This is a genomic window from Hydrogenophaga sp. Root209, assembly GCF_001428625.1.
Taxonomy (GTDB): domain Bacteria; phylum Pseudomonadota; class Gammaproteobacteria; order Burkholderiales; family Burkholderiaceae_C; genus Hydrogenophaga.
Window position 1 is genome coordinate 11182 of sequence record NZ_LMIE01000012.1, and the last position, 112645, is coordinate 123826.

The 112645-nt window shown below is 65.9% G+C and carries 105 protein-coding genes, 3 tRNA genes and 2 pseudogenes; 54 read left to right on the forward strand and 56 right to left on the reverse strand.

Features of this window, described 5'->3' with window-relative positions:
- Both ASE11_RS26535 and ASE11_RS26540 read left to right on the forward strand, forming a co-directional pair.
- On the forward strand, positions 1 to 292 hold a 292-nt coding region (locus ASE11_RS26535; protein ID WP_235501237.1), incomplete at its 5' end, for an integrase core domain-containing protein.
- A gap of 1180 nt (positions 293 to 1472) precedes the next feature.
- Complete coding sequence (locus tag ASE11_RS26540) at positions 1473 to 2597, forward strand: tyrosine-type recombinase/integrase (protein ID WP_056269345.1); 1125 nt, start codon at positions 1473 to 1475, stop codon at positions 2595 to 2597.
- A gap of 103 nt (positions 2598 to 2700) precedes the next feature.
- Here the strand turns inward: ASE11_RS26540 and ASE11_RS08790 are convergent.
- The 3 genes from ASE11_RS08790 to hrcA all read right to left on the reverse strand — a co-directional run bounded on the left by ASE11_RS08790 (position 2701) and on the right by hrcA (position 3941).
- Positions 2701 to 2777: transfer RNA gene (locus ASE11_RS08790), tRNA-Arg, on the reverse strand.
- Between the two features lie 27 nt (positions 2778 to 2804).
- Positions 2805 to 2881, reverse strand: a tRNA-Ile gene (locus ASE11_RS08795).
- 40 nt (positions 2882 to 2921) lie between these two features.
- On the reverse strand, positions 2922 to 3941 hold the full coding sequence (gene hrcA, locus ASE11_RS08800; RefSeq protein WP_056269347.1) for a heat-inducible transcriptional repressor HrcA: 1020 nt from the start codon (positions 3939 to 3941) through the stop codon (positions 2922 to 2924).
- Between the two features lie 100 nt (positions 3942 to 4041).
- On the opposite strand from hrcA, the gene ASE11_RS08805 reads away from it, so the two are divergent.
- The 3 genes from ASE11_RS08805 to rapZ are packed head-to-tail and all read left to right on the forward strand — an operon-like array spanning position 4042 to position 7570.
- Entirely contained in the window at positions 4042 to 4953 is a 912-nt protein-coding gene (locus ASE11_RS08805; RefSeq protein ID WP_056270576.1) for an NAD kinase, read from the forward strand.
- A 44-nt stretch (positions 4954 to 4997) separates the two neighbouring features.
- The gene (gene recN, locus ASE11_RS08810; RefSeq protein ID WP_056269350.1) at positions 4998 to 6641 is read left to right on the forward strand and encodes a DNA repair protein RecN; all 1644 of its coding nucleotides are present in this window, start codon (positions 4998 to 5000) and stop codon (positions 6639 to 6641) included.
- 14 nt (positions 6642 to 6655) lie between these two features.
- The gene (gene rapZ / locus ASE11_RS08815; RefSeq protein WP_056270581.1) at positions 6656 to 7570 is read left to right on the forward strand and encodes an RNase adapter RapZ; all 915 of its coding nucleotides are present in this window, start codon (positions 6656 to 6658) and stop codon (positions 7568 to 7570) included.
- On the opposite strand, the gene mutY is transcribed toward rapZ, so the two are convergent.
- The 3 genes from mutY to mutM form a co-directional block, all read right to left on the reverse strand.
- Positions 7567 to 8670 (reverse strand): A/G-specific adenine glycosylase, encoded by a 1104-nt coding sequence (mutY, locus tag ASE11_RS08820; protein ID WP_056269352.1) that lies wholly within the window; start codon positions 8668 to 8670, stop codon positions 7567 to 7569. The genes rapZ and mutY overlap by 4 nt on opposite strands.
- Positions 8667 to 10610 (reverse strand): dynamin family protein, encoded by a 1944-nt coding sequence (locus tag ASE11_RS08825; RefSeq protein ID WP_056269354.1) that lies wholly within the window; start codon positions 10608 to 10610, stop codon positions 8667 to 8669. The genes mutY and ASE11_RS08825 overlap by 4 nt, the downstream gene beginning before the upstream one ends.
- 93 nt (positions 10611 to 10703) lie before the next feature.
- Positions 10704 to 11519: a bifunctional DNA-formamidopyrimidine glycosylase/DNA-(apurinic or apyrimidinic site) lyase gene (gene mutM, locus ASE11_RS08830; protein ID WP_056269356.1), complete on the reverse strand. Its 816-nt coding sequence runs from the start codon at positions 11517 to 11519 to the stop codon at positions 10704 to 10706.
- 91 nt (positions 11520 to 11610) lie between these two features.
- Between mutM and ASE11_RS08835 the strand changes: the two genes are divergently transcribed.
- From ASE11_RS08835 to pth, 7 genes are all read left to right on the forward strand, one after another.
- Positions 11611 to 13425, forward strand: a complete 1815-nt coding sequence (locus tag ASE11_RS08835; protein ID WP_056269358.1) for a tetratricopeptide repeat protein — start codon at positions 11611 to 11613, stop codon at positions 13423 to 13425.
- Entirely contained in the window at positions 13422 to 13895 is a 474-nt protein-coding gene (locus ASE11_RS08840; protein WP_056269361.1) for a lipoprotein insertase outer membrane protein LolB, read from the forward strand. Before ASE11_RS08835 ends, ASE11_RS08840 begins: the two co-directional genes overlap by 4 nt.
- 14 nt (positions 13896 to 13909) lie before the next feature.
- Positions 13910 to 14800 (forward strand): 4-(cytidine 5'-diphospho)-2-C-methyl-D-erythritol kinase, encoded by an 891-nt coding sequence (ispE, locus tag ASE11_RS08845; protein WP_056270585.1) that lies wholly within the window; start codon positions 13910 to 13912, stop codon positions 14798 to 14800.
- A gap of 94 nt (positions 14801 to 14894) precedes the next feature.
- Positions 14895 to 14971, forward strand: a tRNA-Gln gene (locus tag ASE11_RS08850).
- Between the two features lie 100 nt (positions 14972 to 15071).
- Positions 15072 to 16046, forward strand: coding sequence for a ribose-phosphate pyrophosphokinase (locus tag ASE11_RS08855; RefSeq protein ID WP_056269363.1), 975 nt, complete (start codon positions 15072 to 15074; stop codon positions 16044 to 16046).
- Positions 16047 to 16146: 100 nt separating this feature from the next.
- Positions 16147 to 16776, forward strand: coding sequence for a 50S ribosomal protein L25/general stress protein Ctc (locus ASE11_RS08860; RefSeq protein ID WP_056269364.1), 630 nt, complete (start codon positions 16147 to 16149; stop codon positions 16774 to 16776).
- A 91-nt stretch (positions 16777 to 16867) separates the two neighbouring features.
- Positions 16868 to 17539 (forward strand): aminoacyl-tRNA hydrolase, encoded by a 672-nt coding sequence (gene pth, locus ASE11_RS08865; RefSeq protein WP_056269366.1) that lies wholly within the window; start codon positions 16868 to 16870, stop codon positions 17537 to 17539.
- Here the strand turns inward: pth and ASE11_RS08870 are convergent.
- From ASE11_RS08870 to ASE11_RS08890, 5 genes are read right to left on the reverse strand one after another with little or no spacing between them, the layout of a single operon-like run.
- Entirely contained in the window at positions 17476 to 17787 is a 312-nt protein-coding gene (locus tag ASE11_RS08870) for a YfhL family 4Fe-4S dicluster ferredoxin (protein ID WP_056269369.1), read from the reverse strand. The genes pth and ASE11_RS08870 overlap by 64 nt on opposite strands.
- A gap of 16 nt (positions 17788 to 17803) precedes the next feature.
- Positions 17804 to 18322, reverse strand: coding sequence for a pantetheine-phosphate adenylyltransferase (gene coaD / locus ASE11_RS08875; RefSeq protein ID WP_056269371.1), 519 nt, complete (start codon positions 18320 to 18322; stop codon positions 17804 to 17806).
- A 36-nt stretch (positions 18323 to 18358) separates the two neighbouring features.
- Positions 18359 to 18973: a 16S rRNA (guanine(966)-N(2))-methyltransferase RsmD gene (rsmD, locus tag ASE11_RS08880; RefSeq protein ID WP_056269375.1), complete on the reverse strand. Its 615-nt coding sequence runs from the start codon at positions 18971 to 18973 to the stop codon at positions 18359 to 18361.
- Positions 18974 to 19009: 36 nt separating this feature from the next.
- Positions 19010 to 20356 (reverse strand): M16 family metallopeptidase, encoded by a 1347-nt coding sequence (locus tag ASE11_RS08885; RefSeq protein ID WP_056269377.1) that lies wholly within the window; start codon positions 20354 to 20356, stop codon positions 19010 to 19012.
- Positions 20353 to 21756, reverse strand: coding sequence for a M16 family metallopeptidase (locus ASE11_RS08890; protein WP_082585635.1), 1404 nt, complete (start codon positions 21754 to 21756; stop codon positions 20353 to 20355). Before ASE11_RS08890 ends, ASE11_RS08885 begins: the two co-directional genes overlap by 4 nt.
- Before the next feature lie 29 nt (positions 21757 to 21785).
- Here ASE11_RS08890 and ftsY point away from each other — a divergent pair, with 29 nt between their 5' ends.
- On the forward strand, positions 21786 to 22811 hold the full coding sequence (ftsY, locus tag ASE11_RS08895; protein ID WP_056269380.1) for a signal recognition particle-docking protein FtsY: 1026 nt from the start codon (positions 21786 to 21788) through the stop codon (positions 22809 to 22811).
- 4 nt (positions 22812 to 22815) lie between these two features.
- On the opposite strand, the gene ASE11_RS08900 is transcribed toward ftsY, so the two are convergent.
- Both ASE11_RS08900 and ASE11_RS08905 read right to left on the reverse strand, forming a co-directional pair.
- Positions 22816 to 23025, reverse strand: a complete 210-nt coding sequence (locus tag ASE11_RS08900; RefSeq protein WP_056269383.1) for a zf-HC2 domain-containing protein — start codon at positions 23023 to 23025, stop codon at positions 22816 to 22818.
- A complete protein-coding gene (locus tag ASE11_RS08905) occupies positions 23022 to 23606 on the reverse strand; it encodes a sigma-70 family RNA polymerase sigma factor (RefSeq protein ID WP_056269385.1) in 585 nt (194 codons plus the stop codon). Before ASE11_RS08905 ends, ASE11_RS08900 begins: the two co-directional genes overlap by 4 nt.
- Positions 23607 to 23804: 198 nt before the next feature.
- Between ASE11_RS08905 and ASE11_RS08910 the strand changes: the two genes are divergently transcribed.
- The 8 genes from ASE11_RS08910 to ASE11_RS08945 are packed head-to-tail and all read left to right on the forward strand — an operon-like array spanning position 23805 to position 30485.
- The gene (locus ASE11_RS08910) at positions 23805 to 24089 is read left to right on the forward strand and encodes a DUF2282 domain-containing protein (protein WP_056269387.1); all 285 of its coding nucleotides are present in this window, start codon (positions 23805 to 23807) and stop codon (positions 24087 to 24089) included.
- A gap of 28 nt (positions 24090 to 24117) precedes the next feature.
- Positions 24118 to 25023 carry a DUF692 domain-containing protein gene (locus tag ASE11_RS08915; protein ID WP_056269389.1) on the forward strand — a complete coding sequence of 302 codons (906 nt, stop codon included), beginning with the start codon at positions 24118 to 24120 and terminating at the stop codon, positions 25021 to 25023.
- Positions 25020 to 25847, forward strand: a complete 828-nt coding sequence (locus ASE11_RS08920) for a DNA-binding domain-containing protein (protein ID WP_056269391.1) — start codon at positions 25020 to 25022, stop codon at positions 25845 to 25847. Before ASE11_RS08915 ends, ASE11_RS08920 begins: the two co-directional genes overlap by 4 nt.
- Positions 25844 to 26332: a DoxX family protein gene (locus tag ASE11_RS08925; protein WP_056269393.1), complete on the forward strand. Its 489-nt coding sequence runs from the start codon at positions 25844 to 25846 to the stop codon at positions 26330 to 26332. The genes ASE11_RS08920 and ASE11_RS08925 overlap by 4 nt, the downstream gene beginning before the upstream one ends.
- 38 nt (positions 26333 to 26370) lie before the next feature.
- Positions 26371 to 27594: an ABC transporter substrate-binding protein gene (locus ASE11_RS08930; RefSeq protein ID WP_056269395.1), complete on the forward strand. Its 1224-nt coding sequence runs from the start codon at positions 26371 to 26373 to the stop codon at positions 27592 to 27594.
- A complete protein-coding gene (locus tag ASE11_RS08935) occupies positions 27546 to 29243 on the forward strand; it encodes an ABC transporter permease (RefSeq protein ID WP_235501238.1) in 1698 nt (565 codons plus the stop codon). The genes ASE11_RS08930 and ASE11_RS08935 overlap by 49 nt, the downstream gene beginning before the upstream one ends.
- A complete protein-coding gene (locus ASE11_RS08940) occupies positions 29240 to 29890 on the forward strand; it encodes an ATP-binding cassette domain-containing protein (protein ID WP_056269397.1) in 651 nt (216 codons plus the stop codon). Before ASE11_RS08935 ends, ASE11_RS08940 begins: the two co-directional genes overlap by 4 nt.
- The gene (locus ASE11_RS08945; RefSeq protein ID WP_056269399.1) at positions 29880 to 30485 is read left to right on the forward strand and encodes a CDP-alcohol phosphatidyltransferase family protein; all 606 of its coding nucleotides are present in this window, start codon (positions 29880 to 29882) and stop codon (positions 30483 to 30485) included. Before ASE11_RS08940 ends, ASE11_RS08945 begins: the two co-directional genes overlap by 11 nt.
- A 13-nt stretch (positions 30486 to 30498) precedes the next feature.
- Here the strand turns inward: ASE11_RS08945 and ASE11_RS08950 are convergent, their stop codons facing one another.
- The 7 genes from ASE11_RS08950 to ASE11_RS08980 all read right to left on the reverse strand — a co-directional run bounded on the left by ASE11_RS08950 (position 30499) and on the right by ASE11_RS08980 (position 39131).
- Positions 30499 to 33216 carry a cation-translocating P-type ATPase gene (locus ASE11_RS08950; RefSeq protein WP_056269401.1) on the reverse strand — a complete coding sequence of 906 codons (2718 nt, stop codon included), beginning with the start codon at positions 33214 to 33216 and terminating at the stop codon, positions 30499 to 30501.
- Between the two features lie 98 nt (positions 33217 to 33314).
- Positions 33315 to 34682 (reverse strand): sigma-54 dependent transcriptional regulator, encoded by a 1368-nt coding sequence (locus tag ASE11_RS08955; RefSeq protein ID WP_082585636.1) that lies wholly within the window; start codon positions 34680 to 34682, stop codon positions 33315 to 33317.
- A gap of 12 nt (positions 34683 to 34694) precedes the next feature.
- On the reverse strand, positions 34695 to 35957 hold the full coding sequence (locus tag ASE11_RS08960; RefSeq protein ID WP_056270597.1) for an acetate kinase: 1263 nt from the start codon (positions 35955 to 35957) through the stop codon (positions 34695 to 34697).
- A 257-nt stretch (positions 35958 to 36214) separates the two neighbouring features.
- On the reverse strand, positions 36215 to 36805 hold the full coding sequence (locus tag ASE11_RS08965) for a hypothetical protein (protein WP_156406284.1): 591 nt from the start codon (positions 36803 to 36805) through the stop codon (positions 36215 to 36217).
- The gene (locus ASE11_RS08970) at positions 36805 to 37485 is read right to left on the reverse strand and encodes a C39 family peptidase (RefSeq protein ID WP_056269405.1); all 681 of its coding nucleotides are present in this window, start codon (positions 37483 to 37485) and stop codon (positions 36805 to 36807) included. The genes ASE11_RS08965 and ASE11_RS08970 overlap by 1 nt, the downstream gene beginning before the upstream one ends.
- A gap of 14 nt (positions 37486 to 37499) precedes the next feature.
- The gene (locus ASE11_RS08975) at positions 37500 to 37850 is read right to left on the reverse strand and encodes a hypothetical protein (protein WP_082585638.1); all 351 of its coding nucleotides are present in this window, start codon (positions 37848 to 37850) and stop codon (positions 37500 to 37502) included.
- 96 nt (positions 37851 to 37946) lie between these two features.
- Positions 37947 to 39131, reverse strand: a complete 1185-nt coding sequence (locus ASE11_RS08980) for a hypothetical protein (protein ID WP_056269408.1) — start codon at positions 39129 to 39131, stop codon at positions 37947 to 37949.
- 508 nt (positions 39132 to 39639) lie between these two features.
- Between ASE11_RS08980 and ASE11_RS08985 the strand changes: the two genes are divergently transcribed.
- The 3 genes from ASE11_RS08985 to ASE11_RS08995 are packed head-to-tail and all read left to right on the forward strand — an operon-like array spanning position 39640 to position 43789.
- Positions 39640 to 41802 carry an FAD-dependent oxidoreductase gene (locus ASE11_RS08985; protein ID WP_056269410.1) on the forward strand — a complete coding sequence of 721 codons (2163 nt, stop codon included), beginning with the start codon at positions 39640 to 39642 and terminating at the stop codon, positions 41800 to 41802.
- Complete coding sequence (locus ASE11_RS08990) at positions 41730 to 42554, forward strand: DUF3047 domain-containing protein (RefSeq protein ID WP_235501239.1); 825 nt, start codon at positions 41730 to 41732, stop codon at positions 42552 to 42554. Before ASE11_RS08985 ends, ASE11_RS08990 begins: the two co-directional genes overlap by 73 nt.
- 23 nt (positions 42555 to 42577) lie before the next feature.
- Positions 42578 to 43789: an FAD-dependent oxidoreductase gene (locus ASE11_RS08995; protein ID WP_056269415.1), complete on the forward strand. Its 1212-nt coding sequence runs from the start codon at positions 42578 to 42580 to the stop codon at positions 43787 to 43789.
- On the opposite strand, the gene ASE11_RS09000 is transcribed toward ASE11_RS08995, so the two are convergent.
- Positions 43762 to 44172, reverse strand: a complete 411-nt coding sequence (locus ASE11_RS09000; RefSeq protein ID WP_056269418.1) for a low affinity iron permease family protein — start codon at positions 44170 to 44172, stop codon at positions 43762 to 43764. The genes ASE11_RS08995 and ASE11_RS09000 overlap by 28 nt on opposite strands.
- Positions 44173 to 44257: 85 nt before the next feature.
- On the opposite strand from ASE11_RS09000, the gene ASE11_RS09005 reads away from it, so the two are divergent.
- The gene (locus tag ASE11_RS09005) at positions 44258 to 45091 is read left to right on the forward strand and encodes a DUF4399 domain-containing protein (protein ID WP_056270604.1); all 834 of its coding nucleotides are present in this window, start codon (positions 44258 to 44260) and stop codon (positions 45089 to 45091) included.
- A 22-nt stretch (positions 45092 to 45113) separates the two neighbouring features.
- On the opposite strand, the gene ASE11_RS09010 is transcribed toward ASE11_RS09005, so the two are convergent.
- From ASE11_RS09010 to senB, 4 genes are read right to left on the reverse strand one after another with little or no spacing between them, the layout of a single operon-like run.
- Entirely contained in the window at positions 45114 to 45809 is a 696-nt protein-coding gene (locus ASE11_RS09010) for a haloacid dehalogenase type II (protein ID WP_056269421.1), read from the reverse strand.
- Complete coding sequence (locus tag ASE11_RS09015) at positions 45806 to 46189, reverse strand: RidA family protein (RefSeq protein ID WP_056269424.1); 384 nt, start codon at positions 46187 to 46189, stop codon at positions 45806 to 45808. The genes ASE11_RS09010 and ASE11_RS09015 overlap by 4 nt, the downstream gene beginning before the upstream one ends.
- A 3-nt stretch (positions 46190 to 46192) precedes the next feature.
- On the reverse strand, positions 46193 to 47266 hold the full coding sequence (gene selD, locus ASE11_RS09020) for a selenide, water dikinase SelD (RefSeq protein ID WP_056269426.1): 1074 nt from the start codon (positions 47264 to 47266) through the stop codon (positions 46193 to 46195).
- Between the two features lie 49 nt (positions 47267 to 47315).
- Positions 47316 to 48284 (reverse strand): selenoneine biosynthesis selenosugar synthase SenB, encoded by a 969-nt coding sequence (senB, locus tag ASE11_RS09025; protein ID WP_056269428.1) that lies wholly within the window; start codon positions 48282 to 48284, stop codon positions 47316 to 47318.
- Between senB and senA the strand changes: the two genes are divergently transcribed.
- Complete coding sequence (gene senA, locus ASE11_RS09030; RefSeq protein ID WP_056269430.1) at positions 48283 to 49476, forward strand: selenoneine synthase SenA; 1194 nt, start codon at positions 48283 to 48285, stop codon at positions 49474 to 49476. The two genes, senB and senA, sit on opposite strands and share 2 nt — an antisense overlap.
- Positions 49477 to 49479: 3 nt before the next feature.
- On the opposite strand, the gene ASE11_RS09035 is transcribed toward senA, so the two are convergent.
- Positions 49480 to 50274 carry an AraC family transcriptional regulator gene (locus tag ASE11_RS09035; RefSeq protein WP_056269432.1) on the reverse strand — a complete coding sequence of 265 codons (795 nt, stop codon included), beginning with the start codon at positions 50272 to 50274 and terminating at the stop codon, positions 49480 to 49482.
- 96 nt (positions 50275 to 50370) lie between these two features.
- Between ASE11_RS09035 and ASE11_RS09040 the strand changes: the two genes are divergently transcribed.
- Complete coding sequence (locus tag ASE11_RS09040) at positions 50371 to 51318, forward strand: DMT family transporter (protein ID WP_056269435.1); 948 nt, start codon at positions 50371 to 50373, stop codon at positions 51316 to 51318.
- A gap of 129 nt (positions 51319 to 51447) precedes the next feature.
- The gene (locus ASE11_RS09045; RefSeq protein ID WP_162258036.1) at positions 51448 to 54477 is read left to right on the forward strand and encodes a PAS domain-containing sensor histidine kinase; all 3030 of its coding nucleotides are present in this window, start codon (positions 51448 to 51450) and stop codon (positions 54475 to 54477) included.
- A 6-nt stretch (positions 54478 to 54483) separates the two neighbouring features.
- On the opposite strand, the gene egtD is transcribed toward ASE11_RS09045, so the two are convergent.
- The gene (egtD, locus tag ASE11_RS09050; protein ID WP_056269440.1) at positions 54484 to 55485 is read right to left on the reverse strand and encodes an L-histidine N(alpha)-methyltransferase; all 1002 of its coding nucleotides are present in this window, start codon (positions 55483 to 55485) and stop codon (positions 54484 to 54486) included.
- 157 nt (positions 55486 to 55642) lie between these two features.
- Between egtD and ASE11_RS09055 the strand changes: the two genes are divergently transcribed.
- The 4 genes from ASE11_RS09055 (at position 55643) to phnE (ending at position 59103) form a co-directional block, all read left to right on the forward strand.
- Entirely contained in the window at positions 55643 to 56503 is an 861-nt protein-coding gene (locus ASE11_RS09055) for a putative selenate ABC transporter substrate-binding protein (RefSeq protein WP_056269442.1), read from the forward strand.
- Positions 56504 to 56519: 16 nt separating this feature from the next.
- Positions 56520 to 57356 (forward strand): phosphonate ABC transporter ATP-binding protein, encoded by an 837-nt coding sequence (locus tag ASE11_RS09060; protein ID WP_056269444.1) that lies wholly within the window; start codon positions 56520 to 56522, stop codon positions 57354 to 57356.
- A gap of 2 nt (positions 57357 to 57358) precedes the next feature.
- Positions 57359 to 58201, forward strand: a complete 843-nt coding sequence (locus tag ASE11_RS09065; RefSeq protein WP_056269445.1) for a PhnE/PtxC family ABC transporter permease — start codon at positions 57359 to 57361, stop codon at positions 58199 to 58201.
- A gap of 110 nt (positions 58202 to 58311) precedes the next feature.
- The gene (gene phnE / locus ASE11_RS09070; RefSeq protein WP_056269448.1) at positions 58312 to 59103 is read left to right on the forward strand and encodes a phosphonate ABC transporter, permease protein PhnE; all 792 of its coding nucleotides are present in this window, start codon (positions 58312 to 58314) and stop codon (positions 59101 to 59103) included.
- Positions 59104 to 59134: 31 nt separating this feature from the next.
- On the opposite strand, the gene egtB is transcribed toward phnE, so the two are convergent.
- The 6 genes from egtB to ASE11_RS09100 form a co-directional block, all read right to left on the reverse strand.
- A complete protein-coding gene (gene egtB / locus ASE11_RS09075) occupies positions 59135 to 60505 on the reverse strand; it encodes an ergothioneine biosynthesis protein EgtB (protein WP_082585640.1) in 1371 nt (456 codons plus the stop codon).
- Positions 60506 to 60515: 10 nt separating this feature from the next.
- A complete protein-coding gene (locus tag ASE11_RS09080) occupies positions 60516 to 61634 on the reverse strand; it encodes a PQQ-dependent sugar dehydrogenase (RefSeq protein WP_056269450.1) in 1119 nt (372 codons plus the stop codon).
- An 86-nt stretch (positions 61635 to 61720) separates the two neighbouring features.
- The gene (locus ASE11_RS09085) at positions 61721 to 62221 is read right to left on the reverse strand and encodes an NnrU family protein (RefSeq protein WP_321166261.1); all 501 of its coding nucleotides are present in this window, start codon (positions 62219 to 62221) and stop codon (positions 61721 to 61723) included.
- A gap of 161 nt (positions 62222 to 62382) precedes the next feature.
- Positions 62383 to 63336 carry a DMT family transporter gene (locus tag ASE11_RS09090; protein ID WP_156406285.1) on the reverse strand — a complete coding sequence of 318 codons (954 nt, stop codon included), beginning with the start codon at positions 63334 to 63336 and terminating at the stop codon, positions 62383 to 62385.
- Positions 63330 to 64802 (reverse strand): aldehyde dehydrogenase (NADP(+)), encoded by a 1473-nt coding sequence (locus ASE11_RS09095; protein WP_056269452.1) that lies wholly within the window; start codon positions 64800 to 64802, stop codon positions 63330 to 63332. Before ASE11_RS09095 ends, ASE11_RS09090 begins: the two co-directional genes overlap by 7 nt.
- Entirely contained in the window at positions 64799 to 65569 is a 771-nt protein-coding gene (locus tag ASE11_RS09100) for a FadR/GntR family transcriptional regulator (RefSeq protein WP_082585641.1), read from the reverse strand. Before ASE11_RS09100 ends, ASE11_RS09095 begins: the two co-directional genes overlap by 4 nt.
- A gap of 167 nt (positions 65570 to 65736) precedes the next feature.
- Here ASE11_RS09100 and ASE11_RS09105 point away from each other — a divergent pair, with 167 nt between their 5' ends.
- The 9 genes and pseudogenes from ASE11_RS09105 to ASE11_RS09145 all read left to right on the forward strand — a co-directional run bounded on the left by ASE11_RS09105 (position 65737) and on the right by ASE11_RS09145 (position 74809).
- Positions 65737 to 66546 (forward strand): NAD-dependent epimerase/dehydratase family protein, encoded by an 810-nt coding sequence (locus ASE11_RS09105; RefSeq protein WP_056269454.1) that lies wholly within the window; start codon positions 65737 to 65739, stop codon positions 66544 to 66546.
- 5 nt (positions 66547 to 66551) lie between these two features.
- Positions 66552 to 67439, forward strand: a pseudogene (locus ASE11_RS09110) (SMP-30/gluconolactonase/LRE family protein); the annotation flags it as partial.
- A gap of 126 nt (positions 67440 to 67565) precedes the next feature.
- Positions 67566 to 68435, forward strand: a pseudogene (locus ASE11_RS09115) (TRAP transporter substrate-binding protein); the annotation flags it as partial.
- A gap of 160 nt (positions 68436 to 68595) precedes the next feature.
- Positions 68596 to 69126 carry a TRAP transporter small permease gene (locus ASE11_RS09120; RefSeq protein WP_056269456.1) on the forward strand — a complete coding sequence of 177 codons (531 nt, stop codon included), beginning with the start codon at positions 68596 to 68598 and terminating at the stop codon, positions 69124 to 69126.
- A complete protein-coding gene (locus ASE11_RS09125; protein ID WP_056269457.1) occupies positions 69126 to 70412 on the forward strand; it encodes a TRAP transporter large permease in 1287 nt (428 codons plus the stop codon). The genes ASE11_RS09120 and ASE11_RS09125 overlap by 1 nt, the downstream gene beginning before the upstream one ends.
- A gap of 26 nt (positions 70413 to 70438) precedes the next feature.
- Positions 70439 to 71728, forward strand: coding sequence for a glucarate dehydratase family protein (locus ASE11_RS09130; RefSeq protein ID WP_056269459.1), 1290 nt, complete (start codon positions 70439 to 70441; stop codon positions 71726 to 71728).
- 41 nt (positions 71729 to 71769) lie between these two features.
- Positions 71770 to 72738, forward strand: coding sequence for a Bug family tripartite tricarboxylate transporter substrate binding protein (locus ASE11_RS09135; RefSeq protein WP_056269461.1), 969 nt, complete (start codon positions 71770 to 71772; stop codon positions 72736 to 72738).
- 35 nt (positions 72739 to 72773) lie between these two features.
- Complete coding sequence (gene kdgD, locus ASE11_RS09140) at positions 72774 to 73685, forward strand: 5-dehydro-4-deoxyglucarate dehydratase (protein ID WP_056269463.1); 912 nt, start codon at positions 72774 to 72776, stop codon at positions 73683 to 73685.
- A 5-nt stretch (positions 73686 to 73690) separates the two neighbouring features.
- Complete coding sequence (locus tag ASE11_RS09145; protein WP_082585642.1) at positions 73691 to 74809, forward strand: aldose epimerase family protein; 1119 nt, start codon at positions 73691 to 73693, stop codon at positions 74807 to 74809.
- On the opposite strand, the gene ASE11_RS09150 is transcribed toward ASE11_RS09145, so the two are convergent.
- The 4 genes from ASE11_RS09150 to ASE11_RS09165 all read right to left on the reverse strand — a co-directional run bounded on the left by ASE11_RS09150 (position 74799) and on the right by ASE11_RS09165 (position 77547).
- The gene (locus ASE11_RS09150; protein WP_056269470.1) at positions 74799 to 75287 is read right to left on the reverse strand and encodes an outer membrane protein assembly factor BamE; all 489 of its coding nucleotides are present in this window, start codon (positions 75285 to 75287) and stop codon (positions 74799 to 74801) included. The genes ASE11_RS09145 and ASE11_RS09150 overlap by 11 nt on opposite strands.
- Before the next feature lie 57 nt (positions 75288 to 75344).
- Complete coding sequence (locus tag ASE11_RS09155) at positions 75345 to 76601, reverse strand: Hsp70 family protein (RefSeq protein ID WP_056269473.1); 1257 nt, start codon at positions 76599 to 76601, stop codon at positions 75345 to 75347.
- A gap of 107 nt (positions 76602 to 76708) precedes the next feature.
- Complete coding sequence (locus ASE11_RS09160) at positions 76709 to 77023, reverse strand: hypothetical protein (RefSeq protein ID WP_056269476.1); 315 nt, start codon at positions 77021 to 77023, stop codon at positions 76709 to 76711.
- On the reverse strand, positions 77020 to 77547 hold the full coding sequence (locus tag ASE11_RS09165; protein ID WP_056269478.1) for a pyridoxamine 5'-phosphate oxidase family protein: 528 nt from the start codon (positions 77545 to 77547) through the stop codon (positions 77020 to 77022). The genes ASE11_RS09160 and ASE11_RS09165 overlap by 4 nt, the downstream gene beginning before the upstream one ends.
- Before the next feature lie 253 nt (positions 77548 to 77800).
- Here ASE11_RS09165 and ASE11_RS09170 point away from each other — a divergent pair, with 253 nt between their 5' ends.
- From ASE11_RS09170 to ASE11_RS09180, 3 genes are all read left to right on the forward strand, one after another.
- Positions 77801 to 78367: a porin family protein gene (locus ASE11_RS09170; RefSeq protein ID WP_056269481.1), complete on the forward strand. Its 567-nt coding sequence runs from the start codon at positions 77801 to 77803 to the stop codon at positions 78365 to 78367.
- Between the two features lie 120 nt (positions 78368 to 78487).
- Complete coding sequence (locus ASE11_RS09175; protein ID WP_162258037.1) at positions 78488 to 78997, forward strand: DUF2059 domain-containing protein; 510 nt, start codon at positions 78488 to 78490, stop codon at positions 78995 to 78997.
- Positions 78948 to 79232 carry a hypothetical protein gene (locus ASE11_RS09180; protein WP_156406286.1) on the forward strand — a complete coding sequence of 95 codons (285 nt, stop codon included), beginning with the start codon at positions 78948 to 78950 and terminating at the stop codon, positions 79230 to 79232. Before ASE11_RS09175 ends, ASE11_RS09180 begins: the two co-directional genes overlap by 50 nt.
- Before the next feature lie 54 nt (positions 79233 to 79286).
- Here ASE11_RS09180 and ASE11_RS09185 read toward each other — a convergent pair whose 3' ends face one another.
- The 6 genes from ASE11_RS09185 to ASE11_RS09210 all read right to left on the reverse strand — a co-directional run bounded on the left by ASE11_RS09185 (position 79287) and on the right by ASE11_RS09210 (position 86530).
- Positions 79287 to 79529: a DUF2789 domain-containing protein gene (locus ASE11_RS09185; protein WP_056269488.1), complete on the reverse strand. Its 243-nt coding sequence runs from the start codon at positions 79527 to 79529 to the stop codon at positions 79287 to 79289.
- 60 nt (positions 79530 to 79589) lie between these two features.
- A complete protein-coding gene (locus ASE11_RS09190; RefSeq protein WP_056269493.1) occupies positions 79590 to 81065 on the reverse strand; it encodes an efflux transporter outer membrane subunit in 1476 nt (491 codons plus the stop codon).
- Positions 81058 to 84297 (reverse strand): efflux RND transporter permease subunit, encoded by a 3240-nt coding sequence (locus ASE11_RS09195; RefSeq protein WP_056269497.1) that lies wholly within the window; start codon positions 84295 to 84297, stop codon positions 81058 to 81060. Before ASE11_RS09195 ends, ASE11_RS09190 begins: the two co-directional genes overlap by 8 nt.
- A gap of 12 nt (positions 84298 to 84309) precedes the next feature.
- The gene (locus ASE11_RS09200; protein WP_235501240.1) at positions 84310 to 85557 is read right to left on the reverse strand and encodes an efflux RND transporter periplasmic adaptor subunit; all 1248 of its coding nucleotides are present in this window, start codon (positions 85555 to 85557) and stop codon (positions 84310 to 84312) included.
- Between the two features lie 233 nt (positions 85558 to 85790).
- On the reverse strand, positions 85791 to 86165 hold the full coding sequence (locus ASE11_RS09205; RefSeq protein WP_056269503.1) for a hypothetical protein: 375 nt from the start codon (positions 86163 to 86165) through the stop codon (positions 85791 to 85793).
- Complete coding sequence (locus tag ASE11_RS09210) at positions 86162 to 86530, reverse strand: glutaredoxin domain-containing protein (RefSeq protein ID WP_056269505.1); 369 nt, start codon at positions 86528 to 86530, stop codon at positions 86162 to 86164. Before ASE11_RS09210 ends, ASE11_RS09205 begins: the two co-directional genes overlap by 4 nt.
- A gap of 153 nt (positions 86531 to 86683) precedes the next feature.
- Here ASE11_RS09210 and rpoH point away from each other — a divergent pair, with 153 nt between their 5' ends.
- Positions 86684 to 87631 carry an RNA polymerase sigma factor RpoH gene (rpoH, locus tag ASE11_RS09215; protein ID WP_056269508.1) on the forward strand — a complete coding sequence of 316 codons (948 nt, stop codon included), beginning with the start codon at positions 86684 to 86686 and terminating at the stop codon, positions 87629 to 87631.
- 163 nt (positions 87632 to 87794) lie between these two features.
- Positions 87795 to 89534, forward strand: a complete 1740-nt coding sequence (locus ASE11_RS09220; protein WP_162258038.1) for a 7TM diverse intracellular signaling domain-containing protein — start codon at positions 87795 to 87797, stop codon at positions 89532 to 89534.
- A 176-nt stretch (positions 89535 to 89710) separates the two neighbouring features.
- Here the strand turns inward: ASE11_RS09220 and lysS are convergent, their stop codons facing one another.
- The 9 genes from lysS to ASE11_RS09265 form a co-directional block, all read right to left on the reverse strand.
- Positions 89711 to 91264, reverse strand: coding sequence for a lysine--tRNA ligase (lysS, locus tag ASE11_RS09225; protein WP_056269513.1), 1554 nt, complete (start codon positions 91262 to 91264; stop codon positions 89711 to 89713).
- A 189-nt stretch (positions 91265 to 91453) separates the two neighbouring features.
- Positions 91454 to 92170 carry an ABC transporter ATP-binding protein gene (locus ASE11_RS09230; protein ID WP_056269516.1) on the reverse strand — a complete coding sequence of 239 codons (717 nt, stop codon included), beginning with the start codon at positions 92168 to 92170 and terminating at the stop codon, positions 91454 to 91456.
- 15 nt (positions 92171 to 92185) lie between these two features.
- Positions 92186 to 92956: an ABC transporter ATP-binding protein gene (locus tag ASE11_RS09235; RefSeq protein ID WP_056269520.1), complete on the reverse strand. Its 771-nt coding sequence runs from the start codon at positions 92954 to 92956 to the stop codon at positions 92186 to 92188.
- A 13-nt stretch (positions 92957 to 92969) separates the two neighbouring features.
- Positions 92970 to 94055, reverse strand: coding sequence for a branched-chain amino acid ABC transporter permease (locus tag ASE11_RS09240; protein WP_056269522.1), 1086 nt, complete (start codon positions 94053 to 94055; stop codon positions 92970 to 92972).
- Positions 94056 to 94072: 17 nt separating this feature from the next.
- Entirely contained in the window at positions 94073 to 95002 is a 930-nt protein-coding gene (locus tag ASE11_RS09245) for a branched-chain amino acid ABC transporter permease (protein ID WP_056269525.1), read from the reverse strand.
- Positions 95003 to 95234: 232 nt separating this feature from the next.
- The gene (locus ASE11_RS09250) at positions 95235 to 96527 is read right to left on the reverse strand and encodes a replication-associated recombination protein A (protein WP_056269528.1); all 1293 of its coding nucleotides are present in this window, start codon (positions 96525 to 96527) and stop codon (positions 95235 to 95237) included.
- Between the two features lie 5 nt (positions 96528 to 96532).
- On the reverse strand, positions 96533 to 97168 hold the full coding sequence (gene lolA / locus ASE11_RS09255) for an outer membrane lipoprotein chaperone LolA (RefSeq protein ID WP_056270621.1): 636 nt from the start codon (positions 97166 to 97168) through the stop codon (positions 96533 to 96535).
- Positions 97169 to 97212: 44 nt separating this feature from the next.
- A complete protein-coding gene (locus ASE11_RS09260; protein ID WP_056269531.1) occupies positions 97213 to 99561 on the reverse strand; it encodes a DNA translocase FtsK in 2349 nt (782 codons plus the stop codon).
- Positions 99562 to 99641: 80 nt separating this feature from the next.
- Entirely contained in the window at positions 99642 to 100316 is a 675-nt protein-coding gene (locus tag ASE11_RS09265) for a Crp/Fnr family transcriptional regulator (RefSeq protein ID WP_056269533.1), read from the reverse strand.
- A gap of 152 nt (positions 100317 to 100468) precedes the next feature.
- On the opposite strand from ASE11_RS09265, the gene trxB reads away from it, so the two are divergent.
- From trxB to rpmG, 3 genes are all read left to right on the forward strand, one after another.
- Positions 100469 to 101416 (forward strand): thioredoxin-disulfide reductase, encoded by a 948-nt coding sequence (gene trxB, locus ASE11_RS09270; protein ID WP_056269538.1) that lies wholly within the window; start codon positions 100469 to 100471, stop codon positions 101414 to 101416.
- A 190-nt stretch (positions 101417 to 101606) separates the two neighbouring features.
- A complete protein-coding gene (gene rpmB, locus ASE11_RS09275; RefSeq protein WP_056269541.1) occupies positions 101607 to 101840 on the forward strand; it encodes a 50S ribosomal protein L28 in 234 nt (77 codons plus the stop codon).
- A gap of 12 nt (positions 101841 to 101852) precedes the next feature.
- Positions 101853 to 102023, forward strand: coding sequence for a 50S ribosomal protein L33 (gene rpmG, locus ASE11_RS09280; RefSeq protein ID WP_056269543.1), 171 nt, complete (start codon positions 101853 to 101855; stop codon positions 102021 to 102023).
- Between the two features lie 166 nt (positions 102024 to 102189).
- Here rpmG and ASE11_RS09285 read toward each other — a convergent pair whose 3' ends face one another.
- Both ASE11_RS09285 and ASE11_RS09290 read right to left on the reverse strand, forming a co-directional pair.
- Positions 102190 to 103416 carry an acyl-CoA desaturase gene (locus ASE11_RS09285; protein ID WP_056269546.1) on the reverse strand — a complete coding sequence of 409 codons (1227 nt, stop codon included), beginning with the start codon at positions 103414 to 103416 and terminating at the stop codon, positions 102190 to 102192.
- Positions 103417 to 103582: 166 nt separating this feature from the next.
- Positions 103583 to 104851, reverse strand: coding sequence for an RsmB/NOP family class I SAM-dependent RNA methyltransferase (locus ASE11_RS09290; protein ID WP_056269549.1), 1269 nt, complete (start codon positions 104849 to 104851; stop codon positions 103583 to 103585).
- Positions 104852 to 104920: 69 nt separating this feature from the next.
- On the opposite strand from ASE11_RS09290, the gene ASE11_RS09295 reads away from it, so the two are divergent.
- On the forward strand, positions 104921 to 106540 hold the full coding sequence (locus ASE11_RS09295; RefSeq protein WP_056269552.1) for a peptide chain release factor 3: 1620 nt from the start codon (positions 104921 to 104923) through the stop codon (positions 106538 to 106540).
- 51 nt (positions 106541 to 106591) lie between these two features.
- Here ASE11_RS09295 and purN read toward each other — a convergent pair whose 3' ends face one another.
- Positions 106592 to 107182 (reverse strand): phosphoribosylglycinamide formyltransferase, encoded by a 591-nt coding sequence (purN, locus tag ASE11_RS09300; RefSeq protein ID WP_056269554.1) that lies wholly within the window; start codon positions 107180 to 107182, stop codon positions 106592 to 106594.
- A gap of 14 nt (positions 107183 to 107196) precedes the next feature.
- Between purN and ASE11_RS09305 the strand changes: the two genes are divergently transcribed.
- The 4 genes from ASE11_RS09305 (at position 107197) to ASE11_RS09320 (ending at position 111927) form a co-directional block, all read left to right on the forward strand.
- On the forward strand, positions 107197 to 107928 hold the full coding sequence (locus ASE11_RS09305; protein WP_056269557.1) for a YceH family protein: 732 nt from the start codon (positions 107197 to 107199) through the stop codon (positions 107926 to 107928).
- Between the two features lie 239 nt (positions 107929 to 108167).
- Positions 108168 to 109349, forward strand: a complete 1182-nt coding sequence (locus ASE11_RS09310) for an acyl-CoA dehydrogenase family protein (RefSeq protein WP_056269560.1) — start codon at positions 108168 to 108170, stop codon at positions 109347 to 109349.
- Between the two features lie 11 nt (positions 109350 to 109360).
- Positions 109361 to 110476, forward strand: a complete 1116-nt coding sequence (locus ASE11_RS09315) for an acyl-CoA dehydrogenase family protein (RefSeq protein WP_056269562.1) — start codon at positions 109361 to 109363, stop codon at positions 110474 to 110476.
- Positions 110477 to 110550: 74 nt separating this feature from the next.
- The gene (locus ASE11_RS09320) at positions 110551 to 111927 is read left to right on the forward strand and encodes an alpha/beta fold hydrolase (protein ID WP_056269565.1); all 1377 of its coding nucleotides are present in this window, start codon (positions 110551 to 110553) and stop codon (positions 111925 to 111927) included.
- 9 nt (positions 111928 to 111936) lie between these two features.
- Here ASE11_RS09320 and ASE11_RS09325 read toward each other — a convergent pair whose 3' ends face one another.
- Positions 111937 to 112494: an HNH endonuclease gene (locus ASE11_RS09325; RefSeq protein ID WP_056269566.1), complete on the reverse strand. Its 558-nt coding sequence runs from the start codon at positions 112492 to 112494 to the stop codon at positions 111937 to 111939.
- Positions 112495 to 112645 lie beyond the last annotated feature (151 nt).

Below are 112645 nucleotides of genomic sequence, written 5' to 3' on the forward strand. Positions count from 1 at the left end.
CATCCGCTACAGCGAGCGCCTCGCCGAGGCGGGCATTGAGCCTTCAGTGGGCAGCAAGGGCGACAGCTACGACAACGCGCTGGCCGAGACCATCAACGGCTTGTACAAGGCCGAGCTGATCCACCGGCGAGCGCCTTGGAAGACCAAGGAATCGGTGGAGCTGGCCACCCTTGAATGGGTGTCTTGGTTCAACCACCACAGGCTGCTGGAACCGATCGGCTACATACCTCCAGCCGAGGCTGAGGCAAACTATTACCGGCATCTCGCCAATCAGGCGGCAACCGCTGCCTGACTTAAACCAACCGGCCTCCACGAAACACGGGGCGGATCAATTCTCACCGTGACGAAAAACGAGCAAAACGCGTCCGCCCAGCAACGAGTCAAGAACACACCGGGGCACACCGAGTTCCCCCGCAATCACTGCCTTAACCCGGAGGATAGGATGTACCGCCTCCTTGAGGTGAACATGGAAACCCTGAGCGGCGCTGCCCGTCAATCCAAGCGCCCTACACGCCGGCTGGCAACATCACTTGCGCAACTTCTGGGGCATCACGTGTCGACCAAGCAGGTGCATACGTTGGTGCTGAGCTCTCTAGAAAGCAGTGCTCTCATGGAACCTTGGAATAGCTCTAGGACAAAGCACCTCAATGAAGTCGCTTGTTCAGCGCGTGTCGTGTTCTTAGGAGCAGCTGGCAGTCGTCGCTGACAAGGGTAAGTGCGCGGGACTGGTCGGGATCGATTGACCAGGTTCGGTCTGCCCAATACATTTCTAGTCACCGTACGAGAGTACGTGAAGGCACATGCCTTCCTTCAACTTGAGTTCACCGTTAATGATGAGTGAACTCTGCATGGATCAGCGTTGTGACAAGTCTCGAATGAAAAGACTGGTCATGGTCGTCTGATTGATTCTGATCTGACCAAGATACCTAGGTCGGCGCACGCAAGTGCGTGAAGGCGAAATCCTTCAATCATCGCGAGCTACAGCCATTCACGCGCCAGCTCCGCACCGGCCGCCTTCTGCGCAGGCCACACAGGCATTTTCCGTTCCGCTCTTCGCAAAGCGGGCTGTTCATTTTTTTCCTTTTCATCATTTGGGCAAGTTGTCTGTGCCCAGGCTCGGCTTTGCCTCACTGAGGCGCTTGCGTACTGCCGCGCTCTTGACAAGTGACTGACCTATGCAATCTTGATCAGAGAGAACCACACATGAAAGAAAAACCACGGCACGACTTCGACGATGAGCTCCCTCTGTACTGCATGAACCGCCAGCGTGCCATTCAAGCACTTTGCGTCAAGCCAAACTACTTCGACACGCACATCAGGCCGCGCCTGAGAACAACAAAGCAAGGCACTTCTCTCCTGTTCCTTTGCGAAGAAGTGAAGGCAATTGCATACGAAATGTTCAATGCACCCGGCACTGAGTTCCCTCGCGCCGACGACACGCAAACCAAACCTGAGAAAACGAGTGCAACACCATGGGAAAAAAATCAACCGGCATCTATCAACGTCAAAACGGTAGCTGGGTCGTCGACAAATTCGTCGAAGGCGTTCGTCTTTACCAAAGCTTTGAATCGTATGAAGACGCAGAAGCGTGGCTCACCCGGGAACTAGAGGTACTACGGCAGACGCGCGTCCATGGCGGCACCCCGCAGATCACCTTCGACCAAGCAGCTGGACGCTACATTGAAGAGAATGTGCATCTTCCGTCAGTAGAGTCATCTGGCTATCACCTGAAGGCGGTGATGCCGTACGTTGGCGACCTTCTGCTTGAGCAAGTTCACTCCGGAACACTGCAGCCTTTCATCGATGCTCGACGCAAGGCAAAGATCTCACACAAAACGATTAATCTGAGCTTGGGAGCGGTGCGTCGAGTGCTCAATCTGGCAGCGGGCACATGGCGCGACTCCGAGTCGGGCAAGCCTTGGCTGGCCTCGGCCCCACTAATCACCATGTTGCCTTTGACAGGTTATCAGCGGTCGCCGCGACCGATCACCTGGGACGAGCAGGAGCGTTTGCTCAAGGAGTTGCCGAAACATCTTCACGACATGGCGCTGTTTATCCTGCACAGTGGCGTACGAGATGACGTGGTTTGCAATCTCCAATGGGATTGGGAGATCCCAGTACCGGAGCTCAACATCTCTGTGTTCGAGACTCCACCAGAAAACGTCAAAGGTCGCCGCACTTCAAAGCTGGTGGTGTGCAACCGCATTTCTCAGGCGGTGATTGAGGAAGCACGAGGACATCACCCTACCCACGTTTTTGCAATGTCTTGGCGCCACCGTGAACTGGGCCCAATTAAGGCAATGAACAACAGTGCGTGGCAGGCAGCACGCTCAAGAGCAGCACTGGGCGATCTGCGTGTCCACGACCTTCGACACACCGTGGGCATGCGACTGCGTGAGGCAGGAGTCAGTGAGTCGACTCGACGAGACGTGTTGTGGCACAGCAATCGCTCCGTCACCAACCACTACTCAATGGCCCAGATTCGAGAACTTCATGAAGCTCTGGAGAAGATCACACAGCCGACCAATGGCTGGAACAAGAGCCTCCAGGCGCTGAAAGCGGAGCATGCGGTGCGGAAAGCTGGCACACGGACTTGAGCCTCGGATGCTGATGATCAATTCCGAGTCCCGCAAAAGTCCCGCAGCAAAGAAAAACGGGCTAGCTCTTTTGGAGCTAACCCGTTGATCTAGAACGATGTTCTGGTGCGGCTGGCAGGAATTGAACCCACGACCCCTTGGTTCGTAGCCAAGTACTCTATCCAACTGAGCTACAGCCGCGAAGCCTTGAATTATAGCAGGGTTTTTTGGTAGGCCGTGTTGGACTTGAACCAACGACCAAAGGATTATGAGTCCTCTGCTCTAACCAACTGAGCTAACGGCCCGACAACAGCGGGATTGTAGGGGCCGGGCTCGGGCAAACCTCTACTTGTTGTGACTCAGGGCATTGCCCACCAGTTTGGCGGTCACATCAACGATCTGGATCATGCGTTCGTAAGGCATGCGCTGAGGGCCGATCACGCCCAATGTTCCAACGATCTGGCCATCGATCTCGTAGGGCGCCGTGACCACCGACAGATCCTCGTACGGCACGACCTGACTCTCGCCACCAATATAGATACGCACGCCGTCGGCTTGGGCCGACACATCCAGCAGGCGAATGAGCTGGGTTTTTTGCTCGAACAGGTCGAACATGCGGCGCAGGTTGCCCATGTCGCTGGAGAACTCACTCACCGAGAGCAGGTTGCGTTCACCCGACACCACCACCTCGTCTTGAGCCGAGTCGTTTTCGGCACCGATGTCCACCGCCGCCTTCATGAGGTCCGCAATCTCGCCGCGCAAGGCATCGACCTCGTTCTTGAGCCGTTCGCGCACAGCCTCCATGGTCAGGCCGGAGTAATGGCTGTTGAGGAAATTGGCTGCTTCAAGCAACTGCGACTGGGTGAATGTGGCCTGTGTGTGGATGATGCGGTTCTGCACCTCTCCCTCGGGGGAGACAATGATCACCAGGACCCGCCGGTCCGACAGGCTCAGGAATTCGATGTGGCGAAACACAGAGGCGCGGCGCGGGGCTGTGATGACGCCCACGAACTGCGACAGGCTGGACAGCATGTTGGCCGCGTGGCTGATGACACGGTGCGGCTGGCCAGCCTCGATGCCCGGCGCCGTCATCTCGCTCACGGGCGAAAGCCCTTCACGTCGCACGGTGAGCATTGTGTCGACAAACATGCGGTAGCCACGCGCGGTTGGGATGCGCCCGGCCGAGGTGTGTGGGCTGGCGATCAGGCCGAGCTCTTCCAGATCGCTCATCACGTTGCGGATGGTGGCTGGCGACAGCTCCATGCCGGCGGCACGCGCCAGCGTGCGCGAGCCCACGGGCTGGCCGTCGGCGATGTATCGCTCGACAAGGGTTTTGAGCAGCAGCTTCGCGCGGTCGTCCAACATCGCTTCATTTTACGGAGAGACCACTGCCCGATACCGTTCGCAAGCGAGGGTTTTCGGGCAATCCACCACAGACGGGCTATGTTGTAATTTGCGCATGAGCATGCCCCCCGACACACGGTCCACCCCCATCCGATCGGACCGCCCCTTGCGCTTTTCGCATGTGGTTATCGTCGGCAAATACCACGCACCTGGGTCGCGAGACGCCGTCGACGAAATCGCGCACTTCCTGCACGACGAGGGCTGCGACGTGTCGCTGGAGCAGGAAACTGCGCTCAACACCGGCCTGACTCAATACCGGGCGCTCACGGTACCCGAGATGGGCCAGCACTGCGATCTGGCCCTGGTGGTGGGAGGCGACGGCACGATGTTGGGCATTGGTCGACAACTGGCGCGCTACGGTGTGCCGCTGGTGGGCATCAACCAGGGGCGCCTCGGCTTCATCACCGACATTCCTTTTGAAGATTTCCGTGCCAAGCTGCACCCCATCCTGCGCGGCTCGTTTGAGGACGATCCGCGCTCGCTCATGGCCGCCAGCGTGTGGCGCGATGGCCGCTGCGTGTTCGAGGCCACCGCACTCAACGACGTGGTGGTCAACCGGGGTGGTGCTGCCAGCATGATCGAACTGCGGGTGGAGGTGGACGGGCATTTCGTGGCCAACCAACGCGCCGACGGCCTGATCATTGCGTCTCCAACGGGTTCTACCGCTTACGCCCTGTCGGCCGGTGGGCCGCTGCTGCACCCGGCCATCGGGGGCTGGCTGATGGTGCCGATCGCGCCGCACACCTTGTCCAACCGGCCCGTGGTGTTGCCCGGGCACAGCGAGATCGCCGTGGAGATCGTCTCGGGCAAGGAAGCCAGCGCCAATTTCGACATGCAGTCCTTCACCAGTCTGTTGCATGGCGACCGCATTGTGGTACGCCGATCCGAACATGCCTTGCGCCTGCTGCATCCGGTGGGATGGAGTTACTTCGACACCTTGCGCAAGAAACTGCATTGGAACGAAGGGGTCTGAGGACCCGTCAGAATCCCGCCTGTCCACAACACCCGACACCCATCATGAGCCTCCGCCGCATTGCCCTGCGCGACTTCGTCATCGTGCAGTCCCTCGACCTGGAACTGGGCCAGGGCTTTGGCGTGCTCACGGGCGAGACCGGTGCGGGCAAGTCCATCTTGATCGACGCGCTGCAGCTGGCGCTGGGTGCCCGGGCCGAAAGCGGCGTGGTGCGCGAAGGCGCTACGCGCTGCGAGATCGCTGCCGAGTTCGACGCGCCCGCCTCCCTGACACCCTGGCTGGAAGAACAAGGTTTTCCGGTGGAGGACGGCCTGCTGTTGCGCCGCACGGTGGACACCGAGGGCCGCAGCCGCGCCTGGATCAATGGCAGCGCAGCCACGATGGCGCAGCTCAAGGCCTTGGCCGACGGCCTGGTCGACATCCACGGCCAACATGCCTGGCAGAGCCTCACACGTGCAGAAGCCGTGCGCGACCTGCTCGACGCCTACGCCGGCATCGACACCACCGGCGCCACCCAGGCCTGGGCACAGTGGCGCCAAAAACGCAAGGCCCTGGACAACGCGACCGAGAAGCAGAACACGCTCCAGCAGGAAAGTGAGCGCCTCGCCTGGCAGATATCGGAACTCGACAAACTCACGCCGCTGTCCGGCGAATGGGAAGAACTGAATGCGCAGCACAGCCGCCTGGCCAACGCGCAGGGTCTGTTGGACGCCGCGCAAGCCGCTGTCACCGCACTGGACGACGAGGAACCGAATGCGGCGACACTGATCCACCGCGCGCTCGTGGCTCTGCAGGCGCAGGCGCACATCGAGCCCCGGTTTTCGGACGCCATCGCCGCACTGGAAGCCGCCTTGGCGCACGTGCAGGACACGGTGCACAACCTGCACCAGTACGCACGCCACACCGACCAGGACCCCACCAGTCTGGAGGCGCTGGATCAACGCCTCGCTCAGTGGGTGTCGCTGGCACGGCGCTACCGCCGCAGTCCCGACGAACTGGCCGAGGTGCTCGGGCAATGGAAAAGCGAGCTGGCCGCAATCGATCAGGCGTTGGACCTGGACGCTCTGCAGCAGGCGGAGCGCTCGGCTTGGAAAGCATTCAACACCGAGTTGCAAACCATCACCAAGGAACGCCAGAAGGCTGCACCCAAGCTGTCGAAGGCGGTCACTCAGAGCATGCAGCGCCTGGGCATGCAAGGCGGCGTGTTTGAAGTGGCGTTGCAGCGCCTCGATGAGGCCCAGGCACATGGTTGGGAACAGGTCGAATTTCGCGTGGCGGGCCATGCCGGCGCCACACCCAAGCCGGTGGGCAAGGTGGCCTCGGGCGGTGAACTCTCCCGCATCGCTCTGGCGATCTCGGTGGTCACCAGCCGGCTGGGGCAGGCGCCCACGTTGATATTTGACGAGGTGGACTCCGGCATCGGCGGCGCCGTGGCGCACACCGTGGGCCAGTTGCTGCGCCAGCTCGGGCGCGACCGCCAGGTACTGGCCGTGACCCACCTGCCCCAGGTGGCGGCCTGCGCCGACCACCACCTGCTGGTGAGCAAGCAGATGGTCGGGAAACAGACGCTGAGCACGGTGTCCCCTATCGAGCACGAAGCGCGCGTGGTTGAGCTAGCACGCATGCTCGGCGGTAGCGAGAAGTCGGAAATCTCGCTGGCCCATGCCCGCGAACTCCTGTCGGCTTGACCGATCCAACCAACATGTTTTCACCGAACGAAGCGCCAATTCATCTGGTGTTGATCACCGGCATGTCCGGCTCGGGCAAGTCGGTCGCACTCACTGCGTTGGAAGACGTGGGTTTCTACTGCGTGGACAACCTGCCGCCCGAGTTGCTCGAATCCTTCATCGAACTGGAACAGAGCCACAAGGCCAGCAAGGTGGCCATAGCCATGGACGTGCGCAGCGCGGGTTCGCTGCCGGGGTTGCCCAAGCGGCTGGCGCAGCTTCAGCACCACGCCCAGCGCCCGGTGAACCTCACCACTGTGTTTCTCGATGCGACCACCGACACGCTGGTGCGCCGGTTTTCAGAGACGCGACGGCTGCATCCTCTGTCGCTCAAGCAGTTCAACGACCAGCACCGAGCCCTGACCGATGCCATCGAGCAGGAGCGCGAGTTGCTCGCTGAACTGCGGGACCAGGCGCTGGTGCTCGACACCAGCCTGATCCGACCCACGCACCTGCGCAGCCAGATCAAGGACCTGCTGGGCGCCACGCAGGCACCGCTCACGCTGGTGTTCGAGTCGTTTGCCTTCAAGCGCGGCATCCCCATGGACGCCGACTTTGTGTTCGATGTGCGCATGCTCGCCAATCCACATTACGAGCCCGAACTCAAGCCCCTGACGGGCCGCGACGCCCCGGTGGCAGCCTACTTGGCCGCTCAGCCCGAGGTGCGGCAAATGGAGCAGCAGATCACAGATTTCCTCGGGCACTGGCTTCCCCAGATGCTGCGCGATCACCGCAGCTATGTGACCGTGGCCATTGGCTGCACGGGCGGGCAGCACCGTTCGGTGTACCTGGTGGAGCAACTCGCGCGGGCCTTCGGCATGGACTGGTCCACGCGTGTGAGACACCGCGAGGCCGATAGCTGGCCAACGCCGATCGTGCCGGGCGTTTAAGTCCGCACAAACAGGTCAGACGCCCACGCAGCGTGCAGCAGCAGCTTCACCGGCGCGGGCAGGCCATGCTGGCCCAGCCGTTCAGCTTCCACCCATTGGCCTTCAGGCAGTTCGCCGGATAACGGCTCTGACGTGAGTTCCAGCAGCAAGGGGTGCAACCGCAACTCCCGGTGGGTGAGGCTGTGCGACACGGCGTCCAACGCGATCAACCGATTCACCCAGGCAGAGGGCAACCCGGCGTGAGCAGCTTGCTCGCTTTCAAACACCGGCGGGCAATACAAGCCGGCCCAGATCCCGCTGGCCGGTCGGCGCTGCAGCCAGAATCGTTCCCGCCCATCGGCGCGCTTCACGAGCAGCAACCACCAGCTTTCATGACGGCGCTTCAAGGTGCGGGTCTTTACAGGAAAACGCTGCGGCTCGCCTGCCTGATAGCCCCGGCAAATGCCCTGCATGGGGCACTGCCCACAGGACGGGCGGCTGCGCGTGCACAACGTCGCCCCCAGGTCCATGAGCCCTTGCGTGTAGGCCGTCATGTCATCGGCAGATGGGTTGTTCGGCAACAGCGCCTGCGCGATCTCCCACAGCGCGCGTTGGGGTTTCGTCTGCGCCAGATCGCCTTCAAACGCGAGCAAGCGCGTGAGCACCCGTCGCACATTGCCATCCACGATGGAGACACGTTCGCCAAAACAGAACGATGCAATGGCCGCTGCAGTGGAAGCACCGATGCCGGGCAAGGTTTCGAGCCTGGCGGCGGTAGAGGGGAATTCGCCACCGTGCGTGGCCACCACCGCCTGTGCGCAGCGGTGCAGGTTGCGCGCTCGGCTGTAGTAACCCAGGCCGCTCCACAGGGCCATGACCTCGTCGGTTTGCGCGGCAGCCAGAGCGCGAACGTCGGGAAATCGCTCCAGGAAACGCGCGTAGTAGCCCAGCACGGTGCTCACCTGGGTTTGCTGCAGCATCACCTCGGACAACCACACGCGATAAGGATCGCGGATACCCTGCCAAGGCAAGCCGCTGCGCCCGGCGCGGCGTTGCCAATCGATCAGCAGGGGAGCAAAGGTGGGAGGCAGATCGGCACGCCGGCCGACGACACCGCTCATGCCGCCAAGGCTTCGGCGGACTCTTCTTCGGGCGCGGCCAGCAGGTGGTCGGTCAGCTCGGCCAGCTTGGCATCGAGCAGGTTGAGCTTCGCCTGATGGGTCTGCAATTCGCGGATGCGCTCGTCGAGACCACCTGCGGCCTGCTGGATGCGCGAGACCGCTTCAATCCGCCGGGTGAAATTGCGGCGGCGCTCGCGCAACTGGGCATCCAGTTGAGCCGCTGCCGATTTGTTCCACAGCTCCACCTCGTTGACCGCCGTGTCGTACACCACGCGCAGGCGGCTCATGAGCGCACGCGCCAGGCGCTCGGCAAACTCGGGCTGAGCCAGCTTGAGCGCGTTGCCCAGACTGAGGTACTGCAAATGACTTTTCTCGATCAGATCGAGGTCCTTGACGTACTGGGCCAGTTGCGGCGGCGTGGGCGCCTGCAACGAAAATCCGTACTCGGCGTTCAGGCTCTTGAAGCTGCCTTCCAGCATGGCCTGGATGTCGCCAGCCATGCCATCGGCCTTGGCCATGTCGGCGCGCAGCCGGTCAAACGTGTGATCGTAGGCACGGCGCACGCCGAGCTTGATGCCTGGCTGTCGAAGCGCCTTGGACAACACCGACACTTCAGACTTGAGGTGCGTGGCGCTCAACATGGCAAAAAGGTCCTTGAGCAGGCGCAGGTGGACCGAACGCACCGCCTGGATCTTGGCGCCGCTGGCGTCGAAGTCGGCCTGCTCTTGCTCGATGCGCAGGCGCATCTGCTTGATCACGCTGGCGTTCTTGCCTCGCAATCCGTCCAGCTCCTGGATCTGCTCCACCAGATCGCGCGAGCGCGTGTGCACCATGCGCGTGGTCTCCACGCGCAAAGACTGGATTCCGGTGGCCACGGCCGCACTCAGGATCTTGCGCCGCTGGCCCAGCAGGTCCACACCCAGCGCAGTCTCGAGTTCCATGAGGTTGCTCGCTTCGAGCAGCTTCTTGTCGCGATTGACCTTGGCCAGCAGGCCCTTCTGTGCAGATACCGCCAGCACCTGGCGCGGCGAAAGCCCGAGAATCTCGGCCGAGTCTGTGCGTTGCGATGCAATCTGCAATTGAACTTGCTCGGGCGAGCTCAGTGCGTCCCACATCGTGTCGATCTTGTTGAGCACAACCAGGCGCGACTCCTTGCCCTCGCCCAGCACCGACAGATGCTGGCGCCAGATGGTGAGGTCGGATTTGGTCACGCCGGTATCGGCCGCGAGAATGAACACCACAGCCTGCGCCTGGGGCAGCAGACTCACGGTGAGTTCAGGTTCGGCACCGATCGCATTGAGCCCGGGCGTGTCCAGAATTACCAGGCCTTGCTTGAGCAATGGGTGTGCCATGTTGATCAGGGCATGACGCCACTTCGGCACCTCCACCGTGCCATCGGCTGCGGCCAGCGGATTGTCATCGGGCGTTTCATCGCTCCAGAAACCCAAGCCACGCGCTTCGTCCAGCGTAACCCGGCGAACCTCGGCCACCTTCTGGATCGCACGGGCGAGCTGCTTGGGATCGTTCACATCCAGGTCAATGCGCTCCCACTTGTCGGGCGCATTGCGCCAATCCAGCAACGACAGCGGTTGCAGGCGGGTCTCGATGGGCAGCAGCCGAAGGCAAGGCGGCACCTCAGCGTCGTAGCCCAACTCGGTGGGGCACATCGTGGTGCGACCCGCGCTCGCCGGCATGATGCGACGCCCATAGCCGGCAAAAAATACCGCGTTGATCAGCTCCGACTTGCCCCGGGAGAACTCGGCCACGAAGGCCACCATGATCTTGTCGTTCTTGACCTGGGCATGCAGACCGTCCAGACGCTCGCGGATGCCAGGCTCCATCAGGTCGTGATCGGTCAGCCACTCGGCAAGCAAGCGCAAACGCAAGGCAAACTGCTTGCGCCACACGCCATGTTGATCAAATTCCTGATTGAAACTCATAGGTCTGATGTTGTAACCACTGGTCAATATAGCATCGGCCTTCCTCACAAAACCGGGCGGCCTGCATGCCCGACAGCCGGGCCGGCAAACGGATCAAGCTTTCTGGCAAGTGGTGCAAAAAAACGTCGATCGCTGCCCCTGGCGAATGGCCTTGACGGGTGTACCACATACCCTGCAGGGTAGGCCTTCCCGACCGTAGACCATGGCATCCAGCTGGAAGTAGCCCGACTGGCCTTCGGCGCTGGAGAAGTCGCGCAAGGTGCTGCCACCCAGTGCCACCGCGCGCGTGAGCACCTGAACGATCGCTGCGTGCAGACGCAGGACGCGCGGCTTGCTCAGCCGATCGGCTCGCAAGGTAGGCCGAATGCCCGCCATGAACAAGGCTTCCGACGCATAGATGTTGCCCACGCCCACCACGATGTCACCGGCCAGCAACACCTGTTTGATCGCCGATCGTCGCAACTGCAGGGCTCGGTGAAAAGCCAAGGGGTCAAAGCCCGCCTCAAGTGGCTCCACACCCAGGCTGCCGAGCAGCTTGGTCGCTGGCGCGGCGTCCAGCGCCTGGACATAGACGACCGCACCAAAACGACGAGGGTCGTGCAGACGCAATGTGCCCTGGCTGGTCAGCAACTCAAAATGATCGTGGTTGCCGCGACTCGGCAGCACGTGCGCAAACTGCAGACTGCCCGACATGCCCAAGTGCAGCAGCAGGTGTCCTTCATCCAGGTTGAGCAAAAGGTACTTGCCCCGACGTGTGACCGATCGCACCGATCGTCCCTCCAAGATGGACGCTTCGCAACCCAAAGGCCAGCGCAAGGGCTTGCCCATCTCCAGGCGCAGGATCGAAGCTCCGGCAATGCGGTCGGCAAAGCTGCGCCGGGTGACTTCAACTTCGGGGAGTTCGGGCATGGATCGGTATTTTCTTCAGGGCATCCGGAACGCTTGTGCGGTCTTCAGATCAGACCCCTGCGCCCCGAAAACCTTCCATTATCATGACCCGATGAATACCTTGCACCGCATCGCAGGCCCATCCACCCCGCATGCCGGGCTTGTGCGCAAGTCGGCACTGGCTTTCGCATTGGCCGCCTGCTTCTGGGGTGCCGCGGCGCAACCCACTCCGACAGCACCTGAGCCAGCGCCAGCCACTGCACCGGACTCCGGAGAGGTCGTCAACTCGGCATTGAACGCGCCGCTTTTCTACCAATTGCTGCTGGGCGAACTCAATGTGCGTGCAGGCGAGCCCGGAACAGGCTACTCCTTCATCCTGGACGCGGCCCGCAAGCAACGTGATCCTCACCTCTACCGCCGTGCGGTCGAGGTGGCGCTGCAAGCCCGCTCGGGTGAAGCGGCGCTGACTGCGGCGCGCGCCTGGTCGCAGGAAATCCCCGGCAGCTCTGAAGCCAACCGGTTCGTGCTGCAAATCCTGCTGGCACTCAACCGCGTCAGCGAAACCGGGCCCGTGCTGCAGACCATCCTCAACGATGTCAGCGCAGCGGAGCGCAACGACACCATCAACGCCATTCCTCAGACGTTCTCCCGTCTGACCGACAAGGCGCTTGCCGCCGCTGTGGTGCGTGAAGCGTTGGGCCCATACCTCAAACAACCTCTGCACGCAGCCGCCGCATTCACCTCGGTCGGCCGGATGTATCTGGCGCAAGACCAATTGCCCGAGGCACTGACCTCGGCCCGCCTGGGCCACACCGCAGAACCTGCATCGCCATTTCCCGCTCTGCTCGCCCTTGAGCTCATGGAACGCGGTGAACAGTCGGCTGAGCCCATCGTGCAGCAGCAGCTCAATGCCAGCAGCATCACCACATCGGCCGACACCGCTGTCGCCCTCGCGTATGCACGCATCCTGCTGGACACGCAGCGCAACCAGGAAGCACGTGCACAGCTTGAAAAGCTGACGACCCGCCAGCCCGACCAGGCTGAACCCTGGCTGTTGCTCGGTTCGGTGCAACTGCAGGAAAACGCCTTGCCTGCGGCCACCGCATCGCTGGAAAAGTACATGACGCTGGCTCGACAGGCGGGCGACGAACGTGCTGCCCGTGGCCTCACGCAAGCCTATTTGATGATGGCGCAGATCGCCGAAAAGCGACAGGATTTCCCGGCCGCCGCCGCGTGGCTGGACCGCATTGAAAACGCCGAAGACATCATGGCAGCGCAGATGCGCCGCGCGTCGCTGCTGGCTCGGCAAGGCCAGATGCCTCAGGCCCGGGCCTTGTTGCGCAGCCAGCCCGAACGCACCCCTGACGACGCACGCCTGAAGCTGGTGGCCGAGGCCCAATTGCTGCGCGATTTCAAAGCCTGGAAGGAAGCCTATGAGGTCTATGGCGAAGCGGTCGCCCGCTTCCCCGACGTGGCCGACCTGCGCTACGACCAGGCCATGATGGCGGAGAAAGCCGGCAAGCCAGGCGACATGGAAGTGCTGCTGCGCGCCCTGATCGCTGCCAAACCCGATTTTCACCACGCCTACAACGCGCTGGGCTATTCGCTGGCCGATCGCAACGAGCGCCTGCCCGAAGCCAAAAAGCTGATCGAAAAAGCGGTTGAACTCGCGCCCGGCGATGCCTACATCCAGGACAGCCTGGGCTGGGTGGAATTCCGCCTGGGCAACATCGCGCGTGCGCTCGACATCCTGCAAACCGCTTATGGGAAACGCCCCGATCCGGAAATCGCGGCGCACTTGGGCGAGGTGCTTTGGTCACAAGGTCAACGAGACCAGGCACTGAAGATATGGCGCGAAGGCTTGATGCAGTCAGCGGACAACGAGACCTTGCAAGGAACGCTCAAGCGCCTGCGCGTCAAACCATGAGGAGGGCTGCGCTGCTGGTCACCGTGGCTCTGCTGTCGGCTTGCGCCACCCCGCAGCGCGTTGCCGTACCCGGCGAAGAATTCTGGAGTGGCCGCCTGGCCATGACCGTGCAAAGCGATCCACCCCAGTCGTTTTCAGCCAGCTTCGATTTGCGCGGCACGCCGGCTACCGGTGAACTGCAACTCACGACGCCTCTGGGAACGTCGCTGGCCACGGTGGTGTGGTCGCCCGGCAGCGCCGAACTGCGCCAGGATGGTCAGATCACCCGACGTGGCAGCCTGGACGAACTCACCGCCGAACTCAGTGGCACGCCCGTGCCGGTGGCCGCCCTGTTCGACTGGCTGCGCGGGCGAACAGGCGATGTGCCGGGCTGGCAGGCCGATCTGGCCAAACAACCCGAAGGCCGCATCACGGCACGCCGACTGTCGCCACCCCCCACGGCCGAGCTTCGGGTCGTCGTGCAGCCATGAGCCGTGGGATGACCTTGCGGCGTTTGCTGGACGTGCCGGCACCCGCCAAGCTCAACCTGTTTCTGCACATCACCGGACGGCGCGACGACGGCTACCACCTGCTGCAATCCGTCTTCATGCTCATCAACTGGAGTGACCGCCTGCATTTTGAGTTGCGCCCAGGCGGCGCCATCAGCCGGGAAGACCTCACGCTGATGCCGCTGCCGACCGACGACCTCTCGGTGCGCGCAGCGCGGGCTCTGCAAGCCGCGACCGGTTGCACTCACGGAGTGCACATCGGGTTGGAGAAACACCTGCCCGCCGAAGCCGGCATGGGCGGTGGATCGTCGGACGCAGCCACCACGTTGCTCGCGCTCAACCGCCTCTGGGGCCTGGGACTGAATCGTCAGCAACTCGCAACCGTTGGCTTGAAGCTGGGCGCCGACGTGCCGTTCTTCATCGGTGGACGGCACGCGTGGGTCGAAGGCGTGGGCGAGCAGCTCACGCCGGTGCAACTGCCCCAGGCACAGTTTGTGGTGGTCAAACCGCAGGGCGGTGCATCGACACAGCGCATCTTCAGTGCGCCAGAGCTCAAACGCGACACAAAAACTGCTACAATCCAAGGCTTTGCTGCAAACGACTCGCGAGAAGATGCCCAAGCAATTGGGGTGATCGACATCCAGAAAATCCTGGCTTTCGGGCACAACGATCTTCAACCCGTGGCGCAGGCGCTGTGTCCCGATGTGGGACGCTGCATTCAGTGGTTGCAAGACCAGGGTTTGCAGGGGCGCATGACCGGATCGGGTACGGCGGTGTTTGCGCAAATGCCGCAGACCATGCAACTGACCACCGCCCCGGGCGACTGGACGGTTCGTGAATGCAGCAACATGGATGTCCATCCATTGCTCGACTGGTGCTCCGATTAGAATCGGCAAGCGTTCAGCCCAGGCAGTGGTTGCGCAACCTGCGACAGTTTTTTCGGTGGTCTGCCCAGCTTCACGTTGAACAGACCTCCTGCGTAGGGGAGTCGCCAAGTTGGTAAAGGCACTGGATTTTGATTCCAGCATGCGAGGGTTCGAGTCCTTCCTCCCCTGCCACCCGGTTTTCATCACATCACGTACCCAACCGGCCGTTCCACGAACGGCCATTTTTTGACGGCGATCCTTTTGGGCCGTCGCTCAAACAGCTGGGAACCCCATGCAAGTTCAGCCGCCCGATTTCATGATCTTCACCGGCAACGCCAATCCGGTGTTGGCCGCCGAGATCGCACAGCATCTGGGCACCCAGCTCGGTGCGGCCAACGTGGGGCGCTTCTCCGACGGTGAAGTCACCGTGGAGATCACGCAGAACGTGCGCGCGCGCCACGTGTTCGTGATCCAGTCCACCTGCTCGCCGACCAACGAGAACCTGATGGAACTCATCATCATGGTCGACGCGCTCAAGCGTGCATCGGCCGTGAGCATCTCCGCCGTCATCCCCTACTTCGGCTACGCCCGCCAGGACCGCCGCCCGCGTTCAGGCCGTGTGCCGATCTCGGCCAAGGTGGTGGCCAACATGCTGACCGCCGTGGGCGTGAACCGCGTGCTGACCATGGATCTTCACGCCGACCAGATCCAGGGCTTCTTCGACATCCCGGTGGACAACATCTACGCCTCTCCGGTGCTGCTGGGCGACCTGCGCCAGAAAAACTACCCCGACCTGCTGGTGGTCTCGCCCGACGTGGGCGGTGTGGTGCGCGCTCGTGCGCTGGCCAAGCAGCTCAACTGCGACATGGCCATCATCGACAAACGCCGACCCAAGGCCAATGTGTCGGAAGTCATGCACGTGATCGGCGACATCGACGGCCGCAACTGCGTGATCATGGACGACATGATCGACACCGCCGGCACGCTGGTCAAAGCTGCCGAGGTGCTCAAGGAGCGCGGCGCCAAACACGTCTATGCGTATTGCACGCACCCGATCTTCTCGGGCCCCGCCATCGAGCGCATCGCCAAGGGCAGCGCCCTCGACGAGGTGGTGGTGACCAACACGATTCCCCTGTCGCAAGCCGCCCAGGCCTGCGCCAAGATCCGCCAGCTCTCCGTGGCACCGCTGATGGCCGAAACCATCGCGCGCATTGCCTCGGGTGAGTCGGTGATGAGTTTGTTTGCCGATCAGGACAACCTCTTCTAAGAGGACCTGAAGGCAGCAAAAGCGGGTGACCTCCATGGTGGGGGTCGCTCTTTTGAAACAGAGGCGTTCTGGTCGCGGAACCCCTCCTCAGGAGTAATTTATGCAATTCGTCGCTTTTGAGCGCGCCAAGCAGGGTACGGGTGCGAGCCGCCGTCTCCGCAACACCGGCCGCACGCCCGGTATCGTCTTTGGTGGTGAAACACCTGCCGCCACGATCGAACTCGATCACAACGCCCTCTGGCACGCCCTGAAGAAGGAAGCGTTCCACTCGTCGATCCTCGAGATGGACGTGGCTGGCTCGGTGCAGAAGGTCCTGCTGCGCGATGTGCAGTACCACCCGTACAAGCCACTCGTGCTGCACGTGGACTTCCAGCGTGTGAACGACAAGACCCGTCTGCACAAGAAGGTGCCGCTGCACTTCATCAACGAAGAGAACTCGCCTGCGGTCAAGACCGACAAGTGCGTGATCAACCACGTGATGACCGAGATCGAGATCGAGTGCCTGGCCACCCAGCTGCCCGAGAACATCACGGTCGACCTGGGCGAAGTCGTCAAGGGCGGCACGGTTCACACTGGCGACATCAAGCTGCCCAAGGGCATCAAGCTCGTGATGCACGGCCGCAAGAACCTGACCATCGCTACCGTGGTGGAGCCGGTTGAAGAAGTTGTGGCCGCTCCGGTAGTCGCGGCTGTCGACGACAAAAAAGGTGCCAAGGGCAAGAAAAAGTAATCTGTCTTCGGACCGATGAATGCCTTGAAACGGCCCGCTCATGCGGGCCGTTTTGCTTTCAGCTCCCCATACCTGCCGATAATCCAACCTCATGATCAAACTCATCGCCGGCCTGGGCAATCCGGGCCCGGACTACGAACACACGCGCCACAACGCCGGTTTCTGGTGGGTGGAGGAGGCCGCTCGCCTGCTCAAGGTGTCGCTGCAGATGGAACGCGGCCATTTCGGTCTGGTGGCGCGCGCCAGCGTGGCGGGCCAGAGCGTCTGGCTGGTCGAGCCGCAGACCTTCATGAACCTCTCGGGCAAGTCGGTGGCGTCGGTGGCAAGATTCTTCAAGATCGCGCCCGAAGAGGTGCTGGTGGTGCACGACGAACTGGATCTGCCGCCGGGTGAGGTGAAGCTCAAGAAAGGTGGCGGGCACGCTGGCCACAACGGGCTGCGCGACATCCACGCGCAGCTGGGCAGCTCCGACTACTGGCGCCTGCGCGTGGGCATTGGCCACCCGGGCAACAAGAACGAGGTCGCGAACTGGGTTCTGAAGAAACCTTCGCCGGACGACCGCATCGCCATCGCCCAGGCGCTGGACCGCAGCCTCAAAGCCTTGCCGAATCTGATCACCGGGGAAATGGACAAAGCCACCGCGCTCATCCACACCAGCAAGCCGCCGCGACCCAAGCCCCCGCGGCCGGTGAAGCTCGATCAGGTAGCGGCCGAAGGCGGTGCGCCAGGCGAAGGCACGTCACCGGCAGCCGACAAAGGCTGACCGGCCTTTTGCAGACGCTGGTATTTCTGCCAGAGTGTTTCGCGCGACTCGATGTGGTCCGGGTGGATCGGGATGCAGCTCACCGGGCAGACCTGCACGCACTGCGGCTCGTCAAAATGGCCCACGCACTCGGTGCAGCGCGCAGGGTCGATCTCGTAGATCTCCTCGCCCATGTAAATGGCCTGGTTCGGGCACTCGGGCTCGCACACATCGCAGTTGATGCATTCGTCGGTGATCAGCAGGGCCATGGCAATTTCTCCCTGCTCAGGCCTGCAAGGGAGCGGGCTTGAGGTTCGAGCCCACGTTGGGGTTCACCATCTGCGAAACATCGCCGCCGAGTTGCGAAATCTCGCGCACCAGCGTGCTGGAAATGCACTGCAGCTCGGCCTGCGGCAACAGGAACACCGTCTCCACCGCCGGGTTGAGCTTGCGGTTCATCGCCGCCATCTGGGCTTCGTAGTCGAAGTCGGTGAGGTTGCGGATACCGCGCACCACGGCGCACGCGCCTTGCTGGCGGCAGAAGTCCATGATGAGACCGTCGAACGGCAGCACACGCACCAGGCCTGGCATGTTGGAGGCGGCCTCGGCAGCCATGTCCAGCCGCTGTTGCAATGAAAAACGGGTCTTCTTGTGGTGGGCAATGGCCACCGCGATGATCACTTCGTCGAACAGCAGCGCCGCGCGACGCGCCACGTCTTCGTGGCCCAGCGTGAGCGGGTCGAAGGTGCCGCTGTACACCGCCACGCGCGGCTGTTTCGTGGTCGGGGAGAGGTCGGAAGCCATGGCCAGAATTATGCGCGCGGGGCTGTCGGTACACGCTCACTGTGCAGGCAATGGCCGCAACAAGTGAAAGGCCACCGCGCCCGCCTTGCCCTGGCGGTGTACCTGCAGACCCAGAGTCGCCAGTTCATCGTCGAGCCACGGGCGCGGTGCCTCAAGGTAGACGAGGCCATCAACGCCGATCGCCTGGCGCGCAGCTGCCAGCGCCGAAAGCACCAGGGTTTCGTTCTGTGCGTCAGCAAACGGGGGGTCGAGAAACACCACGTCAAAGCCCTGCCCGGCGCGCTGGCGCAGCGCAGCCAAACCGTCACCGCGCTCCACGCGCACGGCAGTGGCTTTGAGTTTCGTCACGGTGCGGCTGAGGTTGGCCAGCAAGGCGCTGTCCTGCTCCACCAGCACCACCTCCACCGCGCCACGCGAAGCGGCTTCCAGGCCCAGCGCACCGGTGCCGGCAAAGGCATCCACGCAGCGCAAACCGGTGAGGTCCTGCCCCAACCAGTTGAACAAGGTCTCGCGCACACGCGAGGGGGTGGGGCGCAGGCCGGGGCGGTCGGCCACGGGCAACAGGGTGCGTTTCCACAGGCCACCGATGATGCGGATTTCGTGCGGGGCACTGGCTGCGGCGCGTGCCGCAGAAACGGGAGGTTTTTTCATGCCGCCGAGCTTACGCGACCCGAGCAGGCAGCGCGCTCAAGGCTCGGCCCCCACCACCACCGTCACCATGCGGTCCGGCTGCAGCACGCGGGCAAACGCGCGTCGGATGTCGGCGACGCTCACGCGCTCGATCTGCTGCGTCCAGGTGTCCAGGTAGTCCAGCGGCAGGCCGTTCCAGCCGATGTTGGCCACGTTGTCGAGCAGCTTGCGGTTGCTGTCGATGCGCAGCGAAAAGCCGTTCACGAGAAACGCCTTGGCAGCCTTGAGTTCGGCCTCCGTGGGGCCTTGCTCCACAAACTCCCGCACCACGTTGCGCGAGACCTCCACCGCCTGGGCGGCCTGGTCGGGACGCGTGGTGAGGCCAATCTGGAAGGCACCCGCGTGGCGGCCCGGCGCGAAGTAGCTGAACACGCTGTAGCTCAAGCCACGTTTCTCGCGCACTTCGGTGGTCAACCGCGAAACGAAGCCGCCACCGCCCAGGATGTAGTTGCCCACGAAAAGAGGGAAGAAGTCGGGATCGTTGCGGGCGATGCCGGGCTGGCCAATCGCCACCTGGGCCTGCGCGGCGGCAAAGGGCAGACGCTCGTCGATCGCGCGCTCCAGTGCCTGAACCTGGGGCACCGCACGCAGCTGCTCGCAGCCGTGGGCTTTCAGCGGCGCCATGAACTGGCCCACGATGGCGTCGGCCTGGGCGCGGTCGATCGCACCCACCAGCGTCACCTGCGCGCGACAGGCCACCACATGGCGACGGTAGAAGGTCTGCATGTCGGCCACGCTGATCGCGTTGAAGGTGGCGGCATCGGGCTGAAAGCCATACGGGTGGGTGCCGTAGACCGCGCGCGCAAAGGCGCGACCGGCCCGCGTGCCCGGACGGTTTTCGGCCTCCTTGAGAGACGCCACCAGGCGCTCACGGTCGCGCTGCCACACGGCTTGTGGCCAGGCGGGCGCACCGATCTGGCGGGCGGCCAGGGCCACGGCGCGCTGCAGCAGATCGGGTTCGGTCAAGGTTCGCAGCGACAGGGTGAAGCGGTCCGCGCTGGCATGGGCGCCAAACTGCGCGCCCAGGTCCACCCAGGCCTCGCTGAGCTGGTTCTCGTCCAGTGCGGGCAGGCCCGGCTGCGCGGCCACACCATCCGACAGCAAGCCCGCCGTCGCGCCGGCCAGGCCGGCCTGGGCCGCCGGGTCGCGCCGACTGCCGCCATCGAAGTCAAGCTGCACGTCCAGCATGGGAATGGACGGGCTGGCCACGAGGTAGACCCGAGCGCCGCTGGCATGGGTCCAGTGCTCGATGGGAATGGCCGCCTGCGCGGTGTTGATCACGCCTGCGAGCAAGACCGACAACGCAGCGGCGAAACGGAGGGATGGTTTCAGAAAGACTTTCATTTCTGCCCCCCCTCGGGCACGAGCACCGCGGTGGTGAGCTGCGCGTCGGAAAAATAGCGCTGCGCCACCGACTGCACCTGGGCGGCCGTCACCGCGCGCAGTCGACTCATCAAGCGGTCTCCGGTGTTCAGGTCCATGCCGTTGACCCAGTAGCTGCCGAGCTCCTGCGCCTGGTTGAAGACCGAGTCGAGTTTGTAGACCTCACCCGCGGTCCACTGCGTCTTGACGCGGCGCAGCTCGGCTTCGCTGATGCCCTCGCGCGCAACGCGCTGCACCTCCGATTTCAGCGCGGCGGCAGCCATGTCGACACTCACGCCTCGGGCCGGCACCGCGCTGAGCGAAAAGATCTGCGGGCCGCGGCCCATGAGGCCGTAAGACGCCCCCGCGCTGTCTGCAATGCGCTTGCCCCCGGTGCCCTGGCCCTGCACCAGCGCGCGATCGAGCCGGGCGCCGCTGTAGCCATTCAGAACAGCGGAAAGCACCGTCAAGGCCAGCGCATCCTGGCTGCTCGCGTCTTCGCCCTGGGCACCACTCCAGCGCGGCACCTTGTAGGCCAACGCCACCACGGCCTGATCGGCCACGGCGCGGTACTCCATGCGACGCGGACCGGACTGTGGCGGCTCGTCGCGCGGCTTGCGCCCCGGCACGGCGCGGGCGGGAATGGGGCCGAAATGTTTCTCGGCCAGCGCACGGGTCTGCTCCACGTCCACGTCACCCGCGATCACCAAGGCGGCGTTGGCGGGCGTGTACCAGCGTTGGTGAAACGCGCGAGCGTCATCGGGCGTGAGCGATTCGATGTCACTCATCCAGCCGATGATGGGCCGGCGGTAGGGGCTGGCCTGGTAGATCATGGCGTTCATGGCTTCGAACATGCGCGCGCGCGGCGACTCTTCGGTGCGCTGGCGGCGCTCTTCCTTCACCACCTCGATCTCTCGCTTGAACTCGTCATCGCTCCACCGGTTGTTCGCGAAACGGTCGGCTTCCAGCCTCATCACGGCCTCCAGCGCCTGGGCTGGTACCTGCTGGTGGTAGGCCGTGGCATCGCGGCTGGTGAAGGCGTTGTCGCGTCCGCCCAATGCGGCAATGCGACGCGAGAACTCGCCGGGCTGGAGGTTCGGCGTGCCCTTGAACATCATGTGCTCAAGCACATGGGCCACGCCCGAGGTGCCGTCCACCTCGTCAATGGAGCCCACACGCACCCACAGCATGTGGGCCACGGTGGGCGCGCGCCGGTCGGGCCGCACGATCAAGGTCATGCCGTTGGCCAGCGTGAAGCTGTGTGCGACCGGCGTGCCGGCGGGAAGCGTTGAGGTCTGTGCAAACGACCCGAAAGCCGCGAAAGTCAATGCGAGAGACAGTGCGGCGCGGCGCCCGTCAGGCAGGTTCGGAGTGCGTTTCATAGAATGCAATGGATTCTAGAGATGGACAAATGTTCTCGTTCTTTCGCAAAAAAGCCCCCACTGCGCCCTCACCGGCCGCCCCCACCACCTCCGCAGTCACCCCTGCGGCAGCCTCTCCCGTCGAACTGGCCGCCCCGCCACCCGCCGCCGCACCCGTGCGCCAGGGCTGGATGGACAAACTCAAGAACGGCCTGCGCAAGACCGGATCGAGCATCGCCACGGTCTTCACCGGCACGCAGATCGACGATGCCCTGTACGAAGAACTGGAAGCCGCGCTGCTGATGGCCGACACCGGCGTGAAGGCCACCACCCACCTGCTGGCCGACCTCAAACGACGGGTGAAAGACAGCAAGACCACCGACCCCGCCGCCGTCAAGGGTCTGCTGGCCGACGCCATCACCGAACTGCTCACGCCCCTGCAAAAACCGCTGGTCATTGGTGAACACAAGCCCACTGTGATCATGGTCGCGGGCGTCAACGGCGCGGGCAAGACCACCTCCATCGGCAAGCTCACGCGCCACCTGGCGCAGGGCGGCGCCAGCGTGCTGCTGGCCGCGGCCGACACCTTCCGCGCCGCCGCGCGCGAACAGCTCGCGGTGTGGGCCGACCGGAACACCGTGGAAATCATCACCCAGCAGGGTGGCGACCCGGCCGCGGTCAGCTTCGATGCCGTGACCGCCGGACGCGCGCGCGGACGAGACGTGGTGCTGGTGGACACCGCCGGGCGTCTGCCGACCCAATTGCACCTCATGGAGGAACTTCGAAAGATCAAGCGGGTGGTGCAGAAGGCCGACCCGACCTCACCTCATGAAGTGTTGCTGGTGATCGATGGCAACACCGGTCAGAACGCCTTGATGCAGGTGAAGGCCTTCGACGAAGCCCTGGGCCTCACCGGTCTCATCATCACCAAGCTCGACGGCACGGCCAAGGGTGGCGTGATCTGCGCGATCGCGCGCGAGAAACCGGTGCCGATCTACTTCATCGGCGTGGGTGAAAAGCTGGAAGACCTGGAAACCTTCAACGCGCGCGAGTTTGCGCAGGCACTGCTGACCTGAGCGCTCAGTTCTCGTTGTCGGCGTAGTTGCGCCAATGGCCCATGGCATTGCGCATGGTCAGCAGCTGGCGCTCGAAGCGGGGGCAGGCCTCGCACATCGCCATGTGCAGACGCAGGGCCAATCGCTCGACCAGCGGCAGGGCGCGGTCCTCGCGAGCAATCAAAAGCGCGGAGACCTCCTTGCAGGTGCGGCGCAGCGGGTAGACGGGCTTCATGGCGTGGTCGGGCGGGCAAACCAGTTGAGTTCAAGACATTCTCGCAACCGCAGCCGTGCCCGGTGCAACTGCACATAGAGGTTGGTCGGAGTCAATGACAGTTCCTTACAGATCTCCTCGCTGGAGAGCTCCAGCCATTCGCGCATCAGGAACAACCGCCCTTGCACCGCCGGCAGCTTGTCGGTGCAGGCTTCCAGCACCTCGAAGAACTGACGGCTGTTCAGGTCCTGCTCCGGATTGCCCCATTCGGCCGGCTTCTCGGCGTAGTGTCCGTCGGCCTTGAAGGCCATGTGCTCCAGCGGATCGGCGCCCTCGTCGTCGTTGCCGCTCGACACACACGCCTCACGGCTGTTCTGCCGCAGGGCGTCGATGATCTTGTGCTTGAGGATGCCCACCAGCCACGTCTTGAGCTGAGAGCGCTGCTCAAAACCCTGCGGACGCGAGATCGCGGCCAGCATGGTTTCAGACACCGCGTCTTCGGCCCAGGCGTCGTTGCGCAACTGCAGGCGCGCGAACTTGAACAAGTACCCACGCAAATCCGCAACCTGCTGCTCGAACGACGGGGGTGGGGGCTGCTGCATGGGGGCTGAGTGTAATGAAGCGGCCCAAGTCCAGCGACCGCATCCACGACCCGCTTTGAAGAATATTTTTTTGGTGGGCGTTGAAGAGAGCGTAAGAAAACATCCAGTCACCAGACCAACCCCCAACCCGCTGGTGATGCAAATGCGAAAGCACCGCACGACCGCGGGTTGTCCTTCAACCCATCTCAGGAGCTTCCCATGAACCAACGCACCATGATCGCCGCCGCCGCCGCCACCTCGCTGATGTCGCTGGCCCTGCTTTCCTCCCCCGCCTTCGCGCAGAACGCCGCCAAGGAAAAGTGCTTCGGCATCGCGAAGGCCGGACAGAACGACTGCGCCAGCATCGCCGGCACCCATTCGTGCGCAGGTCAGGCCAAGGTCGACAACGACAAGGGCGAATGGAAATACGTGCCTGCCGGCACCTGCATGCAGATGGGTGGCATCGGCATGGAGCAGGCCAAGATGGACATGAAGAAGTCCTGATCCCCGCGTTCCCTTCAAGCCCAACGCCATGACCGCCACCGACCTGTCACAGCAGACCCACGAGGTCGCGACCGTGGGCATCGGTTGGCGGCACCCCCATTACGCCGAGCTGCTGCTGCAGCAGCCCGCGCTGGACTTCATCGAGGTTCATTCCGAAAACTTCTTCGCCCCCGGCGGCGCCGCGCGTGCGGTGCTGCGCCATGGGCGCGAGCACTACCCCGTCAGCCTGCACGGCGTGGGTCTGTCGCTGGGCTCGACCACCGGCATCGACGATGCGCACCTCAACCAGCTCGCGGCCCTGGTGACCGAGATCGAGCCCGTGCGCGTGAGCGACCACGCCAGCTTTGCGCGCGGGCCGCTGTCGCATCAATCCTTGCAGACCGTGCATGCCTCAGACCTGCTGCCCACGCCCTTCACCCGCGCGGCGCTGGACGCGATGTGCGCCAACGTGCAGCGCGTGCAGGACCGTCTGCGCCGTCCCATCGCAGTGGAAAACCTCTCGGCATATGTGCGCTGGCAGGCCAACGAACTCAACGAGCCCGAATTTCTCAACACACTGGCGCAACGCACCGGCTGCGGCCTGCTGGTGGACGTGAACAACATCTTCGTCAACGCGCTCAACGACCGGCTGCTGGGCTCGTCAAGCGACCCGCTGACCTCCTGCCAACGCTGGCTCGACACCATCGACCCGCATGCGGTGTCCGAGCTGCACCTGGCCGGCCACGTGGACTGCGGCGACATCGTGATCGACGACCATGGCAGCCGCGTGGTGCCCGAGGTGTGGGTGCTGTACCGCCACGCGCTGGAGCGTTTTGGTGCGGTGCCCACGCTGATCGAGTGGGACACCGGTGTGCCCGAACTGTCGGTGCTGCTCGACGAAGCCGCCACCGCACGCGAACACGCCCGCCATCCACACGAAACGGTGCCCGCATGAACACCTTGGCCACGCAGCAGCAAGCCCTGCTCGACGCGCTGTTCGCCCGGCCCGCCAGCGCAAGAGCCACCAGCGCCACGCAGCAACTGCAGGCGCTGCTCGAACCCCGGGCCGCGCGGGGCCTCATGGCCTACCAGGCCAACGGCCACGAACTGGCCCAGCGCAGCCTGCTCGCCGCGTACCCGGTGATCGCGCAGCTCATCGGCGTTGAGAGCTTCAACGCCCTGGCGCGCGACCTCTGGCACAGCCACCCGCCGGTGCATGGCGATCTGGCGCATTGGGGCGATGCCCTGCCCGCCTTTCTGGCGACCAACGAACAACTGATCGGCGTGCCCTACCTGGCCGACGTGGCCCGCGTGGAGTGGGCACTGCACCACGCGGCCGGGGCCCCTGATGCACAAACCGATCTTCAAAGTTTCGAGCGCCTGTCCACCGAAGACCCCCAGACACTCACCCTGGTACTGGCGCCCGGCACCGCGGTCATCACCAGCCCCTGGCCGGTGGTCGGCCTCGTCACCGCACACACCGAAGGCCAGCCCAGCCTCGCCGAGGTAGGCCAACGAGTGCGCCACCGCGTGGCCGAGACCGCCGTGGTGTGGCGACAAGGCTTGAGGCCGTGCGCGGCGCTCTGCCCAGCCGAAGTCCTGGGTGTGTTGCGGGCCTTGCTCGCAAGAGCCCCCTTGCCCGACGCCCTCGCGCGTGCCGGCACCGGTTTCGATTTTTCCGACTGGCTCACCCAGGCCGTGCGCAACGGCCAGGTGATCGGCGTGGCCAGCGCACCTCCCGCACCTCCCTCATCCAGATCTCACCAGGAGTCCCCATGAACCCATCCACCCTGCTCCGGCGCGGCTTCGCGCTGTGGTCCCTCGTCATCCGCACGCTGGACATGGCGCAACCGCTGGCCGCGCTCGCCGCGCGCATCTACCTCGCCCAGGTGTTCTTCCTCTCGGGCCTGACCAAGGTCCGTGACTGGGACACCACCCTCCTGCTGTTCACCGAGGAATACCACGTGCCGCTGCTCTCGCCCCAGCTCGCCGCCGTCACGGGCACGGCAGGCGAACTGGTGCTGCCCGTGCTCCTGCTGCTGGGCCTGGCCGGCCGTTTCTCGGCGCTGGGCCTGTCGGTGGTCAACGTCGTGGCGGTCCTCAGTCTGGCCGATATCGCACCGGCCGCCCTGCAGCAGCACATCACCTGGGGCGTGCTGCTGGCAGCGCTGGCCTTGTACGGGGTGGGCAAGTGGTCGGTGGATGCCCTGTGGATCGGTCCGCGGCTCAACCGCTCAGCTGCACCGGGCATGGCCTTGAACTAAGCTGCGCACCAGCAGTCCTTGATCCCGGAGAAACCGCTTTGCCTCATCACACCCCCACCGCACATCTCTCGCGCCGCCAGTTGTTGCTGGCCGCCGGAGCCACCGCCAGCGCGTCCTTGCAGCCGGCCTGGGCGCAGTCGAACTGGTCTGCCATCGAGCAGTCCGCCCGTGGCGAGACCGTGTTCTGGAACGCCTGGGCCGGCAGCGAGCAGACCAACGCCTACATCCAGTGGGTGGCGCAGCAGGTGCAGGCAGCGTTTGGGGTGAAGCTGCAGCACGTGAAGATCATCGACACGGCCGACGTGGTCAAACGCGTGCGTGCCGAGAAGGCCGCGGGCCGCATGGCCGCCGAGGGCACGGTGGATCTGGTCTGGATCAACGGCGAGAACTTTGCCGCGATGAAGCGCGAGGGCCTGCTGTTCGGCCCTTACGCCGAAAGCCTGCCCAACTTCCGCTGGGTCGACGTGGAAGGAAAACCCACCACGCTGAACGATTTTTCCGTGCCCACCGGTGGCATGGAATCGCCCTGGGGCATGGCGCAGCTCACCTTGTTTGCCGACAGCAAACGCCTGCCGCAGCCGCCGCAAAGCATGCAGGCCCTGCTGGCGCTGGCCCGCGCCCAACCCGGGCGCATCACCCACCCGCGCCTGCCGGACTTTCACGGCACCACCTTCATCAAGCAGGCGCTGGTCGAGTTCGCGCCCGATGCGAAGGCACTGGCCCAACCCGTGACCGACGCGGCCTTTGCCGCGCAGACCGCCGCGCTGTGGCCCTTCCTCGATGCGCTGCGCCCGCACCTGTGGCGCGCGGGCAAACAGTTCCCGCAGAACGCCGCCGCCGTGCGCCAGATGATGGCCGACGGCGAGCTGCTGCTGGCCATCACCTTCAACCCCACCGAAGCCGCCAACGAGATCGCGGCCAGGCGGCTGCCCGCTTCCGTGGTGAGCTGGCAGTTTGAAAAGGGCACGATCGGCAACACGCATTTCGTCGCCATTCCCTACAACGCACGCAGCAAGCCCGGCGCGCAGGTGGTGGCCAACTTCCTGCTCTCGCCCGCCGCGCAGGCGCGCAAGGCCGACATCGCGCACTGGGGCGACCCCACGGTGCTCGACGTGGCGCGTCTGCCCAGTTCCGAACGCGCGCTGTTCCAGACCGGCCAACTGCCCGGCCTCTTGATCCAGGGCGCGCCCACGCTGCCCGAGCCCCACGCCTCGTGGGTCGATCCGCTGGAGAAGGCCTGGGCGCGCCGCTACGGCGTGTGATCCCGGTGGCGCAGCACGGTCGCCTTCGCCGACTGGGCGCAGCCGTCCTGCTCGCGCTGGCGGCTGTGCCGCTGCTGTGGACCGCGTTTGAAGCGCTGAAAACCGGCGGCAACACAGCCGCCTGGCGCGCGCTCGCGCAAGAACCGGCACTGGCCCAGGCCGCGCTGCTCACGCTGTGGACCGGCCTGGCCTCCACCCTGCTGGCCTGGTGGGGCGCGGCCGAGCTGCTGGCGCGTGGCTTCGTGCGCCAGCGCCTCGCGCGCCTGCTGCGTGGCCTGCCGCTGATGCTGGCCACGCCACACGCCGCGCTGGCCATCGGATTTTTGTTTCTGTTGGCGCCCAGTGGTTGGTTGCTACGCGCGCTCTCGCCCTGGCTCACCGGGTTTGACAGCCCACCACCCTGGCCCACCACGCAAGATCCCTGGGGCCTGGGCCTGATCGCAGCCCTCGTGATCAAGGAGATTCCGTTCCTGCTCTGGACCGCCGCCACCCAGTTGCAGCGCGACGACGTGCGCCAGCGCTGGCGCGCCGAACACGCGCTGGCCCAAACCCTGGGCTATGCGCCGCGCCGCGCCTTCTGGCTGGTGCTGTGGCCGCAGTTGTCCACGCGCCTGCGCTGGCCCTTGCTCGCGGTGCTGGCCTACGGACTCACCGTGGTCGACATGGCGCTCGTCATCGGCCCGGCCTCGCCACCCACGCTGGCCGTGCTGGCCTGGCAGTGGCTGCAGGACGCCGACCCCGACACCTATGCGCAGGGCGCCACCGCCGGTGTGTTGCTCACCCTGATGGTGCTGGCGTGCGGTGCACTGTGGCTGGCTGCGCAGCGACTGCAGCGCAAGGCACTCGCGCATGGCCGCGGTCTGCGCGGTTCACCAGCGCGCGCACAGGGCACCGACACCGGCCTGTGGCTGCTGGTGGGTGTGTACGCCGCCGTGCTGCTGGCGCTGGCCGTGGGCAGCATCAGTGGCGTGTGGGCGTTTCCCGCCGTGTGGCCGCAGCGCTTCACCACCGCCGCCTGGCAGCAGGTGGCGCAAAGCAGCGGCACCGTGTTCACCACGCTGTGGCTCGCAGCGGGCAGCAGTGCCATCGCGCTGGTGTGGAGCGTGGCCTGGCTGGAGCTGGCGCCGCGCCGCTGGGACGAAACCCTGCGCCCGCTGCTGTACCTGCCGCTGGTGCTGCCCGCCGTGTTGTGGGTGGTGGGGCTGTATGGCGTGGGTCTGCAACTGCGACTGGAAGGACAGGCCAGCGGCCTGCTGATCGCCCACACGCTCATGGTGCTGCCCTATGTGCTGCTGGCGCTCAGCCCGGCCTACCTGGGCTTTGACCCGCGCTACGCCCAGCTCAACGCCAGCCTGGGCCGCTCTGGCCGGGCCTTTCTGCTGCGCGTGAAGTGGCCGCTGCTCAAGCGCTCGCTGGCCTCGGCCGCCGCCGTGGGTTTTGCGGTCAGCGTGGCGCAGTACCTGCCCACGCTGTATGTGGGGGCCGGCCGTTTTGCCACCGTCACCACCGAAGCCGTCACACTCGCCTCGGGTGGGCAGCGCTCGCTCACCAGCGCCTATGCCGGCCTGCAGCTGGCCCTGCCCGTGCTGGCCTTCGCGCTGGCGGCCTGGCTGGGCCGACCCCGCCGATTCCGAAACACCTCCGCATGACGCTCGCCGTTCACATTCGCCATCTCGCCACCCGAGACCACACATTGGTGCAGGACCTGCACATCGAGGTGGCGCCGGGCCGCATCCTCACGCTGATGGGCCCCAGCGGCAGCGGCAAGAGTTCGGTGCTCGCGGCCATCGCTGGCACGCTGCACGGCGTGGCCGAGGGCAGCGAGACCCTGCGCTTTGAAGGCTCGGTTCGGCTGGACGGACGCGACCTCACAACCCTGCCCACCGCACAGCGCGGCATCGGCCTGCTGTTTCAGGACGACCTGCTGTTCGCCCACATGACGGTGGCCGAGAACCTGCTGTTCGCGGTGCCTGCCGGACCCCGACGCGAGCGACTTGCCGAGGTGGAAAGTGCACTGATCGAGGCGGGTCTGGCCGGTTTTGGCGAACGCGACCCCGCCACGCTCTCGGGCGGGCAGCGCGCGCGCGTGGCGCTGATGCGTGCGCTTCTGGCGCGCCCCCGGGCGCTGCTGCTCGACGAGCCGTTTTCCAAACTCGACACCGCGCTGCGTGACCAGTTCCGCGCCTTCGTGTTCGATCATCTGCGCGATAGCAAGGTACCCGCCGTGCTGGTGACACACGATGCGGCCGACGTGGCCGACCCTTCGTTCGTGGTGGAGCTCAGCCGTGCTCGATAAGGCGATTCAACAGGTGCTCAAACCGGTGCTCACCCGCATGGCGCGCACCCTGGTGCGCGCGGGCGTGGGCGCCGATGCACTCAGCTTCATCGGCTTCGCCATCGGCATGGCCGCCGCCGTGTCCATCGTGTTCCAGCACTTCATGGTGGGCCTGGTGTTGTTGTTGCTCTCAAGGCTCATGGACGGGCTGGACGGTGCGGTGGCGCGACTCACCCGCCCCACCGACCGGGGCGGCTTCCTCGACATCACGCTGGACTTCATTTTCTACGCGGCCATCCCGCTGGCGTTTGCCGTGGTCGACCCGGCGCACAACGCACTGCCTGCCGCCGTGCTGCTGGCCAGCTTCATGGGCACGGCCAGCAGCTTCCTGGCGTTTGCCATCGTGGCTTCCAAGCGCGCGCTGGCGTCCACCGCATTTCCCGACAAGAGCTTCTATTTCCTGGGTGGTCTGACCGAGGCCACCGAGACCATCGCCGCGTTTGTCGCCATGTGCCTGTGGCCGCAGTGGTTCGCGCCCATCGCCTACGGCTTTGCGGCGCTGTGCGCCATCACCACGGCGTTGCGCATCGGCTGGGGCTGGCAGCGTTTCAAGTGATCGGCGCCGCCACTCAGATGCGGTGCACGCCGCGGTACCGCAGCCACGCCTTCTCGGCCTCCACCGCCACGAACAGACCCACCGCCAGCGCGACGATGACGCCCCAGGTCGGCGCATCCAGCGCGGCCGTGCCGAACAGCTGCTGCATCGGCGGCGCGTAGGTCAGCAGCAGCTGGAGCACGAGCGTGATCACGCCAGTCCACACCGCCACCGGGTTGCCCAGCAAGGTCTCCCACGCCAGGCCGCTGGCGGTGAAATGCCGCACGTTGAAGAGGTAGAAGATTTCGCCCACCACCATCATGTTGATGACGGTGGTGCGCGCCATCTCCAGGCTGCCACCGCGCGCCAGTTGCCAGTTGAAGACGAAGAAACAGGCACCCATGAGCAGCAAGCTCACGAACACCACGCGCGTGAGCATCCAGCGCGTGATGAGGGGCTCAACGGCCGGTCGCGGCGGACGCTGCATCACGCCGCGCTCGGCCGGCTCGAAGGCCAGTGAGATGTCCAGCGTGATGCTGGTCACCATATTGATCCACAAGATCTGCGCGGCCGTGACCGGCATGGCCAGACCGGCGAACACCGCCAGCAGGATCAACCCGGCCTCGCCACCGTTGGTGGGCAGCACGAACAACAGCGACTTCTTGATGTTGTCGAACACGGTGCGGCCCTCGCGCACCGCGCCGGCGATGGTGGCGAAGTTGTCGTCGGTGAGCACCAGGTCCGCCGCTTCGCGGGCCGCGTCGGTGCCGCGCTGCCCCATGGCCACGCCAATGTCGGCGGTCTTGAGCGCGGGCGCGTCGTTCACACCGTCCCCCGTCATCGCCACCAGTTTGCCCTCGGATTGCAGCGTCGCCACCAGGCGCAGCTTGTGCTCGGGGCTGGCGCGCGCGACCACATCGGTCTGCGCCAGACGCACCTTCAACGCCGCATCATCGAGCCGGTCGATCTCGGTACCGGTCAGTGGCAGGCCATCGCGCAAGCCGATCTCGCGGCCAATCGCGCCTGCGGTGACGGCGTGGTCGCCGGTGATCATCACCACGCGGATGCCGGCCCCATGGCAGTCGGCCACCGCCTGGATGGCCTCGACACGCGGCGGGTCCATCAGTCCCACCAGCCCCAGCAAGGTGAAACGCGGCATGACGTCGTCCATGCTCAATGACACCGTCCCAGCCGGCAGTTCGCACCCGGCCAAGGCCAGCACACGCTGGCCTTGGGCAGCAGCCCCATCCATGCGCGCCTGCCAGGCGGCGCTGTCCAGCGGAGCGCCCCGGAGGTCGTTCACGCACAGCGACAGCACGCGCTCGGGAGCACCCTTGAGCAACGCGAACACATGCCCGGCGTGGTCGTGGTGCAGCGTGGCCATGAAACGGTGCTCGGACTCGAACGGGATGTCGTCCAGGCGCGGCGTGAGCACAGCCTCGTGCGCCGGGTCCAGGCCGGCCTTGCGCGCCATCGACAACAGCGCGCCTTCGGTGGGGTCGCCCGCCAGCACCCAGCCCTCGGCCGGCGTGTGGTGCAGTTGCGCGTCGTTGCACAGCAGCGCGCAGCGGGCCAGGCGCTGAAGGTCGGCGTCCTGCGTCACATCCAGCGCCGAGCCATCGTGGTGAAAGCCCCCCTCGGGCGCGTAGCCCGCGCCGGTCACGTCCAGCGTGCGCCCCGCCAGCATCACGCGCACGGCGGTCATCTCGTTGCGGGTCAGGGTGCCGGTCTTGTCGGTGCAGATCACGCTGACCGATCCCAGCGTTTCCACCGCGGGCAGGCGCCGCACCACCGCGCGCTGGCGCGCCATGGCCGCGGTGCCGATGGCCAGGGTGATGGTGACGATGGCGGGCAGGCCTTCGGGAATGGCCGCCACGGCCAGCCCCACCACCGCCAGGAACAGCGCCATCGGGGGCAGGCCTCCGATGTAGGTGCCGTAGAAAAACGTGATCACGCTCACCACCCCGATCACCAGCGTGATCCTGCGCGCGAACTGGTCCAGGCGGCGCGTCAGCGGCGTGGCCAGGTTGCCCACATCCGACACCAGCGCACCGATCTTGCCGATCTCGGTCTGGTGGGCCGTGGCGACCACAACGCCGCTGGCCTGTCCCACCGCCACCGTGGTGCCGGCAAAGGCCATGCACAAGCGGTCACCCAGCGAGGCATCCTGCGCCACGGGTGCGGCGTCTTTTTCGGCGGGCACCGACTCGCCGGTCAGCGCGGCCTCGTCGATGCGCAGGTTCTTGGTGCGCAGCAGCCGCAGATCGGCCGGCACGCGCGCGCCCGATTCCAGCAGCACCACATCGCCGGGCACCAGGTCCGCGGCATCGATCTCGTGGCGATCACCACCGCGCAACACGGTGGCCCGGCTGGCCAGCATGGCGCGCACGGCATCCAGTGCACGCTCGGCCTTGCCCTCCTGCACGAAGCCGATCAGGGCATTGATCACCACCACGCCGAGGATCACCGCGGCGTCGAGGTAGTCGCGCAGCCAGAACGTGACGAGTGCGGCCACGAGCAGCACGTAGATCAGGAGGTTGTTGAACTGGCGCGCCACGCGCACCCACAGGCGGGTGTGCACCACCTGTTCGATGCGGTTGGGGCCGTGCTGCGCCAGGCGCTCGGTGGCCTGGGCAGGGGTGAGGCCGGTGTCGGCGCTGTGCAGGCTCTGGAGCACGCTTGCGCTCGGAAGGCCATGCCAGGCTGGAGGGGCAGTCGAGGAGGGTTTGAGTGTGTCGTGTGTGTCGCTCATCGAACTAGGTTATTCCACCTCTGTCCGAATCGACATGACACGCATCAAGGAGCGGGCCGCGATACTCCCCGCGACCCAGTCTCGCGGGCCACCCTTTCTCAATGCCGCTGGGCCAGCGTGGCCGAGTCGGCCGCAATACGGTGCTTGTCCATCAGTCGGTACAGGGTCATGCGCGAGACGCCCAGCTCACGCGCGGCCAGGGTGATGTTGTTGCCCACGCGCATGAGCGCGCGGCAGATCACGTCACGCTCGGCCGCTGTGCGCGCCTGACCGAGGTCGTTGCCGACCACGCCATCCGCATGCTGCAGGCCAAGATCGTGTGGGTCGATCCAGCGCTGCTCGGTCATGACCACCGCGCGCTGCACGCGGTTGTAGAGCTCGCGCACATTGCCCGGCCAAGGGTAGACCGTCATGGCCTCCACCGCCTGCCGGTTGAAGCCGTCCACGCGGTGCGCCCTATCGGCTGTGCAGATCTTGAGGAAATGCCGGGCCAGCAAGGGCACATCTTCCATGCGCTGGCGCAGGGGCGGGACCTCAATGGGCAACACATTGAGCCGGTAATACAGGTCCTCCCGAAATCGGCCCACCGCCACCGCATCGGCCAGGTCGATGTGGGAGGCAGCGATCACGCGCACGTCCACCGGCGTGCTGCGCACCGCACCCACGCGCTGGATGGACTTCTCCTGCAGGAAACGCAGCAGATTGGCCTGCAGCTCCAGCGGCAGGTCGCCAATCTCGTCCAGGAAGATGGTGCCGCCATCGGCCGCTTCAATGAGCCCGCGCCGGTCCGCCGTCGCTCCGGTGAAGGCCCCGCGCACATAGCCAAAGAGTTCAGACTGAATCAGCGACGGAGCGATGGCGCCGCAATTGACCTCCACCAGCGGGCTGTCCTTGCGCGGGGAGCAGCGGTGGATGGCCTGTGCCGCCAGCTCTTTGCCGGTTCCGCTCTCACCGAAGATCAGCACCGGAGCACCGGTCTCGGCCACCTTGCGGATCTGCCTGCGCAACGTCACCATGACATCGGCTTGTCCCACCATGCCCAGGGTGTCGCCGTTGGGCACCGGGGTGCCAGACCGGTTGCGCAGCAGCACGCGCTGCTCGGCGTGCTCGAGCATGCGGTCCAGGTCGCGCCATTCCACCGGCAGCACCTGGTGATCGAAGAAGCAGCCCAGGATCAGCGCACGAAAGGCAGGTGACTCCAGATCGCCCGGGCCACACAGGGCCACCCATTCCGTGGGCGACGAGGCGTGGACGCAGGACTCCACCGCAGCCACGGTGAGTGCGTCCAGCGTGGGCGTGGTCCCCGCCACCAGCACCGCCACCTCAAACCGTCGCAAGGCCAGTTGGCGGCGCGCGGTGGGCATGTCGTCACAACGCGTCACGGTCCATCCGGTGCGCCGCAGGTGCTCTTCCACCGCCGCAACCTCTTCGCCCAAGCCCTGGCAAAGAATCTTGCGCGCGATCATGGTCGTGCATTCTTAAAACGACATCGGCAAACGCACGCTCAGCGTGAGGTCGGGCGTGTCACGCGTCAGCCCGGCCCCCACCGTCACGTTCAAGGTGGTCTTCGGGCTGTAGCGGTACGAATACCCCAAGAGCAACGACGACAGCTGGGTGCGCACCGATGAGGCCACGGGCACGCCGTTCTGCTTCGTGCGCCCGACCGAGTTCAGGTCCACACCCACGCTGAACGATGAGCGTTCGTTGAGCGCCAGACCCATGCCGAAGTTGATGCCCCAGACATTGCCCGGCTTGACCGAACCAATGGACTCCTGCTGGCCGTCGAGCACACGGCGGCTCACATTGCTGCGGCCGAAATTGTGGGTGTAGCTGATACCGCCAAAGAACACGGCAGGGTCTGACGGAAAGAGCCAGGTGAGCCCGGGTTGCAGCGAATAGAAGCCCGAGCCGGTGGGCAGCTCCAGAGGCAAACCCGTGCCGGTGGTGTTCCCCTCGCAGCGGGTCACGCAGTCGGTCACCACCTCGAACGGGTCCTTGCCCGTGCGGGTCTTGAACCGCAGCGAGCCGATCAGGAAGGGGGTGTCGCCCTGGGGTTGGTTGAGCTGGTAGCGGGCTGCGAGTTCGATGTCGCCCAGTGCGTGGCCACTCGCGTTGAAGGCCCGCTCCGATGCAGTGCCGGTGAATATCTCGCGGCTGATGGAGTCGTCCGAGCGGTAGACGTAAGGCAGCTTGGCTTCCACCTCGAGACGGCGGGTCAGCCCCCAACGACCCGTGAGGGCCGCGGTCAGGGTGCTGCGCTTGATCTCCCGCACATCGATCAGACCGATCAGCAACGCCGGGATGACGGTGTAGCCCACGAGGGCCACCCGGTTGCTCGACGAGTAGCCGTACTGGAGGGACGGCTCGATCACGTAGTTGCCGGGCTGCGTGAGGATGCCGGGTTGGTCGAAGATGGGTGCCACTGCCGGTGGCTGGAGGTCCGCCTGCGGGGCTGTCCCCACCCGAACCGGGCGGCCTTCGCCGCTGGCGGGAGCTGCGGCGTCAGGGGGCGCGGCGGGCGCTACCGCAGCCGCAGCAGGGGGCCGCGCGTTTCGCTCCGATTCCGCCACGGAGCGCTCCAGCTCCTGCTGACGCGCTGTTTGTTCCCGCAGTTGCTGGCGCATGGTATCAATCTGGCGCCCTTGCTCGACGACCAGTTGTTCGAGAGCCTCCATGCGCTCAGCTGCGCTCTTGCGGGCTGGCACACCCTGGGCATGCACCAAGGCACTGGACAAGACCATGACCGAACCGGTCACCGCCCCCCACGTTCGGTGAGCAATGATGCTTTTCATTTCGCGGCCCCCGGAGAACTACGCCGATTGTTTACATCGACTACTGCGTAGGGTAACGCTGGCGCCGTGAACACGCAACCACTTTTGTAGGAGAAAAGTGTTGGGGATTGACTTTCAGAGACGAACGCATCAGGGCCTGAAAGCAGACCCGAAAGGGTGCCTGTGGCCAGCGACTCAGCGAGGGCTTCGACCTCGGTGGTCGAGCATCACCGCAGTCCGACGCTCTCCCGGATCGCCTCTGACAGGGTGCTGTGCAAGCTCGACAACCTCAACATGCCCAGCCCATTGCTGCTCGCGTTGATGATGGTCTGGTGCAGGATGTGCTGGTTGTTCAGCGTGTTCTGGATGACCGTGCCGGTGGCTGTGCCCGCGATCGAAGTGGTGATGGCGATGTTGGTGGCCGCGGCAACGGTCTGCGGGCTGGTGGTGGGAGCGGTGCTCGCCACAAAGGTGTTGCCCGGCCCGTTCTGCACCAGCGTGAGTGACTGCAGCTCCTCGCGCACGCGCGCCACCCAGGCCGGGGTGATGTCGGCCACGCGGGCGATGTTGAGGACGGTCTCGGTGATCAGTTCGCCGTTGATGAACACCGATCGCGTGATGCCGAATGACACCTCCAGGCCACTGCCAAAGAAGAAGCCGCCACGTTGCGTGTCCAGCGTTCGATCGCTCACGGCCTGCCATACTTGGGTGGGTGGGGCGGCCTGCACCAGACCTGCCCAGACTCCCAGCAGGCACAGGCATGCGGCCCTGACCCACGCCGCCGCCCGGCCGCTGCGTTGAGATGCTGAGGTGCGCATCAGAAGTCCCCCGGTCCGTTTTTGGGCAGACCCAGGCCACCGAGACCGGCGCGGGTCATGGGGCCGCCCAAGGGAGCGCGCGGCGCCACGCGCCAGTCGGCGGCGAGGTTGAAGCGCGCCTGCTCCATGCGGTTGTGAATGACGAACAGCAGTTTGCTCTGCCACTGGGACTCGAAAACATCGAGCGGCACGGCGCGCGTGCCCTGAGACGGATCACCCACGAGCACGCGGTCGTCTTGCAGCCCCTTGATCACGACGAAATGCTGGTAGCCGTTCTGGTTGATCAGCACGATGGCGGGAATGCGCGCCTCCAGCAGCTTGCGCAAGGGTTGCTCGAAGCCATCGGCCTCGAAGCCGAGGCTGGCCAGAAATCGCTTCATGTCCAGCAGCGAGAAGCCTTCGCGCTGGATCTTGGGCTGGTCACCCTGCGCATACATCCGGGTAAACACGGTCTGCTCGTCGATCGCGGTGCCGTAGTGGTGGGTCAGCAGCGTGGCGATGGCCGCCGATCCGCAACTGAAGTCGTATTGCTGCATCAGGGTGCCGGCCAGGCGGGCCTGCCGGATGCTGGTCACGGGCATGGTCACGTCGCCCGCCCCCGTGGCGGGGAAGTGCGCGGTCTGCGCACCCACCGATGAGGCAGCGCACAGCAGCACGAACAACAGCGGATGCAGTGACATGGCGCGATCCCGGTTCAGTTCATCTGCAGGTTGAGGATCACGGCGTTCTGGATCAGCACGTTCGCGCCCGAGTTCTGGATCACGACGGGCATGCCGCTCATGTTGGCGAAAGCGCCCGCGCTGATGGCGTTGTTGCCGGTGTTGACATGACGGGCCGTGTTGTCGGCGGTGGTGCCTGTCAAGGTCATGTCGTTGCGCACGCGGGTGCTGCCGCCGCGCTGGTCGGCAAGCGTGGCGGCGTCCACCGCCTGGGCCACAAAGCCGGACGGTGCGGACACCTTGGCCGTCTGTGCGTGGGCAGGCCCGGTGAGCGACGCCGCGCCAAGCAGCCACGCGGCTGCGCAAAGGAATCGGTTCGGGGTCATGGTGCTCCCTCTGTCGTCGGAAGGGTGGGCAGGACGCACCGCGCGGGCGTCGATGCAGGGACGCGCCAGGCGCCGCGCGGTGTGATCCGTCAGCGCTCAGTTGCCAACGGCCAGGTTGGCCTGCACGTTCACGCTTTGCTGGACCAGCGAGGAGATCCCGCTGTTCTGGCTGGCGATCATGATGCCCGCGGCCGATTGCCCGACGCTGGTCATGGTGTTGGCCATGCTGAAGGTGCCGGCGTTGACGTTGTTCGTCCCGCCTGCGCCACCCGTGCCGCCCGCGCCGTTGCCGCCGGTGCCGCCGTTGGCGGTGACGGTGCCACCACTGCCGGCGCCGCCAGTGCCGCCTGTGCCACTGCCACCTGAGCCACCGTTGCCGGCGGCGTTGGAGCCGTTGCTGGCGCTGCCGTTGGTGGCGCTGCCATTGTTGGCGGGGCCACCCGCACCACCGGTGCCTGCGCCCCCGTTGCGGGTGCTTCCACCGCCAGCGCTGCTGGCCGTGCCGCCCGTGCCGCTGGGTGTGGATGCGCCTGCGGTCCCGGTAGTTCCACCGTCACCGGCATTGCCCGCGCCACGTTCGCGACCGCCGTTGGCCGAGCCCGTGTTGCCGCCATCGCCATGGCCATGGCCATTGGCAGAAGCCTCGCCGCCACTGTCGCCGCCGTTGGCACCGCCGCCGTAGCCCTTGCCGCCGTCACCGGCCTTGGCGCTGCCGTTGCGAGCGCTTCCATTGCTCGCGTCGCCATTGGAGGCGTCGCCGCCTGCCGCGCCAACGGCGCCCACACCGCCTGCGCCGTTGCCACCGGTGCCCGAGCCGCTGGCGCTGCCGCCATAGCCCTTGCCGCCGTAGCCACCATAGGCTTTGCCGCCGTCGGCACTGCCGGTGTTGTAGGCGTTGTTGCCAATGCCGTAGGCACTGTTGCCGCTCACCGTGCCGTGCAGTTTGCTGGTGGCGGTGACGGTCGTCACGTTGAACGCGTTGCTGAAGGTGCCGGTCGAGCCGTTGTTCAGCGCAGCCGAGCGCGCGGCATCTGCTTTGGCATCGCCAGATTTCTTGTTGGTGCTGCTGTCGGTACGGGTGTCCGTGTTCGCATTGGTGTGCGTGTGTGTCTTCGTGCTGGTGTTGGCGTTGGTGTGTGTCTTCGTGCTGGTAGAGGTGCTGGTGTTGGTGTTGGTGGCGGTACTGCCGTCATCCGTGATCTGCTTGGTGGTGTTGGCCTGCGCCAGGCCGCTGAGACCGAACGCAACTGCCATGGCCGAAGCCAGAAGTGTCTTCTTCATAGGTCCTCCGAAAGTTGATTGAAACGAGAACAGGGTTGAGTTGCGCAGGCGCAAATCAGAGGGTTCTCTGCAACTTCGGTGCCACACGTCGCGTGGGTGCGGTCGAAGCTGTCCACCAGAGGGGAAACAACGTTTTCGCGGTCCAGCGCGTGGTCTGCGCGCTGAGCCTTGGTCTCCGGTTTTGGCAACAACTGTCACACGCTGTTGACACGCTCGGCGCACGCTGCCGAGGCGCTCAGGCTGTGCCACCCCCAAAACACTCACCGCGACCAGCGCCTCCGTGTCACAACCATGTGACACGGGTTGACGCTCTTGCACGCATCCGGGCGGCGCAATACAGGGACCTTTACGCAGGCACAGCCCCTTGCAAGCGGCCGTCGAAGGACTGCCACAACCGTGTGACAGCCGTCAGCAATGGTCCCCCAGCCCGGCTGCGGTGGCCGGGGGTTGATGTAAGAATGCAACGGCCTCGGCGACCGACAGGTTGCAAACCCACACTGGAATTGTCGTGACCTTTCGAAAACTCTTGCTGCTGGCGGCGGTGCTGCTGGGCATTGCGGTCTTTTTCTTTTTCGATCTGGGCCATTTCCTCAGCCTGAACTACCTCAAACAAAGCCAGGCCAACTTCGAGGCGCTCTACGCCGCCGAGCCGCTGAAGATCTCGCTGGCGTACTTCACCCTCTATGTGGTGGCCAGCGCGCTCTCGTTCCCCGGCGCGACCATCATCACGCTGGCCGGCGGCGCCATCTTCGGGCTGTGGTGGGGCACGCTGCTGGTGTCGTTTGCCTCCAGCCTGGGCGCCACGCTGGCGTTTCTGGTCTCGCGCTTCGTGCTGCGCGACAGCATCGAGGCGAAGTTCGGCAACCGCCTGGCCGAGATCAACCGCGGCATCGAGAAGGACGGCGCGTTCTACCTGTTCACGCTGCGGCTGATCCCGGTGGTGCCGTTCTTCGTGATCAACCTGGTGATGGGCCTCACCAAGATGAAGGCGCTGACCTTCTACGCGGTGAGCCAGATCGGCATGCTGGCCGGCACGCTGGTGTATGTGAACGCGGGCACGCAGCTGGCGCAGATCGATTCGCTCCAGGGCATCCTGAGCCCGGCGCTGCTGGGTTCGTTCGTGCTGCTGGGCGTGTTTCCGTTGATCGCGAAGTGGATCGTGGGCCTGCTGCAGAAGCGCAAGGTGTATGCGCGCTGGGCCAGCGTGAAGCCCGCGCGATTCGACCGCAACCTGATCGTGATCGGCGCCGGTGCGGGCGGCCTGGTGTCGGCCTACATCGCGGCGGTGGTCAAGGCCAAGGTCACGCTGGTCGAGTCCCACAAGATGGGCGGCGATTGCCTGAACTACGGCTGCGTGCCGAGCAAGGCGCTCATCAAGAGCGCCAAGCTGGCCCACCAGATGCGCCATGGCCAGACCTACGGCCTCAACAGCACCCAACCCACCTTCAGCTTCAAGGCGGTGATGCAGCGCATCCAGGCCATCGTGCGCGCCATCGAGCCGCACGACAGCGTGGAGCGCTACACGGGTCTGGGTGTGGAGGTGCTGCAGGGCTACGCGAAACTGGTGAACCCGTGGACGGTGGAGATTGCCTTGAACGACGGCAGCACGCAGACGCTCACCACGCGCAGCATCGTGATCGCCGCCGGTGCCAGGCCCTTCGTGCCATCTCTGCCCGGTCTGGACGACAGCGGCTATGTGACCAGCGACACCCTGTGGGAGAAGTTCGGCCAGCTCGACGAAGCGCCCAAACGCCTGGTGGTGTTGGGCGGTGGTCCCATCGGCTGCGAACTCGCGCAAAGTTTTGCGCGCCTGGGTTCCCGGGTGACGCAGGTGGAGATGGCGCCGCGCGTGATGGCGCGTGAAGACGAAGAGGTGAGTGAGCTGGCGCGCCAAGCGCTCATGAAAGACGGTGTGGATGTGCGCACCGGTCACAAGGCGCTGCGGGTGGACAGCAGGGATGGTGTGAAGGCCATCGTGGTGGAGCACGCCGGCGTCGAGCAACGCATCGAATTCGACGAGCTGCTGTGCGCCGTGGGCCGCAGCGCGCGCCTCACCGGCTACGGCCTCGAAGCGCTCGGCATTCCGACAAACAAGACGGTGGAGACCAACGAGTACATGCAGACGCTCTACCCCAACATCTACGCGGCTGGCGACGTGGCCGGTCCTTACCAGTTCACCCACGTGGCGGCGCACCAGGCCTGGTACGCGGCGGTCAACGCGCTGTTCGGCGATTTCAAGAAGTTCAAGGCCGACTACCGCGTGATCCCCTGGGCCACCTTCATCGATCCCGAGGTGGCGCGCGTGGGCCTGAATGAGCAGGAGGCGAGAGAACAAGGCATCGCGGTGGAGGTGACGAAGTACGGCATCGACGACCTGGACCGCGCCATCGCCGACAGCGAGGCGCACGGTTTCGTGAAGGTGCTCACCGCGCCGGGCAAAGACACCATCCTGGGCGTGACCATCGTCGGCACGCACGCGGGCGACCTGCTGGCCGAGTACGTGCTGGCCATGAAACACGGCCTGGGCCTGAACAAGATCCTGGGCACCATCCACACCTACCCCACGCTTTCCGAAGCCAACAAATACGCCGCCGGAGAATGGAAACGCGCGCACGCGCCGCACAAACTGCTGGCCTGGGTGGGCAGGTTCCACGACTGGCGGCGGGGGTGATGGCGCTGGCCCGCGTTCTGGCGGCGGCATGGCTCGCCACCTGCCTGAGCGCACAGGCCCAGACGCCCCTGCCTGCGCTGGTGCAGGCCGATGGCGCGCTCAACCCCGTCTGGCGATTCGTGGGGTTCCCCAAGGCCCGGGCCGACATCCCGTCCACCCGCTTTGAAGCCGGCCGCGCCGACGGCGTGGCCGCCGTGCAGGTGATCACGGCAGCGAGCTACGGCACGCTGGTGCACGACTGGAGCGGCGCCGCACCGGCCCGGCTGCAGTGGCGTTGGCGCCTCGACCAGCCGCTCTCGGGTGGCCAGAGCGCGCCCGACATCCTCACCAAGGCCGGCGACGACGCGGCGCTCAAGGTCTGCGTGATGTTCGACCACGCGCTGGACCGCGTGCCCTTTGTGGAACGCACGGTGCTGCGCATTGCCCGCAGCGTGAGCGGCGAGGCCTTGCCGGCCGCCACCGTCTGCTACGCGTGGGACAGCACCCACCCGGCCCTCACGCAGGGCGCCAACCCCTACACCAAACGCGTGCGTTTCATCAGCCTGCAAGGCACAGGCGCACCGCTGGCGCGCTGGATGGCCGAGTCGCGTGACGTGGCGCAGGACTTCGCCACGCTGTTCGCCGACGAGTTGCCCGCAGGCGCTGCAGCGCCGCGCATCACACGCGTGCTGCTGGGCGCCGACAGCGACAACACCGCCAGCACCAGCAGGGGCTGGGTGGCCGATCTGCGCTGGACAGACCTCACACCTTGACACGCCACGTACCATCGGAACCCATGCACCACGGCATCAAGAAACTCCTCCTGCTCGGCGCCGGCCATGCCCATGTGCATGTGCTCGCCAGCCTGGCGCAACACCGCCCTGCCGATCTGGACGTGACGGTGCTCACGCCCTACGCCTACCAGACCTACAGCGGCATGACGCCCGGCTACGTGGCGGGCCACTACACCGAGGCCGACTGCCGCATCGAACTGGAGCCGCTGGTGCGCGCGGCCGCAGCGCGCTGGGTGCAGGGGCGCTGCACCGGGATCGATCCGGTGGGCAACACGGTGAGCGTGGCGGCGGCCGGCGGCGCGCAAGGCGTGCCCGCCACGCTGGGCTTTGATGCGCTGTCCATCGACACCGGCGCGGTGATCGACCGCGCGCGCCTGGAAGCCGACATGCCGGGCGCGGCCACCCACGCACTCGCCGTGCGCCCCATCGAAGCCTTCGCCCAGCTCTGGCCTCAGGTGCTGGCACTCGCGCAGCAAAAGCCGGTGTCGCTCGCGGTGGTGGGCGCGGGCGCGGCGGGCATCGAACTCATCTTCGCCGCCGAGCAGGGCATTCGCCAGCAGGGCATGCCGGGCGCGCGCTTCACGCTCATCACCGGTGGCCCGGAAGTCGCCGACAACTACCGTCCCTCGGTGCAACGCAAGGTGCTGCGTCAGTTGAAGCAGCGCGGCATCACGGTGTTGCGCGAAACGTGCGTGGGCATTGGCGCCGGCGAGGTGATGCTGGGCAACGGCGCGCGGCTGGCCTGCGACGTGCCGCTGCTGGCCATCGGCACCCACGCACCGCCCTGGCTGCAGGGCGGCGGTCTGGCCTTGTCGGCATCCGGGCAGGTGCTGGTCAATGCATTCCAGCAAAGTACCAGCCACCCCCATGTGTTCGCCGCGGGCGATGTGGCCAGCCGGGCCGATGGGCCACACGCCAGAAGCGGCGTCTACGCGGTGCGCGCCGGCCCGCCGCTGGCGCACAACCTGCTGGCGTTTCACCAGCGCAAGCCCTTGAAGCCGCACCAGCCGCCCACGAACACGCTCAACCTGCTGTCGTGCGGCACCGGCCACGCCATCGCGAGCTACGGTCCGCTGAGCCTGGAGGGCGCCTGGGCCTGGCGCTGGAAGGACCGCATCGACCGGGGCTTCATCGAACGCTACCGATTGAACCCCACCCCCCGAAAGCCGGGCGCTGGCCCCGGCGCTCAGGCCTCGGGCGAACCGGTGTCCTGATCGCCGCGCTCCAGATCTTTTCGGGCCTCGCTGGCCAGCAACTGGTAGCGCCGTCGGAATTCGTCCAGGTTGTCCTGCTCCAGCTCTTCGAGGTCCAGCAGCGCGTTGTGCGCGCCCCGGGTGGCGCGGATCAACTCATCGATCTTGATCTGCAAGGCTTCGGAATCGCGGTTCTGCGTGTTCTGGATCAGGAACACCATGAGAAAGGTGACGATGGTGGTGCCGGTGTTGATCACCAGCTGCCAGGTGTCGCTGAAGCCGAACAAGGGCCCGGTGACCAACCAGACCACGATCACCGCGGCGGCGAGCGCAAACGTCTTGGGTCGTCCGCTCATTCGGGCGATGCTCTTCGCAAAGTTTGAATACCAGGCCCGATTGTTCATGTTGAAATTTCTCCTGTAACGTGTGGGCGGCCCCGCCGCCACCCGCAGCATTCTTCACCGCTTTGTCACCCGACCATACAACGCCATGTCCACTTCCCTGCACCGACTCGCGATCTCACTTCTGTCGAGCACGACCTTCCTGATCTCCCTCTCTGCCCATGCGCAGCCCGCCGCTGCACGGCCCGCCATCGCAGCGGGCACGCCGAAGGTACATCCGTGGCAGGCGGCTCCTCCCAGGTTGACGGCCGAGGCCTACTTCACCAACCTCAAGGACGGGGACCAGATCGAGACGCCGTTCGTGGCGAAGTTCGGCCTCACGGGCGGCTGGGGGCTGGCGCCCATCGCGCAGCCGGGCCGCGCCCGCAGCGGCCACCACCACCTGCTGGTCAACCGCGACCTGCCCTTGAATTTCAAGGAAGCCCTCCCGTTCAACGACCAGTACATCCACTTCGGCAAGGGCCAGATGGAAACCGTGCTCACGCTGGAGCCGGGCACCTACACGCTGCGCATGCTGCTGGCCGACCAGAAACACCTGCCTCACTTCGTCTTCAGCAAGCCGACGCGCATCACGGTGACGCGCAAGACCGGCGTTGACCCCAAGACCCTGTCGGTCAAGGGCCTGTCCATCGGGCTGGACCGCTCCACGCTCAGAAACCCGATGCGCGTGCAGTTCCATGCGTCGGCGCTCGAAGTGGCACACCGCTCGCAAGGCATCGCAGGCACCGGGCATTTCCGCCTGACCGTGACGCCCGAAGGCAACCGGGGCACGCCCGCCGTGCTCGAGTTTCCAGAAGGCCAGACCGAGGTCTGGCTGGCACCCCCCGCCGGCAACTACTCGCTTCAGCTGGATCTGATGGACAACCTGAACCCCGGCAAGACGCTGATCGAGCCGGCGCACGCGACGGCGCGCGTCGAGTGATCCAACGGCGCCGAGCGCGCCTTCAGCAGCCCAATTGTTCGGCCAGGTGCACCAGGCTGCGGGCGTGGAAGGTGTTGGCCGCATCGGGCGACACGTCCTTGGGGTTCTTCGGCCCGAATTCCAGCGCCCGCTCGATGTAGGCCGTGCGCAGGCCGCAGTTCCTGGCCGCCGCGAGGTCTTCCTGATGGGCGGCCACCAGCATCACATCGTGCGGCTCCACGTCAAACACCCGAGCCACGCCGAGGTAGGTGGCCGGGTCGGGTTTGTAGGCCCGAAACACCTCGGCCGAGAGCACGCAATCCCACGGCAGGCCCCCGCGCTTGGCCATGTTCGTGAGCAGGCCGATGTTGCCGTTGGACAGGCTGCAGATGGTGTGTCGGGCCTTCAGGCGCGTGAGCCCGGCCACCGTATCGGGCCATGGGTCCAGCCGGTGCCAGACCTTGTTGAGGTGCTGCTTCTGCGCTTCGGTGAGCGACGTCAGACCGAACGTGGGCAACAGGTCGTCGAGGATCAGGCGGTGCAGATCGTCGATCAGCGTCCAGCCCAGTTCGCCCGAGCGCACCCGTTGCATGGCCGGCTGGTAGCCCGCGCGCCAGGCGAGCGCAAAGGCATCGGCATCCACCTGCGGATACAGCGCCGCCACCTCGCGCACGATGCTGCCGTGCCAGTCGACCACCGTACCGAAGATGTCGAAGGCGAGGATGGGGGCGGGGGTCATGGGTGCCTCATGGCCGTGACCTCGATCTCGATCTTCATGCGCGGATCGAGCAGGCCGGCGGTGATCATCATGGCCGCCGGGCGTGCCGCGCCCAGGTGTTTGCGCAGCACCGGCCAGCAGGCTTCGAAGTCGGCACCCACGGGCAGCACGTAGTTCACGCGCACCACGTCGTCCAGGCTGGAGCCCGCCTGCTTGAGCGCGGCCGCGATGTTCTGCATGCACTGCTCGGTCTGCTCCACCACATCATCTGAAATGGTCATGGTGGTGTAGTCGAAACCCGTGGTGCCGGAGACGAACACCCAGTCACCGGCGACCACGGCGCGCGAATAGCCGATCTGCTCTTCAAACGGCGAGCCGGAGCTGATGCGTTGTCGCTCCATGGCTCAGCGCACTTCCAGGCGCACGCCTTCGGCGGCGGGCGCCACGATCTCTCCGATGTCGGCCGCGCCGGCAAAACCATGCTTCTCGAAGATCGCCAGCACCGCGTCCACCGCTTCGGGTGCGCAGGCCACCAGCAGGCCGCCGCTGGTCTGCGGATCGGACAACAGGGCCTGGTCCACCGGCTGCAGGCTGCTCGCCAGCCGCACCTCGTGGCCGTAGGCGGCCCAGTTGCGACCCGAGGCACCGGTGACCATGCCGGCGGCGGCGAGTTCGCGCACGCCCACGATCAGCGGCACGCGGGCCATGTCGATGCGCACGGTGGTGTTGGAGCCGCGCGCCATTTCCATCACGTGGCCGGCCAGGCCGAAACCTGTGATGTCGGTGAGCGCATGCACGCCGTCCAGCGCGGCCAGATCGGGGCCGGGGGTGTTGAGCTGGGTGGTGTTGGCGATCATCTGCGCGTAACCCTCAGCGCTCAGCGCGTCCTTCTTCAAGGCGGCCGAGAGCACACCCACGCCGATCGGCTTGCCCAGGATCAGGCGGTCCCCCACCTTCGCGTCGGCGTTGCGCTTGACGCGTTTGGGATGCACAAGGCCCAGGGCCACCAAGCCGTAGATGGGCTCGACCGAGTCGATGGTGTGACCGCCCGCGATCGGGATTCCGGCGGCACGGCACACGTCCTGCCCGCCTTCCAGGATCTTGCCGATGGTCTCGGTGGACAACACGTTGATGGGCATGCCCACCAGTGCCAGGGCCATGATGGGCGTGCCACCCATGGCGTACACATCGCTGATGGCGTTGGTCGCGGCGATGCGGCCGAAGTCGTACGGGTCGTCGACGATGGGCATGAAAAAATCGGTGGTGGCAATCAACGCCTGCTCGTCGTTGAGCTGGTACACAGCCGCGTCGTCGGCCGTCTCGATGCCGACCAGCAACTCCTTGGGCATCGGCATGGCGGCCGTGCCTTTGAGAATTTCGCTGAGCACGCCGGGCGCGATCTTGCAGCCGCAACCGCCCCCGTGCGAGAGGCTGGTGAGGCGGGGCTGGGTGGCGGCGGTGGGGGTGGGTGCGTTCATGGGTGTCTCCAGAGAGAAGGGAAATCGGTGCTGATGCGGTGCGCAGGGCTCAGCGCAATTCGTGCAACAGGGTCAGCAGGGCGGCCTGCTCGATGCGCGGATCGAACAGCGGCGCCCGGGCCTCACATTGTGCGTGCAGGGCGGCCAGCTTGCCAGCCGGCTCGCCCATGCCCGCACGGCAGGCGCGCAAGGCCTGCACCAGCGCGGGCACATCGCCCGGGGGGAAGTAGCCGCCGTAGTCGGCGCCCAGCATGCCCACGTTGCCGTCGATGCGCGAGGCCAGCACGGGCGTGCCACCGAGCACGGCCTCCATCAGCACATGGGCCCCGCCCTCCATGCGGCTGGTGTGCACCAGCAGGTGGGCGCGCTGCATGCGCGAGCGGGTGGCGCCATGCGACAGGCCGCCGAGCCAGCGGTAGTGCGGGCAGGCCTGCGCGGTCGCTCGGGCGGCCTCGCCCAGCGCGGGGTCGATCGCGGCACCGATGTGGTCGATGCGAATGCCCTCGTCGGCGCGCAGCAGGCGCGCCGCTTCAAACAGGGTCTGCGGCCATTTTTCGTCGCGCAGATGGCCCACCATCACCGCCCGCAGGTGCGCCGTGGTCTTGGCCAGCGTCTGGCGGCGCGTGCCCGACTGGAACACCACCCGGCACTTGCCCCGCAGCGCCTCGGGCAGCGCCAGCGGCCCTCGCTCCTGCAGCACGATGAGCCGGTGCGCCAGGGCCAGCGAGCGCTGGGCACTCGCGTCCGTCGCGATGTCGCGGTAGAGGTCGGTGCCGGTCAGCGCCAGCACCAGCGGGCCATGGGGATGCGCCTGGGCCCAGGCGGCCACCGACGCGGCCGAGCGTCGCGCGTGCAGGGCCAGCAATACATCTCCCTCATCGCCCTCGGACCACGCCTGCGCCACCCTCACCCGATAATCGTCCGAGAGCATGCGCGCCCAGCGGCGTGCGGTCTGCCAGTTGCCGTTGTTGGCTTCGGCCACGGCCGGCGTGACGATGCAGAGAGAAGGTTTTTTCATGGATGTGAACGGATCGTTGATTGTGTGCGATGCACCTGCGGGCGAGCTGTCCCCCGCGGACATGGCCCGCCACGCCGGCCGGGCAACGCTGGCCCGCGCGCTGGAGGACGCGCGCGAGCGCACGCTGCGACAGTTCGCGGCGCTGCAGGCGGCGCTCGGCCCCGACCTGGGCGTGCCCTGCACGCCCGAGCTCAACCCGCCGCGGTGGGAGCTCGGTCACATCGGCTGGTTTGCCGACTGGTGGATCGCTCGCAACCCGCAGGTCGGAAGCGGCGCGCAGGCGGACCCGCTCGTGGCCCGCAGCGCTGCGCGCCAGGGCCTGCGCGGCATCGACGCCGATGCGCTGTACGACTCCAGCGCCGTGCCACACGACCGGCGCTGGCAGCTGGACCTGCCGGGCGCCCACGCCACACGAGCCGACCTCTCGGCCAGCCTGGACCAGACACTGGCGCTGCTGCGCGACGCACCCGATGACGACACCGGCCTCTACTTCTTCCGCCTCGCCTTGTTCCACGAAGACATGCACGCCGAGGCGGGCGTGTACATGGCGCAGACGCTGGGCATCGACCTGGGTCATTCGCCTTCGGTGGTGCACACCCAACCCGCCGAGGCCCACGTGCCGGCCACCCCCTGGACCCTGGGATGGGCGGGTCCGGGCTTCGCGTTCGACAACGAACTCGGCGCCCACACCGTGGATGTGGCCACCTTCGAGATCGACACCTGCGCAGTGAGCTGGGCGCGCTACCTGCCGATGGTGGACGCCGGCCTGGCCGCCGTGCCGCGTTACCTGCGGCGCACCGCCGGCGGGTGGCAGGTGCAGCGCTTCGGCACCTGGCAAGCGCTGGACCTGCAGGCCCCGGCCTGCCACCTCAGCGCGCTGGAAGCACAGGCCTGGTGCCGCTGGGCCGGGCGGCGCCTGCCGACCGAAGCCGAGTGGGAAGCGGCGGCGCACACGGTGCCCGGCTTCGCCTGGGGCGAGGTGTGGGAATGGACCGCCAGCGCCTTCGCCCCCTTCCCCGGTTTCACGCCCCACCCCTACCTGGATTACTCGCAGCCCTGGTTCGATGGCCGCCCGGTGCTCAAGGGCGCCAGCACCGCCACCCACCCCCGCCTGCGCCACCCCAGGTACCGCAACTACTTCCCTGCTGAGCGCACCGACATCTTTGCAGGCTTTCGCAGCGTGCGCGCCTGAGCCTCATCGACCCTTGCGGTACCCATCGGGTGTTTCGCCGGTCAGTCGGCGGAACATCGCGATGAAGGCCGAGGTGGATGCGTAGCCCAGGTCCTGGGCGATGTGCTCCACCTTCTCCCCGGCTTTCAGCCGGGCCATGGCCTTCACCGTGCGCAGCCGCTGCCGCCATTCGGCCAGCGTCATGCCCAGCTGACTCTGGCAGCGCCGCATGAGCGTGCGTTCGGTGGTGTGCACGAAGGCCGCCCACTCGGCCACCGACCGCGAATCACCGGGCGCCGCTTCCAGCGCCCGCAGCACGGGCGCCAGCAGCGGGTCATCCGAGGCGGGCAGGTAGCTGCCGGTGACCGGGGCCGCCTCCAGCTGGTCCAGCACCACCTGCAGCAGCCGATCGTGCGGGGCGCCGTGCGCCAGCACAGGCGGTGTCTGCCGCAGGTGCTCCAGCAAGCCGTGCAGCAAGGGGCTGACGGTGAGTGCGCACACCTGGGCCGGCATGCGGTCCGCCCGCTCGGGCACCACGTAGACCGAACAGAAGGAAGCCTCCTGGCGGTTCATGCCGGTGTGGTCCACGTCCGGCGGCAACCACAGGCCGTATGGCGGCGGAATCAGGTAGTGCTCGGTGGCGAGCTGCACCTCCATCACGCCGCTGAAGGCGTAGACGAACTCACCCCAGTGGTGGCGGTGGTGCGGGTACGCCGCGTCGGCGGGCATCTGCGCCGCGCGGAAGACGATTTCTCCGGGCAGTGCGTCGGTGAATGGTGCGGTCTGCAAATGTTTGGCGGGGATTCGGGCGCGGGGCATTTTGACGGTCCGGGGGGATGGTTTGTCTGATTTTCGTTATCTGCCGCGCAGCAGTCAAACGGACAATCACCCTCCGATCAACCCGCGATTGCAGATGTGGACACCCGACAAGCCCTCGACGCCCGAGCCATCGGCCTCATGGTCGTGCTCTGCCTCACCTGGAGCCTGCAGCAGATCGCGCTGAAGGCAACCGCACATGACTTCTCGCCCATCCTGCAGATCGCGGTGCGTTCGGGCATCGCGGCGGCCCTGGTGGGTCTGCTGATGTGGCGCCAGGGCGAAGGCTCGCTGCTGGCCGGTGGCGCCTGGAAACCCGGCGCGGTGGCCGGTGCCTTGTTCGGCCTGGAATTCCTGCTGGTGGGCGAAGGGCTGGGCCACACCTCGGCCGCCCACATGGTGGTGTTTCTCTACACCGCGCCGATCTTCGCGGCCCTGGGTCTGCAGTGGAAGCTGCCCTCCGAACGGCTGGCGCCAGCGCAATGGCTGGGCATCCTGATGGCCTTTGCGGGCATTGCCATTGCCTTCCTGCTGCGCGACACACAGGGCCACCAGGACTGGTCGCGCATGCTCTGGGGCGACCTGCTGGGTCTGCTGGGTGGGGTGGCCTGGGGCGCCACCACGGTGGTCATCCGCACCACGCGCCTGAGCGGTCTGCCGGCCACGCAGATCCTGCTCTACCAACTGTTCGGCGCCTTCGCGCTGCTGCTGCCGGCGGCCTTCTTGATGGGGCACACCACCTTCAACCCCACGCCCATGGTCTGGGCCACTCTGGCGTTCCAGTCGGTGGTGGTGGCGTTTGTCAGTTTCCTGGTCTGGTTCTGGTTGATGCGCCACTACCTCGCCTCGCGGCTGGGTGTGTTGTCGTTCCTCACGCCCTTGTTCGGCGTGGTGCTGGGGGCCTGGCTGTTGAACGAACCCATCGAGTCCGGCTTCCTCGCGGGCGCGCTGCTGGTGCTGGCCGGGGTGGTGCTGGTGAGTGGCCACGCCTGGTTCGGCCAGCTGTGGCGGCGCTTGTGCGCCGGACCCCTCGGCGCGCGACAGTGAGGAACTTGACGAACCGCCCCGGCGCCTGAGAGGACACGGCGCCAGCGGGCGCGCCGCACGCATGGCGGGCGAGGGACAGGGTTTGTCTGCTCCTTGACATTCCCGCCATTGGCGTCCGAAATGGCATCCATGCAAACAGCGCAGCTCAGCAGCAACGCGGAAGAGCAACTGCACAGGAACCAGTTGCTGCTGAAGATGGCTGGGCGGGCCGCGCGCCTGGGTGGCTGGACGTTCGCCGTCGAGTCACAAACGCTGGTGTGGTCCGACGAAATCTGCGAGATCCACGACAGACCCGCTGGCTACCAGCCAGCACTGGACGAAGGCATTGGCTACTACCTGCCCGAGTACCGCGACGCGATCACGCGCACCGTCGAGCGCTGCCTGAGCGAGGGCGCGCCGTTCGACTTCGAGGCCGAACTGACCACGGCCACCCAACGCAGGATCTGGGTGCGCGCCGTCGGCGAGGCCATGCGGGACACCGGCGGCCAGATCATCGGCTTTCAGGGCGCGCTGCAGGACATCACGGGCTTGCGGCTCCACGAACTCGAGCGACATGCGCTGGCAACCAAGCTCAGCGCCACGCTGCAGAACATGTCCGACGCCTTCTTCACACTGGACAGGGACTGGCACATCACCTTCGTCAACGAAGAGATGACGCGAACGGTGAACAGAAGGCGCGAGGACCTGTTGCACAAGCGGCTGTGGGACGTCTTCCCGGGCATGGAGAACAGCCTTTTCCACAAGAGCTTCCAGCGCGCCGTCGAAACGGGAAAGGTGGCCACCGAAGTCGGGTTCTATGAACCGCTGGGCAAGTGGTTCGAGTTGCGCTCGCACCCGACCGAGGACGGCGTGGCGGTGTATTTTCAGGACGTCACGCAAAAGCGCCGGGACGACGAACAACTGCGCTTGCTGCAGGCCTGCGTGGAGCGCATGAACGACATCATCGTGGTCACCGATGCAGAGGCCGTGGGAGGACTGTGGCCCAGGGTGCTCTATGTCAACCAGGCCTTCGAGCGACACACCGGCTACCGGCCGCACGAGATCATCGGCAAGACACCGCGCATCCTGCAGGGCCCCCGCACGCAGCGCGACGTGCTCGACCGCATCCGCGCCAGCCTGAAGCGCTGGGAGCCGGTGCGCGAGGAGATCCTCAATTACACGAAGAGCGGCGAGGAGATCTGGCTGGAGCTCGACATCGTTCCCATTGCCGACGCCGCCGGCCGGTACACGCACTGGATTTCGATCGAACGCAACATCACCGAACGCAAGCGAGCCGCCGAGGCACTGCGCCAGAAGGACAACTTGCTGAAGGTCGGCGGCCGGGTGGGCAAGATCGGTGGCTGGACGGCCGTGCCATCGGTCAACGCCGTGGAGTGGTCCGACGAGATCTACCTCATGCTGGACTGGCCCCGTGCCTCACCACCCACCCTGGGCGAATTCCTGTCCGTCTTCTCCTCCGAGTCGCGCGCGTCGTTCAAGGCAGCGCTGGACGCATGCGTTGCGCGCGGCACGAGCTTTGATCGCGAGTTTCAGATCACCACCTGCGCGGGCGAGCTGAAATGGGTGCGCGTGGCCGCGGAGCCCGCCCTGGCCGAGGGCGGGCGGGTGAACAGCGTGCACGGCGCGCTGCAGGACACCACGTCGATGAAGCAGGTGGAGGAACGCCTGCGGGAGCAGGCCGCGCTGCTCGACAAGGCCCAGGACGCCATCTGGGTGCTCAACCTGGACGGTACCGTGGCGTTCTGGAACCGCAGCGCCGAACGCATCTACGGCTGGACGGCGGAGGAGGCCCGCCGCCGGTCTGCGCGAGAACTGCTGTTCAACAACCCCAATGTGTACGACCGATGCCAACAGACGGTGATGGAGGAAGGGGAATGGGTGGGCGAGATCGAGCACAAGACCCAGGACGGCAGACACCTGCTGCTGGTCTCGCGCTGGACCCTGGTGAGGGACGAAGCGGGCCAGCCCCGCTCCGTCCTGGCCATCAACACCGACGTGACGCACCAGAAGCTGCTGGAGCAGCAGTTCCTGCGTGCGCAGCGCATGGAGAGCATCGGCACGCTGGCCGGGGGCATTGCCCACGACCTGAACAATGTGCTGGCGCCGATCATGATGTCGATCGAGCTGCTCAAGGACTCCCTGCCCAACCCGGACGACCAGGCGGTGCTCAAGACCATCGAGGTGAGTGCGCGACGCGGCGCCGACATGATCAGGCAGGTGCTGTCGTTCGCCCGCGGCGTCGAGGGCAAACGGCACGAGGTGAGAATCCGCGACGTGCTGCGCGACCTCGACCAGATCCTGAGAGAGACCATCTCCAAGAACATCTCCATCGTCTCCACGGTCGCGCCCGACCTGTGGCAGGTGCAGGCCGACCCGACGCAACTGCAGCAGGTGCTGATGAACCTGTGCGTCAATGCCCGCGACTCGATGCCCAACGGTGGGCGCATCGCGATCTCGGCCGAGAACATGACGGTGGATGCGCACTACGCCGCCATGAACATCGAGTCGCGTGTGGGCGCCTACGTGAAGATCGAGGTCGAGGACAACGGCGCCGGCATCCCGCCGGACATCCAGGACCGTGTCTTCGACCCGTTCTTCACCACCAAGCCGGTGGGCGAAGGCACGGGTCTGGGGCTGGCCACCACACTGGCCATCGTCAAGAGTCACGGGGGGTTCGTGCGTCTGTACAGCGAGGTGGACAAAGGCACGCGCTTTCGCATCTACCTGCCCGCCAATCCAGACGCCACCAGCACCCAGATCGGTGACGCGAAGCCCGCCGTGCCACGGGGCAACGGCGAACTGATCATGGTGGTGGACGACGAGGCCGCCATCCGGCAGGTCACGCGCCAGACCCTGGAGGCCTATGGCTACCGGGTGATCGTGGCATCCAACGGCGCGGAGGCGGTGGCCCTGTATGCGCAGGACATCCAGGGCATCGACCTGGTGCTGACCGACATGATGATGCCCGTGATGGACGGCCCGGCGACCATCCAGGCGCTGCGGCAGATCAACCCCTTGGTCAAGCTCATCGGCGCCAGCGGCATCTCCCAGAACGGCAAGGTCGCCCGGGCATCCGGTTTGGGCCTCGACCACTTCCTGCCCAAGCCCTACACCGCCGAAGTCATGCTCCGGCTGATCGACACGGTGCTCAAAGGCTAGGCCTGTTCAGGCCGGCGCCCAGAACACGCTGAACCAGCCTTGGGCGTCGCTCCAATGGCGCGCCCGACCGAAGCCGGCGTCCTGCAACAAAGCCTCGAAGGCCTCGGGCTGCCACTTGTACGAACTCTCGGTGTGCAGACGCTCACCCTGCGCAAACATCCGCTCCCCGTCGGGCCAGCGCACAGTCTGCTGCGCAGTGGCTTCCAGGTGCATTTCAATGCGCGAAAGCCTGGCGTTGAACAAGCCCACGTGTCGCCAGGCGGTCGGCGCGAAATCGGCGCCGAGCACGCGGTTCACGTTGAGCAGGAGGTTGCGGTTGAAAGCAGCGGTGACACCCAGCGCGTCGTCGTAAGCGGGCTCCAGCACAGCCTGGGGTTTGACGCGGTCCACGCCGATCAGCAGGCCCCCGCCTTGGCCACCCGAGCGGCACACCGCATGCGCCTGCTTGAGCAAGGCGAGCGCCTCTTTCGGGTTGAAATTGCCGATGCTCGAGCCCGGGTAGAACACCACGCGAGGCGCCTGCGCCGCAGGCCCGTCGGCCAGCCAGTCGGCCACGTCGGCGCCGAGCGCGAAGCGGCTTGAGAAATCCATGCCCAGGCCGAGCATGGCCAGCGCTGGATGTTGCTTCTGCAGTTGCTGCAAGGTGTCGCGCAGGTAGTCCACCGAAATGTCGATGGCCACATAGGCAGCCGGACGCAGCACCGGAAACAAGCGCGCGGCCTTGGCGCAGCTGCCGGCGCCCAGGTCGAGCAGGATCGAGCCACCGGGCACCACGCGCGCCATGTCGGCGCCGTGCTGCTGAAAGATCGCCGCTTCGGTGCGCGTGGGGTAGTACTCGGGCAGCTCGGTGATGGCATCGAACAGGCGCGAGCCCAGCGCGTCGTACAGGAACTTCGGCGCAATGTTCGCTGGCGTCTCCAGCAGGCCGGCCACGAGCTCGGCACGCATCGCTGCGCGGTCCTCGTGGTGGAGCTGGATGAAGGGTGGGGTCTGGGTCTGAAGGGGCATGGAGACTTTCGAGATCGGTCTTTATAGCGGAGGTGTGTTTCAAAGTCTGCGCGGCGACCCGGTTTCTTACAGGGTCTTGCAAAACTGACGGCCACTGCCAGGTTGAAGCAGGTCAGGTCTAATACGCCCTCCCCAATCCCTCTTCATCGGATTCATCATGTTCACAAACACCTCTCGCACCCTGCGCGCACTCTTCACCTGCGCCGTGCTGTCCCTCACCGCCGCCGCGCACGCGCAAGCCGTGTTTCGCGTCACCGCGATCCCCGACGAATCACCCACCGAACTGGCCCGCAAGGCCGCTCCGCTGGTGAAACACCTCGAAACCACGCTCGGCATGAAGGTGGAGTTCACGCCTGTGTCCGACTACGCGGCGGCCGTGGAAGCGCTGGTCAACAAGAAGGTTGACCTGGCCTGGTTCGGCGGCTTCACATTCGTGCAAGCCAATGCACGCTCAGGCGGCAAGATCATTCCGCTGGTGCAACGCGAGGAGGACGAGCAGTTCAAGTCGGTGTTCATCACCAGCGAACCCGGCATCAAGACGCTCGCGGACCTCAAGGGCAAGGATGTGAGTTTCGGCTCGCAGAGCAGCACCTCGGGCCACCTCATGCCACGCAGCTTCCTGCTGCAAGCCGGTGTGGACCCGGACAAGGATTTCAAGCGCGTGGCCTTCAGCGGGGCACACGACGCCACCATCGCGGCCGTGGCCTCGGGCAAGGTGCAGGCTGGCGCACTCAACATCTCGGTGTGGGAACGCTTCGTGGCGGACAAGAAGGTCGACACGACCAAGGTCCGCGTGTTCTACACGACCCCGCCGTATTTCGACTACAACTGGTCGGTGCACGCCGACATGCCGGCGGCCACGCGCGAGAAGTTGACGCGGGCCTTCCTGTCGCTGAACAAGAACACACCCGAAGGCAAGGACATCCTGGATCTGCAGCGCGCCACCCGCTTCGTGCCCACCAAGCCCGAGAACTACAAAGGCATCGAGGCTGCAGCACGCAGCGCCAGCCTGCTCTGATCGCAAGGCCGCCCGGTTGAACATCGAACTGCAAGGCGTCTCGGCACGCCACCCTGCGGCGCGTGCGGGCCACGCGCCCGCGCTGCGCTCGCTCGATGTGCGGATCGCCTCGGGCGAGCAGGTGGCCGTGATCGGACCTTCGGGCGCGGGCAAGACCACGCTGCTGCAGGTCATGGCCTGTGCACTGCCGCCCGCGACTGGCCACTTGCGGCTGGACGGCCGCGACCCCTGGGCGCTGCCGCGCGCCGCGCTGCAGCGCCAGCGCGGCCAGTTGTTTCTGGCGCCGCAGGTGCCGCCGTTGCCGCCGCGTCAGCGGGTGGTCACGGCGGTGTTGGCGGCCCGCCTGCCTTCCATGGGTCTGCTGGCCAGCCTGCGCTCGCTTTTCTACCCCGACGACATTCCGGCCGCGTTCGACGCGCTGGACCACTTTGATCTGGCCGACAAGCTCTTCGAGCGTGTCGACCGGCTCTCGGGCGGCGAACGCCAGCGCGTGGGTCTGGCGCGGGCGCTGCTCGCACCGGCCAAGGTGTGGCTGATCGACGAACCGCTGTCGGCGCTCGACCCCACCCGTTCAAAACAGGCCGTGGCCACGCTGCTGGACGGTGCCCGCGAGCGCGGCGCGACGCTGGTGGCCACGCTGCACCAGGTGGATGTGGCGCTGGCCCATTTCCCGCGCATCGTCGGCCTGCGCGACGGCCAGCTGGCCTTTGATCTGCCGGCCGCCGAGGTCACCCAGGAACGGCTGGCGCGCCTGTACGACCAGTTCGAACATGAACTGCGCGGCGAGGTGCCGGCGGTGGTGGTGAACACCCCACCGCCCGCGCCGCAGCCCGCAGTGATGCACTGCCGTTGAGCATGAGCGCAGCGGCGACTTCTTTGCGCAGCGCCCCCACGCGCGACCCAGCTTGGTTGTCCCGCGTGTTCTGGCTCTGCCTGGGCGCCGTGCTGCTGTGGCCGCTCATGGTGGCCACCGAGTTCAAGCCCTGGATCGTTCTGGAGCCCGAGAACCTCAAGATCAGCCGCCAGTTCATCGCCACCTTCTGGCCATTGGTGGTCAACGCGGAGTTCTTGAGCATGATCGCCCGCGAAACCTGGCGCACCGTGGCCATGGCCACCGCCGGCGTCACGCTCGCGCTCGCGGTGGCGATCCCGCTGGCCTTGATGTCGGTGCGCCTGCTCTCGGTCTCGGCGCTGTCGGGCCGCATGGCGCGCGGGCCGTTCTGGTTCCGGCAGTCGGTGCGCTGGTTGTTGATCCTGCTGCGCAGCGTGCCCGAGCTGGTGTGGGCGCTGGTGTTTGTGCGCGTGGTCGGCCTGGGGCCCACGGCCGGCGTGCTGGCCATCGCCCTCACCTACGGCGGCATGCTGGGCAAGGTGTACGGAGAGATTCTGGAGAGCGGTGAAACACACGCCACAGAGGCCCTGCTGCGCAACGGCAGCTCACGCCTGCAGGCGTTCTTTTACGGCCTGCTGCCGACCAACGCGGCCGAGCTCACCAGCTACACCGTGTACCGATGGGAATGCGCGATCCGCTCGTCGGTGGTGCTCGGTTTCGTGGGTGCCGGTGGCCTGGGCCAGCAACTCGACAACTCCATGAAGATGTTCAACGGCGGTGAAGTCGCCACCATGTTGCTGGTGTTCGTGCTGCTGGTGGCGCTGGCGGACCGGGTGAGTTCGTGGTTACGAGAGGCGTTGGGATGACCGACGAGCAGCGCCGGGCCGCCCCAAGCCGCGAGAGCCCCCCCGGGGGGCAGCGCAGTACACGCAGTGACAAGCGTGGGGGTCATCCTGCCGCCAACCCACCCTACAAATTGCCTCCGCGTTTGTTCGACGCGCGCTGCAAGGCCTGCTGGTTCACGGCCGGGCTGTTCGTGCTGGTGGTCGCCAGCTTCGCTTCGCTGGATCTGCAATGGGGTCAGTTCCTCTCGCTGGAGGCGGTGCGCAGCATGGGCCGCTTCGTGGCCGAATTTTTCCCGCCCGACCTCTCGCCGGTGTTCCTGAAGAAAGTCGCCATCGGCGCCTGGGAAACGCTGGCCATGTCGGCGCTGGGCACGGCGCTGGCCGCCGCAGCCGGCCTGGCGCTGGCCCTGCCCGCCAGCCGCCTGCACGAGGCCGACGCAGCCTGGGCCAGAGTCCCCACACGCTGGTTGCTCAACGCGTTGCGCAGCATCCCCGAGCTGGTGTGGGCCGCGCTGCTGCTCATCTCGGCCGGCCTGGGCCCGTTTGCCGGCACGCTGGCGCTGGCCTTTCACACCACCGGTGTGCTGGGCCGCCTGTTTGCCGAAGCGATCGAAAACGCACCGCCCGGCCCCGGCGAGGCGCTGCGCGTGCAGGGCGTGGGCAATGGCCGCGTGTTCCTCTACGCGACGCTGCCGCAGGTGCTGCCCCAGCTCATGAGCTACACGCTGTACCGCTGGGAAAACAACATCCGCGCTGCTGCGGTGCTTGGCGTGGTGGGCGCGGGCGGCCTGGGCCAGCTGCTGGCCTTTCACATGGGCCTGTTCCAGATGAACAAGACCGCGACCATCCTGGGCGCCATGCTGCTGATGGTGGCGGTGGTGGATGCGTCCAGCCATGGCGCGCGGCGGCTGCTCACGCGGTGAGTGATCCGGCGCCGGGCCGCCCCAAGCCGGATCAGCCCCCTCGGGGGGCAGCGACCCGCGCAGCGGCTGAGCGTGGGGGCGATGACTTGGCGAGCCTGAGCCCGCTGAACTGCCAGCGCGCATCGGTTGGAAAGAAATTGCGGTAGCTCGCGCGGATGTGCGAGGCCGGCGTGGCGCACGACCCGCCGCGCAGCACGGTCTGGTTGACCATGAACTTGCCGTTGTACTCACCCACCGCGCCCTCGGCGACCTGGTAGCCCGGATAGGCGCTGTAGCTGCTCGCGGTCCATTCCCACACGTCGCCAAACATCTGCGTCAATCCGTCGCCCGCCGCGCGCGCAGGCATGGGGTGCAGGGCGCCGGCATCCCGCAGGTTGCCTTGCACCGGCAAGGTGGCCGCAGCGGCTTCCCACTCGGCTTCGGTGGGCAGGCGGGCACCGGCTTGGTCGGTGTGCGTGGCCGCGCTCCAGCGGGCAAAGGCGTCGGCCTCGAAGTAGCTCACGTGCACCACCGGCGTGTGCGGGTCCAACGGCATCTCGCCGTGCAGGGTGAACACGGTGGGCAAGGCGTTGGCGTCTTCTGGCAGGGTCCAGTAGAGCGGCGCCTGCACGCCTTGCGCGCGCACCCAGTCCCACCCGGCTGACAGCCACCACAGAGGATCGGCATAACCACCATCGCGCACGAAATCCAGCCACTCGCCGTGCGTCACCAGGCGGTTCATCAGCGCATGCGGCTCCAGCCACTGCCGGTGGCGCGGTGTTTCGTTGTCGAAGGCAAAACCTTCGCCGCGGTGGCCGATGTCGAGCAAGCCACTTTCGCAAGCGACCCAGCGCGCGGGCACGGGCGAGACCGACACCAGCGGCCAGGCACGCTGGTAGGCCGGGCGCAGCGGGTTGATGGAGAGCAGGTGCTTGATGTCGGTGAGCAGCAACTCCTGGTGCTGCTGCTCGTGGTGCAGGCCCATCTCGATCAGGCGCAAGGCGGTGGCGTCGTCCGTGCGCTGGATCAGCCGCGCGATGCGTTCGTCCACCTGTTCGCGCCAACGCCACACCTCGGCCAGATCGGGCCGCGTGACCAGCCCGCGCTGGGGCCGCGAAAACTGTTCGCCCACGCCGTTGTAGTAGCTGTTGTAGAGCACGCGAAAGGCCGGATTGAAGGGCTTGAAGTCGGGTTCGAAGGGTTCGAGCACGAAGGTCTCGAAGAACCACGTCACGTGGGCGAGATGCCATTTCGCGGGGCTGGCGTCGGGCATCGACTGGGCCTGGCAGTCTTCCGGCGACAGCGGCGCCGTGAGCGCGCGCGACTGATCGCGCACCGCCTGGTACTGCCGTGCCAGCGCCGCACGATCCGCATCGGGGCGCACGCCCGCCGCTGCAACAGGCTGGGGTGAATGTTGTCGCATGGGTGGCCTTTCAGCGCCCGGGCAGCAGGCGCAACAGCTGGCCGTTTCGGTCGTCGGTCAGCAGGTAGATGAAGCCGTCGGGTCCCTGGCGCACGTCGCGCACGCGCTGGTTGAGGTCGGGCAGCAGTTTCTCTTCGCGCACCACGCGCTCGCCTTCAATGACCAGACGCGAAAGGTAACGGAACTTGAGCGATCCCGCCAGCAGGCTGCCCTGCCAGGCCTTGCCGTAGCGCTCGCTTGTCACAAAGGCCAGCCCGGAGGGCGCGATCGACGGTGTCCACTGGTGCAAGGGCTGCTCCATACCGGGCTTGCGGGTGATGCCCTCGCCAATGGCACCGCCGCCGTAGTTCTCGCCAAAGGTGATGACGGGCCAGCCGTGGTTCTTGCCGGCCTGCGGGCGGTTGATCTCGTCACCGCCTTGCGGGCCATGCTCCGAGGTCCAGAGCCTGCCGTCGGGCGCCAGCGCGGCGCCTTGCAGGTTGCGGTGGCCGAAGCTCCAGATTTCGGGCAGGGCACCCGCGCGACCCACGAAGGGGTTGTCCGGGTGGGCGCCGCCGGTGGCGCGCACGCGCACCACCTTGCCGTGGTGGTTGTCCAGCGTCTGCGCGTCGTTCATGCGCGAGAAGCGGTCACCCAGGGTCAGAAACAGGCTGCCGTCAGTGGCCTGCACGATGCGGCAACCGAAGTGCGACCGGCTGCTCACCTTCGGCGCCTGGCTGAAGATCACCTTCACCTCCTCCAGGCGCGCCGCGTCGCTGGACAGTTTGGCCGAGGCCAGGGCGGTCGAGTTGCCACCGCCGCTGGCCGCGGGCTCCGAATAACAGAAATAAACCGTGCGGTTGCTGGCGAATTCCCGGTCGGTGATCACGTCGAGCAGGCCACCCTGCCCGCCGGCGTCCACCGGGGGCAGACCCGCCAGTGGTGCGCCCAGGCGCCCGTCAGCCCCCACCACACGCATGCGCCCGGGCCGTTCGGTCACGAGCATGCGGCCATCTCCGATGAAGGCCACACCCCAGGGGTTCTGCAGACCACTGGCCACCACCTCGGTGGTGGCGGCTTGGGCAACAGCGGGCGGCAAACTGCCCAGGGACAACACCGCCACCAGGGGCAGTGCAAACAAACGGGTCATGGGGCTCTCCAGGGTGGGTGCGGCGGACTCAACGCCATTGGTGCGGCCGGACGCCCCAGGGTTCCCGGGGCAAGCGCGGTGCCTGCTCAGCCGAAGGGCCGCACGCCGATGAGCCAGGCGTGTGCCCAGACCACAAACAGCCCATAGATGGCCAGGCCGCCGACCAGCGCGATCGCATCATTCGCCTTGCTGCCCGGCAGCACCGGGCCGGGGCGCAGCAAACCGGCGGCGGCACGCTTCTTCACCGAGATGCGGTCAATCACGGCCCAGGCGAGGAAACCACCAAAGAGCAGCACGTCGGCCAGCGTGCCGTTGGCCAGGAGGTGGGCCAGCGCCCACAGCTTCACCGCCAGCAGCATGGGGTGTTTGGCGGCACGCTGGATGCGCCCGGGCAAATACGCTGCGAGCAGCAGCACGAACACCGGAAGCATCAACACGGCCGCCAGGTGGCGAAACCCGTTGGGCGAGGTGTAGAGCAACACCGGCGCTTCGCGCGCCGCGCCGTAGCCGATGACGATGAGCACGAAGCCGGCCAGCGAGACCAGCGAGTACAGGCCCTTCCACGGCCCTTCGCCCAGTTGTTTCACCAGCCGGTGTCGCCCGCCGAGTGCACACCGAGAAACAACACCAGACCCAGGATCAGCAACAGCATGAAGGCACTCCCCGCGCCGTCGGTGGTGGACCATCCGGCCATCCGTGCGCATGGCGGCACTGTAGCCCCGATGAGGCCCGCCCGCGCAGGGCGGGGTCAAGCGGACGTGGGAGAGGTTCGCGGTGCTGCGGTCACGAGCCAGATGCCACCGCACACCAGCAGCAGGGCCACGGCGTTGCGCCAGGCCAGGATCTCTTCGCCCAGGAACAGCGCGGAGAGCAAGGCGCCAAACACCGGGATGAGGAAGTTGAACACCGACACCATGCCCACGCGGTTGTGCTTGAGCAGCGCGGCCCACAGCGCGAACGCCACGGCCGAAAGAATGGCCATGTAGAGCAGCAACGACGCTGCCGCCACCCCCATGCCCCGCAACTCGCCGCCCGTGGCATGCCCCACCAGCGACAAGGCCAGGCCACCGATGGCCAGCTGATAGCCGGTCATGACCATGGCGTCGATCTGCTGCGACAGGCGTTTGCCGAAGATGCTGGCGGCCGAGAGCACGAAGGCCGCGATCACGATGAAGCCGTCGCCCAACAGGGTGAACTCCGCGTCCAGCTCATGAGCGCCGCGCAGGTTCACCGCCATCACGCCCACAAAGCCCACCAGGCAACCCAGCGCCTTGCGCCGGTTGAGGCGGTCGTTGTGGAAGATGAAATGCGCCAGCAACACGCTGAAGAAGGTGCCCGTGGCGTTGAAGATGGAGGCCCTCACGCCGGTGGTGTGCGCCAGGCCGACGTAGAAGAACACGTACTGCAGCGAGGTCTGCGCCAGGCCCAGCAGGCCGATGCGGCCGAGGTCACCGCGCGAGAGCGCGAGCACTGGCCGCCCCATGGCCCGCGCCATGGCCAGCAGCAGCAGGCCCGCGAGCACGAAGCGCCAGCCAGCGAACACCAGTTGCGAGGCGGTGTCGTCGCGGCCGATGGCCAGCAGCGCGTAGCCGCTCTTGATGGCCGGGTAGGCGCTGCCCCAGAGCAGGCAACACAGCGTGGCCAGCAGGACCACGTTGCGCGGGCGGGTGAAGAAGGCAGCGCCGCTGACGCCGCTCAGCACGGTCTGCCTTGGCGCGCGAGCAGCCAGGCCGGTGCGTCCTGCAGGCTCACCGGGCGCAGGAAACGCGCCAGCGCGGCGTCGCCCACCGAGGTGGTCATGGGCGCGGTGGACGCGGGCCAGGGGCCGCCGTGCTGCTGCGCGGCCGTGACCGCCACACCCGTGGGCACGCCGGCAAACAACACGCGACCGGCAATGGCCATGGCTCCGCGCACCAGCGCGCGTGTCTCCTCCGATTCCGACTCGGCGCCCCAGATCGTCACGGTGAGGCTGCCGCCCACGGCGGCCAGCACCGCCAGCACCTCGGCGTGCGAGGCCGCGCGCACGACCAGGCTGGAGGGGCCGAACACCTCGTCGTGCAGCGCACTCTGCCGCAGGAACTGCGCGGCACTCACCTGCAGCAGCTGCGGGCCGGGCGCCTGCGCGCTGCCGGCTTGCTGCACCAGTGGCTGCGCGCCGTGCTCGACGAAACGCGCCACACCCGCGTCGAATGCGCGGCGCATGCCGGAGGTGAGCATGGCGTGCGGCTGTTGCGCGGCAAGCGCGGTGCCGAGCTGCGCCACGAAGGCGTCGGCGTCGGCGCCGTCGATCAGCACGATCAGGCCGGGGTTGGTGCAGAACTGGCCACAGCCCTGCACGATGGAGCCGGCCAAGGTGGTGGCCAGCTCGGCGCCCCTGGCTTGCAGCGCGGCGGGCAAGGCCACCACCGGGTTGATGGAGCCGAGTTCGCCGTAAAACGGGATCGGGCGTGGGCGGGCATTCGCTTCGGCCTGCAGCGCCGCACCGCCGCGCGTGGAACCGGTGAAGGCGCCGGCGGCGATCAGCGGGTGGCGCACCAGTGCCACGCCCACCTCCACCCCCGCGCCCTGCACCAGACCCACCAGCCCGGCCGGCAGACCTTGCGCCTGCAGCACGTTCTGGATCAGGCCGAACACGCGCTGCGACAACTGCGGGTGGCCCGGATGCGCCTTCACCACGACCGTGCAACCAGCGGCCAGGGCCGCGGCGGTGTCGCCACCCAGGACCGAGAAAGCGAACGGAAAGTTGCTGGCCGCGAACATGGCCACCGGACCCAGCGGCACGCGCTGAAGCACCATGGCCGGGTGGCCCACGGGCGGTGCGCCGGCCACGGCCGGGTCGTCCAGGCGCTCGAAGGGCACACCCCGCGTGGCGATGTCGGCGAAGCGGCGCAACTGAAACGCGGTGCGGTCGAGCTCGCCGTTGAGGCGCGCAGTGCCCAGCGCTGTCTCCACATCGGCCAGCGCCACCAGCGCTTCGCGATCGGATTCCAGCGCAGCGGCGAGCGCGTTCAAGAGCTCGGCGCGCTGCGCGCCGGTGCTGCTGCCCCAGGTGCCGAATGCGGCGGCGGCGGCCTGGGCGGCGGTGTCGATGTCGGTGGGCGATGAGTTCTGAAGGGCTTGGCCGTTGGGTGCGCCGGTGCGCGCGTCGAAAGATTGCAGCAAGGTCATGGGGTCGTGTCAGGTTGTGCGCGGCGCAAGCGTTCGCGGCTGTTGGAGAGATGGGTGCGCATCGCCATGCGCGCTGCATCGGCGTCGCGCTGGCGTATTGCGTTGAAGATGTTCTGGTGTTCGGTGTGCACGCGCTGCAGATAGGCCAGCCGGCCTTCGGGCGCGCTGCTCGCGGTGTTGATGCGGGTGCGCGGAATGATCATGGTGCCGAGGTAGGTCATGAGGTCGGCGAAGTGGCGGTTGCCGGTGGCGCGCGCCACCTCCATGTGGAACTGGAAGTCCGAGGGCACGGCGTCGGACGACTCGGCGATCGAGGCCTCGAAGGCCGCAAGCGCGGCAGCCATGTTCTGCAGGTGGCTGTCATCGCGGCGCTGAGCCGCCAGGCTGGCCGCTTCGCTCTCCAGGCTGATGCGCAGCTCCAGCAGCGAGATCACGTCGGACACGGTGGCGAAGTCTTCCGGTGCGATGCGGAAGTTGCTCTGCTCCTGCGGCGCCATCACGAAGGTGCCGATGCCGTGCCGCGTCTCCACCAGACCCGAGGCCTGCAGCCTCGAAATGGCCTCGCGCACCACCGTGCGGCTGACCTCGAAACGCCCCATCAGCTCGGACTCGGTGGGCAGCTTGTCGCCGGTCTGCAGACGGCCTTCGCGCATGTCGGCGGCCAGGGTGTCGACGATCTCGGGCACCAGGCCGCGAGGGCGGCGCGGGCGCGTTGCCACGGCTTCGATCGCGACCGCTTCGGCACCTAGGGTTTTCACGGAGAGCATTGTTTTTTCCTTGACACCCCATCGCAGGGTTCACACAATTCGCCCAGTTGTCTGACAACCGACAACAGACAACACAAGATGTGCGGACTGTAGCAAAGCACTTGCGATAAGTCCAAGCTCTTCGAAAAAATGCCCCCGAAAAACGTCAGACCAGACCGCCGAGCCCCATGGAAAACACGCTGAAAACCCACCACCGCTTGCTGCTCACCGGCGCCGCCGGCGGCTTGGGCACCGCGCTGCGCGAGCGCCTCAAGGGCAACTGCGAGGTGCTGCGCCTCTCCGACAAAGCCGGCCTGGGTGCGGCGCAGAGCGGCGAAGAAACCGTGCGGGCCGATCTGTCCAGCGCCGACGAAGTCGACGCCATGGTGGCCGGCTGCAACGCCATCGTGCACATGGGTGGCATCTCGGTGGAGGCGCCGTTTGCGTCCATCCTGCAGGCCAACATCGTGGGCGCCTACAACCTCTATGAGGCCGCTCGCAAACACGGCGTGAGGCGCGTCGTGTTCGCCAGCTCCAACCACGTGACCGGTTTCTACAAGCAAAGCGAGACCATCCACGCCGACCACCCGGCGCGGCCCGATGGCTTCTACGGCCTGAGCAAGGCCTTCGGCGAGGACCTCGCGCGCCTCTACTTCGACCGCCACGGGATCGAGACCGCCTGCGTTCGCATCGGCTCCTCGTTCCCCGAACCCAAAGACCGCCGCATGCTCGCCACCTGGCTGAGCTTCGACGATCTGCACCGCCTCATCACCGCCTGCCTGAGCACACCGGTGCTCGGCCACAGCATCGTCTTTGGCATGTCCAACAACGCCGTGACCTGGTGGGACAACAGCCGTGCGCGCCACGTGGGCTTTGTCGCGAAAGACACCTCCGACGTGTTCCGCGAAGCGGTGTTCGCCCGCACCAGCGCGCCGGATCTGAGCGACCCGGCTGCCATTTATCAGGGCGGCGGCTTCGTCAAGGCCGGCCCGTTTTGAACGCCATGAACGCCACCGCTGAACTGCTGATCGATGCGCGCAACGGTGTGGGCGAAAGCCCCGTCTGGGACGCGCAGCGCCAGTGCCTGTTCTGGGTCGACATCCCGGGCCGTGCGCTGTGGTGCTGGAACGCCGCCAGCGGCCAGTCGCGCCAGTGGCCCACGCCCGAGATGACGGGCTGCATCGCACTGGCCGTGGGCAGCGAGACCACACCGCACGGGCGCTGGGTCGCGGCGATGGAAACCGGCGTGGCCGTGCTGACACCCCATGCCGATGGCAGCCTCACGCACGAAGCGCTGGCCAGCGTGCAGCATCCGCAAGACGGCATGCGTTTCAACGACGGTCGCTGCGACCGCCAGGGCCGGCTGCGCGCCGGCACCATGGTGATGGACATGTCGCTCGCCGCCGCGGCAGGCAGCCTGTACGCGCTGGAAGGCGGCCAGCTGCGCGCGCTGCAGGGCGGCTTCATCACCCCCAACGGCATGGCCTTCAGCCCCGACGGGAAGACGATGTACCTCTCGGACTCGCACCCCGACGTGCAGACCGTCTGGGCCTTCGACTACGACACCGACACCGGCACACCGGGCAAGCAGCGCGTGTTCATCGACATGAAGCCCCTGCCCGGCCGGCCCGATGGCGCGGCCGTCGACGAAGACGGCGGCTACTGGATCTGCGGCAACGACGCCGGCCTGGTGCACCGCTTCACGCCCGATGGCCGGCTCGACCGCTCGCTCGCCGTGCCGGTGAAAAAACCCGCGATGTGCGCCTTTGGCGGCAGCGGGCTCGACACCTTGTTCGTCACCTCCATCCGACCGGGTGGCGATCTGTCCGACCAGCCGTTGGCTGGTGGCGTCTTTGCACTGCGTCCAGGCGTGAGGGGCCTGGACGAGCCGCGCGGAGACAACATGAAGACCCAACGTCGATCGATCCTGAGCCTGGCCCTGGCCATGGCCAGCCTGCTGCCCTTGAGCGTCCATGCACAGAACATCGTGCTCAAGGCCCACGACACCCACCCCGCCGGCTACCCCACCGTGGCCGCCGTCGAGAGCATGGGCAAGAAGCTCGATGCCGCCACCAATGGCCGCATCAAGGTGCAGATGTTCCCCGGCGCCGTGCTCGGCCAGGAAAAAGAAGCCGTGGAGCAGGCCCAGCTCGGCGCGATCCAGCTCGCCCGCATCTCGCTGGGCGTGATCGGCCCCGTCGTGCCCGAGGTGGACGTGTTCAACATGCCCTTCGTGTTCCGTGACATCGCCCACATGCGCAAGGTGATCGATGGCGCGGTCGGCGACGACCTGCTGGCCAAGGTCACGGCCAGCCCGGCACGCCTGGTCGGCCTGGGCTGGATGGACGGCGGCTCGCGCAGCCTCTACACCAAGAAGCCGGTGCGCAGCCCGGCCGACCTCAAGGGTCAGAAGATCCGCATGATGGGCAACCCGGTGTTCGTGGACACCATGAACGCCATGGGCGGCAACGGCATCTCCATGGCCTATGGCGAGGTCTTCACCTCGCTGCAGACCGGCGTGATCGACGGCGCGGAAAACAACCCGCCGAGCATGTTCACCAGCAACCACTACACCACCGGTGCCAAGTACTACAGCCAGACCAACCACCTGATCATTCCCGAGATCCTCGTGATGTCCAAGGTGACCTGGGACAAGCTGACCCCTGCCGACCAGGCACTGGTGAAGAAGCTGGCACGTGAAGCCCAGATGGAGCAGCGCGCGTTGTGGGACAAGAGCGTGACCGAGTACTCCGCCAAGCTCAAGGCCGCGGGCGTGGAGTTCATCGAACTCGACAACAAGCCCTTCTTTGACGCCACCGCCCCGGTGCGCGCCAAGTACGGCGCTCGCTTCGCTGACCTGATGCAGCGCATCGCCTCCGTCAAGTAAAGGCTCCCCCCTGCGCCGCTTCGCGGCTTCCCCCCGGTGGGGGGACGCACCCTGTGGACCGGCACAGCCGGATTCACGGGTGCTCTGGGTGGGGCACGTTCTCCTCCTGCGTACCTGATTTCCGTAGTCGCAGTCCTTCTGATTCATCTCATTCACCACCATGGCTGAAACGATCCACCGTGCGCTTGACGCCGTCTACCTGGCCTGCATCTGGGTGGCCGGGGCCTGCATCTTTTTGATGTCGGTCTTCATCCCCTGGGGCATCTTCGCGCGCTATGTGCTGGGCACCGGCTCGCAGTGGCCTGAGCCCATTTCCATTCTGCTCATGGTGATCTTCACCTTCCTCGGCGCGGCGGCGGCCTACCGCGCCGGCGCCCACATCGCCGTGGCCATGCTGACCGAGCGCATGTCGTCCGGCGTGCGCGGTGTGATGGCCTTTGCGGTCAATTTGCTGATGGTGGGTGTCAGCGCCTTCATGGTGTTCTACGGCATCAAGCTGTGCATCGGCACCTGGGGCCAGTCCATTCCCGAGCTGCCCTGGCTGCCCGTGGGCCTGACCTATGTGCCGGTGCCGCTGGGCGGCTTCGTCACCCTCTTGTTCGTGCTGGAGTTCCTGTTCTACGGTGACCAGAGCCAGCGCAACGTGGTCCAGTTCGACCTCCTCCCCGATTCCGAAGAAAAGGCCGCCTGATGGACGCGCTCATCCTGCTCGGCAGTTTTTTCCTGCTGATGATCATCGGCACACCCGTTGCCTACGCACTCGGCATCGCCGCCCTCATCGGTGCCTGGTGGATCGACATCCCGCTGGACGCGGTGATGATCGCCATCAGCAGCGGCGTCAACAAGTTCTCGCTGCTGGCCATTCCCTTCTTCGTGCTGGCCGGCGCCATCATGGCCGAGGGCGGCATGGCGCGCCGGCTGGTGGCGTTTGCCAACGTGCTGGTCGGCTTCATTCGCGGTGGCCTGTCGCTGGTCAACATCCTGGCCTCCACCTTCTTCGGTGCGATCTCCGGCTCGTCCATGGCCGACACGGCCTCGGTTGGCGCGGTGCTGATTCCCGAGATGGAGAAGAAGGGTTATCCGCGCGAGTTCGCCACCGCCGTGACGGTCAGCGGCTCGGTGCAGGCCATCCTGATTCCGCCCAGCCACAACGCGGTGATCTACTCGCTGGCCGCCGGCGGCTCGGTGTCGATTGCCGCGCTGTTCCTGGCCGGCGTTTTGCCCGGCCTGCTGCTGGGCCTGACCCTGGCCGTGATGTGCCTGGTGATCGCCAAGCGCAAGAACTACCCCAAGGGCGACGTGATCCCGCTGCGCCAGGCGCTCAAGATCTGCGCCGATGCGCTCTGGGGCCTGATGACCATGGTGATCATCCTCGGCGGCATCCTCACCGGCGTGTTCACCGCCACCGAGTCCGCCTCCATCGCCGTGCTCTGGGCCTTTGGCGTGACCATGTTCGTCTACCGCGACTACCAGTGGCGCGAGCTGCCCAAGCTGGTGCACCGCACCGTGAAGACGCTGGCGATCGTGATGATCCTGATCGCCTTCGCCGCGAGCTTCGGCTACATCATGACGTTGATGCAGATACCGCTGAAGATCACGACGATGTTCACCACGCTGTCGGACAACCGCTACGTGATCCTGATGATGATCAACATCCTCTTGCTGGCCCTGGGCACGCTGATGGACATGGCGCCGCTGATCCTGATCCTCACGCCCATCCTGCTGCCCGTGGTCACCGCCATCGGCGTCGACCCGGTGCACTTCGGCATGATCATGATGGTCAACCTCGGCATGGGCCTGATCACACCACCGGTGGGTGGCGTGCTGTTTGTGGGCAGCGCCATCGCCAAGCTGCCGATGGAAACCGTGGTCAAGGCCCTGTTGCCGTTCTACGTGGCCCTGTTCGCCGTGCTCATGGCCGTGACCTACCTGCCCGCCATCTCGCTGTGGCTGCCGCAGACCGTGCTCGCGCCCTGATTCCTTTTTTTCAGCACATCTCGTCGATGACCTCCCACGCCATCCGACACGTCCGTGTCACGCCGATCGCATTCCGCGATCCACCGCTGCTCAACGCCGCCGGCATCCACGAGCCCTGGGCGCTGCGCTCGATCATCGAGATCGAGACCGACTCCGGCCTGATCGGCATCAACGAGAGCTACGGCGACCTGCCCATGCTCGAAGCGATGGCCAAGGCCGCACCGGCGCTCACGGGTCTCTCGCCCTGGGCACTCAACGACATGGAAGTGCGTGTCGCCGCGCTGGTCACGCCCCGGCAGACCGCGTCGGAGTTCCTCGGTATCCAGGTTTCGCTGGCACCAGGCACCCACGTCTCCAAAACCGTGGCCAAGGTGATCAGCGCCTTTGAAGTGGCGATGATGGACCTGCAAGGCCAGCTCGCCAACGCGCCGGTCGTGGACCTGTTGGGCGGCGCTGCGCGCGAGAGCGTGCCCTTCAGCGCCTACCTGTTCTACAAGTACGCAGAACACATCGAGAAGCCCTACGCACCCGACCCCTGGGGCGAGGCGCTCACGCCCGAGCAGTTGGTGGCGCAGGCGCGCCGCATGATCGGTCAGTACGGCTTCAAGAGCATCAAGCTCAAGGCCGGCGCGCTCCCACCCGACCAGGAAGCCGCTGGCCTGCTGGCCCTGGCTCAAGCCTTTCCGGGCGCACCGCTGCGCATCGACCCCAACGGCAACTGGACCGTGCCCACCAGCCTGAAGGTGGTGGAGCAACTGCGCGGCGTGCTGGAGTACTACGAAGACCCGGCCCCCGGCCTGGACGGCATGCAAGCCGTGGCGAAAGCCTGCGACGTGCCGCTGGCCACCAACATGGTGGTCACCGACCTGAAGGAATTCCGCCGCAACGCGGAGATGGGTTGCCCGGTGAAGATCGTGCTGAGTGACCACCACTACTGGGGCGGCCTGCGCGCCACGCAGCGGCTTTCGCTGATGTGCGAAACCTTCGGCCTGGGCCTGTCGATGCATTCGAATTCGCACCTGGGCATCAGCCTCACGGCCATGACGCACCTGGCCGCCTCGGTGCCACACCTCTCTTACGCCTGCGACACGCACTACCCCTGGCAGGACGACGAGGTGGTGCAAGGCGGGCGGCTGCGGTTCGATGCCGGCAGCCTGCGTGTGCCCACCACGCCCGGCCTGGGCGTGCAGATCGACCGCGAGGCCCTGGTGCGCCTGCACGAGAACTACCTGCAATGTGGCATTCGCAACCGCAACGATCTCGCGCAAATGCAGAAGTACGACCCTTCGTTCACCGGTGCGCAACCGCGTTTCTGAGCGCTGCCCCGTTTCCTCCAACAACACTCAAGGAGTTCTCCATGTCATTGAACCGCAGGCAACTCATCGCAGCGTCCGCTGCCATCGCCACCGTGGGTCTCCCCGCGCAGGCGCAAAGCTTCCCCACCAAGCCGGTGCGCCTCATCGTGCCCTACCCACCGGGCGGCTCGTCCGACATCATCGCGCGCGCCATCAGCCAGCTGCTCTCCGAGAGCCTGGGCCAGCCGGTGGTGGTGGAGAACCGTGCCGGCGCCAACGGCAACATCGGCGCCGACCTGGTGGCCAAGTCCGCACCCGACGGCCACACCATGCTGCTGTGCGACGTGGGTGCCCTGGCCATCAGCCCATCGGTCTACACCAAGCTGGCGTTCAACCCCAGCAGAGACCTGCGCGGCGTGACCATGCTGGCCTACTCGCCCCACATGCTGGCCGTGCACCCCTCGGTCAAGGCCAACAACCTCAAGGAACTGGTCGAACTCTCCAAGACCTCCGACCTGAACTTCGCGGTGACGGCCGTGGGCAGCGCACCGCACGTGGCCGGCGTCGCCGTGCAGCGCGCCACCGGCGCCAAGTGGATCTACGTGCCCTACAAGGGAGGCTCGCAGGCCGTGACCGACACCGTGGCCGGCCAGACCCAGGTGATCATGAACGGCATGCTGGCCACGCTGCCGCACGTGCAGAGCGGGCGCCTCAAGGTGCTGGGCATCTCCAAGAAAACACGCATGCCACTGGTGGGCAGCGTGCCCACGCTGGCCGAACAGGGCGTGAGCGGTTTTGAATCCGGCACCTGGCAGGGCGTGCTGGTGGCCAACGGCACACCGCCGGCCATCATCGCGCGCCTGAACACCGAGCTGATCAAGATCATCCGCAGCCCCGACGTGCGCGCGCGCCTGACCGGCCAGGGTGCCGAGGTGGTGACCATGCAACCCGCCGAGCAGGACGCACTCTTCGAGCGCGAGCGCAAGCGCTGGGGTGAGGTGGTGGCCGAGGCCAACATCAAGCTCGACTGATTGTTCAACAAGATTTTCAAGAAGAGGACGTTCACGTGAATCCCCAGGATCTCAAATCCATCGTCAGCAGCGGACTGCTGTCGTTCCCGGTCACCGACTTCGACGCACAAGGTGAATTCAATGCCCAGGGTTATGCCGCGCGGCTGGAGTGGCTGACGCCCTACGGCGCGAGCGCGCTGTTTGCGGCCGGTGGCACGGGCGAGTACTTCTCGCTCAGTGGCCCGGAGTACGGCGCCGTGATCAAGACCGCGGTGGACACCTGCCGCGGCAAGGTGCCCATCATTGCCGGCGCGGGTGGCCCTACCCGCACCGCCATCGCGCACGCGCAGGAGGCCGAGCGCCTGGGCGCGCACGGCGTGCTGCTGTTGCCGCACTACCTCACCGAGGCCGGACAGGAAGGCCTGATCGCGCACGTGGAGCAGGTCTGCAAGAGCGTGAAGTTCGGCGTCATCGTCTACAACCGCAACGTCTGCAAGCTCACACCCGAGTCGCTCGCGATCCTGGCCGATCGTTGCCCCAACCTCATCGGCTTCAAGGACGGCGTGGGCGACATTGAAATGATGATGTCGATCTATCTGAAGATGGGCGAGCGCTTCTCGTACCTGGGCGGCCTGCCCACAGCCGAGGTGTATGCGGCGGCCTACAAGGCGCTGGGCACGCCGGTGTATTCATCGGCGGTGTTCAACTTCATCCCGAAGACCGCGATGGACTTCTATGAAGCCGTGCGCACCGACGACCACGCCACGCAGCACCGCTTGCTCAAGTCCTTCTTCATGCCCTACCTGGACATCCGCAACAAGGGCCAGGGCTACGCGGTGAGCATCGTGAAAGCGGGCGCCCGGCTGGTGGGCCACGGCGCCGGTCCGGTGCGCGCACCGTTGACCGACCTGAAGCCGGCCGAGATGGAACAGCTCGACCAGCTCATTCGCGCGCTCGGCCCACAATAAGGCCGATGAGCCCAGAACCCCTCCCCTCGCCCGTTCCCTCGCCGTTCCCGCACCTGCTCGACCCGACCCGTTTCACAGGCACCGTGGACGGGCGGCCCACCGCTCTCTTTCTGCTGAGCAACGCGCGCGGCATGGTGGTGGCCATCACCAACCTCGGCGCCAAGGTGCTGCAGATCGTGGTGCCGGATCGGCACGGGGTGCTGGACGACGTTGCGCTGGGCTACGACAGCCTGGACGCCGTGCTCACCGGCTCACCCTCCATGGGCGCGTTCGTGGGGCGTTACGCCGGGCGCATCGGCGGCGCGCGTTTCACGCTCGCCGGCATTGAACACCGCCTCACGCCCAATGCGGGAGCCCACTGCATCCACGGCGGGCCGCGCGGCGCGCGGCACCGCGCGTTTGACGCGCGACAGGTGGACGCGCAGACGCTGGAACTGCACCACCGTTTTCTGACCACGGAAGACGACTTTCCCGGCACGCTGGACCTGCAGCTCACCTACCGCCTGACGGACGACAACGCGCTGGTGATCGAACACCTGGCCACCGCGCTGGACGATCCCGGCCCGGCCAGCTTCACCAGCCACATCTATTTCAACCTCGACGGGGTGACCGAAGGCCAGACCATCGACGGCCATGTGTTGCACGTGCCGCACGCCAACGAGGTGCTGGCCACCGGGCTTGACGGTATTGCCACCGGCAAACGCGTGTCGTTGAACGGCCATGTGCACGACCTGCGCAGCGCAAAAACGCTGGGTGCCCTGCCCGACATCGACCTGAGCTATCCACTGGATGCCCACCCGGACAACGAAGCACGCCTGTGTGCGCAACTGCGCAGCGAAGCCAGCGGCCGCTCGCTCGATGTGTGGACCACCGAGCCCTTGCTGCAGGTGTACACCGCCGGCCAGCTGGGTGCGGCCGAGAAGCCCGATGTGGGCAAACGGGGTGTGCGGCATCGTCCGCGCTCGGCCGTGTGCCTGGAGCCGCAGTGGTTTCCCAACGCACCCAACTGCCCCACGCTGCCGCAGAACCTGGTGGCGCCAGGACGGCCTTACCGGGGCACCACGGTTTACCGCTTCGGCGTGATCGGGGCCGAGGCGGAATCAGCCCGCCCGGTCAAAAGATGAAAGGCTCTTCGCGGCGGTTGCACTCGGGTGGCTCACCGTAACCGGCAGACCGCACGACCTGGTCTTCGGCAATTTCCACTTGGAACCACCGGCAGAACGGGTTTTCATACCGGTAGCTCCACACCGAGCCGCGCGAGCGGGCCAGCCCATGCACCTCACCCGGGCGGCCCAGCCGCTGGCGCACCTCGTCCTGGGTCATGCCGGGGTTGATCTGAAGGAAATTCGCCTCGGTGAGCACCTGCTCGGAGCGGCTCACCCGCCCGGCACCGTCGAGATACACAAACCAGGTGTGATGGCCATACGGCCCGCGCGGAAACTCCAGCCGGCTTCCCCCGTCCACCTGGCGCAGCGTCTCCGGCGGCCCCATGCGGGCCACGACCTCGTCCCGGGTGGCACCGGTGAACCCGGTCGGCGGCGCGTAGCCACTGCAAGCCGACAAAACCGCTGCAGCGGTGAGCAAGGACAACACGGTGCGCATGGTTCGATCTCCTGTGTTCAAGATGGTTGGCGTTTGAAGGCGTGGTCGGCCGCAAGTTCACGACCGGCTGTAAGCCAGGCCCGAGGCCACGCCGCCAAACAGATCGCCCTCGACCATGGCCACGCCCGCAAACTCGGCCTGCAGCGCGCGCTGGAACGGCCGCAGGGCAGAGGAGCCGCCGGTGAGGTAGATGGCGTCCAACGTGGTGTCGGTGAGGCCGGCGCGTTGCACGCATTCGCGCGCGCAGGCCACGGTGCGCGCGAGCAGGTGCCCCAAGTGGTCGCGCATGGCGTCGGCGTCCATGGCTGCGCCCAGCCCGCGCTCCACCTCGGACAAATCCACCCGTGTGGCGCCATCCTGCTCCGAACATCGGATCTTGGCCTGCTCCACCTCGTGCGCGATGCGGTGGCCGTCGCGGTGCTTGAGCACCTTCATCAGGCGCTCGTGCAGCGCCACGTTGCTGTAGTTCACCCGCAGCTGCTGCGCCTGGCTCAAGGCGCGCGGCTGGTAGAGCCACTGGATCAGGTGCCAGGTGGAGAGATCGAAGAACACGCGACTGGGCACCTCGCGCTGCTGCGGCCCCAGGTGCTTGTAGCCCAGCAGGGGCATCACCTGCTCCAGGCTGAGCTTGTGGTCGAAGTCGGTCCCGCCAATGTGCACACCGGTGGTGGCCAGCACGTCACCCGCGCGGTCAGCCAGCTTCATGCGCTGCGGGCCCAGCCGCACCACGGTGAAATCGGACGTGCCACCCCCCAGGTCCACCACCAGCACCACGCTCTCGCGCTCCAGCCGCCGCTCGTAGTCCAGCGCGGCGGCAATCGGCTCCAGCTGAAACGACACCTGCCTGAAACCCACGGCCTGCGCGGCCTGCAGCAAGGAGTCTTGCGCCAGCGCGTCGCGCTCCAGGTCATCGTCGACAAAATGCACCGGCCGGCCCATGACCACCTTGGTGGGCGCCACGCCCAGTGACTGCGCCGCGCGCTCGCGCAGCGCGGCCAGAAAGGTGGCCACGATTTCCTGGAAACTGATCTGCTGGTGGTTGACCACCGTGGTCTCCAGCAGCAGCGGGCTGCCCAGCAGGCTCTTGAGCGAGCGCATCAAGCGGCCCTCGGTGCCGGCGAGGTACTGCGCCACCGCGTCGCGGCCGAAATGCGTGCTGCTGTCTTCCGCGTTGTAGAACACCGCCGTGGGCATGGAGACCGCCGTGCCCTCCAGCGCAATCAGGCGCGCCGTGCCCCGCACATCGGCCCACGCCATGGCCGAATTGGAAGTGCCGAAATCAATGCCGAGCGTGCCGTGGAGCGGAGGAGTCATGGGGAGCAGGTGGGAAGTGACCCCCGAGGCACGAACGGAAGCGCCGGCTCATGGGGAGCGCGGATTCTGCCACCGTTGTGGAGCGGCCCTCCCCGGGCACGCCCCAGCTACCGGCGACGAACGCTGTTTTCGTCCTGCGGCGGGTGCTGACCGCCCGCGCCCGGCACGTCTCTGGCGCGCTTCGCCGCGTCCTGCCCCGGCGTGGCCCGCATGTCGGTGTCCACCTGACCCTGCTTCAGGTCTTTGTAGGCCTGCAGGATCTTCGGGTCCGGCTGGTCGTCCGTCATGTCGGTGTCTTCGTCGCGTTCGTGCGGCAGCTGCAGGAGCGTCTTGCCGTCTTCGGGTGGCAGCTCAAACGGCGTGTCGGGCTCCACCGGCTGGTTGGGCACATCGGGCGCGTCGGCCGGAGCGGGCTTGTTCATGCTCGGCTTCCGACCGGCAAGGCACCGCGCGACAGGCCTTCGTGCGAACCGTGCTCACCCATGCCGATGGGCTTGCCCGCCACGATGGACACCAGGTCGCTCACGGCACGAACCATCTTGCTGTTGGGCGCGTCCCAGTAGTCGGCCGCGTGGGGCACAAACTTCAGCAAGGCCAGATTCGGGGAGTCCGGACCGTCGGGAAACCAGGGGCGCGCAAAGGACGACCACAGGCGCTCGATGTGGCCACGGTCAGTGACGATCTCGCCGTGCCCCGAGAGCGATACGTAAGTGCTGTCGTCCAGGTCGGTGAACGCCAGGTTGGCCACCCGCAGGCGCTCCACCTTGGCGGAACGCGTGTCGGTGAAAAACCAGATGGCGCCGCTGGCGTCCATCTCCAGCGCGTACATGGGACGGCTGGCGAGCGACCCGTCGGCCTCGATGGTGGTGAGCATCGAGGTGGCAATGCCCTTGATCAGCTCGGCAATGTGCTTGAGTTCGGGGGTGGTCTGGGTTTCGATGTTCATGGGTGGCCCTCGTCATCGGTCAATGGAGCCACCACGGTAAAAACAATCGCCGGATGGGTCTGTGCGCTGGCGAACCGGCCAGCCAACGCCCGGGCGCCCACAACCCCATGGGGGAGACGCATTTCAGCCCACGCGTTGTTCAATCGCCACTTGTTGAAACCTAATGCTTAACTTATTGGAAAGTAAGGTTCTTCCGATTGGTAGGCTCAGCACCATTCCTGTTTTTATTGATTCATTTTTTACATTCATCGCCATGAAATTCGCACACCAAGCCCTGGCCGCCACGCTCTTCTCCGTCACCGCCGCAGGCGCGCATGCCCAGACCCAGGCCCCAGCCCCTTCCAGGCTCTATGCTGAGATCGGCCTCACCGCCGTCAACCTGGAAATCACCAGCAACGGCGCCAAGCTCAAGGCCAACCCCACCGGCTTGTCCGCCGTGTTGGGCTACCAGGTGCATCCCAACGTGGCCATTGAAGGCTTTCTGGGCCTGGCCAGCACCCGGGAGCCGCTCGAGTTCAACGGAACACCCGTCGGCCTCAACGCCAAGATCGACAGCGCCGCCGGCTTCTTCGTCAAGCCCAGCGTCATGGTGAGCAACAACGTGGAACTGTTTGCCCGCCTGGGCTACCTGCGCACCAAGATCACGGTGTCGTCCGCCGCCGGCAGCACCAGTGACAGCGACACAGGCACCGCCTACGGCCTGGGCGCCAACCTGTACCTGACCAAGTCCTCGTACGTGCAGACGAACTGGACGAGCTACTACAAGGAAAGCGGCGTGAAGTCGCAGGGTTTGACGCTGGCTTATGGGATGCGGTTTTGAGGCGTGGGGGGACGGGGGACCGCTCTTGCACAGCCGTGGCGCGTCAGGACGCTCAACCAGCGGCTTTATCAGTGCTGTCGCCAATATTGCGGTCAGTTGCCAATGAACTGGGAGGTTCAATTGATCAAACTACTGAGCTTTCTGCTTCTGAGCGCAATACTTTTTGGCGCGGGCGGCACGCATGCTCAGACGGACCATGCCACAGCCGAGAACTTGCTTCGCAAGTCAGGACTCTGGGACCAGTTGGGCAGCGTGGCTCCTCAAGTCCAGGCCGGATTCGCTGAAGCACTTTCGCAGGGGGATTCCAAGCCGAGCGCCGCCGAAGCTGAACGCATCTCACGCGTCATCGAGAATGCCTTTTCGGCGACGAGAATGCGCGCGGTCGGTATCAAGCTTGTCGCGAAGAAGTTGAGCGCGCGCGACGTGGCCGATCTTTTGCGTTGGTATGACTCTCCCATTGGCCGGCACATCGCAAAGCTGGAAGCGAAAGCATCTGAGGAAAGCGGAGACCTTCAAGCTCTCATGAAGCAGGGACTTGCACTGCTGGAAAGTTCGCCACCACCGCGCAGGAAACTGCTCGATGAGCTACTGGTTTTTGTTGCCTGCGGCCGAGCCGAGAACCCAGCTTGAGGCGCAACGACCAGAGATGTTGAAGGCTTTTGCCGCGCTTTCACTGGCTGGCTTCGCCAAGGCGTATGCAACGCTGCCTACCGATCATCTGGAAAGGTACGTGGCATTCGTCCAGTCGCGGCCCGGCCATGACTTCAATGCTGTCGGCATTGAAGCACTCGATGCCGCGCTCACCGAGGCAGCAGCCGAGCTTGGTCGCCAGTTGCAAGGCGCCAAGGATCAGTCGAACACGTAAGTGCCCAGCCCGAAGCCGACCGCTCTGGCCCCTCGGTCGAGGCGAGGCCACAACTCAAACCACCGGCCCCCTCAGCGCCACATTCAACTGATCCACCACCTCCGCCCAATCCGCATCCTCCAGGATCTCTTCGCGCAGCAACGCGCTTTGCGCCGCTGACCAGAAGGGCGCATCGGCCAGACGCACATCGTCGGGCAGGGGTGCGTGATCGAGCAGAAACGCTTCGATGGATGCGGGGTCGGACGACAGGCCGAGTTGGGCGAACAGATCCGAGAAGCGGTGAAATGACTTTTCCATGGTGGGTACCTTGAAGACAGATGGGTTGCCCAAAGGGTACTCCCAGCGCCGCGCCACCCGCTACCGGCTCTGGCCGACCGTGGTGGCCGCTGCGGTGGTTGGCGTCCATCCCCCGCCCAAGGCCCGGTACACCGTCACCAGCGCGGTGGCGGTGCCCACCCGGGCCTGCACGAGTTGGTCGCGGGAGTTGAGCACTTCGCGTTCGGCGTCGAGCACGGCCAGGAAGTCGGTCACACCGGCGTCATAGCGCAGCCGGGCCAACCCGGCGGCCTCTTCGGCGCTGCGGGCGGCCACGTCCAGGCTGTCGGCGCGTTGTGCGCTGCGGCTGTAGCTGCTGAAGGCGCCTTCGGTTTCTTCCAGCGCCACGGCCACGGTCTGCTCGAAGCTGGCCAGGCTTTGTTGGGCGCGCGCTTCGCTGGCGCGGATGCGCGAGCGGATGGCGCCGAAGTCGAACGGGGTCCAGCTGATGCCGGCACCCAGTGCGTAGCGGGCCGACTGGCTGTCGTTCAAGTCGCCGATGCGCGCGGCGTTCAGGCCCAGCAGGCCCGAGAGCGACAGGCGCGGGTACAGCGCGGCGGTGGCCACGCCGATGTTGGCGGTGGCGGCGGCCAGTTCGCGTTCGGCGGCCATGAGGTCGGGGCGGCGTTGCAACCACTGCTCGGGGGTGCCCACGGGCAGTGTGGCCAGGTCGGTCATGGGCAGGCCGGGCAGCGGCGCGGGCGCGCTCAGCTCGGCCAGCAGGGCGCGGGGTGCCTGCGCGGTGAGCGTGGCCAGGCGGAACACGCTGCGCTCGATGGCGGTCTGCAGCGCCGGCAGCGCGGCTTCGGTTCTGGCCACCAGGCCACGGGCGCGCGCCAGGTCGAGCTGGGTGCCGCGGCCGTTGTCCACGCGGGCGTTGGTGATGCCCAGCGCGTCGCGCTGGTTCACCAGGCTGGCCTCGGTCACGCGCAGGCGCTCCTGCAGGCCGCGCAGTTCCAGGTAGTTGCGCGCCACCTCGGCCGCAACAGCGGTGTGGGCGGCGTTCAGGCCGGCCTCGCTGGCACTCACGAGGGCGGCAGCGGCCTCGCGGCCCCGGCGCACGCCGCCAAAGAGATCAATCTCCCAGTTGGCGACAAAGCTGGCGTCATACGCGGTGCCGGTGCGCGCGCTGCGGGTGGTGCCGGGCTGTTGCGTGATGGGGCGGATGGAGCGCTCGGCGCTGGCATCGATGCCCACGCCCGGCAGGCCGGCTGCGTCGGCCTCGCCCTGGTTGGCGCGCGCCTCTTGCAGGCGGGCCTGTGCAATGCGCACGTCGCCGTTGGCCTGCAGGGCGCGTTCGATCAAGGCGCTCAGGCGCGCGTCGTTGAAGCCGCGCCAGAAGGTGGCGATGTCGGCCGCGGGCGCTTGTGCGTTGACAGCGGTGGCGCCTGCGGCGATGAACCCGGCGTCCAGCGCGGTGGTGGGGCGCTGGTAGTCGGGGCCCACGGCGCTGCAACCTGAAAGCACAGCAGCGAGCACGGCAGCGAACAGCGCGGAAGGCACAAGGCGCCTATTCATGGCTGGCTCCCTGCACGGCGACGTGGGAGGCGGCGCTTCGGCGGGCCTGGCGGCGGCTGCGCAGCAACGCATAAAACACCGGGGTCAGGAAGATGCCGAACAAGGTGACGCCCAACATGCCGGAGAACACGGCAATGCCCATGGCGCGGCGCATTTCGCTGCCCGCGCCGCTGCCCAGAATCAACGGGATCACGCCGGCGCAGAAGGCGATGGAGGTCATCAGGATCGGGCGCAGCCGCATGCGGCAGGCGTGCACGATGGCGGCAAACAGCTCTTCGCCGCGCTCTTCGAGGTCCTTGGCGAACTCCACGATCAGGATGGCGTTTTTACAGGCCAGGCCGACCAGCACCACCAGCGCCACCTGCGTGAAGATGTTGAGGTCACCCGGCTGCGAGAACGGCGGGAAGCTGGAGAGCCACACCCCAAACAGCGCCGAGAGGATGCCCATGGGCACGATCAGCACAATCACCATGGGCAGGCTCCAACTTTCATACTGCGCAGCCAGCACCAGAATCACCAGGAGCACGGAAATGCCCAGCACCGCCGCGAGGATGGGTGCCTTGGTCTGAGTGCCGGGCAAGGTGATGTCGCGTGTGAGGCGGTCCTGGTAGCTCAGCTCGGTCCACTCGTAGTTCATACCGCGCGGCAGGGTCTTCTTGAGCAGCGACTCGATCTCGCCTTCGGCCTGGCTCGAAGAAAAACCCGGGTTGGGCGCGCCGTTGATGTCGGCCGAGGGAAAACCGTTGTAGCGCGTCACGCGCGTGGGACCAAAGGTGGGCTCCACCGTCATGAGCGCGCCCAGCGGCACCATCTCGCCGGCGGCGTTGCGCGTCTTGAGGTTGGTGATGGCTTCGGCGTTGTTGCGGAACGGCGCGTCGGCCTGCACCACCACCTGGTAGGTCTTGCCGAACTGGGTGAAGTCGTTCACGTAGAGCGAACCCAGATTGACCTGCATGGTGTCGTAGATGTCGGCGAGGTTGATGCCCATCTGCTTGGCGCGCGTGCGGTCCACGTTGGCGTAGAGCTGCGGCACATTGATGTCGTAGCCGGAAAACGGCGTGCCGATGCTCGATTGGGGGTTGCCGTACACCTGCCCCAGCGTGCCCCACACCGCGCCATACAGCGCCTGCTCACCGAGGCCTCCCCGGTCCTGCACCTGCAGCTTGAAGCCGCCGGCGTTGCCCAGGCCGTCCACCGCGGGCGGCGGCACCACAAACATGCGCGCCCCCTGAATCTGCTGGATCGCACCGTTGATCTGCCCCAGGATCGCGCCCTTGCTGAGGTCGGGTGTGGTGCGCTCTTCGAACGGCGCCAGGCCGAAGAAGACGATGCCTTCGTTGGGCGCGGCCGAGAAGCCGGCGATGGAAAGACCAGGAAAGGCCACCGAGTCGATGATGCCGGGCACCTTGAGCGCGATGTCGCTCATCTCGCGGATCACCTTGTCGGTGCGGTCGATGGACGAGCCCGCGGGCAACTGCGCGATGCCGATCAGGTACTGCTTGTCGGGCGCGGGCACGAAGCCGGCGGGGATGCGCGTGAACAGCAGCGCCGTCGCGGCCAGCAGGATGGCGTAGACCGCGAGCGAGGCCGTCTTGTGCCGCACGATATAGCCCACGCGGCGGCCATAACCTTCGCTGCCGCGGTGGAACACGCGGTCGAACCAGCGGAAGAAGGGGCCGAACACCTTGTCCATGGCGCGCGTGAGCCGGTCGGGCGACTGGTCGTGCGGGTGCAGCAGCAGCGCCGAGAGTGCCGGGCTGAGCGTGAGCGAGTTGAAGGCCGAGATCACCGTGCTGATGGCAATGGTGACGGCGAACTGCTTGTAGAACTGGCCGGTCAGGCCGGGCACGAAAGCCAGCGGCACGAACACCGCGCAGAGCACCAGCGCGATCGCGATGATGGGCCCCGAGACCTCGCGCATGGCCTGGATGGTGGCGTCGCGCGGCGACAGGCCTTCCTCGATGTTGCGCTCCACGTTCTCGACCACCACGATGGCGTCGTCCACCACGATGCCGATGGCCAGCACCAGACCAAACAGTGTGAGCGTGTTGATGGAATAACCGAGCAGCAACAGGAAGGCGAAGGTGCCCACGATGGACACGGGCACCGCCAGCAGCGGGATGAGCGAGGCGCGCCAGGTCTGCAGAAAGACGATGACCACCAGCACCACCAGCGCGATGGCCTCCAGCAGCGTGATCACCACTTTCTCGATGGAGGTCTGCACGAAACGTGTGGGGTCGTAGACGATGCTGTAGCTCATGCCGGGCGGAAAGTTCGCCTTCATCCGCTCCATGGCCTCGCGCACGTTGTTGGAGAGCGCGAGTGCATTCGAGCCCGGCGCCTGGAACACGGCGATGGCTGCGGCTTCCTTGTTGTTGAGCAGGCTGCGCAGCGCAAAACTGCCGGCGGAGAGCTCGACCCGGCCGATGTCGCGGATGCGGATCATGCCGCCGGTGGCGGGCTCGGCACGAATGATGATGTCGGCAAATTCCTGCTCGGTGGTCAGGCGGCCCTGCGTGTTGACGGCGAGCTGGAACTCGGTGCCGGTGGGTGCGGGCGGCGCGCCCACGGTGCCTGCGGCCACTTGCGCGTTCTGCTCGCGGATCGCGCCGATCACCTCGGCCGTGGTGAGGCCACGCGCGGCGAGTTTGGTGGGGTCGAGCCAGACGCGCATGGCGTAGTCGCCCGCGCCAAACAGGATGACCGAGCCCATGCCTGGTATGCGCAGCAAATCGTCGCGCACGTTGAGCTGGCCGTAGTTGCGCAGGTAGAGCGCATCACGGCTGTTGTCCGGACTCACCAGGTGCACCACCATGGTCAGGTTGGGGCTGCTCTTTTCGGTGGTCACGCCGATCTGGCGCACGATCTCGGGCAGGCGCGGCAGCGCGCGGTTGATGCGGTTCTGCACCGCGGTTTCAGCGGCTTCGGGGCTGGTGCCGATCTTGAACGTGACGGTGAGCGTCATGGCGCCGTCGGCGGTGGCCTGCGAATCGAAATACAGCAGGTTCTCGATGCCGCTGATCTGCTCTTCCAGCGGCGTGGCCACGGTCTCGCTGATCACGCGCGGGTTGGCGCCGGGGAACTGCGCGCGCACCACGATCTGTGGCGGCGCGACCTCGGGGTACTCGGAGAGCGGCAACTGGAAGATGGCCAGCGTGCCGATGAGGAAAATGAAGATCGACAACACGGCGGCAAAGCGCGGCCGGTCGATGAAAAAGTGTGAGATGTCCATGGGGCGCTCCGCTCAGGCCGCGCGGGCGTCGGTGGCGCGCTGCGACGTGGGCGGCGGACCACCGGCCGGCGCCGCGGGTGCGGCCGGAATCGGCATGCCCAGGGCATCCACCTGCAGCACCTGCGGCGCCACCGGCACACCCGGGATGATGCGCTGCAGGCCGTCCACCACCACGTTCTCGCCGGCCTTGATCTGCCCCCCGCCCACCACGCGCATGCCGCCCTGCAAGGCACCGAGCTGCACACCGCGAAACTGCGGCTGGCCATCGGCGCCCACCACCACCACGAACTTCTTGCTCTGGTCGGTGCCAATGGCGCGCTCGGGCACCATCACCGCCGCGTAGGGCGCGCTGGTGGCCATGGTCAGGCGCGCGGCCAGGCCAGGCACAAACTGGCCCTTGCCGTTGTCAAAGCTGGCGCGCAGGCGGATCGCTCCGGTCTGCGGGTTGAGTCGGTTGTCCACGAAATCGAGCGTTCCAACATGAGGAAATCCGTCCTCGTTGGCCAGACCCATGCGCACGGCGGGCGTCTTCTCGTTGGCCGCGCGGATGCGCAGGAAAGTCTGCTCGCTGCCGTCGAAGTAGGCGTGGACCCGCGACACGCCGGCGATCGAGGTGAGCACGCTCTGCTCGGTGACCAGATTGCCGGCCGTGATGTTGGCCCGTGAGGCGCGCCCGGCGATCGGTGAGCGCACGGTGGTGTAGGACAGGTTGAGCTGCGCCACCCGCAGCGCGGCCTGGGCGGCCTTGATGTCGGCGTCGGTGGTGCGCGAGCTGGAAGAGAGCTGGTCGAACTCCTGGCGCGAAACGGCCTTGGCATCGAGCAGTTTCTGCGCGCGGGCCACCTCGGTGGTGGCGAGCTCTGCGCGTGAGCGCGCGGCGGCCAGTTGCGACTCGGCACGGGCCACCTCGGCCTCGAACGGACGCGGGTCGATGGTGAACAGCAACTGGCCTTTGGAGACCAGCGCGCCATCGGTGAAGTGGACCTTGTCCACCACCCCGCCCACGCGGGGGCGCAGTTCCACGTATTCAGCCGCCTCCAGCCGACCGCTGAAGGTCTCGCTGTCGGACACGGTGCGGGCCACCGCGGGGGCCACGCTCACCGGCGCGGCCTGGGGTGGGCCGCCTTGCGCGTCGGCCGGGCCACCGCAACCGCTCAGCCAGGACGTGGCCACCAGAAAGAGAGACCACAACGCCAGAGGGATGCCCCGGCGCGGAGCGCGCGACGAATAGTTCATGTTCAACTGCCTGAAAGGGTTCATGACCGTTCCCGAACCAGGAAGGCGCAACGGTGAAAGTGCGCCATCAAGTTCCGTGCAGCGCGTTGACGCTGCAGGAACTTTCCAACCGGGTCTTTATCGACCGCGCGAGCATACGACCACTCGGCTGGTTTGGTCGACCCCCAAAGGTGGGGGGCTTGCATCGGACGACAGGTCTTTCAGACGGAGGACACGTTGCCACCGTTTTTGTGATCAAACGTCACAAGTGGCGGATGTCAGCCGCCCGGCAGTTCTTCCCGCGCTTCCACCGCCAGTTGGCGCACCACCGAGCCGCAAGCGGCCGCCACCGCGCGAATGCGCAATGCACGCCCAGGCGGCAGCTCTACGCGGCAGTGGTAGTCCAGCCCGTCGGTCTGGCCGGGGCTGCTGCTGGCAATGCGGCGCGACCATTGGCGCTTGCCGTCAAGCTCAACAGAAAGTTCGTGCCAGGCGCCGTCCAGCGGCTGTGGCACACGCACCACGAGCGTCGCGTCCACATCGAAGCTGCGATGCCGATCCAGCGAGCCGGGGATGTCGAGCACCGCGACCGACGCGCCGCCCACGTCGCAGCGCCAGACTTCGGGCTTGGTCGAGCGGGATCGAGGTTTCATGCGGTCAGAAGCTGCTTCAGCTCACCCGACTCGGCGAGCCGTTGCACGTCTTGCGCGCCCCCCACCAGCACGCCGCGCACAAACACCATGGGAAAGGTGGGCCAGCCGGTCCACATCTTGAGCGCATTGCGCCGGCGCCACTGCGAGACATAGCTGCCGATCTCCAGGTACCCATGGGCCACACCGGCGGCGTTCAGCGTCTTGCGGACCCGGCGCACCCAGGGGTTGCCCGACATGCCGAACACCATCACGGTGTTGGAAGCCACGTCGGTCTGGACCTGGCGCAGCAAGTCACTATTGAGGTTGGCCACTTTCTGCTGGATGGCGGGGTGGATGGCGGCTTCATCGAGAACGGGGCGGGGCATGGTCTGGTCCTGGTGGTTCGGGCAACCGAACTGTAGTGGCTTTGACTACCCAGCAGCCAAGGCCCTAGGACAGCAGAGGGAGTGGAACTTCTTCCTTAGCACTCGATCACAGAGAGTGCTAATATTCTTGGAACAGTCCTGAGGAGGTTCTGCATGTCCCACTCGCTTGCCCCCGTTTCCGCCGTTTCCAGTGGCCAGATCGCTGTTGCGAACCCATGGGCGCTGGTGCCGCCCCTGGGCAACCTGGATGCTTATATTTCCGCGGTCAACCGCCTGCCGCTGCTCACGCTGGACGAAGAGCAGAAGGCCGCGCGCCGCCTGCGCGACGACAACGACCTGGAGGCCGCCGGCCAGCTGGTGATGTCGCACCTGCGCCTGGTGGTGTCGATCGCCCGCCAGTACCTGGGTTATGGCTTGCCACACGGCGACCTGATTCAGGAGGGCAATGTCGGCCTGATGAAGGCGGTGAAGCGCTTTGACCCCGACCAGGGCGTGCGTCTGGTGAGCTACGCCATGCACTGGATCAAGGCCGAGATCCATGAATACGTGTTGAAGAACTGCCGCATGGTCAAGCTGGCCACGACCAAGGCCCAGCGCAAGTTGTTCTTCAACCTGCGCTCGCGCAAGCAGGGCTTTCGCTCCGATGCGCTGGACGGCGACACCCACCGCGAGGTGCTGAGCGACCATGAAGTGGGCGTGATGGCCAGAGAACTCAACGTGAAGCCGGAAGAAGTGCGCGAAATGGAAACGCGGCTCTCGGGTGGCGACGTGGTGCTGGATCCGAGCCCGGGTGATGACGGCGAAGACGCCTTCGGCCCCATTGCCTACCTGGCTGACGCCACCCACGAACCGACCGCGGTGCTGGAATCGGCGGAGCGCGACGCGCTGGCCACCGAAGGCGTGGCCTTGGCCATGAGCGAACTCGACGACCGCTCGCGCCGCATCGTGAGCGAGCGCTGGCTCAAGGTGAACGACGACGGCTCCGGCGGCATGACGCTGCACGAGCTGGCTGCCGAATACGGCGTGAGCGCCGAGCGCGTGCGCCAGATCGAAGTGGCGGCCATGAAGAAAATGCGCAAGGCGCTGGCCGCCTACGCTTGAGCGCGGACGCCACCGTCTGCGCACACCCCGGCTGCCCTGGCACCCGGGGTTTTTTTTGCCCACCATGCACCGGCGTGGTGCCTTGGCGGAAATCCGGCTGTGGGTCTGCCAAGACACAATGGAGGCCTTTTGGCTTTCGCGCGTCTGGCGCACCGACCCGCTTGTGACCCCATTCCTCCGTCTGTGCGCCCTCCTGGGCTTGGCGCTGCTCGCACTCAACACGGCCTGGGCCCAGTCCATGCTGCCGCCTCGCACCTTGATGCTGGACGGTAGCCAGAACACCCTGCCTCTGGCCGGTCGCAGCACATTCTGGGTGGATGGCAGTGGCGCGCTGACGCCCCAACAACTGGAAGCTCGGTACCGCGACCTGCCCTTTGGCGTGCGGGCACCGGGCAGCCGGGTGCAACTGGCCCCGGGAGCGGTGCTGTGGGTGCGTTTTGACGCCGAGGTCAAAGACAACAGCGCGCATTGGGAGCTGGAGCTCACCCACTCCGGCACCGACCGGGTGAGCCTGTTCCACCGCCAGGCTGACGGCAGTTGGCATGCGCAACACGCCGGCGATCACATTGCCGTGCGCGACTGGGCCTATCCCGATCGCTATCCGGTGTTTGCGCTGGATCCCCGGGTCGATCAGGCCGTCACGTACTGGGTGCGCATCGAACACGCCCGCGTGCCGTTCTCGGGCGAGCTGCTGGTCCACAACCACAACACCCTGCGTGAACTGCGCATCCACCAGCAGTTCTTGCTGGGTGCGTATTTCGGCATGGCAGCGCTGCTGATCGCCACCGCCATCGCCAACGCTCTGGTGTTCCGTGACACCAGCTTCGCGGCCTACGCCATTTACGTCACCGTGCTGGGCCTGGCGCTGGCCGCGTCGCTGGGGGTCGGTGGCCAGTTCCTGTGGCCCACCTGGCCACGCTGGAACAGCCTGGCCGAGTTCGTGTTGCTGCCGCTCACGGCCGTCTCGGGCCTGCTGTTTGTGCGACATGTGGTGCAGCCACGGCGCATCGGCCGCAGGCTGGACCGGCTGGCCTTGAGCCTGGCGGGCGTGTTCATGGTCCTGACCGCCTGGGACGTGGTGCGCCCCACCACCACCAGTCTGCAGGCCGTGACCGCCGCTGGTGCACTCACCATGGTGCTGGTGTACGCGATGCTGTGGGCGGCCTGGCGCACCGGAGACCGCTGGGTGCGCTGGATCGCGCTGGGCGTTCTGCCTGTGCTCATCGCCGGCACCTTGCCCGTGCTACGCAACTTCGGCCTGTTGTCCTCGGGCGTCCTCTCGCAGTACGGGATGGTGATGGCTGCGGCCATCGAAGCACCGTTGCTCATCTATGGCCTGCTGCAACGATCGTCCATGCAGCACGAGGCACAGACCCGCGCCCGCGCGCTGGCGCTGACCGAGCCGCTCACGGGCCTGACCAACCGGCACAACTTCATGCTGCGCCTGCACGAGAGCCTGGTGCGCGCCCAGCGCTACCAGCACCGCAGTGCCCTGCTGCTGATCGATCTGGACAACCATGGCTGGTTTGCCGAGACGCACGGGCGTGAAGTGGCCGACAGGGCGCTGGTGCTCACGGGTTCGTTGTTGAGATCGGTGGCGCGCGACGTGGACACTGCCGGCCGGGTCAACGACAGCACACTGGCCTTGCTGATGGAGGGCCCGGTTCGTGAAGCCCAGGTGGTGGCCGCGGCCACCAGCATCGTGGCAGGTGGCCTGCGCCCCTCGAACCAATTGCCGGTGGGTACCACCTTGAAGTTCAAGGTGGTCTTGGCGCTGCTGCCCGACGCGGCCAGCGGCTCCGATCTGGAGAGCAACGCACAAGCCCATCTGGACTGGCTGCGCAGCGGGCTGGACACCCTGCGTCAGGAGAACCGCAGGACCATCCTGAAGCTCAACTTCTAGCAAGGCCCAAACGATTCGCCGCCGGGCCGCCCCAAGGCGAATCAGCCCCCTTTGGGGGGCAGCGAACCTCGCGCAGCGGGGGAGCGTGGGGGCTCGGTTTCACCGCCGGGCCGCCCCAAGGCGAATCAGCCCCCTTGGGGGGCAGCGAACCTCGCGCAGCGGGGAAGCGTGGGGGCTCAGTTCTCCCTGCGCAGCGCAGGGAACAAGATCACGTCGCGGATGCTGGCGCTGTCGGTCAGCAGCATCATCAGGCGGTCGATGCCGATGCCGCAGCCACCGGCCGGCGGCATGCCGTATTCGAGCGCGCGAATGTAGTCGGCGTCGAAATGCATGGCCTCGTCGTCACCACCCTCCTTGGCCGACACCTGCGCCTGGAAACGCGCGGCCTGATCTTCGGCATCGTTGAGCTCCGAGAACGCGTTGCCGAATTCGCGGCCGGTGATGTAGAGCTCGAAGCGCTCGGTCACCTCGGGCTTCAAATCGTTGGCGCGCGCCAGCGGCGAGATCTCGGTCGGGTGGTCCATGATGAAGGTCGGGTTCCAGAGCTTGTCCTCGACCTTCTCTTCGAAGTACATCACCTGCAGGCTGGCCAGGCTGCGCGTAGAGAGCTGGTGCTTGGCTTCGCTCAGGCCGAGCTTCTTCAACTGATTCAGCAGCCATTCCACGCTGTCCACGTTGTCGCCCGCCTCGGTGTGCTTGAGGATGGCCTCGCGGATGGTGAGCCGCTCGAATGGCGAGGTCACGTCCACCGGCTGACCCTGGTAGGTCAACGGCACATCGCCGCGCACCTCTTGCACCACGTGGCGGATGAGCTCTTCGGTGAAGCTCATCAGGTCCTGGTAGTTCCAGTACGCCGCGTAGAACTCCATCATGGTGAACTCGGGGTTGTGCCGCACGCTGATGCCTTCGTTGCGGAAGTTGCGGTTGATCTCGAACACGCGGTCGAAGCCACCCACCAGCAAACGCTTCAAGTACAGCTCGGGCGCGATGCGCAGGAACATTTCCTGATCGAGCGCGTTGTGGTGCGTCTTGAACGGCTTGGCATTGGCACCACCCGGGATCGGGTGCAGCATCGGCGTCTCGACCTCCAGGAAGCCATGGCTGACCATGAAGCCGCGCAGGCTGGAAATGCCACGGCTGCGGTTGACGAAACGCTGGCGCGCACTCTCGTCGGTCATCAGGTCCACATAGCGCTGGCGGTACTTGATCTCCTGGTCGTGGATGCCGTGGAACTTGTCGGGCAGCGGGCGCAGACTCTTGGTGATCAGGCGGATGCTGTCGGCGTGGATGGTGAGTTCACCGGTGCGGGTGCGAAACAGCACGCCTTCGGCCGCCACGATGTCGCCCAAGTCCCAGTGTTTGAAGGCGTTGTGCAGGGCCTCGCCCACGCTCTCGTTGTTCAGGTAGATCTGGATGCGCCCGCCGCTGGGGCCAAACGAGGCGTCTTGCAGTGTGGCAAAGCTGGCCTTGCCCATCACGCGCTTGAGCATCATGCGCCCGGCAACACAGGCGCGCACCGGGGTGGCTTCAAGCGCTTCCTTGGTGGTCTCGCCGTGCACCGCGAACAGCTCGGCGGCCTTATCGGAAGGTTTGAAGTCGTTCGGGAAGGCCACGCCCTCGCCCCGCTGCTGCGCTTCGCGCATCGCCTTGAGCTTCTCGCGGCGCTCCGCGATCAGCTGGTTGTCGTCGTGCGCTGGGGCGCTTGTGTCGGGGGTGTGGACTTGGGTCATGAATGAAAAATGGGTTGGGCACCGAAGTGCGCAACCCACGATTGTAGGATTTGAAGCACCCCCCGCCGCGCTGACGCGCGAACCCCCTCAAGGGGGGCGCACTCTACGGCCCGGCAAAGCCGGTTCCGTGAGTGCTCTGGAACAGGCACTTCGCCCCGGAAATGTTCTTGTCGGCAGAATGGTGGCGAGTTATTCGCCGAGGTAAGCGGCACGCACCTTTGGATCATCCAGCATGTCGCGGCCCTTGCCCGTCATGATGATTTCGCCCGAGTCCATCACGTAACCGCGGTCGGCAATCTGCAGCGCGCGGCGGGCGTTCTGTTCCACCAGCAGGATGGTCACGCCCTGTTTGGACACGTCTCGCACCACCTCGAAGATCTTGTCGACCATGATGGGCGACAGGCCCATGGAGGGCTCGTCGAGCAGCAGCACCTTGGGCTGGCTCATGAGCGCGCGCGCCATGGCCAGCATCTGCTGTTCACCCCCACTCATGGTGCCGGCGAGCTGGTCCTTGCGCTCACGCAGGCGCGGGAAGATACCGAACATCTTCTCGATGTCCTGCGCGATGCCGGCCTTGTCGCTGCGGATGTAGGCGCCCATTTGCAGGTTTTCGGTGATGGTCATGCGGGTGAACACGCCACGGCCTTCCGGCACCATGGCCAAGCCCTGTTTCACCAGGTCCCAGGCGCCCTTGCCCTTGATGCTCTGGCCCATGTATTCGATGTCGCCGGCTTCAAAGGCCAGCGAGCCGGTGACGGCCTTCATCGTGGTGGTCTTGCCCGCGCCGTTGGAGCCGATCAGCGAGATCAGCTCGCCTTCGTTCACTTCGAGATCGATGCCCTTGACCGCCTTGATGCCGCCGTAGGCGACCTTCAGGCCGCTGATTTTGAGGAGTGTGTTTGCCATGGGGTCATTCCTTGATCAGTGGCCGCCAGTGCCGAGGTAGGCCTCGATCACCTTGGGGTCGCGCTGCACATCGGCGGGCGTGCCAGACGACAGCTGTTTGCCGTAGTCGAGCACGGTCACGCGGTCGCACAGGCCCATGACCAGTTTCACGTCGTGCTCGATCAGCAGGATGGTGCGGTCGTCCTTGCGGATGCGGTCGATCAGCTCGCGCAACTGGATCTTTTCGGTCGCGTTCATGCCGGCGGCGGGCTCGTCCAGCGCGATGAGCTGCGGGTCGGTGGCCAGGGCACGTGCGATTTCCAACCGGCGCTGGTCGCCGTAGCTCAGCGTGCGCGACTTGTAGTCGGCGAATTTCTCGATGCCCACGTAGGCCAGCAATTCGCGCGCACGCGCCGTTATCTCAGCCTCTTCGCGCTTGAAACCGGGCGTGCGGAACACGGCTCCGATCAGGCCCGAATGGGTACGCACATGGCGCCCGACCATCACGTTTTCCAGCGCCGTCATTTCGGCGAAGAGGCGGATGTTCTGGAAGGTGCGGGCGATGCCGGCCTTGGCCACCTCGTGCACCGCGCTGGGTGTGTACGGTTTGCCCGCCAGCTCGAAGGAGCCGCTGTCGGGCGAATACAGGCCGGTCAGCACGTTGAAGAAAGTCGTCTTGCCGGCGCCGTTGGGGCCGATCAGGCCATAGACCTGGCCGCGTTTGATTTCAATGCCCACATCGCTCAGGGCCTGCAGGCCACCGAAGCGCTTGGAGACGTTCGCCACTTTGAGAATCGTGTCAGTCATCTGGATTCTCCGCTCACTTGGACAAGGACTTGCCATGCTCGGGCGAGGGCCACAAGCCTTTGGGTCGAATCAGCATGACGACCACCATCGCCAGTGCGATCAGCAACTGGCGCAGGATCTCGGGGGCCAGACGGCCGTCGGTCATGGCCGTGAGTGGGTGCGCCACATGGCGCAGCAGCTCGGGCAGACCTGCCAGCAGCAAAGCGCCCAGTACCACGCCCGGGATGTGCCCGATGCCGCCGAGCACGACCATGGCCACCACCATCACCGACTCCATGAGCGAGAACGACTCGGGCGAGACGAAGCGCTGGAACGAGGCGAACAACACACCGGAGACGCCGCCGAACGAAGCGCCCATGCCGAAGGCCAGCAACTTGAGGTTGCGGGTGTTCAGGCCCATGGCCTTGGCAGCGATCTCGTCTTCGCGAATGGCCATCCAGGCGCGGCCGATGCGCGAGTCCTGCAGGCGGTACGAAATGATGATGGCCAGCACGACGAAGAAAAGGAACAGGTAGTAATAGAGCGTGACCGGCTGGAAGGTGTAGTCGCCAATGGTCAGGCGCTTGCCGAGATCAAGGCCGAAGACCGAGATGGTGTCGATCTGGCTGATGCCCTTGGGTCCGTTGGTGATGTTTACCGGGCGGTCCATGTTGAGCAGAAAGATGCGGATGATCTCGCCGAAGCCCAGCGTGATGATGGCCAGGTAGTCGCCGCGCAGCTTGAGTGTGGGCGCGCCCAGGATCATGCCGACCACGCCCGCGACCGCCGCCGCGATGATCATCACCAGCCAGATGCTGTAGTGAAGCCCGTTGGGGAACATCGCCTTGATGGCCGGGAAGGTATCGGCGAGGTGGGGCGAGCCCAGCAGCGCAAAGACATAGGCGCCCACCGCGAAGAAGGCGATGTAGCCCAGATCCAGCAGGCCGGCGTAGCCCACCACGATGTTCAGGCCCAGCGCCAGCAGCACATACATGAGCGCAATGTCGACAATGCGCACCCAGGAGTTGCTGCCGGTGGACTGCAGGATGATGGGCAGCAGCAGCAGGGCCGCACCCGCGATCAGGAAGACGATCAGCTTGCCGGTTTTGGTGTTCATCATGTGAGTTCTCCTACCGGTCAGGCACGGTCCGCCACACGTTCACCCAGCAGGCCCGAGGGGCGCAGCGTGAGCACGATGGCCAGCACGATGAAGGCAAAGATGTCGGTGTACTGGCTGCCCAGCACGCCGCCGGTGAGCTTGCCGAGGTAACCGGCGCCCAGGGATTCGATCAGGCCCAGGGCAATGCCCCCGACCACCGCACCAGCGAGGTTGCCGATGCCGCCCATGACCGCGGCCACGAAGGCCTTGAGACCGGGCATGAAGCCCATGGCGTGTTGCACGGTGCCGTAGTTGGACGCCCACATGATGCCGGCGATCGCGGCCAGCATGGCGCCGATGATGAAGGTGGCGGAGATGACCACGTCGGGCTTGATGCCCATGAGCGCGGCCACGCGCGGGTTCTCGGCCGTGGCACGCATGGCGCGACCCAGATTGGTGCGGTTGACCAGCCACATCAGGAAGGCCAGCGTGATGGCCGTGGTGGCCAGGATGGTGATCTGCGTGATCGAGATCACCGCGCCCGCGAACTCCACCGGCTCGGTGGGCAGCATGTTCGGATAGGACTTGGGATTGGGCTTCCAGATGATCATGGCGAAGGTCTGCAAGAGCAGCGACATGCCGATGGCGGTGATCAGGGGAGCGAGTCGGTTCGAGTTGCGCAGCGGCCGGTAGGCCAGCTTCTCGATCGTGAAGTTCAGCGTGGCGCAGACCACCATCGCAATCACCGTGGCCAGCAGCAGCACCAGCCAGCCCGGCAGATCGGGTGAGGCCTCCCGCATCCAGCCGATCAAGGTCCAGCTGGTCAGCGCCCCCACCATCAGCACGTCGCCGTGTGCAAAGTTGATCAAACCGATGATGCCGTAGACCATGGTGTATCCCAGGGCCACCAGCGCATACATACTGCCCAGCACCAGACCGTTGATGATCTGCTGTAGCAAAACTTCCATGAAAGATTCTCCGTGTGTGTGACAGGCCGCAAGGTGCTTGTGGCGGCGGCCTGTTTCAACCTAGCAAAAAACCCGCCAGACATGACCTTGAGACAGGACAGACTGCGGGTTGGTGGACGGATTGTAATGACGCGCTTTTGGAGGCCGAATGCGTGTATGCCCTTAGCGCACAAGGGTTTACCCGGTATTTTGGTGGGGCACCCTCGCTTGCATCAGCGCGAATGGGAACGCATTAGTTATTTTGATTGTTGCGACTCTTGAGCTCGCGCAGCTTATCGGCGATGCGCAATTCCAGACCACGGTCCACCGGCCGGTAGAAACCGGGCTCGGCCATGCCCTCGGGCAGATAGCTTTCGCCTGCGGCAAAACCACCCTCTTCATCGTGCGCGTACCGGTAGCCCTTGCCGTAGTCGAGCTCCTTCATGAGCTTGGTGGGCGCGTTGCGCAGGTGCATCGGCACTGCGCGCGTGCCGTCTTTCTTCACGAAAGCCTTGGCCGCGTTGAAGGCCTTGTAGACCGCGTTCGACTTGGGCGCCACGGCCAGATAGATCACGCACTCGGCCAGTGCCAGTTCGCCCTCGGGGCTGCCCAGTCGCTCGTACACCTCGGCAGCATCCAGCGCCAGGCGCAAGGCACGCGGGTCGGCCAGACCGATGTCTTCACTGGCCATGCGGATGAAGCGCCGCGCCATGTAGCGCGGGTCGGCGCCGCCGTCGAGCATGCGCACGAACCAGTACAGCGCCGCGTCCGGGTCGGAGCCGCGCACGCTTTTGTGCAACGCGCTGATGGTGTCGTAGAACTGCTCCCCGCCCTTGTCGTAACGGCGCATGCGCTCGCCCAGCACCTTGAGCAGCCAGGCATCGGTGATCTCGCTGAGCTTTTCGCGCCCGGCGGCCACGGCCAGCGTCTCCAGCGTGTTGAGCAGGCGACGGGCGTCACCATCGGCATAGGCAATCAGCCGGTCGATCGCCGCGGGTTCAATGGCGGGCACCGCGTCAATGCCCTGCGCCTTGGTGACGATCAGCTTCAGGTCGTCTTCCGACAGCGGCTGCAGCACATACACCGCTGCGCGCGATAGCAAGGCCGAATTGACCTCGAACGACGGGTTTTCAGTGGTGGCCCCGATGAACGTGAACAGACCACTTTCCACATGCGGCAAAAAGGCGTCCTGCTGGCTCTTGTTGAAGCGGTGCACTTCGTCCACGAACAGGATGGTGCGCTGGGCGGTCAAACCGCTGCGCGCGGCCTCGGCGCGCTCCACTGCATCGCGGATGTCCTTCACCCCGCCGAGCACCGCGCTGATGGTGAGGAACTGAGCGTCGAAGGCATCGGCCATGAGCCGCGCAATCGTGGTCTTGCCCACACCGGGCGGACCCCAGAGGATGCAACTGTGCGGTTGACCCGATTCAAAGGCCAAACGCAGCGCCATGCCCTCGCCCAGCATGTGCTGCTGGCCGATGACTTCGCCCAAGGTGCGTGGGCGAAGTCGCTCGGCCAGGGGCGCGTGGGGGCTGGGGGCGGCCACGGAGTTCAGGGCCGCATGACAGACGCGCCGGCCGGTGGCTGGAACTTGAAGTCGGTCGCTTTCAAGGGCGCGTTGGCCTGCCAGTCGTTGAAGGTGAGCACCGACCGCTGGCCGAGGCTGTCCTCGATGTCGAGCACCGACAACTGGCCTTGCCTGAATCCCACGCGCACCATCTGCAACTGCCCGTTGCGGTCCTTCGGTTTTGCTTCCAACCACTCCAGGCCGTCTTTGGCCGCCGCGGGCTTGAGGTCAAACGCGTCCGACAGGCCTTTGAGGTCGGTGCCCGCCGCAATCAAGGCCGCTGGCGTGCTGCCCAGAACTTCCTTCTGGCCACGCGCAGTGACCTGGTTCAGGTCCACGTCGTGGAGCCAGAGCGTCTGGCCATCGGCCACGATGGTCTGTTCGAATGGCTTGGTGTATTCGAACCGGAAACGGTTGGGGCGCAAGAACTCGAACGTGCCGGTCGAGGTCTTGCTGCGTGCAACGGTCTCGGTGGAGCGTTTGGGCGAAGTCACCACCTGGGTGAAGCTGGACTTGCCGCTGCCCACCTCACGCAGAAATTTCTCCAGGTCCTGAAGGCCATCGGCCCAAGCGCCCAGGGCAACTAGGCTCAGGGCGGTGGCGATCGTCAATTTTTTCATCATGGGGGTCTGATCCGGTTGGGCCGGCTGGGTTCAAGCCGGCGTCATTCTCCGCGTGCCGGCACCAGGATGTCCCGCTGCCCGCTCGATGTGAGGGCGCTCACCAGACCAGCGTTCTCCATGTCTTCAAGCAAGCGGGCGGCGCGGTTGTAGCCGATCTTGAGCTTGCGCTGCACATAGGAAATGCTGGCCTTGCGGTCCTTGATGACGATTTCCACCGCCTGGTCGTAGAGAGCATCTTTTTCACCGCTGCCCTCACCGCCGCCTTCGCCGAACAGATCACCACCCTCGCCATCGGTCACGCCGCCTTCCAGCACGCCGTCGATGTAGTTGGGCTCGCCACCCTGTTCCTTGAGGTAGGCCACCACGCGGTGCACTTCGTCATCGCTCACAAACGCACCATGCACCCGGATCGGGAATCCCGTACCCGACGGCATGTAAAGCATGTCACCCATGCCCAGCAGACTCTCCGCACCCATCTGGTCGAGGATGGTGCGGCTGTCGATCTTGCTGCTCACCTGGAACGACAGGCGCGTCGGGATGTTGGCCTTGATCAGGCCGGTGATCACGTCCACGCTGGGGCGCTGCGTGGCAAGAATCAAATGGATGCCGGCCGCGCGTGCCTTCTGCGCCAGGCGGGCAATGAGCTCCTCGATCTTCTTGCCCACCACCATCATCAGGTCGGCGAGTTCGTCGATCACCACCACGATGTAGGGCAGGCGTTCCAGTGGCTCAGGTTGCTCGGGCGTGAGGCTGAACGGGTTCCCGATGAACTCACCGCGCGCCGCAGCCTCGTCGATCTTCACGTTGTAGCCCGCGAGATTGCGCACGCCCAGCTTGCTCATGAGCTTGTAGCGCTTCTCCATCTCGGCCACGCACCAGTTCAGGCCGTTGGCCGCATGCTTCATGTCGGTCACCACGGGCGCCAGCAGGTGCGGAATGCCTTCGTAGACGCTCATCTCCAGCATCTTGGGATCGATCAGCAGCAGGCGCACATCGCGCGCGTCGGCCTTGTAGAGCAGCGACAGAATCATCGCGTTGATGCCGACCGACTTGCCCGAACCGGTGGTGCCGGCCACCAGGCAGTGCGGCATCTTGGCCAGGTCGGCCACGATGGGCTGGCCGCCTATGTCCTTGCCCAGGCCCATGGTCAACATCGACTTGGCATCGTTGTAGACCTGCGAACCCAGGATCTCGCTGAGCTTGATGGTCTGGCGCTTGGCGTTGGGCAACTCCAGCGCCATCAGGTTCTTGCCGGGGATGGTCTCGATCACGCGAATGGAGACCAGCGAGAGCGAACGCGCCAGATCGCGCCCGAGGTTGACGATCTGCGAACCCTTCACGCCGGTGGCGGGCTCGATTTCGTAACGCGTGATCACCGGACCCGGCGCTGCGGCGACCACGCGCACGTCGACGCCAAAATCCTTGAGCTTCTTCTCGATCAGGCGGCTGGTCATCTCCAGCGTCTGGCTGTCCACGCCCGCCTGGTGCACCGGCGCGCTGTCGAGCAGGTCCACCTGCGGCAGCTTGCTGTCGGGCAGTTCGGTGAACAGCGGCTTCTGGCGTTCCTTGGCCACGCGCTCGCTCTTGGGCACGTCGACCAGCGTGGGCTCGATCACCACCGGCGTGGGGTGGTGCTCTTCGATCTCCACCCGCTCGACCTTCACCACCTCTTCGCGTTCGCGCGCCGCCTTCTCGCCGATGCGCTGGTCTTCCACCGCTTCGCGTTTCTCGCGGCGGGCCTCAAACCAGCCGTCCAGCGTGTGCCCGACCTCTTCCGCCCAGTGGCCCCAGGAAAAGCGGAACACACGAGGCAGGCAGACCAGCAACAGCGCCAGCATGGCCAGCGCCGAGCCGGTGAAACCGAGCCAGCGCACGGAGAACGCGCCGAGGCCATGGCCGAGCACACCGCCCGCATGGCCCGGCAACAATGCTTCAAGACGGTACAGGCGGCTCCATTCCAGCACCGTGCTGGCGGCCATCAGGGTGACGAGCGCCAGCCAGAACAGGGTGCGGCGCGCCCAGGGGCGGTGCCAGATGCGCGGATCCGGTCCATCACCATCTTCGTCCCGCGTGCCGCGAATCCAGCCGGCCAGGGCGGACAACCAAGCCCTCACACCGACCAGGAAACACCACCAGACCGAGAAGCCGAACAGGTAGTAGCTCCAGTCAGCCAACAGCGCGCCCAGCCGGCCACCCCAGTTGCCCACCTCGGTCGCGGTGCCGGTGGTGCTCCAGGCCGGGTCGGCCAGCGAGTGGCTCAGCAAGGCCAGCAGCCAGAAGGCCAGCGCGGCCGCACCCAGCACCAAACCGATTTCCTGGGCAAAACGGGAAACGCCGACCTGCGGTTGGTCCGCACGGTCGGCGTTGAGGGTGTTCAGTGAGTAGGTCATGGGCTGTTCAAATGTCCAGCAGCTAGCTTACCCCAAGCCCATGCCCGGCAGCCCTGGCCGCACGGAGGCGGCCGCCGGGCTTAGCCGAGGGAATTCAGCCGTTCCTTGATCACGGTGCTGCCATCCTCGGCCATCTCGATGAAGCCCCGGTCTTCGAGGTCTTTCATCACGCGGCTGACCATCTCGCGCGAGGCTCCGATCATCTTGGCCACGTCCTGACGCGACACCCGGTCCTTGATCGTGAGCTGGCCGTCCTTGTCGGGTTGGGCAAATTCAAGCAGCGCGCGAGCCACCCGGCCATAAACGTCCATCAGCGCGAGCGATTCGATCTTGCGGTCGGCGTGGCGCAAGCGCTGCACCAGGCCCTTCATGACCGCGTAGGCCATGGAGCTGTTCTCGGGAAGGCAGCGGGCGAATTCGGCACGACCCAGAATCAGCACATCGGTCTGCACCTCGGCCTTCACCGTGGCCGAATGCGGCTGGTTGTCGATCAGGCTCATCTCACCCACGTAGTCGCCCGGATTCATGGTGGCCAGGATCACCTCCCGCCCACGCGTGTCGGTGGTGACCACGCGAGCCCGTCCCGTCAACACGATGGCGAGGCAATTGGACTTCTTCCCCTGCTCGACGATGCACTCTCCGCGTTTGAAGCGCCGCTTGATCACGGAATCGGCCACCGATTCGGCTTGGGCCTGGGTCAGGGTGGAAAACAAGGGAACCCGGCGGATCAGATCGAGATTGGACAGGAGAGACATGCGTGTATTCCTTGTTCTGGGAAGCGCTTGCAGCGCCGTTTCATACAATGACCTGAAGTCAAGGCCCCTGCACCGCAGGCTTCTGACCTGACGCACCAATATAACCGCCGACTCTAAACCACTTGCCCCTGAATGCGATGGGGACATGCACCATGAAACACGCCAAAGTACTGATCCTCGGCTCCGGGCCGGCCGGTTACACCGCCGCCGTCTACGCCGCTCGCGCCAACCTCAACCCGGTACTCATCACCGGCATCGCACAAGGCGGCCAGCTCATGACCACCATCGATGTGGACAACTGGCCGGCAGACGCTGAGGGCGTGCAGGGACCGGACCTCATGCAGCGCTTTCAGGCGCATGCCGAGCGATTCAAGACCGAAATGATCTTCGACCACATCAACGCGGTCGACTTCAGCAAGCGCCCGTTCGTGCTCAAGGGCGACAGCGGCGAATACAGCTGCGATGCACTCATCATCGCCACGGGCGCCTCGGCCAAATACCTCGGACTGCCCTCCGAAGAAGCCTTCATGGGCAAGGGCGTGTCGGGCTGCGCCACCTGCGATGGTTTCTTCTATCGGGGGGAGGAAGTCAGCGTGGTCGGCGGCGGCAACACCGCCGTGGAAGAAGCGCTATACCTGTCGAACATCGCCAGCAAGGTCACGCTCGTGCACCGCCGCGACACCTTCAAGGCCGAAGCCATTCTGATCGACAAGCTGATGGACAAAGTGGCCGCCGGCAAGATCGAGCTCAAGCTGCACAGCACGCTCGACGAAGTGCTGGGCGACAAGTCCGGCGTGACCGGCGTGCGCCTCAAGAACGTGAAAACCGGTGCCACCGAAGACCTCACGCTGAAGGGTTGTTTCATCGCCATCGGCCACCAACCCAACACCGACATCTTCAAGGGCCAGCTCGACATGAAGGACGGTTACATCACCACCCGTTCGGGCCTGCAGGGCATGGCCACCATGACCAGCGTGCCGGGCGTGTTTGCCGCTGGCGACGTGCAGGACCACGTGTACCGCCAGGCCATCACCAGCGCCGGCACGGGCTGCATGGCTGCGCTGGACGCCCAGCGCTTCCTGGAGCAGGACGCTTCCTGAAGACACGCACGCCCCGCGAGATCGCCGATTGGCTATAATCGCGGGCTTTGCTGAGATTGACCGGTTCGTCCGGGACCAAAGCAGATTCGGGTTACCGCCACCCTTTCCTGGCGAGGTGAGGCTGCGGGGGCCAGACACGGAATGTCTTCCAGTCGTGGTCAGCAGCTGTTTGAATGATCGGAGTGTCCTCATGGCACGCGTCTGCGACGTCACGGGCAAGAAGCCCATGGTCGGGAACAATGTTTCCCACGCCAACAACAAAACCAAGCGCCGGTTCCTGCCGAACCTGCAATACCGCCGTTTCTGGGTCGAGAGCGAAAACCGCTGGGTGCGTCTGCGCGTCTCCGGTGCAGCCCTTCGCCTGATCGACAAAAACGGCATTGACGCCGTGCTCGCCGACCTGCGCGCACGCGGTCAAGCTTAAGGAGAACCGAACATGGCAACCAAAGGCGCACGCGAAAAGATCAAGCTGGAATCCACCGCTGGAACCGGCCATTTCTACACCACCACCAAAAACAAGAAGACCACGCCCGAGAAGATGCTGATCAAGAAATTTGATCCCAAAGCTCGCAAGCATGTGGACTACAAAGAAATCAAGCTCAAGTAATCGAGCGATTTCCAACAAAAAGCCCGCTGTGAAAACAGCGGGCTTTTTTGTGGTCGTTCGCCAAGGTCATCGCGGAACCGGCTTTTGTCATCGCGGAACCGGCTTTTCCGGGCCGCAGACGACGCCCCCTTGAGGAGGTGACCGCCGCAGGCGCGGCGGGCCTATCTCAGGCGTGGGCTGAGCGAAGGCGGATGGAGAAATCGCGCAAGGCAGAGATGCCGCTTTCTTCAGCCCGGCGGCACCAGGCCTGCAGGTCGGTGGCCAGTTGCTCGCGGGTGGCGGTGGTGCTCGACCACAGGGCGCGCAGCTCTTCACGCATGGTGACCATCTTGTCGAGCACCGGGTGCTCGGCACGGACTTGGGCCAGCTGAGGCCTGACGTTGGCCGGCACCTTGTCGTCGTCGCGGTGCAGCCATTGGCGGGCGGATTGCAACACGGTCGCGTCACCGCGGCGGCGTTGCAGCGCCTCAAGCTCACGCTTGCAGGCCGCGCGCATTTCGCGAGCGTAGCCGGCCATCACCTCGTAACGGTTGGCGATGATCGCCTCCAGGGTCTTCTCGTCCGCCACGGGCTTCACATCGCCAAACGCCATCTTGGGCGGCACCTTCTTGACTGACGCCAGGCCCACCGAACTCAGCATGGTGATGTACATCCAGCCGATGTCGAACTCGTAAGGCTTGACCGACAGTTTCGCCGACGTGGGGTAGGTGTGGTGGTTGTTGTGCAGCTCTTCGCCGCCAATGAGGATGCCCCATGGCGACACATTGGTGCTGGCGTCTGTCGCTTCGAAATTGCGGTAGCCCCACCAGTGGCCGATGCCGTTGATGATGCCGGCTGCCGTGATCGGGATCCAGATCATCTGGATGGCCCAGACGGTCACGCCCAGCACGCCGAACAGCGCCACGTTCAAAATGAGCATGAGACTCACACCCAGGCGCGAGCGGCCGGTGTAGACCACGCGCTCGATCCAGTCGTTGGGGGTGTTGTGGCCATAGCGGTCCAGGGTTTCCTGGTTCTTGGCCTCGGCGCGATACAACTCGCTGCCTTCAAAGAACACTTTCTTGATGCCGAACACCACCGGGCTGTGCGGGTCACCTTCGTGTTCGCACTTGGCGTGGTGCTTGCGATGGATGGCGGTCCATTCCTTGGTGACCATGCCGGTGGTCATCCAGAGCCAGAAGCGGAAGAAGTGCGATGCGACCGGGTGGAGGTCCAGCGAGCGATGGGCTTGGTGGCGGTGAAGGTAGATGGTGACGCTGGCAATGGTGATGTGGGTGAACACCAGGGCCACGATCATGGTTTGCCACCAGGTCGCACCGGTCAGGCCATGTGCGAGGAACTGAATGAGGCCGTCCCAGATGGACGAGAAGATGCCGAAGTCGGAAGAAGACATTGATTTCCCAATAGACCGCCCATGGGGGCAGATGGATACCGAGTGGGCTCCAGGGCACCCGGAGCAGTAACGCCCACGATTTTAAGGGCGGGGGTGGCAATCACCAACCCATATCCAGCCCCGAATGTGGAAACTACAGCTTCAGATCAGGTGAATTGGCCGCTTTTCAAGGCTTTTTCCGCCAAACGGCAGCAAAGAAGCCATCCGTTGCATGCCGATGCGGCCACAGCCGCAACCAACGCCCTTCGTCACCCTGGCACAGGGATGCCGCGTTCTGGACTTGAGCGGCGTCCAGCAATCCCGCTGCGGGCACCGCCTCGAATTCGGCATGGGCCGCCTCGAACGCCGCGCAGACCTCCTCGTTTTCCTGCCTCAGCAAGCTGCAGGTGGCGTACACCAGGCGCCCGCCGGGTTTGAGCAGGCGCGCCGCGCTGTTGAGGATGGCGAGTTGCAGTTCGGCCTGGGCCGCCACAGTCTGGGGGTTCTGACGCCATTTCAGGTCGGGGCTGCGGCGCAGCGTGCCCAGACCTGAACACGGCGCATCGACCAGCACCCGGTCGATCTTGCCGGCCAGGCGTTTGATGCGATCGTCGCGCTCGTGGGCAATCGCCACCGGGTGCACGTTGGACAAGCCACTGCGTGCCAGGCGCGGCTTGAGCGCGTCGAGGCGGTGGCCGGAGGTATCGAAAGCGTAAAGCCGGCCGCTGTTGCGCATGGCGGCACCGATGGCAAGCGTCTTGCCGCCGGCACCGGCGCAGAAGTCCACCACCATTTCGCCGCGCTTGGCATCCAGCAACAGGGCAAGCAACTGGGAGCCTTCGTCCTGCACCTCGACCTCGCCCTCGGTGAACGCGGGCAACTTGGCCAGTGACGGCTTGCCTTGGAGGCGAATACCCAGGGGTGAATACGGCGTGGCAACGCCTGTCAGACCGGCCTTTTGCAGCGAGGCCAGCACCGCTTCGCGCTTGGCCTTGAGCAGGTTCACGCGCAGGTCCAGCGGCGCGGGCTGGTTGAAGCTGTCCACCAAGGCATCGAATTCATCGCCCACCTGCTCGCGCAGGGCGGTGGCCAGCCACTCGGGCAGGTTGTGGCGGTGCTGCGCCATCAGGTCAGCGTCGGTCACGGCATCGCAATGGTCGAGCCAGGTCTTCTCGGGTTCGGTCAGTGCGCTCTTGATGAAATCGCGGTCGCCAGGAAAGGCCAGGATCGCCAGCCGGCGCCACTTGGAGCCGCTGCCCGAGCGCGCGAGCCATTCCAGCTTGAGGCGTTGGCGCAGGATGGCGTAGACGGTGTCGGACAGGGTGGCGCGTTCGCGGGATCCGAGCGAACGATTCTCGCGAAAGTGGCGGGCGACGACAGCATCGGTGGGGTGTTCGAACTTGAAGACTTGTTCGATCAGGCTGGCGCATTCGTCCAGGAGGGCTTTGGGGTGCATAGCCAGTATTGTCTCCCCCCTGCGCCGCTGACGCGGCTCCCGCCCATGGGAGCACGATAATCGTCGGTTATGTCCGAACTTTCCCAACAGGTGCGCCGCCGCCGCACCTTCGCCATCATTTCCCACCCCGACGCGGGCAAAACCACGCTCACCGAGAAGCTGCTGCTGTTTTCCGGCGCGATCAACATCGCCGGCAGCGTGAAGGCGCGCAAGGCCGCGCGCCACGCCACCAGCGACTGGATGGAGATCGAGAAGCAGCGTGGCATCTCGGTCGCCTCGTCGGTGATGCAGATGGAATACCGCGACTGCGTGATCAACCTGCTGGACACTCCGGGCCACCAGGACTTCTCGGAAGACACCTACCGCGTGCTCACCGCCGTCGACGCCGCGCTGATGGTGATCGACGCCGGCAACGGCGTGGAGCCGCAGACGCGCCGCCTGCTACAGGTCTGCCGCGCGCGCAACACACCCATCCTGACCTTCGTGAACAAGATGGACCGCGAGGTGCAGGCGCCGCTGGACCTGATGGACGAGATCGAGCGCGAGCTCGGCATGACGGTGGTGCCCTTCACTTGGCCGGTGGGCATGGGCAAGACCTTCCGCGGCGTGTTCGACCGCCGCACCGACCAGATGCGCGTGTTTGCTGCCGGCGAAGACCGCCGCGGTGGCGACGAGGACGTGCTGATCGGCCTGAACAACCCCGAGAGCGTGCGTCGCTTCGGCTCCGAATTCGAGCAGGCACGCGACGAACTCGAACTCGTCGCAGGCGCCTCACCGGCGTTTGACGAAGCGCAATTCCTGGCGGGCAAGCAGACGCCGATGCTGTTCGGCTCGGCGGTGAACAACTTCGGCGTACGCGAGGTGCTCGACGCGCTGGTAGACTTGGCACCGCCGCCCGGCGACCGGCCCGCGATCCAGCGCACCGTTCACCCCGACGAACCGAAGTTCAGCGGCGTGGTCTTCAAGATCCAGGCCAACATGGACCCGGCGCACCGCGACCGCATCGCCTTCGTGCGCGTGGCCAGCGGCCATTTCGAACGTGGCATGAAGCTCAAGGTGGTGCGCTCGGGCAAAGACCTGCGCCCCAACACCGTGGTGAGCTTCCTCTCACAACGCCGCGAGTTGCTCGACGAGGCCTTTGCCGGCGACATCATCGGCATCCCCAACCACGGCGTGCTGCAACTGGGCGACACGCTCACCGAGGGTGAGAGCCTGCAGTTCACCGGCCTGCCCTTCTTCGCACCGGAAATCATCCGCAGCGTGGAAGTGGCCGACCCGCTACGCAGCAAACAACTGCGCGCCGGCCTGACCCAGCTCGGCGAAGAGGGTGCGATCCAGGTGTTCCGCCCGGTAGCGGGCTCGGTGCTGCTGCTCGGCGCGGTCGGCCAGTTGCAGTTCGAGGTAGTCGCGCACCGCCTCGAGCACGAGTACGGCGTGAAGGCCCGCATCATGAACAGCCCTTACCAGGTGGCGCGCTGGGTGACCTGCGCACCCGAGGACGGCGGCGAGATCGAGCTCAAGAAGTTCATCGACGCCAACAGCCACCGCGTGGCGCTCGACGCGGTGGACGCACCCACGCTGCTGGTCGACCACGCGGCCACGCTGCGCGCGGTGGAAGCCAACTGGCCCAAGATCAAGTTCCACGCAATGCGGGAGCATGCGGGGCTCGTCTTTCACAAAGGGGTTTGAGCGCGGGCCCTCACCCCTGCCCTCTCCCAGAGGGAGAGGGTGAATGACACATCACACCGAGAGCAATCTCTCCACCGCCCGGGGATAGATGAGGTGTTCCTGGGTCAGCACCCGCGCCGACAGCGTCTCGGCCGTGTCGCCCGGCAGCACCGGCACCACCGCCTGCTCCAGGATTTCGCCGTGGTCCAGTTCGGACGTCACGCGGTGCACGCTGGCGCCCGCGACACGGCAGCCCATCTCGATCGCGCGTTGGTGCGTCTTCAGCCCAGGAAAGGCGGGCAGCAGGCTGGGGTGGATGTTCACGAGACGCCCCTCGTAGTGCTGCACGAAACCCGGTGTCAGGATGCGCATGAAGCCCGCCAGCACCACCAGCGCCGGACCGTGGCGGTCGATCTCGGCCATCAGGGCGGCGTCGAACGCCTCGCGGCTGTCGTAGGCAGTGTGGTCCAGCGCGGCTGCCGCAATACCCTGCTCCTTCGCCCAGACCAGCCCCTGTGCCGCGGCCTTGTTGCTGATCACGGCCGCCACGCGCGCGCCAAAACGGGCCTGCCAGCGCTGCGTCCGGGCGGTCTCCACGATGGCGGCCATGTTGGAGCCGCTCCCGGAGATCAGAATCACGATGTTTTTGTTCACGCCAGACATGGCCGGGAAGTGTAATGACCTCAGACCTGCAAACCCCTTCAGCCGGCCGCCCGCGCGGCCACGATTTTCAACAGCGCCCGCTCTCGCCCGCCGAGGCGCGCGTGCTGGGCACCCTCATGGAGAAGGCACGCACCGTGCCCGACAGTTACCCGCTCACACTCAACGCGCTGGTGACCGGCTGCAATCAGAAGTCCAGCCGCGAGCCGGTGATGAACCTGGCCGACGCCGCGGTGCTGGAGGCGCTGGACGCCCTGCGCAGCCTGCACATGGTGCTGGAGGGCAGCGGCAGCCGCGTCACGCGCTACGAGCACAACTTCGCGCGCGCCGCGGCTGTGCCCGAACAGTCCGCCGTGCTGCTGGGCATGCTGGTGCTGCGCGGCCCGCAGACCGCCGGTGAGCTGCGGCTGAACACCGAGCGCTGGTACAAATTTCTCGACATCGCGTCGGTCGACGGTTTCCTGGAGGAGATGCAGGAACGCAGCGCCGACAAGGGCGGCCCGCTGGTGGTGAAGTTGCCGCGTGCGCCGGGCGCCCGCGAACAGCGCTGGGCGCACCTGCTCTGCGGCCCCGTGGACACCACCGCCCTCGCCGCCGCCCCCGCGGCGCAGGGCAGCGCGGCCACCGAGGACGAGTTGATCCACCTCACCCGCCGCCTGGCCACGCTGGAAAACACCGTGGCCGCGCTGCAGGACCAACTGCAGAACCTGAACGAACAGCTCGGCTTGTCGCAGCCCGGACAGCCATAAAACGAACGGTCGTGCGAAACTGACCGGCTTGAAGGTGCGAATGAATCCGGCATGGCCGAGCAGCCTGCCCATCTGCGGCCAATCAAGGCGCAAAGCACAGCCGTAGCCGGGCTACGGCGCGCATTTGCAACGCCGAGTGGGCGCGTATGGGCGGGATGAGCGGCCATGGCGGGTTCGTTAGCACCTTCATTGTTCAATTTGCCGGCACACACCCTGTGGCGGCCACCAGGAGACATCCCATGGATTTGGCATTCACGCCCGAAGAACAGGCGTTTCGCGAGGAAATCCGCGGCTGGGTCAAGGCCAACCTCCCCGCAGAGATCGCCCACAAGGTCCACAACGCCCTGCGCCTGACGCGCGACGACATGCAGCGCTGGGCCAAGATCCTCGGCAAGAAGGGCTGGCTCGGTTGGGGCTGGCCCAAGGAATTCGGCGGCCCCGGCTGGAACGCGGTGCAGAAGCACCTGTTCGAGGAAGAGTGCGCCCTGGCCGGCGCGCCGCGCGTGGTGCCTTTCGGCCCCGTGATGGTGGCACCGGTGATCATGACCTTTGGCAACAAGGAGCAACAGCAGCGCTTCCTGCCCGGCATCGCCAGCGGCGAAGTCTGGTGGAGCCAGGGCTACAGCGAACCCGGCTCGGGCTCGGACCTGGCCTCGGTGAAGTGCCGTGCCGAGCGCCAGGGCGACAAGTACATCGTCAACGGCCAGAAGACCTGGACCACGCTGGGCCAGTACGGTGAATGGATCTTCTGCCTGGTGCGCACCAGCAACGAAGGCAAACCGCAGACCGGTATCTCCTTCCTGCTGATCGACATGAAATCGCCCGGCGTCTCGGTGCGCCCCATCAAGCTGCTCGACGGCGAGAGCGAGGTCAACGAGGTCTGGTTCGACAACGTCGAGGTGCCGTTGGAAAACCTGATTGGCGAAGAAAACAAGGGCTGGACCTACGCCAAGCACCTGCTGAGCCACGAGCGCACCAACATCGCCGACGTGAACCGCGCCAAGCGCGAACTCGAGCGCTTGAAACGCATCGCCAAGGCCGAAGGCGTGTGGGACGACAGCCGCTTCCGCGATCAGATCGCCCTGCTTGAAGTGGACGTGGTGGCGCTGGAAATGCTGGTGCTGCGCGTGCTCTCGGCCGAGAAATCGGGCAAGAACTCGCTCGACATCGCCGGCCTGCTGAAGATCAAGGGCAGCGAAATCCAGCAGCGCTACAGCGAACTCATGATGCTCGCGGCCGGCCCCTACAGCCTGCCCTTCATCGAGGAAGCCATGGAAGCCGGCTGGCAGGGCGACTTCCCCGGCGGAGTCAACGCGAACGCACCGCTCGCCTCGACCTACTTCAACCTGCGCAAGACCACCATCTACGGTGGCAGCAACGAAGTGCAGCGCAACATCGTCGCGCAGACCGTGCTCGGCTAAGGAGAAAACAGATGGACTTCGATTTCAGCGACGACCAGGAACAGCTGCGCGACGCGGTGCGCAAATGGGTCGACAAGGGCTACACCTTCGAACGCCGCAACGGCATCGTGGCCGCAGGAGGTTTTGACCGCGCGGCCTACGGCGAACTCGCCGAGCTCGGCCTGGCCGGCCTCTACGTGAGCGAAGACGATGGCGGCATGGGCATGGGCCCGATCGAAGGCATGGTGGTCATGGAGGAGCTGGGCCGCGGCATCGTGCTCGAACCACTCGCCCAGACCCTGGTCACTTCGGGCGTGCTCGGTGGCTATGCCCCGGCCCAACTGAAGGCCGCCTGGCTGCCCCGCATGGCCTCCGGCGAAGCGCTGGTGGTGCTCGCGCACCAGGAGCGCAAGGCCCGCTACAAGCTCGATGTGTGCGCCACCACCGCCATCCAGGCCGGCAGTGGCTGGACGATCTCCGGCTCCAAGAACCTGGTGCCCGCCACCGACCAGGCCGACGCCTTCGTCGTTCCCGCCATGGCCAGCGGCAAGCTCGCCCTGTTCCTCGTGGAGCGCAGTGCCTCGGGCGTGGCCACGCGCGGCCACCACACGCAGGACGGCGGCCGCGCTGGCGACCTGACGCTGAAGGACGCGCCGGCCCAGCTCATCACCACCGATGGCCTGACCGCGCTCGAACACGGCGTGGACATCGGCATCGCGGCCACCTGCGCCGAAGCCGTGGGCGTGATGGACAAGACCCTGGCCATCACGGTCGAGTACATGAACACGCGCAAGCAATTCGGCGTGGCCATCGCCACCTTCCAGGCGCTGCGCCACCGCGTGGCCGACATGAAGATGCAGCTGGAGCTCATGCGCTCCATGAGCTACTACGCCAGCCTCAAGCTCAACGCTCCGGCGCCGGAGCGCCGCGCGGCCATGGCGCGCGCCAAGGTGCAACTGGGCACGTCCATGCGCTTCGTGGGCCAGCAGGCGGTGCAGCTGCACGGCGGCATCGGCGTGACCGACGAGTACATCGTGAGCCACTACTTCAAGAAGCTCACCCAGATGGAAATGAGCTTCGGCGACACCCTGCATCACCTGGGCGAGGTGTCCAGCCGGATGCAGGACACGGCCGGCGTGTTCGCCTGACCCTCTCAGCCCCACCGGCCCGCTCCCCGCGGGCCGCATTGTTTTCGCCACCCGAGAACGATCTGGAGACACGCATGACCACCCGTCGCCACCTCTTTGCCCTGGCGGCCAGCAGCCTGCTGCTGGCCGCCTGCGCCACCGCGCCGCAGGGCGCCGGCCAGCCGCCCATCGTGTTCGTGCACGGCAACGGCGACTCGGCCTCCATCTGGCAGAGCACGGTGTGGCGCTTCGAGTCCAACGGCTGGCCGCGCGAGCGCCTGCACGCCATCGACCTGCCCTACCCGCTCGCGCGCGACGACGACGGGAAAGCCCAGCCAGGGCGCACGTCCACCACCGAGCACATGGCCTACCTCAAGACCGAGGTGGACAAGGTGCTGAAGGCCACGGGCGCGAAGCAGGTGGTGCTGGTGGCCAATTCGCGCGGCGGCAATGCCGTGCGCAACTACATCCAGAACGGAGGCGGTGACAAGACCGTGAGCCATGCTGTGCTCGGTGGCACGCCCAACCACGGCGTGTGGGCGACCCAAGGCTTTCGCGAAGCCAACGAGTTCTCGGGCACCGGGCCTTTCCTCACAGGCCTGAATGCACCCAAGAACGCTGCTGGCGACGAGGTGGCCGGCCCGGTGAAATGGTTGACGATCCGATCGGACAACAACGACAAGTTCGCCCAGCCCGACGGTCTGTGGATCGGCGCCCAGGGAACGCCGACCCACGTGACGTTCGAGGGCCCGGCACTCAAGGGCGCGACCAACGCCGTGCTGCCACGCGTGGACCACCGCGAAACATCGTTTTCGTCCGCCGCCTTCGACACCACCTACCGCTTCGTCACCGGCCAGGGCCCCAAGACGTCGACCGTGGTCATGCAGGCCCCGGTGATGCTCAACGGCAAGGTCACCGGCCTGGGCCTCGTGCCCACCGACCCGGCCAGCGGCAGCTACCCGAACAACCTCCCGCTGCCGGGCGCGCAGCTTGCGGTGTACGCCACCGACCCCGCCACTGGTGAGCGCAAGGGCCCCGCCGTGCACGGCAAGACCGTGGGCATCGACGGCCTCTGGGGCCCCTTCACCGCGCAGGCTGGCGTGCCCTACGAGTTCGTGATCAGCGCGCCGGGCTACGCCACCACGCACATCTACCGCAGCCCGTTCCCCAGAAGCAGCGATCTGATCCACCTGCGCGCGGAGCGCATCGCCGCGGCCGACAAAGACGCGAAGTCCACCGTCACCTTCACGCGCCCACGCGGCTACTTCGATGCGGAGCGCGACAAGATGGCGTTTGACGGCAAGGCGCTGCCGGGTGTGCCGCCCACGGGTGCCGGCGTTTCGAGCTCGAAAATCAAGCTGATGGAAGACGGTGTGCGGACGATCGCAGCGGAGTTCAACGGCGAGAAGATCGTCGGACGCACATGGCCGACTCCCGAGAACCGGGCAGTGGTCCTCGAACTGACCTACTGATTCAAGGCGTCAGGCGTGAAGCCTGGAGCTCTTCGGCAGGTGCGACATCAAAAACTCCATCTGGTCCGCCAGGATGCGGCGGTTGCGCAGGATGAAGTCTTCCCACAGGCTGGGCACGTAGGGCGCGTAAAGCAGCCCCATGTGCGCCTGTTCGGGCGTGCGGTTGCCCTTGCGGTGGTTGCACGACCGGCAGGCCGTCACCACGTTCATCCACAGATCACGCCCGTTCTGGCCCAGCGGCACGATGTGCTCGCGGGTCAGTTCTTCCTCGACGAAATGTTCACCACAGTAGGCGCACACATTGCGATCACGCGCAAACAGCTTGCTGTTGGTCAGCGTGGGCCGCAGGTCGAACGGGTTGATGCGCGGCACGCCCTGGGTGCCGATGATCGAGTTCACGTTGACGATGGACTGGCGTCCGGTGATCGCGTTGTGTCCGCCATGAAACACCGCGATCTCGGCCCCCATCTCCCAGCGCACTTCATCCGCCGCGTAGTGCAGCACGGCTTCTTCCAGGCTGATCCACGACTGTGGCAGCCCCTGGGCTGAGAGCTTCAAGACCTTCAAGACGGACTCCTTTGTGCAACGGCAGCAGCGGAAAACAGGCCCCGGGGGGCCCGACATCGCCCGCAGGCGTGGCCTGCGAGCGTGTATCGTCGTGTGTCAATATAGCGCGCTTTGATGACGCAGCCGTCGCGCAGCCACATTCCCCACTGCA

Bases quoted from the DNA above. Each gene is read 5' to 3' on its own strand.
- trxB (WP_056269538.1), top strand. From the start codon at position 100,469: ATGAAACACGCCAAAGTACTGATCCTCGGCTCCGGGCCGGCCGGTTAC.
- ASE11_RS09000 (WP_056269418.1), bottom strand. From the start codon at position 44,172: ATGAACAATCGGGCCTGGTATTCAAACTTTGCGAAGAGCATCGCCCGA.
- ASE11_RS08925 (WP_056269393.1), top strand. From the start codon at position 25,844: ATGAACCCATCCACCCTGCTCCGGCGCGGCTTCGCGCTGTGGTCCCTC.
- ASE11_RS09055 (WP_056269442.1), top strand. From the start codon at position 55,643: ATGTTCACAAACACCTCTCGCACCCTGCGCGCACTCTTCACCTGCGCC.
- rpmB (WP_056269541.1), top strand. From the start codon at position 101,607: ATGGCACGCGTCTGCGACGTCACGGGCAAGAAGCCCATGGTCGGGAAC.
- ASE11_RS09205 (WP_056269503.1), bottom strand. From the start codon at position 86,165: ATGAAACCTCGATCCCGCTCGACCAAGCCCGAAGTCTGGCGCTGCGAC.
- ASE11_RS09095 (WP_056269452.1), bottom strand. From the start codon at position 64,802: ATGACCTTGCTGCAATCTTTCGACGCGCGCACCGGCGCACCCAACGGC.
- ASE11_RS09195 (WP_056269497.1), bottom strand. From the start codon at position 84,297: ATGGACATCTCACACTTTTTCATCGACCGGCCGCGCTTTGCCGCCGTG.
- ASE11_RS08860 (WP_056269364.1), top strand. From the start codon at position 16,147: ATGCAATTCGTCGCTTTTGAGCGCGCCAAGCAGGGTACGGGTGCGAGC.
- senB (WP_056269428.1), bottom strand. From the start codon at position 48,284: ATGAAAAAACCTTCTCTCTGCATCGTCACGCCGGCCGTGGCCGAAGCC.
- ASE11_RS09235 (WP_056269520.1), bottom strand. From the start codon at position 92,956: ATGACTGACACGATTCTCAAAGTGGCGAACGTCTCCAAGCGCTTCGGT.
- ftsY (WP_056269380.1), top strand. From the start codon at position 21,786: ATGTTCTCGTTCTTTCGCAAAAAAGCCCCCACTGCGCCCTCACCGGCC.
- ASE11_RS08920 (WP_056269391.1), top strand. From the start codon at position 25,020: ATGAACACCTTGGCCACGCAGCAGCAAGCCCTGCTCGACGCGCTGTTC.
- ASE11_RS09240 (WP_056269522.1), bottom strand. From the start codon at position 94,055: ATGATGAACACCAAAACCGGCAAGCTGATCGTCTTCCTGATCGCGGGT.
- ASE11_RS09305 (WP_056269557.1), top strand. From the start codon at position 107,197: ATGACCTCAGACCTGCAAACCCCTTCAGCCGGCCGCCCGCGCGGCCAC.
- ASE11_RS09310 (WP_056269560.1), top strand. From the start codon at position 108,168: ATGGATTTGGCATTCACGCCCGAAGAACAGGCGTTTCGCGAGGAAATC.
- ASE11_RS09260 (WP_056269531.1), bottom strand. From the start codon at position 99,561: ATGACCTACTCACTGAACACCCTCAACGCCGACCGTGCGGACCAACCG.
- egtD (WP_056269440.1), bottom strand. From the start codon at position 55,485: ATGCCCCTTCAGACCCAGACCCCACCCTTCATCCAGCTCCACCACGAG.
- ASE11_RS09185 (WP_056269488.1), bottom strand. From the start codon at position 79,529: ATGGAAAAGTCATTTCACCGCTTCTCGGATCTGTTCGCCCAACTCGGC.
- ASE11_RS09145 (WP_082585642.1), top strand. From the start codon at position 73,691: ATGAGCCCAGAACCCCTCCCCTCGCCCGTTCCCTCGCCGTTCCCGCAC.
- ASE11_RS09135 (WP_056269461.1), top strand. From the start codon at position 71,770: ATGTCATTGAACCGCAGGCAACTCATCGCAGCGTCCGCTGCCATCGCC.
- senA (WP_056269430.1), top strand. From the start codon at position 48,283: ATGGATGTGAACGGATCGTTGATTGTGTGCGATGCACCTGCGGGCGAG.
- ASE11_RS08950 (WP_056269401.1), bottom strand. From the start codon at position 33,216: ATGAGCGACACACACGACACACTCAAACCCTCCTCGACTGCCCCTCCA.
- ASE11_RS08910 (WP_056269387.1), top strand. From the start codon at position 23,805: ATGAACCAACGCACCATGATCGCCGCCGCCGCCGCCACCTCGCTGATG.
- ASE11_RS09245 (WP_056269525.1), bottom strand. From the start codon at position 95,002: ATGGAAGTTTTGCTACAGCAGATCATCAACGGTCTGGTGCTGGGCAGT.
- ASE11_RS08915 (WP_056269389.1), top strand. From the start codon at position 24,118: ATGACCGCCACCGACCTGTCACAGCAGACCCACGAGGTCGCGACCGTG.
- ASE11_RS08955 (WP_082585636.1), bottom strand. From the start codon at position 34,682: ATGATCGCGCGCAAGATTCTTTGCCAGGGCTTGGGCGAAGAGGTTGCG.
- lolA (WP_056270621.1), bottom strand. From the start codon at position 97,168: ATGAAAAAATTGACGATCGCCACCGCCCTGAGCCTAGTTGCCCTGGGC.
- ASE11_RS09105 (WP_056269454.1), top strand. From the start codon at position 65,737: ATGGAAAACACGCTGAAAACCCACCACCGCTTGCTGCTCACCGGCGCC.
- coaD (WP_056269371.1), bottom strand. From the start codon at position 18,322: ATGGCTTCCGACCTCTCCCCGACCACGAAACAGCCGCGCGTGGCGGTG.
- ASE11_RS08995 (WP_056269415.1), top strand. From the start codon at position 42,578: ATGCACCACGGCATCAAGAAACTCCTCCTGCTCGGCGCCGGCCATGCC.
- ASE11_RS09160 (WP_056269476.1), bottom strand. From the start codon at position 77,023: ATGAACAAGCCCGCTCCGGCCGACGCGCCCGATGTGCCCAACCAGCCG.
- ASE11_RS09210 (WP_056269505.1), bottom strand. From the start codon at position 86,530: ATGCCCCGCCCCGTTCTCGATGAAGCCGCCATCCACCCCGCCATCCAG.
- ASE11_RS09180 (WP_156406286.1), top strand. From the start codon at position 78,948: ATGAGCTACTGGTTTTTGTTGCCTGCGGCCGAGCCGAGAACCCAGCTT.
- ASE11_RS08870 (WP_056269369.1), bottom strand. From the start codon at position 17,787: ATGGCCCTGCTGATCACCGACGAATGCATCAACTGCGATGTGTGCGAG.
- ASE11_RS09165 (WP_056269478.1), bottom strand. From the start codon at position 77,547: ATGAACATCGAAACCCAGACCACCCCCGAACTCAAGCACATTGCCGAG.
- ASE11_RS09295 (WP_056269552.1), top strand. From the start codon at position 104,921: ATGTCCGAACTTTCCCAACAGGTGCGCCGCCGCCGCACCTTCGCCATC.
- ASE11_RS08885 (WP_056269377.1), bottom strand. From the start codon at position 20,356: ATGAAAGTCTTTCTGAAACCATCCCTCCGTTTCGCCGCTGCGTTGTCG.
- ASE11_RS09035 (WP_056269432.1), bottom strand. From the start codon at position 50,274: ATGCCCCGCGCCCGAATCCCCGCCAAACATTTGCAGACCGCACCATTC.
- ASE11_RS08835 (WP_056269358.1), top strand. From the start codon at position 11,611: ATGAATACCTTGCACCGCATCGCAGGCCCATCCACCCCGCATGCCGGG.
- ASE11_RS08855 (WP_056269363.1), top strand. From the start codon at position 15,072: ATGCAAGTTCAGCCGCCCGATTTCATGATCTTCACCGGCAACGCCAAT.
- ASE11_RS09045 (WP_162258036.1), top strand. From the start codon at position 51,448: ATGCAAACAGCGCAGCTCAGCAGCAACGCGGAAGAGCAACTGCACAGG.
- ASE11_RS09170 (WP_056269481.1), top strand. From the start codon at position 77,801: ATGAAATTCGCACACCAAGCCCTGGCCGCCACGCTCTTCTCCGTCACC.
- rpmG (WP_056269543.1), top strand. From the start codon at position 101,853: ATGGCAACCAAAGGCGCACGCGAAAAGATCAAGCTGGAATCCACCGCT.
- recN (WP_056269350.1), top strand. From the start codon at position 4,998: ATGAGCCTCCGCCGCATTGCCCTGCGCGACTTCGTCATCGTGCAGTCC.
- ASE11_RS09080 (WP_056269450.1), bottom strand. From the start codon at position 61,634: ATGACCCGTTTGTTTGCACTGCCCCTGGTGGCGGTGTTGTCCCTGGGC.
- ASE11_RS08990 (WP_235501239.1), top strand. From the start codon at position 41,730: ATGGAAACGCGCGCACGCGCCGCACAAACTGCTGGCCTGGGTGGGCAG.
- ASE11_RS08970 (WP_056269405.1), bottom strand. From the start codon at position 37,485: ATGTCACTGCATCCGCTGTTGTTCGTGCTGCTGTGCGCTGCCTCATCG.
- ASE11_RS08940 (WP_056269397.1), top strand. From the start codon at position 29,240: ATGACGCTCGCCGTTCACATTCGCCATCTCGCCACCCGAGACCACACA.
- rsmD (WP_056269375.1), bottom strand. From the start codon at position 18,973: ATGAAAAAACCTCCCGTTTCTGCGGCACGCGCCGCAGCCAGTGCCCCG.
- ASE11_RS08805 (WP_056270576.1), top strand. From the start codon at position 4,042: ATGCCCCCCGACACACGGTCCACCCCCATCCGATCGGACCGCCCCTTG.
- ASE11_RS09125 (WP_056269457.1), top strand. From the start codon at position 69,126: ATGGACGCGCTCATCCTGCTCGGCAGTTTTTTCCTGCTGATGATCATC.
- ASE11_RS09290 (WP_056269549.1), bottom strand. From the start codon at position 104,851: ATGCACCCCAAAGCCCTCCTGGACGAATGCGCCAGCCTGATCGAACAA.
- ASE11_RS09190 (WP_056269493.1), bottom strand. From the start codon at position 81,065: ATGAATAGGCGCCTTGTGCCTTCCGCGCTGTTCGCTGCCGTGCTCGCT.
- ASE11_RS08825 (WP_056269354.1), bottom strand. From the start codon at position 10,610: ATGAGTTTCAATCAGGAATTTGATCAACATGGCGTGTGGCGCAAGCAG.
- ASE11_RS08905 (WP_056269385.1), bottom strand. From the start codon at position 23,606: ATGCAGCAGCCCCCACCCCCGTCGTTCGAGCAGCAGGTTGCGGATTTG.
- rpoH (WP_056269508.1), top strand. From the start codon at position 86,684: ATGTCCCACTCGCTTGCCCCCGTTTCCGCCGTTTCCAGTGGCCAGATC.
- ASE11_RS09200 (WP_235501240.1), bottom strand. From the start codon at position 85,557: ATGAACCCTTTCAGGCAGTTGAACATGAACTATTCGTCGCGCGCTCCG.
- ASE11_RS08900 (WP_056269383.1), bottom strand. From the start codon at position 23,025: ATGAAGCCCGTCTACCCGCTGCGCCGCACCTGCAAGGAGGTCTCCGCG.
- ASE11_RS09010 (WP_056269421.1), bottom strand. From the start codon at position 45,809: ATGACCCCCGCCCCCATCCTCGCCTTCGACATCTTCGGTACGGTGGTC.
- ASE11_RS26540 (WP_056269345.1), top strand. From the start codon at position 1,473: ATGGGAAAAAAATCAACCGGCATCTATCAACGTCAAAACGGTAGCTGG.
- ASE11_RS09005 (WP_056270604.1), top strand. From the start codon at position 44,258: ATGTCCACTTCCCTGCACCGACTCGCGATCTCACTTCTGTCGAGCACG.
- ASE11_RS09130 (WP_056269459.1), top strand. From the start codon at position 70,439: ATGACCTCCCACGCCATCCGACACGTCCGTGTCACGCCGATCGCATTC.
- ASE11_RS08840 (WP_056269361.1), top strand. From the start codon at position 13,422: ATGAGGAGGGCTGCGCTGCTGGTCACCGTGGCTCTGCTGTCGGCTTGC.
- egtB (WP_082585640.1), bottom strand. From the start codon at position 60,505: ATGCGACAACATTCACCCCAGCCTGTTGCAGCGGCGGGCGTGCGCCCC.
- ASE11_RS08965 (WP_156406284.1), bottom strand. From the start codon at position 36,805: ATGCGCACCTCAGCATCTCAACGCAGCGGCCGGGCGGCGGCGTGGGTC.
- ASE11_RS09015 (WP_056269424.1), bottom strand. From the start codon at position 46,189: ATGGAGCGACAACGCATCAGCTCCGGCTCGCCGTTTGAAGAGCAGATC.
- ASE11_RS08980 (WP_056269408.1), bottom strand. From the start codon at position 39,131: ATGAAGAAGACACTTCTGGCTTCGGCCATGGCAGTTGCGTTCGGTCTC.
- rapZ (WP_056270581.1), top strand. From the start codon at position 6,656: ATGTTTTCACCGAACGAAGCGCCAATTCATCTGGTGTTGATCACCGGC.
- ASE11_RS08975 (WP_082585638.1), bottom strand. From the start codon at position 37,850: ATGACCCCGAACCGATTCCTTTGCGCAGCCGCGTGGCTGCTTGGCGCG.
- ASE11_RS09315 (WP_056269562.1), top strand. From the start codon at position 109,361: ATGGACTTCGATTTCAGCGACGACCAGGAACAGCTGCGCGACGCGGTG.
- ASE11_RS09285 (WP_056269546.1), bottom strand. From the start codon at position 103,416: ATGTCTTCTTCCGACTTCGGCATCTTCTCGTCCATCTGGGACGGCCTC.
- lysS (WP_056269513.1), bottom strand. From the start codon at position 91,264: ATGACCCAAGTCCACACCCCCGACACAAGCGCCCCAGCGCACGACGAC.
- ASE11_RS09320 (WP_056269565.1), top strand. From the start codon at position 110,551: ATGACCACCCGTCGCCACCTCTTTGCCCTGGCGGCCAGCAGCCTGCTG.
- pth (WP_056269366.1), top strand. From the start codon at position 16,868: ATGATCAAACTCATCGCCGGCCTGGGCAATCCGGGCCCGGACTACGAA.
- ASE11_RS09230 (WP_056269516.1), bottom strand. From the start codon at position 92,170: ATGGCAAACACACTCCTCAAAATCAGCGGCCTGAAGGTCGCCTACGGC.
- hrcA (WP_056269347.1), bottom strand. From the start codon at position 3,941: ATGTTGGACGACCGCGCGAAGCTGCTGCTCAAAACCCTTGTCGAGCGA.
- ASE11_RS08890 (WP_082585635.1), bottom strand. From the start codon at position 21,756: ATGAAACGCACTCCGAACCTGCCTGACGGGCGCCGCGCCGCACTGTCT.
- mutM (WP_056269356.1), bottom strand. From the start codon at position 11,519: ATGCCCGAACTCCCCGAAGTTGAAGTCACCCGGCGCAGCTTTGCCGAC.
- ASE11_RS09265 (WP_056269533.1), bottom strand. From the start codon at position 100,316: ATGTCTCTCCTGTCCAATCTCGATCTGATCCGCCGGGTTCCCTTGTTT.
- selD (WP_056269426.1), bottom strand. From the start codon at position 47,266: ATGAACGCACCCACCCCCACCGCCGCCACCCAGCCCCGCCTCACCAGC.
- ASE11_RS09120 (WP_056269456.1), top strand. From the start codon at position 68,596: ATGGCTGAAACGATCCACCGTGCGCTTGACGCCGTCTACCTGGCCTGC.
- purN (WP_056269554.1), bottom strand. From the start codon at position 107,182: ATGTCTGGCGTGAACAAAAACATCGTGATTCTGATCTCCGGGAGCGGC.
- ASE11_RS09155 (WP_056269473.1), bottom strand. From the start codon at position 76,601: ATGACTCCTCCGCTCCACGGCACGCTCGGCATTGATTTCGGCACTTCC.
- ASE11_RS09100 (WP_082585641.1), bottom strand. From the start codon at position 65,569: ATGCTCTCCGTGAAAACCCTAGGTGCCGAAGCGGTCGCGATCGAAGCC.
- ASE11_RS09065 (WP_056269445.1), top strand. From the start codon at position 57,359: ATGAGCGCAGCGGCGACTTCTTTGCGCAGCGCCCCCACGCGCGACCCA.
- mutY (WP_056269352.1), bottom strand. From the start codon at position 8,670: ATGAGCGGTGTCGTCGGCCGGCGTGCCGATCTGCCTCCCACCTTTGCT.
- ASE11_RS08960 (WP_056270597.1), bottom strand. From the start codon at position 35,957: ATGGTCTTGTCCAGTGCCTTGGTGCATGCCCAGGGTGTGCCAGCCCGC.
- ASE11_RS09150 (WP_056269470.1), bottom strand. From the start codon at position 75,287: ATGCGCACCGTGTTGTCCTTGCTCACCGCTGCAGCGGTTTTGTCGGCT.